The sequence below is a fragment of the Tabrizicola sp. genome (assembly GCF_041911175.1).
GTDB lineage: Bacteria > Pseudomonadota > Alphaproteobacteria > Rhodobacterales > Rhodobacteraceae > Tabrizicola.
Genome location: NZ_JAYRPN010000079.1, coordinates 54,565 through 144,881, shown reverse-complemented (window position 1 = coordinate 144,881; position 90,317 = coordinate 54,565). Strand labels below are relative to the sequence as shown.

The window sequence follows — 90,317 nt, the reverse complement described above, 5'->3', positions numbered from 1 at the left end:
GGGGCCGCGGCGGCGGCGGTGCTGGTGCTGGCGGTCTTCGCCAGTTTCGCAGGCCTTCGGATGGCGGCCTTCGTGTCGATGCTCTTGGCCCTGCTCTGCGGCGGGCAGGTGCTTCTGGCCTATAGCTGGCCCGGACCGCCGGGAACCTATGCCGTCTATCAGAAGAACGTGTTTTTCAGGAATGCCGACCTGCCCGCGCTGGCGGCGGATATCCGGGCGGCAGACCCGGCCATCGTCACGCTGCAGGAGGTGCTGCCGGAAAACCGGGCCTGGATGGAGACGCTGAAGGACACCTGGCCGCACCAGCTGTACTGCCCCGGCAGCGCCGTCGGGGGGCAGGCGATCCTCACGCGGCTCGACCCGGTTCCGGGGACCGAATTCTGCGGCCCCGGCCTGGCCGCGATGCAGGTGGTCGCGGGGCCTGCGGACAACCAGGACCGGTTCTGGCTGGTCTCGGTGCATCTGCACTGGCCCTGGCCCTATGGGCAGGCCCGGCAGGTCGAACTGATCCTGCCAATCCTCGACAGGCTGCAGGGGCCGGCGATCATGGCGGGTGATTTCAACATGGTGCGCTGGGCGAATTCGGTCACGGAGATGGCAGAGATCCTGGGCGTCCGCCCGGCGGGGCCGACCACGGGCAGCTATATCGGACTGTCGTCGCAACTGCGCCTGCCCATCGACCATGTCTTTTCCACGCTGGGCGGTCGCGTCACCACGCGCCCGGCGGCCGGATCGGACCATTTGGGATTGCTGGCCGACGTCGCGATCTGAGCCCCTGGCACCTTGCGCAAAATCGCGGCGGAGAGTCGCGGTCGGGCAGACAATCGCCCGGCAGGCGGGCATGATGCGGCGCGGGTGAACCGCGCAGGCAGGAAGGGGCAGCGATGATCGTCAGGGAAAAGCCGGGGTTCTGGGACCTTCTGACCGCGCTGCGGGGGTCGATCGTGCCGCGGGTCGTCGGGCCGGTGGCGCTGCTCTGCGGGGTTGCGGTGCTGATCGTCGCGCTGGACCGGCTGACCGGGCTTGCGCCGCATCTCGACGGGTCGTCCTTCGCGGTCTTCGGGATCGGGCTGTCGCTGTTCCTGGGCTTTCGCAACAACGCGGCCTATGACCGCTGGTGGGAGGCGCGGCGGCTTTGGGGTGGGCTTCTGGCCGACATGCGCGGCCTTGCGCGCGAGGTCGAGGTCTTCCTGGCCGACCCTGCCCTGCGCAAGGAGGTGCTGCGCGCGGCGCTGGTCTTCCTGCACGCCCACCGGCTGAACCTGCGCCGCCTGTCGCCCCAGTCTCCCGGGCAGGAAGGCGTAGCGGATGCCATCCACCCGCCGGATGCCGCCCTTGACCGCCTGAACGCGGTGGTGGCGTCGGCGCATCGCGCGGGCGCGCTGGACGGGTTCGGGGCGCGGGCGCTGTCGGCGCGTCTTGGCAGCATGGCCTTGCAACAGGCGGGCTGCGAGCGGATCGCCAACAGCCCGCTGCCCTTCGTCTATTCGCTGCTGATCTACCGCACGACCTATCTTTACTGTCTGCTGTTGCCCTTCGCGCTGATCGGAACGACGGGCTGGATGACCCCGGTCTTCGTCGCGGTGGTGGCCTACATGTTCCTCGGCCTCGCCGAAGTGACCGAGGAGCTGAGCCATCCCTTCGCCACCAGCCTGAACGGCATCGCGCTGGACGCGATCTGCCGCGCCGCCGAGATCAGCCTGGCGCCGCATCTGGACGAGGCGCCGCCCCCGCCCTTGCAGCCGGTGCATCACTACCTGAGCTGACAGGGCGACGGGCGGCGAACGGGATCATTCGTCCTTGCCGACCATCACGTCCGAGGCCTTGATTACGGCATAGGCCTTTTCGCCGATAGCGAGGCCCAGTTCCTTGACCGCCTCGTTGGTGATGGCGGCGGTGACGATGCTGCCGCCGACGTCGATGCGCACATGCGAGGTGACGGCCCCCGTCGTGAGCCCGACCACAGTGCCGGGCAGAACGTTCCTTGCACTCAACTTCATCGCGATGACCTCCGGTTTCTCATGTCAGGCCGGGACCTTCGCAGCGCAACCGGCGACTGTCCAGCCAGCGATCCGCTTGCAAGCGATGTGCGCTTCGGGAAATATCGCCCCACGGGTCTGGAGGGACGGGGCCATGACGGCATTGAAGCTGCGCATCCTGTTCGACGGGGCGATGATCGGCCCCGGCAAGGCCGAGCTTCTGGAGCGTATCGGCGCGACCGGTTCCATCGCTGCGGCAGGGCGCGGGATGGCGATGAGCTACAAGCGCGCCTGGATGCTGGTCGAGGAGATGAACGCGGCCTTCGCGCAGCCGCTCGTCGCCAGCGCGCGGGGCGGGCAGGGCGGGGGCGGGGCGCGGTTGACCGACACCGGGGCCGAGGTGTTGCGGCTGTATCGCGAGGTCGTGACGCGGTCGGAAACCGCCGCCGCCGCGCCGCTTGCCGCGCTGGAAGGAATGTTGCGCGGGAAGGCGGAAAGCGATCTTTCTGGCGGAAAATAACGCTTGCGCCGTCAGCGGGCCTCATTGATATGTTCGGCAGGAAATATCGATTGGAGGACTACATGACTCGCCGCCTTGCCCTTGCCTCGGTTCTTGCCGCCACGCTTGCCACGCCGGTGCTGGCCGAAGACGTGGTGGTCTTCGCCGCCGCCTCGCTGAAGGACGCGCTGGACGCCGTTGCCGCCGATTTCCAGGCGGAAACCGGAAACACCGTGACGATCAGCTATGCCGGGTCGAACGCGCTGGCCAAGCAGATCATGGAAGGCGCGCCCGCCGACATCTTCATCTCGGCCGCCGTGAACTGGATGGACGAGGTCGAGAAGGCCGGGCTGGTCGTGCCGGATACGCGCGAGGATCTTCTGGGCAACACGCTGGTTCTGGTCGCGCATGGCAAGGATGCCGCCCCTGTCGAGATCGGCCCGAACTTCGACCTGAAGGCGCTTCTCGGCGACGGCAAGCTGTCGATGGCGATGGTCGATTCGGTTCCCGCCGGGCAATACGGCAAGGAATCGCTGGAGAAACTGGGCGTCTGGTCGGCGGTCGAAGGCTCGGTGGCGCAGGCGGAGAACGTGCGGGCGGCGCTGGCGCTGGTCTCGACGGGCGAGGCGCCCTACGGGATCGTCTATGCGTCTGATGCGGTGGCGGACGAGAACGTGACCGTGGTCGGCACCTTCCCGGACGACAGCCACAAGCCGATCATTTATCCGGCCGCCCTGCTGACCGGCGCCAAGGATGCCGCCGACAAGGCCTTCTTCGAGGCATTGTCGTCGGACGCGGCTGATGCCAAGTTCACCGCACAGGGCTTTGCCATCAAGAACTGAGGCAGCCCGGAAACGGGTTGCAATGTTCGAGGCCCTGTCAGCCGAGGAATGGCGCGCGGTGACACTGTCGCTGCGCGTCTCTGCCGTTGCGACGGTGCTGAGCCTGCCCTTCGGCATCTTCGTCGCCTATGCGCTGGCCCGCTGGCAGTTTCGCGGGCGCCAGCTTCTGAACGGGCTGGTGCATCTGCCCTTGATCCTGCCGCCGGTGGTGACCGGCTACCTTCTGCTCATCACCTTCGGGCGCAAGGGCTATGTCGGGCAATTCCTTGACCAGTGGTTCGGCTTTGTCCTCGCCTTCCGCTGGACCGGGGCGGCGCTGGCGGCGGCAGTCATGGCCTTTCCGCTGATGGTGCGCGCGATCCGGCTGGCGGTCGAGGCGGTGGACCCGAAGCTGGAGGAGGCCGCCAGCACCTTGGGCGCACCACGGCTTTGGGTCTTTGCCACCGTCACCCTGCCGCTGGTGCTGCCGGGGATCATCGCAGGCGCCATCCTCGCCTTCGCCAAGGCGATGGGCGAGTTCGGCGCGACGATCACTTTCGTGTCGAACATCCCCGGCCAGACCCAGACCTTGCCCTCGGCGATCTATGCCTGGATGCAGGTGCCGGGCGGCGATGACCGGGCCTTCCGGCTGGTGCTGGTGGCCATTGCCATCGCGATGACGGCGCTGCTTCTATCGGAATGGGTCAGCCGGGTGGTGGCGCGCAGGATATCGGGGCAATGACGCTGTCGGTCGCTCTGCATCACCGCTTTGCCGGCTTCTCGCTGGACGCGGAATTCGAGGCCCCCGGCGGGGTGACCGCGCTCTTCGGGCGGTCGGGGTCGGGCAAGTCGACGGTGGTCGATGCGGTTGCGGGCCTCTTGCGGCCGGACCGGGGGCGGATCGCGCTGGACGGGACGCTGCTGCTGGACACCGATGCGGGTCGGATGCTGCCGCCGCACCGCCGCCGGATGGGCTATGTCTTTCAGGACGGGCGGCTGTTCCCGCATCTGACGGTGCGGCAGAACCTCCTCTATGGACGCTGGTTCGCGCCGAAGGGGCAGGGGGCGGACACGGGTCGCATCGTCGACCTGCTGGGGATCGCGCCACTGATGGACCGCCGACCCGGCAGCCTGTCGGGGGGCGAGAAGCAGCGCGTCGCCATCGGGCGGGCGATCCTGTCGAACCCCCGGCTTCTGCTGATGGACGAACCGCTCGCCGCGCTGGACGAGGCGCGGAAGGCGGAAATCCTGCCCTATCTGGAACGGCTGCGCGACGAATTGCACCTGCCGATCCTCTATGTCAGCCATTCCGTCGCCGAGGTGGCGCGGCTCGCCACCACCGTGGTCCTGCTGGAGGCGGGCCGGGTCATCGCCTCGGGTCCTGCGGTGGATATGCTGGCCGATCCGGCACTCGCCCCGGCGATGGGTCTGCGCGAGGCCGGGTCGATGATCTTCGCCCGCGTCGCGGCGCAGGAGGACGACGGGCTGACCCGGCTGGAAACCGGTGGCGGCCCGGTCTTCCTGCCCGATGTCGGGGCCGCGCCCGGTGCCACGCTCCGGCTGCGCATCCTGGCGCAGGACGTGATGCTGGCGACCGAACGCCCGCGCGGCATCTCGGCGCTGAACATGCTTGCCGCCACGGTCGAGGAGATCCGGCTGGGCGATGGCCCCGGCGCGATGGTGCGGCTGCGTCTGGGCGAAGAGCACCTGCTGGCGCGCGTCACGCGGCGTTCGGTGCGGGTGCTGGACCTGCGCCCGGGTACGCCGGTGTTCGCCGTGCTGAAGACCGTCTCGGTCGGGCGCGAGAACGTGGGTACGGCGACGTGACGCAGCTGCGGTGTCGGATTCGTCGCGCGATGCTGCGCTGGCGTCCTAGCCCATGATCGCGATTTCCATTAGGTTTCCCTGAACATAACGGACCGGAACGCCAAGGAGTCCCCCCATGATCCCCGCCAACATGCTGAAGTTCTACATCGACGGCCAGTGGGTTGACCCGATCTCGACCGCGCGGATCGGGGTGGAGAATCCCGCGACGGAAGAGATCGTCTGCGAGGTCGCGATGGGCAACGCGGCGGACGCCGACCGCGCGATCCTGGCCGCCCGCGCTGCCTTTGACGGCTGGACCTACACCCCGGTCAAGGACCGGATCGCCTTGGTGAAGCGCGTCCTTGAGGTCTACAACGCGCGCTACGAGGACTTCGCGCAGGTGATGTCGACCGAGATGGGCGCGCCGATCACCTGGGCACGCAATGCGCAGGCCTGGGCGGGGCAGGTCCATATAGAGGCGACGATCAAGGCCGCCGAGGAGATGGTCTGGGAATACAACCGGGGCACCACCCGGATCGTCTATGAAGGGATCGGGGTCTGTGCGCTGATCACGCCCTGGAACTGGCCGATGAACCAGATCGCCTGCAAGGTGGCCCCGGCGCTGATCGCGGGCTGCACGATGGTGTTGAAACCGTCGGAAATCGCGCCGCTGTCGGGGGTGCTTTTCGCGCAGGTGCTGCATGATGCCGGCGTGCCGAAAGGGGTTTTCAATCTTGTGAACGGCGCCGGCCCCGACGTCGGCGCGCGGATGTCCTCGCATCCCGAGGTGGACATGGTCAGCTTCACCGGCTCGACCCGGGCCGGGACGGCGATTGCCGCCGCCGCTGCCCCGACCGTGAAGCGCGTGGCGCAGGAACTGGGCGGCAAGTCGCCCAACATCATCCTGCCCAATGCCAACATCGCCGAGGCGGTGGCCGCGGGCGTCAATGCGGTGATGTCGAACACCGGCCAGTCCTGCGACGCGCCGACCCGGATGCTGGTGCCGCGCGCCAAGCAGGCCGAGGCGCTGAAGGCCGCGAAGGAAACAGCCGACGCGATCAAGGTCGGCGATCCGCGTGATGAGGCGACCGTGCTTGGCCCGCTGGTCTCGAAGCTGCAGTTCGACAAGGTCCAGCGCCTGATCCAGGCCGGGATCGACGAGGGCGCGACGCTGGTGACAGGGGGCGTCGGGCGCCCGGCCGACCTGAACCGGGGCTGGTTCGTGCGGCCCACCGTCTTCGGCGACGTGGTCAACGCGATGACCATTTCCAAGGAGGAAATCTTCGGGCCGGTGCTGGCGATCCAGCCCTATGACAGCATCGAGGATGCCATCGCCCAGGCCAACGACACCGTCTATGGCCTTGCCGCCTATATCGCCGGGCCGGTGGAGGATGCGAAGCCTGTGGCGCGGAAACTCCGCGCCGGGACGGTGAACCTGAACTACCCGGACTGGGATACCTCGGCCCCGTTCGGTGGCTACAAGCAATCCGGCAACGGGCGCGAATATGCCGACTGGGGCATCCACGACTTCTGCGAGGTCAAGGGCATCGTCGGCTACGGCGACTGATCTGCGCGCGCCCGGCAACCGTTGCCGGGCCGCCCTACTTGCGGAAGATCGCTACCAGGTCGCTGGTGGCTTCGCTGCGGCCGCCAAGTTCCAGATGCTCCTGGATATGGCGCAGGTGATCGGCCATCAGCCGGGCGGCCAGGTCGCTGTCGCGGGTCCTGAAGGCCGAGAAGATGTCGTCGTGATCCTCGTCCCGGCAGTTCGACACGCCCGGGCTGCCGAAGATGCCGATGATCAGCGAGGTGCGGGTCACCAGTTCCTTGACCATGCGCAGGGCGACAGCATTGCCCGCGACTTCGGCCAGCAGGACATGGAACTGACCCGACAGCCGGATCGCATCGCGGCGCTTGCTACTGTGATGCGCCTGGTGTTCCAGCTGAAGGTGCTGGACCAGCATGGTCAGGTCGGCCTCGGTGGCGCGCTCGACGGCCAGCCGCGCCACGTTCGGCTCGATCATCAGCCGGGTCTCGAACACCTCGCGCGCCTGTTCGGCGGAGGGCGAGGCGACGAAGGCCCCGCGATTGGGCAGAAGCTCCACCACCTCGCGGCTCGACAGCAGCAGCAGGCTTTGCCGGATGCGCATCCGCCCGACGCCGAAAGCCTCGCACAGGGCCGCTTCCGACAACTTGGTTCCGGGCGACAGGCGCTGGTCGATGATTGCCTCGAAGATTCGCTCGACGATCTCTTCCTCGCCCAGTTCCTCGTCCCGCACCGCTTGTTCGGCGGCGTTTCCGGCGCTGCTCATGACTGCTGCCTGTAAACTGATCACCCGAAATTCAAGATACATGCGAACAACTTCAACCATCAAGAGGGGTAGCGTCGACAAAGCTGTAATTTTTTGTTGACAATCGTGTCATCAAGCTCGTCAATCAGGGTGTCGCGGACCAAGGTTCCGCAGACCGATAACAGGGAGGACAACAATGAAGCGACGCCATTTCCTTGCGACCACCGGGGTTTCCCTTGCGCTTGCCCTTACGGCAGGCACGGCGGCCTGGGCCGACAATGCCAAGCTGAAGATCGGTTTCGTCGGCGTGACGTCCGGTCCGGCTGCGGCCTGGGGGATTTCCAACCAGCGCTCGATGGAAACCCGTGCGGCCTGGCTGAACGAGTTGGGCGGGGTCAAGATCGGTGATGTTACCTATGACATCGAGATCGTCCCCTTCGACGACCAGAAGGACCCCAAGCGCGCCATCGCGGGCATGGAGAAGATGGCGCAGGACGGCATCCACTATGTCGTCGGCCCCAACGTCGATGACGGTGCCGCCGCCGTCCGCCCGGTGGCCGAGCAGAACGGGATCATGTATTTCCCCTATGCCTTCCCGAAAAGCCTGTACGAGCCGCCCGCCTCGAACGCGATCCTGGGCATGGTGGCGAACTACCAGTCGGGCCCGGCGATCTATAAATACCTGATGGAAAACAAGGGCGTGAAGAAGGTTGCCTTCATCGCCGGCAACGAATCCGACCCCCTCAGCCAGCGCGATTCCGGTTCCGCCGCCGCCAAGGCGCTGGGGCTTGAGGTGGTGTCGGATACCGTGACCTACCAGATGGACACCACCGACTTCACCCCGGTCCTGCTGCCGGTGATCCAGACCGCGCCGGATCTGCTGGTCCTGTCGGGCGTCTCGCCCGCCAACGCGCCGCAGCTGATCCGCTCGGCCCGCGAACTGGGCTACACCGGCCTCATCTCGACCGAAACCGCGCAGGATGCCGCCGTGCTGGCCGAAGGCGCGGGCGAGCTGGCGAACGGCTTCATCTCGGTTGGCGGGGCTTCGACGCCCGAGCTGGCAAGCGACACGATGAAGGAATTCGTCAAGCGCTACACGGACATGTTCGGCGAATACAACGACGAGTCGAACACCAAGGTCTACGCGCTGGAATACATCATCGAGACGCTGAAGGCGAACCCGGCGGCGATCGACAACGTGGATGAGTTCAAGAAGACGATGGACACGTTCAGCGCGCCGAACCCGTTCATGGTGGGGGATGCCAAGCTGAGCTACGTCGGCACCACCTCGTTCGGCCAGAAGCGCCAGGTTTCGGTGCCGCTGGTGGTGAACGAGTTCAAGGACGGGAAGTTCGAGACCCTGTTCGTCGCCCAGGTCGACTAAGACCCGACAACGCTTCAAGGTCGCATGCAGGACCCGGGATCGCTCCCGGACCGGGTCCTGCTGTCTTCGTCGCAAAGGACCCCCGCATGGAACAGATCCTTGCCAATGGCCTCTATCTCGGCGCGCAATACGCCCTGGTCGCGCTTGGCCTGACCCTGATCTTCTCGCTGATGAACGTGCTGAACTTTGCCCACGGGCAGATGTACGTCTTCGGCGGCTTCGTGACCTATACCGTGGTCGCCCAGTTGGGACTGCCCTTCATCGTCGGGCTTCTGGCCTCGGCCATCGTGCTGGCGGTGATGGGGGCGCTGATCGAGAAATTCCTGTTCCGCCCGGTGATCCGAAAATCCAAGCGGGATGAATCGACCATGCTTCTGGCCGCCGGGATCGCCTTCTTCCTGGACGCGGTGATCCTGCTTCTCTTCGGGGAAAAGCAGAGGGGCGTGCCGAAGGTGGTGAATGGAGTCTTCAACTGGGACATGCGGCTGATCATGCCCTATGACCGCATCCTGATCGCCGTGCTGGCCGTGGCGCTGATCGTGGGCTTCATCCTTTTCATGCAGTATTCCCGCACCGGCCGGGCCATGCGCGCGCTGGCGCAGGACCGGATGGCCGCGCAGCTGATGGGCGTCGACGTCGACCGCTATTCGATGATCGGCTTCGCCCTGGGAGCCATGCTGGCCGGCCTCGTCGGCGGGCTGCTGGTCACCATCACCGGCATCAACCTTGGCATGGGCGGGCCGACTTCGGTCAAGGCCTTCCTGATGATCATGATCGGCGGGGCCGGGGTGATTTCCGGCGCCATCGCCGGGGGCTTCATCCTGGGGATGATGGAGAGCATCGGCCTCACCCTCCTCGCCGCCTATGGCGATGTCACTTACCTGGTGATCTTCGTCACCCTGATGATCTTCCTCGCCATCCGGCCGCAGGGCCTGATGGGCAAGCCCTGGGGTTGAGACCATGACCGACCAAACGCAATCCGTGCCGCAAACCCGCCCGCTGTCCGCCACCCGTCTTGCCGGAGTGCTGGCCTTCCTTCTGGGCGTCTTCGTCCTGGTCCCCGCCTTCATCGCGCTGACCGGACGCTGGGACTTCTACTACACGCTCACCTCGGTGGCACTGCTGTCGGTGGCCGCCGCCGGGGTCTGGCTGACCTTCTACATCGGCCGGATCAACATCGGCCAGGGCGCCTATGCCCTGACCGGGGGCTATGTCTCGGCCGTGCTGATGACGCAGTACGGGGTCAGCTTCTGGATCACGCTGCCGCTGGCCGGGATCGCCTGCGCGCTGGTGTCGGTGGTGATCGGCCTGCCGATCCTGCGCCTGCGGGGCGTCTACTTCGCGATGGTCACCCTGGTCCTGACCGAGGTCGCCCGGCTGACCGCGCTGGCCCTGCCGGTGACGAACGGGGCAAAGGGCATCACCTCGATCCCGCTGCCGGGCGAGTTGTCGATCCTGGGGCTGACGATCATCCCGGACTTCGCGACGCTTCAGAACCCCAAGCTCGCCTTCTACCTGATGGCCGCCGTGCTGATGGTCGTCACCTACCTGGTCCTGTGGCGGATCGTGAACTCCCGCCTCGGCCACCTCTGCCGGTCGCTGCAGCAGAACGAGGAACTGTCGGCCTCCATCGGCGTCAACACGGCGATGCTGCGGGTGCTGGCCTATGCCATCTCCTCCTTCTTCGGCGGGCTGGCCGGGGCGATCTTCGTCGCCATCTCGCAGTCGATCTACCCGTCCTCCTTCGTGGTGCAGGACAGCGTGAACTTCATGCTCTACTGCTTCCTTGGCGGCCTCGGCTATGTCTTCGGGCCGATGCTCGGGACGCTGCTCCTGTACTTCGGCTGGGACCTGCTGTCCGTCGCCAAGGAATACCAGCTTCTCATCTACTCTGGCGCGTTGATCGCCTTGATGCTGGTGCTGCCGAACGGGGTCCTCAGCCTTCTCGACAAGAAAGGCGGTCGCAAATGAACGCGATCCTGCAAGTGAAGGGCGTCACCAAGCGCTATGGCGGGCTGACGGCGAACAACGACATCACCTTCGACGTCGCCCCGCAGGAAATCCTGTCGGTGATCGGGCCGAACGGGGCGGGGAAATCCACCCTTTTCAAGCAGATCGCCGGGTTCGTCACGCCGACAACGGGCGAGGTGATCTACAAGGGCACCAAGATTTCCGGCCTGCCGCCGCACAAGGTGGCGCGGATGGGGGTGGTCAGGACCTTCCAGGAGACGACGATCTTCAAGTCGATGACCGTGCGGGAAAACGTCATCGTCTCGCATCACCTGCGGTCGAAGGCATCGCTCCTGGGCTTCTTCTTCGGCTCGGGTCAGGCCCGCGCGGATGAGGCGGAGTTCGGGAAATCGGCGGATGACATCATCGACTTCCTGGGGTTGCAGGCGATCAGGAACGAAACGGCCTCGAACCTGCCGCAAGGCCATTTGCGCGCCCTGGGGATGGCCATCGGCCTTGCGACCCAGCCCGAGGTGATCCTGCTGGACGAACCTTTCGCGGGCATGAACCACGACGAAACCATGCGCATGGTCGCTTTGGTGCGCCGCTTGCGCGACGAACGCGGGCTGACGGTGCTGCTGGTGGAACACGACATGCCCGCGGTGATGAAAATCTCCGACCGGATCGTCTGCATCAACTTCGGCGAGAAGATCGCCGAGGGCACGCCTGCCGAAATCCAGGCCAACCCGCGCGTGATCGAGGCCTATCTGGGCAGCGAAGACGCCGCCATCGGGATGTGAGTGATGACCCAGACAGCAACCAGACTGGAACCGGCCCGCAAGATGCTCAGCTTCGACAATGTCGAGCTGTACTATGACCATGTCTACGCGCTGAAAGGCGTTTCCATCGAGCTGATGGAGGGTGAGACGGTCGCCCTGATCGGCGCGAACGGGGCGGGGAAATCCTCGATCCTGCGGGCGATCACCGGGCTGCGGAAGATCAGGTCCGGCTCGATCAGCTATCTCGGTGACCGCATCGACGGGCGCCCGGCGGCGGAAATCGTGAAACGCGGCATCGCGATGGTGCCGGAAGGCCGCCGCGTCTTTCCGCTGATGAGCGTGAAGGACAACCTTCTGATGGGGGCCTTTACCCGGACCGACAAGCAGGGGATCGAGCAGACGCTGGACAGCGTGCTGACCCGCTTCCCCCGCCTCAAGGAACGCTTCAGCCAGCAGGCCAGCACGCTTTCGGGCGGCGAGCAGCAGATGATGGTGATCGGCCGCGCGCTGATGGCCAAGCCGAAGCTTCTGCTATTGGACGAGCCGTCCTTGGGCATCGCGCCGAAGCTGGTGCAGGACATTGCCCGCGCCATCGTGGCGATCAGCCGGGACGAAGGCGTTTCGGTGCTGCTGGTCGAACAGAACAGCCGGATGGCGCTGTCCATTTCCAACCGCGCCTATGCCATGTCCACCGGGCAGGTCGTCCTGTCCGGCAATTCCAGGGATCTTATGCACGACGACCGGATCAAGGCCGCCTACCTGGGCGGGGAGCTTTAGAAATGCGCCTTCTGGTGATCAACCCGAACACCACCGCCTCGATGACCGAGAAGATCGGCCTTGCCGCCCGCAGCGCGGCCAGCCCGGGAACCGAGGTCATCGCGATGAACCCGGCCAGCGGCCCGGTGTCGATCGAGGGATACTACGACGAGGCGCTTTCCGTCCCCGGCCTCCTCCACCTGATCCAGACTACCCCCGGCTATGACGCGGTGATCATCGCCTGCTTCGACGATACCGGCCTCGACGCCGCGCGCTGCCTGACCGACAAGCCGGTGATCGGCATCGGCGAGGCTGCCTATCACTTCGCCTCGATGATCGCGAACAAGTTCTCGGTCGTCACCACGCTGGCGCGGTCGGTCCCCGCATTGGAACACAACCTGCACAAATACGGCCTGTCGGCCCGCTGCGCGCGGGTGCGGTCGTCGGAGGTGGCGGTGCTGGAGCTGGAGCATCCCGGCTCGGACGCCTGCAACCGGATCAGCGCGGAAATCGGCCGGGCGGCGGAAGAGGACCGGGCCGAGGCCATCGTCCTTGGCTGTGCCGGGATGGCCGATCTTGCCGGGCGGCTGGCGGCGGAACACGGGCTGCCGGTGCTGGACGGCGTCACCTGCGCGGTCAAGCTGGCCGAGGCGATGGTCGGGCTTGGCCTCAGGACCTCGCGCCTTGGTGGCTATGCTCCGCCGCCGGTCCAGAAGCTGCGCGCGGCGGGCTGAGCCACGGACTGCCCGATTCCTGTGCATCCGGTCGCTGCGTAGCACGCACCTGCCGTTTTTTCTTCCCGCTGCGCGCGCGCTCTGGTCTAGTCGGCCTCAGGGCAGGGCGGGGGAAGCGGTGGCGCAGTTCAACGAGATGTTCCAGGGGGCCGAAGTCCGCATCCCCTATTCCCGGCTGAAAGACTGGGTCGCGACCATGCCGCAGGAGCTGCGCAGTCTGAAGCAGGCCGAGGCGGAGGCTTTGTTCCGCCGGATCGGCATCACCTTCGCGGTCTACGGCGAAGGGGGCGATCCCGACCGGCTGATCCCCTTCGACATGTTCCCCCGGGTTTTCTCGGGTTCGGAATGGTCAAAGCTGGAACGCGGCATCAAGCAACGCGCCCGTGCCCTGAACGCCTTCCTTGTCGATGTCTATGGCCGGGGCGAGATCATCCGGGCCGGCCGCATCCCCGCCCGGCTGGTCTACCAGAACGAGGCCTATGAAAAGGCCGTCTCGGGCTTCGTGCCGCCGAAGGGGGTTTATTCCCATATCGTCGGGGTCGATATCGTCCGCACCGGGCCGGAGGACTTCTTCGTGCTGGAGGACAACTGCCGCACCCCCTCTGGCGTCAGTTACATGCTGGAAAGCCGCGAGATCATGATGCGGATGTTTCCCGATCTTTTCCGCGAGAACCGGATCGAACCTGTCGACAACTACTCGGAAAAACTGCGCCGGACGCTGGCCAGCGTGGCGCCCGCGAAATGCAAGGGCGAGCCGACGGTGGTGATCCTGACGCCGGGCCATTTCAACTCGGCCTATTACGAACATTCGCTGCTGGCCGATCTGATGGGGGTGGAACTCGTGGAAGGCCAGGACCTGTTCGTCGACGGCGAATATGTCTGGATGCGCACCACCGAAGGCCCGCAGCGGGTGGATGTGATCTACCGCCGGATCGACGACGCCTTCCTTGATCCGCTGTGCTTCCGCCCCGATTCCATGCTGGGCATCCCCGGCCTGATGGATGTCTATCGCTCCGGCGGGGTCAGCATCTGTTCCGCGCCGGGGGCAGGGGTGGCCGACGACAAGGCGGTCTACACCTATGTCCCGGACATGGTCCGCTTCTATCTGGGCGAAGAACCGATCCTGCAGAACGTGCCCACCTGGCAATGCGGACGCGCCGACGACCTGAAGCATGTGCTGGCGAACCTGCCCGATCTGGTGGTGAAGGAAGTCCACGGCTCGGGCGGCTACGGGATGCTGGTCGGCCCCAAGGCCAGCCGGGACGAGATCGAGCGGTTCCGGGCGAAGCTTTCCGAGGATCCGGGCAACTACATCGCCCAGCCGACGCTCGCGCTGTCGACCGTGCCGACCTTCGTCGAGGAGGGCGTCGCGCCGCGCCATGTCGACCTGCGCCCCTATTGCCTGGTCGGCGAGCGGATCGAACTGGTCCCCGGCGGGCTGACCCGGGTTGCGCTGACCGAAGGCTCGCTGGTGGTGAACTCCTCGCAGGGCGGCGGGGTCAAGGATACCTGGGTGCTGGCGGAGTGAATGCTATGAATGATCAAAACAATCCGAGGGACGCTGAATCCGACTACGCAGACCGCATTAAATTAACGGTTGCGTTGCTAGGAAAGAACAACAAAGCTTCCGACGTAATGTTGGCGCGTCAATTAGGTCGAAACGTTCTCCTTGAGGAACTTGGTGCTATCGAGGAGCCTTACAGGGCTTTACAACCCTATGAAATCGATAGTAACCAAAGGGATAATTTTGCCGTCCACACTAGAGAAGACATTGTGATGGTCTATTCGCTTGCCGTCCGTGCAAATGAGCAATTGTATGAGATCAGGTCGCTAGTTAGAATCCTAATTGCACTCTTATTTTTTCTGACTGTTCTTTTCTTTATCTCTGTCATTTGGCGATAGTTGAATGCTAAGCCGCACCGCCGACAACCTCTACTGGATCGCCCGCTACATGGAGCGCGCCGATACCGTCGCGCGCCTCCTCGAAGTCGGCAGCCGGATCAGCCTGCTGCCCTCCGCACAGGGCTACCGCAGCGAATGGGACAGTCTGTTGCAGGCCACCGGCATGGCCCATGCCTTCGCGCGGAAGTATGGCGACCCGGTGCAGCGCAACATCGAGAGCTTCCTGTTCTTCGACCGCGACAACCCCTCCTCCATCGCCAGCTGCATCACCGCCGCGCGGGAGAACGGCCGCATCGTCCGCACCGCGCTGACAACCCAGGTCTGGGATGCGCTCAACACCGCGTTTCAGGAGCTGAAGCAACTGGAACGCGCCGAACGCTCGACGCTCGAACTCTCGCGCCTCACCGACTGGACCATGCGCCACGCCGCGATGCTGCGGGGCGCCATCGACGCGACGCTGCTGCGCGGGCCGGGGTTCAACTTCCTGAACATCGGCTATTATCTGGAACGCGGCGACAACACCGCACGGCTGATGGACGTGAAGTACTACGTCCTTCTTCCGCGGGTGGACTATGTCGGCTCCGGCCTCGACAACTACCAGTGGACCACCCTCCTGCGCGCGATGGGGGCGCAGCGGGCCTTTCACTGGGCTTACGGCGGCGACGTGACGGCGGCCAAGATCGCCGATTTCCTGATCCGCAACCCGCAGTCGCCCCGGTCGCTCGCCACCTGCACCGCCGGGTTGACCAACCACCTGGGCCGGTTGGCGAAAGCCTATGGCCGCGTGACCGAGGCGCAGGAGAAAGCCCAGGGCCTTGCCGCCGGGATCGAAGCCGCCACCGTCGACGCGATCTTTGACGAGGGCCTGCACGAATTCCTGACCCGCTACATCGCCGAGGCGGCGGTGCTGGCCAACGCGATCCACGACACCTACCTCAGCGGAGAGATGCGCTGATGCGCCTGACCGTCGATCATGTGACCCGCTATCGCTATGACGCCCCCGTCCGGTCGGTCGTGCAAAGCCACCGGCTGACCCCTTCGGCCTTCGCCGGGCAAAGGGTGCTGGACTGGGAGGTCACGGTGACGGGTGGCACCAGGGGCGCAAGGCACCGCGACGGGGCAGGGGATGCGGTCCAGGGCTGGACCATCGCGGGGCCGGTGACCGAGATCGCCGTCCGCGTGCAGGGCACGGTCGAGACCGAAGATCTGGCCGGCGTCCTGCGCGGCCACCGCGAGACCGTCGCCCCCGACTGCTACCTGCGCGAGACCGCCCCCACCCGGATCGACGCCGCGCTCGCCCAGCTTGCCGACAGTGCCAGCGGCCCCGACCGGCTTGCGCTGGCCCATGCTCTGTCCGACGCCGTCGCCGCGGCCATCGCCTACCGCCCCGGCGTCACCCATGCCCATACCACGGCGACCGAGGCGCTGGCGCTTGGCGAGGGCGTCTGCCAGGACCATGCCAATGCGCTGATCGCCTGTGCGCGGCAAAGGGCGATCCCGGCGCGCTATGTCTCGGGCTACCTCTTCGCCACCGAGGACGGCACCCCGCACGAGGCGGCGCATGCCTGGGCGGAACTGCATGTTCCCGGCCTGGGCTGGGTAGGCTTCGATCCCGCGAACCGCACCTGCCCCGACGCCCGCTACATCCGCCTGGGGTCGGGCTTCGATGCGCAGGATGCAGCCCCCATCCGCGGCATCGCGCGGGGCGGGGCGGGCGAGGCGATGGATGTGACGGTTGCGGTCCAGCAATCCGCCCAATAGGGTGCGCCGCGCGAAACCGGGGGACGATGAATGACCTATTGCGTGGGCCTGCTTCTCAACGAGGGGATGGTGCTCCTGTCGGACACCCGCACCAATGCCGGGCTCGACAACATCTCGACCTACCGCAAGATGTTCACCTTCGAGGAACCGGGCGAGCGGGTCATCGTGATCATGACCGCCGGAAGCCTGTCGGTGACGCAAACCACCATCGCCCAGCTGCGCGAGGCCATCGACGACCGCGAGGCCACGCCGGAAACCTCGATCATGCTGGCGCCCACGCTGCTGAAGGTGGCCGAGATCGTCGGCGCCCGGCTGGCCCATGTCCGCGCCGAGGTGGACGAGAAGCTCTCTGCCATGCAGGGGGCCTCCGCCAGCATGATCGTCGCCGGGCAAAGGAAGGGCGGGGCGATGCGGCTCTTCCTGATCTATCCCGAGGGCAACTTCATCGAGGCGACCGAGGACACGCCCTTCCTGCAGATCGGCGAGCATAAATACGGCAAGCCGATCCTCGACCGGGTGGTGAAGCCCGCGACCAGCCTTTCGGACGGGCAGAAGGCGGTGCTTCTGTCGATGGACTCGACGCTGCGGTCCAACCTGTCGGTCGGGATGCCGCTCGACCTTGCGGTGATCGAGCGCGACGCCTGCAAGGTGACGCAGAAACGCCGGATCGAGGCGGGCGATCCGGCGTTCCGCGCCATGTCCGAGGCCTGGTCGACGGCCCTGCGCGACGGGTTCGCCCGGATCACCATCTGACCCGCCCGCCGCGCCGCTCAGTCCGCGTCGCCTGCCACCTGGCTCAGCACCGCACCGCGACCGCGCAGCCGCATCAGGATGGGCACGAACAGGAACAGCGCCGACACACCCAGCAGGACCGCCGAGACGGGGGTGGAGACCAGCGTCGTCCAGTCGCCCTGCGCAATCGCCAGCGCGCGGCGCAGCTGCTGTTCCGCCATCGGCCCCAGGATCAGCCCGACCACGACCGGCGCGACCGGATAGCCGTAAAGCCGCATCCCGTAGCCCATCACCCCGAACAGGATCAGCATCCCCAGTTCCACCGGCGAAGGGTTGACCCCTATGGTCCCCAGCGTGGCAAACAGCAGGATGCCGCCGTAAAGCCAGGGCCGGGGGATCGACAGGAGTTTGATCCAGAGCCCGATCAGCGGCAGGTTCAGCACGACCAGCATGACGTTGGCGATCAGAAGCGACGCGATCAGCCCCCAGACCAGATCGGCATTCATCACGAAGAGAAGCGGCCCCGGCTGCAGCCCGAATTGCTGGAACCCGGCCAGCATGATCGCCGCCGTCGCCGTCGTCGGCAGGCCCAGCGTCAGCAAGGGCACCAGCGTCCCCGCTGCGGCAGCGTTGTTCGCGGCTTCCGGCCCGGCGACGCCTTCGATGGCGCCGTGGCCGAATTCCTCGGGATACTTGGCCAACTTGCGCTCGGCCGCATAGGACAGGAAGGACGCCACGTCCGCGCCCCCCGCAGGCATCGACCCGATGGGAAAGCCGATGAAGGTCCCGCGCAGCCAGGCCTTCCACGACCGCCGCCAGTCCTCACCCGTCATGCGGACCGACCCCTTGACCCGATGCATCCCGTCCGGCGGGTTCAGCATCGCCGCCACCGCCAGCGCCTCGCCGATGGCGAAAAGGGCGACGGCCAGCGTCGTCGTCTCGATCCCGTCCATCAGTTGCGGCACGCCATAGGTCAGCCGCGCGGCCCCGGTCAGCCCGTCGATCCCCACACAGGCGAGCGCGAGGCCGATGAACAGCGAGGTCAGCCCGCGCAGCGCAGAATCGCCGAAGGTCGCCGAGACGGTGACGAAGGCCAGCACCATCAGCGCGAAATATTCGCGCGGGCCCAGCATCAGCGCCAGCTTCACCACCTGCGGCGCGAGAAAGGCCAGCAGCAGCGTCGCGATCAGCCCGGCCACGAAACTGCCGATGGCCGCCGTCGCCAGCGCAGGCCCGCCGCGCCCCTGCCGGGCCATCTGGTTGCCCTCGATCGCCGTGACGATCGAGGCGCTTTCGCCCGGCGTGTTCAAGAGGATCGAGGTCGTCGACCCACCGTACATGCCGCCGTAGTAGATGCCCGCGAACATGATCAGCGACCCGGCAGGGTCAAGGCCATAGGTCACCGGCAACAGAAGTGCGACCGTCAGTGCCGGGCCGATCCCCGGCAACACGCCGACGGCAGTGCCCAAGGTCACGCCGATCAGCGCATAGAGCAGGATCATCGGGTCGAGCGCGGTCGACAGGCCCTGCATCAGCAGCGAAAAGCTTTCCATTGCCCTATCCCCGGAAGATCAGCATTTCCAGCGGTCCGCCCGGCAGGTTCAGCTTCAGAATCCGGTCGAAGACGCCATAGATCACGAAGGACAGCAGCAGCCCCACCGCCACAGCCTTCCACAAGGGCCGCTGGCCGAAGCCGCGCGCCGTCATCCCGAACAGCAGCGCGCCCGAGAGGATGAACCCCGCCACATGCAGAAGCGCCAGTTGCCCGACAAGGCCGCCCATGATCCAAAGAAGCGGCGCAGGGGCCTGACGCGGCGGGTGTGGCAGGTCGCCCTTCAGCCCGGCGACCACCGTCATCACCGCCAGCCCGAGAAGGCAGTAGGCGATGATCCGCGGCACGTCCGCCGGACCGACGCCGGCATAGCCGCCGTCCTGCTTCAACCCGGCGGCATCGACCAGGATCATCGCGGCAAGCCCCGCAAGGCCCGCCGCAATGACGAACGCCGCCCACCTGGGGCGGCGTTCCGAGGGGAATCCCTCGCTCATTTCACCAGACCGATGTCGCGCAGCACGCCGTCGGTCGCGGCGATATCCGCGTCAAGCTGCGTGGCGAAGGCGTCGCCCGCCAGATAGGTGTTGGTCCAGCCCTTGTCGGCCAGCATCTTCGTCCAGCCCGCGCTCGCGTTCAGCTTCTCGATGTCGCCCGCGATCTTGGCCTTCTGCTCGTCGCTCAGCCCCGGGGCCGCCGCGACCATCCGCCAGTTCTCGACCACCACGTCGAAGCCCGCTTCCTTGATCGTCGGCGCGTCGATGCCCGGCAGCCGTTCCGCCGAGGACACCGCCAGAAGCCGCATCGTCCCCGCCTTCACCTGCTCCTGGAATTCGCCGACCGAGGAGACGCCCGCCGTCACCTGGTTGCCCAGGATTGCCGCCATCGCCTCGCCGCCGCCCGAGAAGGCGACATAGTTGATCTTGGTCGGGTCAACCCCGGCCGCCTTGGCCAGAAGGCCCACAAGGATATGGTCCGTGCCGCCCGCCGAGCCACCGGCCCAGCTGACCGAGCCCGGATCAGCCTTCAGCTTCGCGACCAGATCGGCAAGCGTCTGGATGTCGGACGCCGCCGGGACCACGATGGCCTCGGTATCGCCGGTCAGCCGCGCGATGGGGGTCACGTCCTTCAGCGTCACCGGCGAGGCGTTGGTCAGGATCGCGCCCACCATCACATAGCCACCGACGATCAGCTTGGTCGGGTCGCCCGCGCTGTCGGCGACGAACTGCGCCAGACCCACCGTACCGCCCGCGCCGGGGACGTTGATCACCTCGACCGAGGGGGCGATGCCTTCGGCCTGCAGCACTTCCTGCATCGCCCGCGCCGTGCCGTCCCAGCCGCCGCCGGGGTTGGCGGGCGCCATGATCGTGTAGTCCTGCGCGAAAGCGGGAACCGCCAGCGCAGCCGCGAAGGCCACGCCAAGAATGGTGTGTTTCATCTGTTTTCCTCCCAAGGGGCAACCGCAGTTGCCGAATCCGCCGGGGCTCCTCTCCCCGGAACGGCATCAGGAAAGCATGGCAACCTGTCACCAACCTGACACGGGCGAAGGGCTACTCGCCGCCCTCCAGCGCCGCCTTCCATTGCGCCAGAACCCGCTCCCGGCTGGCCCCGTCCAGATAGGCGAGCAACCCCGGCGACACCGCGACCGGGCGCAGTTTCGCCCCCAGCGCCTCCTGCATCGCCGCCGCCGAATCCTTGCCCGCAACCTCGAGGCTGACCGCAGGCAGCCGCAGCCGTTCGGCCAGCACCGTCTGCCCCTCGCGCGACATCAGGAACTCAAGGAAGGCCTCGCCCAGATCGGGCGCGCCCGCCGCCCTTGGGACCAGCGCCACCCGGCTGACCACCACCACATAATCGCGCGGCAAGACCAGCCCCAGGTCCGGCAGCCGGCTCGCCTGATCCGCCGCATAGGACCCCAGCACGTTGTAGCCCAGCTTCAGCGTCCCCGCGTTCACCCGCTCGATCACGTCCTGCGAGGTCGGGAAGACCTGCACGCCCGCCCGCCCCATCGCCTCGACCAGTGTCCAGAGATCGGCGAAATGTTCCTGGTCGCGCATCAGGAACAGATAGCCCACCGCCGAGCGCGCGATGTCATAGGTGCCGATCGACCCCTTCGGCGCCGTCGCCAGCCAGTCGATCAGCGCCGCCCGGGTGTCGGGCGGGCCGTCGGGAAAGGACGGCTTGTGATAGACGATCACCGCAGGCTCGAAGGTCAGTGCGAAGACCATGTTGCGCCAGACCGCCCAGCCGGGCCAGGCGGTCGCCCCCGGCACCTCGGCCTCGCGCGCATAGCCGTCATTGGCGAGCTTCACCGTCACGTCCATCGCCGAGGAAAAGATCAGGTCCGCCGTGGCTGCGCCCGCATCCGTCTCCTCGATCACCCGGTCCGCGATTTCTCCGGTCAAAAGGTCTTCGTAGCGCACCGCCACATCGGGACGGATCGCCTGAAACGCCTCGATCAACGGGCGGGCCAGGGGCGAATCCAGCGAGGAATAGACCACCAGTTCCCGGGTCCCCCCGTCGGGGGCCGGATAGACCACCACATCCGCCGCCGCAGGCAGGGCAAGACCGACAAGAAGCGCGCGCAGAAGCCACATGGGAAAAATCCTAGCCCGGCCACCGCCCGCCCGGCAATCGCCCCGCATGCGGTTTCGTCTTCCCGTTGGAAAGCCCATTCATCTTTGCCCAAATATCCCCGCCGGAGGCACCTGCGAGGCGGGACGAAGTCACCGACGAGCGGACCCCGTTCCCAGCCCCCCAGCCATGCCCTAGTCTTCCCCCATGCGAATCCTGCTTGTCGAAGACGACCTGCCCCTGGCCGAGGCGCTGACCACGCTCCTTCATGGCGCGGGCTATGCGCTGGACGTCACCCATGACGGGCTTTCCGCCGAAACCCTGATCGGGGCGGAACGTTTCGACCTTGTCATCCTGGACCTCAACCTGCCGGAAAAGGACGGACTCGCCGTCCTGCGCTCGCTGCGCGGCCGGAAGAACCTGGTCCCGATCCTGATCCTCACCGCCCGGGGCGAGCCGTCCGAGAAGGTTGCGGGCCTTGATCTCGGGGCCGACGACTACATGGTGAAGCCCTTCGACGTCAGCGAATTCGAGGCCCGCGTCCGCTCGATCCTGCGGCGGCAGGCGGGCCTGCACGCCTCGGACGTGCAGATCGGTCCGGTCCGCTTCGACATGGCCAGCCGCCGCTTCCATGTCGGCGACGAACCCCTCGACCTGCCCGCCCGCGAACTGGCGCTTCTGGAGCTGTTCTTCCTCCGCGCCGGTCGGGTGGTCGGGAAAGAGGCCATCGTCCAGTCGCTGACCTCGCTGGACGACAGCCTTTCGGACAATGCCATCGAGCAATATGTCAGCCGCCTGCGCCGCCGGCTGCATCCGCACGGGCTGGTGCTGCGCACCGCGCGCGGCCTTGGCTACATGCTGGAGCGGCCCTGACATGCTGCGCCCCGCCTCGCTGCGCCGCTCGATCCTGCTCTGGCTGGTCCTTGCGACCGCCGCCATCGGCGTCCTCGCCCTGCTCGACACCCGGACCGAGGCCCTGCGCACCGCCCGCGACGTCTCGGACCGCGTGCTTGTCGGCTCGGCGATGGCGATTGCCGAAGGGGTGGATGTCGCGGCGGATGGCGGGTTGTCGATCGCGATTCCCTATTCCGCGCTCGACATGCTGTCCTCGACCGCGCAGGACCGGGTGTTCTACCGCGTCGACGGGCCTGAGGGCATTCTGACCGGATATCAGGACCTTGACCCTGTCGCCGTCTTGCCGGGGCAGGAAACCGGCCTCGCCGATGCCCGCTACCGCACCGTTCCCATCCGTACCGCCACATTGATGCGCGAGCTGACCACGGGCGAGGGGACGCTGCCCTTCACCGTCACCGTCGCGGAAACCACCCGCGCGCGCGATGCACTGGCGCAGTCGATCCTGACCCGCTCGGCGCTGCGCATCGCCGGGCTGATCGCCGGGGCCGCGCTGGTCGCCTGGACCGCCGCCACCTATGCGCTGCGCCCGCTCGACCGGCTGTCGCGCGCCATCGCCTCGCGCGCGCCGCATGACCTGACGCCGATGCCGCCCGACGCCCCCGCCGAACTGCGCCCGGTCGTCGATGCGCTGAACGGCTTCCTCTTGCGCCTGTCCCGCGCGATGACGGCGCTGCAGAACTTCGCCGGCAATGCCAATCACCAGATCCGCACCCCGCTGACCGTGGCACGCACGCAGATCGCAGTGGCCGCACGCCCCGACAGCCCGCGGCCTGCGGCGCTGGACAAGGCCGATGCCGCCCTCGTCCGTATCGAACGCGTGCTGGAGCAGGTCCTCCTTCTCGCCCGGGTCGAGGCCTCGGGCACAAGGCCCGCGCTGCGAGACGTGGATGTCGCCGCCCTGGCGCGCGCGGTGACGGCGGACCTCTTGCCGCAGGCGGTCCGGCTGGGGCAGGACCTCGGCTACGACGGCCCGGACCGCGCCCTGGCCCGGACCGAGGACGTGCTCCTGGGCGAGCTTCTGCGCAACCTGGTCGGCAATGCCCTGGCGCATTGCCCGCCCGAGACGATGGTGACCGTGCACCTGGACGCCGCGGAAGCGGGTGCGCTTCGCCTGTCGGTCACCGACACCGGCCCGCGCCTGCCCGATGCCGACCTCTCCGCCTTGCGCGCCCGCATTTTGCCTCCGCCCGGCCCGACGGAAATGCGCTCCGGCACGCGGGGGCTCGGCTTGCATATCGTGGCCGAGATCGCCCGCGCCCTCGGCGCCGCCCTCGCCATTGACCGAGGCCCCGAGGGCAAGGGTGTGGCGGTCACGGTGACGCTGCCGGTGGCCTGAAGCTGTGCTGTGGGGAAGGTTGGCTGGGGCGCTAGGATTCGAACCTAGGTATGGCGGTACCAAAAACCGCTGCCTTACCACTTGGCGACGCCCCAACCGTGCCGGGGTGTTTAGCGAAGGGTCCGGGGGCGTGCAAGGGGCAAGGGGCGAAAATTTCGTCGCCTCGGTGCGGCTTGCCGGAGGGCGGCGGGGCGGCTAGGACGGGGCATGATCTGGGACGCGATAATCCTTGGCGCCGGGGCCGCCGGCATGATGGCCGCCATCGAGGCGGGGCGCCGGGGCCGCGGGGTGCTGGTCATCGACCATGCGAAAAGCCCTGGCGAAAAGATCCGCATCTCGGGCGGGGGGCGGTGCAATTTCACCAACCTCGGCATCGCGCCCGACCGGTTCCTGTCGCAGAACCCGCGCTTTGCCCTGTCGGCGCTGAAGCGGTTCAGCCAATGGGATTTCATCGCCCGGATGGATGCCGCCGGGATCGCCTGGCACGAGAAGACGCTGGGTCAGCTTTTCTGCGACGGCTCCGCGATGCAGGTCGTCGAGATGCTGGTCCGCGACATGGACCGGGCCGGGGTCACGCTCTGGCTGGGCTGTGCGCCGGGCGAGCTGCGGCGGGTGGACGATAGGTTCGAGGTCGAGACCTCGCGAGGGGTGCAGCAGTCCCGTGCGGTGGTTGTGGCAACCGGCGGCAAGTCGATCCCGAAGATGGGGGCGACGGCGTACGGCTACCGGCTGGCCGAGGCTTTCGGCCTGCCCGTGGTGGAAACCCGCCCGGCGCTGGTGCCGCTGACCTTCGCCGAGCAGGAGCTTGCCTGGATGCGTCCGCTGGCGGGCGTCTCGCTGCCGGGGCGGGTGTCCTGCGGGAAGACCGGCTTCGACGAGGCGCTGCTCTTCACCCACCGGGGGCTCTCCGGCCCGGCGGTGCTGCAGGTGTCGTCCTACTGGCGCGAGGGGGGTGCGATTTCGCTGGACCTTCTGCCCGGTCGCGACGTGGCCGCCGACCTGCGGGCGGCGCGGGGGAAAGTTGCGCTGCGGACCGTGCTGGGGCGCTGGCTGCCCGAACGGCTGGCGCGTCATCTGGAAGAGGCGGCGGGGGTGACCGGGTCGATGGCGGAACTGCCGGGCGCGGTGCTGGACCGGGTCGCGGCGGGGCTGCGGGACTGGCGGCTGGTGCCGGTCGGGTCCGAGGGCTACCGGACGGCGGAAGTCACGCTGGGCGGCATCGATACAAGGGCGCTGGACGGGCGGACGATGGCGGCGAAGGGGGTGCCCGGTCTCCACTTCGTCGGCGAGGTGGTGGATGTGACCGGCTGGCTTGGCGGCTACAACTTTCAGTGGGCCTGGTCGAGCGGCTGGGCAGCGGGGCAGGCAGTATAGCTGTCCACGCTGGACGGGTCTTGGAAATGGAACGCGATCAACAGCTTGCCTGTGGGCGTTAGCCCCTGGTTCATCCTCTTTCCGTAGCCTCGGATTGGCTACCTGCGCCCGGTGCAAGGCGGCTGAAGCGCCGGGTCAGCAAGGCCACGAGGTCGGGATCGTGCACCCCGTAACGGTCCGGCACATCCAGGCAGACGAGGCGCTTGCCGCGCAAGCCGGGGCCGAAGCGGCGCTTCAGGCGGGACAGATGCGACCGCTCCATCACCGCGATGACGTCTGCCCAGGCAATCCGGTCAGGGTCGATCGGCACATCGGCATCGGCGCCAAGGCCCGCGCAATCCGCCTCGACGCCCAGAAGGCGCGGGGCGATGTCTGCCGTAGTCGGGCTGCGCATCCGTGCCTTGCCACAGAGGAAGAGGACCTTGATCAGGGGTCACACCCGCAGCGGATCGGCCTTGGCCAGCCGGTCGAACTGCATCAGGCTGTCGACCAGCGCGGGCATGGCGCCGAGCGGCACCATGTTCGGCCCGTCCGAGGGCGCGCGGTCGGGGTCCTCGTGGGTTTCGATGAAGACGCCCGCGATGCCCAGCGACACCGCGGCGCGGGCCATCACCGGGGCGAATTCGCGCTGGCCGCCGGAGGATCCGCCCTGGCCGCCAGGCTGCTGCACCGAATGGGTCGCATCCATGATCACCGGCCAGCCGGTCTTCGCCAGGATCGGCAGACTGCGCATGTCCGCGACCAGCGTGTTGTAGCCGAAGCTGACCCCGCGTTCGGTCAGAAGGATGCGGTCGTTTCCGGTCGAGGCCCCCGTGTCGGCCACGTTCGCCATGTCCCAGGGCGCAAGGAACTGGCCCTTCTTCACGTTCACCACCGCGCCCGTCTCACCGGCGGCGAGCAGAAGATCGGTCTGGCGGCAGAGGAAGGCGGGGATCTGGATCACGTCCACCACCGTCGCCGCCTCGCGTGCCTGGCCTGCATCGTGCACGTCGGTCAGGACCGGCAGGCCCATTGCGCGCACTGCGCCCAGCACCTTCAGCCCGGCTTCCATTCCCATGCCGCGCCGGCCCGACAGCGAGGTGCGGTTGGCCTTGTCGTAGCTGGCCTTGAACACATATTGCGCGCCCGCGGCCCGGCAGGCCTCGGCCATCGCGCCCGCGATCCTCTGCGCATGATCCAGGCTTTCCAGCTGGCACGGCCCCGCGATGACCAGAAGCGGCCGGTCATTGCCGACGGTCAGCCCGCCGATCGTCACATCCTTCATGCGCATGTCCTTATGACGAGACCTGTTCCCGCAGGATCGAGGCGGTCATCGAGACCATGAGGTAAATCCCCAGCATGATCAACATGGTCACCATCGTGTTCTCGAAGGCGCGCGGGTATGTGGGCTCGTCCGGCGGGATCGGGCTGACCGACAGCGACAGGTAGCGCACCTGGCGGTTGGCCTCGATCCGTGCGGTTTCCTTCGATTGCAGCGCCTGCGCCAGCAGCATCTGCCGGGTCTGCAGGTCGGCCTGGGCCACCAGAAGCTCGCCCTGCACCTCGGCAAGACTGGTGGCGTCGGGGCTGTCCTCGGTCATCTTGGCGCGTAGTTCGGCGACCTGGCCCTCCAGCGTGGTGATGCGGCGCTTGATCGGCTCCATCCGGGCCTGGTTCGGCTCGGGGTTGGCCTCCATCTGCGCCAGCGACAGCCGTTCCTGGGTGATCTGGCTTTCCAGCTGGCTGATCTGGGCGACGATCATTCCGACCTCGGCCTCGGTGGAGATCGTCTTGAATTTTTCCTGCAATTCTATGAGCTTGCGCTGCGAGGCGTTCAATGCATCCTGCGCGGAATCGTAGCCTGCCTGCGCCTCGCGCATCTGGTCGCCGCGCAGCCGCTGCGTCAGGTGGTCGACCTGTTCCTCGGCATAGGTGATCAGCTGCTTCGACCAGTCCGCCGCGACCTTCGGGTCCGCCGCGATCACATCCATGCGGATCACGCCTTCGGTCGTGTCGAAGGAGATCTTCAGGAACTTCCTGTAGACCTTGTAGGCGGCTTCCAGGCTCGCGTCCTTGGCCAGCCGCTGCAGCGGGTCGATCGCGTCGCTCTGAAATTGGGCGCGGAAGCCCAGGTCCTTGTCCAGCCGAACCATCGCCTCGCGCGATTGCAGGTAGCCCTGCACGGCGATGGAATCCTGCGAGGTGGCAAAGGCGGTGCCCGAGAAGAGCCCGGTAAGCGCGCCGCCCGACGAGGCGGGCCCGGCCTGCTGGATCACGAATTCCGAGCGGACCGCATACATCGGCGTCGCGATGACGTAGAAATACCAGCCCGCCAGGAAGGTCGGCAGCAGCACGAAGGCGAAAAGCCGCGCACCCAGCAGGGCCAGCCGCCGGCGTCTGCGCCGGGCGATGTCCTGTTGCATGCGCAGGATCTCGGCCGCCTGGTTCACCTCGGCCCGCTGTTCGGTGGAGGGGAGTTGCGCGGGCTTGATCTTCTTCGGCAGCTGCACGGTATCGCCGGGCAGACGCGCAAGCTCGCGCCCGGTGGTTGCGGGCGATGCGACGGGCGAGGTTTCCGCAACCTCGGCGGGAAGCGTGGAGGTCGCCGGGTCGGTCGCCGGGCCGACGATGCGCAGGATCGAGGCACGCGAGAAGGGATCGACGCCCGCCTCGCGCAGAAGCCGTACCGCGTCGGGTTCCGAGGTCGGGTTCATCCGGTGTCGGCCTGCGATCAGCATGGCGCGGCGCAGCTGGCGCGAGGTCAGCCCCTCGGCGGCGATGGCGGCGTTGGCGGCGGCGATCTCATCCGGCGTCTCGGCACGGGTCACCGGGTCGCCCGACGACGGCCCGGCCGTGTCACCGGAGGCAGCGGCGCCCGGCGAGGGTGCCCGATCCTCGGGGCGGCGGAAGTCGAGATTGCCGAAGCCGTCCTCCTCGTTGTCGAAGGGCAGGCTGCTGCCCGCCCCGGTCTCCCGCAGGTCGGGGCGTTCAACCCGGCGGGTGTGGTAGCGCGCGGCCTTAGGATTGGTAGTCATAGAGGCTTTTCGCTTCTTCGAGGGTCTCGAACTGGTAGAGCCTGCCGTTCTTCAGCACGGCGGCGGAGCGGCAGAATTTCTCCAGCGTCTTGGGCGAGTGCGAGACGATGACGACGGTCGAATTGCGCAGACGTTCCTGCAGGATGTTTCCAGCCTTGCGGTTGAACTCGACGTCGGCGGTGGCGGGCATCCCCTCGTCGATCAGGTAGATGTCGAACTCGATCGAGAGGAGGAGGGAGAAGGAGAACCGCGAGCGCATCCCCGAGGAATAGGTGGCCAGCGGCATGTCGAAATATTCGCCCAGGCCGCAGACCCAGCGGCAGAAGCTTTCGACATAGTCGGGGTCAAGGCCGTAGAGCCGGGCGATGTAGCGGCAGTTTTCCTTGGCGGAATGCTTGCCGTTCACGCCCCCCATGAAGCCCAGCGGAAAGGACACCCGCGAGGTCTTGCGGATCGTGCCCTCGTCCGGTTTTTCGAGACCGGCCATCATGTTGATGATCGTGGTCTTGCCGGTGCCGTTCGCCGCCAGGATGCCCAGCGAGTTGCCGGGTTCGACCCGGAACGAGGCGCGGTCGAGAATCACCTTGCGCTGCGTTCCGGTCCAGAACGATTTCGATACGTTTCGGAATTCGATCATCCAAAGCCTCGGCGCCCGGGGCTCGGGCGTCTGCGTCCTGCCTACGACCATACCGTTAACATCCGGTTTGTGGCCTTAAAAGGGCTGCTGCCGGGCATGGGCGGGGGAAGGACACCGGTCACGCGTTTGTGCGCGGCGCCGGAGCGCGGGCCAGGAGCAGCGCAAGCGGCCCGGCCAGGAGGCTGAGCGCGAGGCCGAGGCGGGCGGCCTCCTGCATCGCGCCGCCGGGCAGGGCTGTTTCCAGGCTGAGGACGGGGATGGTGAAGCCCATGCCCATGATCACCGCGATGCGCAGCACGTCGCGGAGCGTGATGCCCTGCGGCAGGCGCAGGCCAAGTGCGGCGGCAAGGCCAAGGCCGATGACCAGCATCCCGAGCGGCCGCCCCAGCCAGAGCGCCGCCAGCGTGGTGACGGTGGTGGGTGCGAAGGCCTGAAGGTCGATCCCGCCGCGCGTCAGGCCGAAGAGGAAGAGCACGACGGTCAGGGGCCAGGCAAGCGCATGGGCCAGCCGGTTCAGCGGGTCGTGCAGCAGTTCCTCGGCTTCCGCGAAGAGGCCGAAGCTGCGGTCGGCATGGGCGATGGCGGGGATCACCGGCAGAAGGCCGAGCGCGGGCGGCAGGCCTGAGGCGGCAACCCCGAGCCAGGACAGCAGGCCCGCGAGGAGATAGGGCCAGAGCCGTCGGCCCGCGCGGCGCTGGGTCTCGGCTGCGTCCGGGGCCGGATTGCGTCCGAAAAGCGCCCAGGCGGCAAGGGCCGCGCCAAGCGGAAGCAGAAGCCAGGCCAGCCGCAGCGAGACATCGGGAGCGGCCAGCCCGGCGATCAGGAGCGCGAGACTGTCGCTGGCGATGGTGAGAAGCAGGAGGAGGTGCAGCGCCGGATGGCCCGGCCCGAAGGCCGCGCGCCCGACGAGGAAGCAGAGCACCACGTCGGAACCGAGCGGCACCGGCCAGCCGGTCGCAAAGCCCGCTTCCTCGGCTGTCTCGACCAGTTGGCTGACGATCACCCAGACCGCCGACGCGCCGAGGAGACCGCCCAGCACGAGCCCTGCGGGCAGCATCGCCTGTCGCCCCTTCAGCGGCCCGTGCTCCTGGGTCAGCGCCTCCCACAGCTCCTTGCCGATGAAGAAGAGGAAGAACGCCATCAGCCCGTCGGCCGTGATGTTCAGGGGCGTGAGGCTGACGGGCAGGGGGGCGAGCCAGCGGGGCAGGTCGAGGTCGAGGAGCCGGTGCTCGATGGCGTCGTAGTAGCTTGCGGGGGCAAGGTTCACCCAGAGCGTCGCCAGCCCGACGCCGCCGAGCAGGGCCTTGGCGAAGCGGGGGAGAGAGCTGGAGACGCGATACATGGGGAACCCGGGCGAATGCGGCATGGTTCCGCCATTTGACCGCGATTTGCCGGTCCCGCAATGGGCAAGCGGTCTCCTGAGCGGGGAGCCGGTGCGGGGGGCATCGAACCCCCCGCACCGGCGCTGCCGCGGAAGGGCGGGTGGCGGTGGTCCCGGTGGATGCGGCGGGGCCTCCGGCGGGGATACTTGTCGACAGAAAATGCGGCGGGGGAAGCAGGCACGGGTTGCGGGGACGCGGCGGAGGGACCAGCTTGGGCGCATGGGACTGCAAGACGAGATCGCGGCCTGTCGGCTTTGTGCCGAAAGGTTTTCCGCCACGGCAACTGGCCACGCGCCCCGGCCCGTCCTCTGGTTCCGGCCCGGCGCGCGGGTACTGGTCGCAGGCCAGGCGCCGGGCCTGCGGGTGCATGAGAGCGGGCGGCCCTTCTCCGACCGTTCCGGCGAGCGCCTGCGCGACTGGATGGGGGTGAGCGAGGCGGAGTTCTACGACCTTGACCGCGTGGCCGTGGTGCCGATGGCCTTCTGCTTTCCTGGCTATGATGCCAAGGGGAGCGACCTGCCGCCGCCGCCGGTCTGCGCGACGGCCTGGCGGGCGCGGCTGCTGGCGGAACTGGGCACGGTGCCGCTGACCCTGCTGGTCGGGGGCGCGGCGATCCGCTGGCACCTGGGCCTCCGCGATGTGACCGCCGCCGTGGCCGATTGGCGCGGACCGGCCGCGCGGGGCGTCTTCCCCTTGCCGCATCCCTCCTGGCGGAATACGGCGTGGCTGAAACGCCATCCCTGGTTCGAGGCCGAGCTTCTCCCGGCCCTGCGCCGGCGGGTGCGGGAGGTGATGGAATGACCGAGATCGTGACCCTGCTCGACGCGGCCCATGCCGCCGTCTCGGCCGACCCCGGGAACGAGGCCCTGCGGCTGCGCTTCTTCGAGCGGCTGGCCGATGGCGAGATGGTGATCCTGCTGGAACGCGAGGCGGCGGGAGAGAGCATCGAGCCGAAGGTCTTCGACCTGGAGGACGGCCCGGTGGTGCTGGTCTTTGACCGCGAGGAGCGGCTGGCGGACTTCTCCGGCGGGATCGCGCCCTATGCCGCCCTGCCGGGGCGGGTGATCGCGGGGCTCCTGAAGGGGCAGGGGATCGGGATGGGGGTGAACCTTGGCGTCGCGCCCTCGTCGATGCTGCTGCCGCCGGACGCGATGGACTGGCTGGCCGAGACGCTGGAGGGCGGGCCGCTTGAAGTGGAAGCGCTGCCCGAGCAATTCCTGCCGCCTTCGGTGCCCGAGGCGGTGATCGCGGCGCTGGACGCAAAGCTTGCGCGCGCAGGCGGGCTGGCGGTGGCGGCGCTCTTGGCGGGTGTGGTCTATCAAGGGGGCCGCAGGGGGCATCTGCTGGCGCTGCTCGATGCGGCGGAAGGGGCCGAGGGGCCGCTCGCGCGGGCGATGAACGAAGCGCTGGTGTTCTCGGGGATCGAGGCCGGGGAATTGGACGTGGTGTTCCTGGCGTCGGCCTCGCCCGTGGCCGGGGCGATGGCGCGGGCGGCGCTGCGCTTCGACCTGCCAGCGCCCGAGGTTCAGGACCTGGCCCCCGCGGCGCCGGGGATGGACCCGTCGCGTCCGCCAAAGCTGCGCTGACCCGGCGGGGTGCCTGGCGGGAAGGGCGGGGCCTCCGGCGGGGATATTTGGGCCAGCATGAAATTGCAAGGATTGAGGTAACATAATACCTTTGTTGTAAGGCATTGATTCAAGCCAGATAAATATTGGTTCTGGTGCTTGACGCTGCATGAGGCTTCGGCGATAAGCCCGCATCCGAGTTTCCGGGGGCATCCACGCCCCCTTCTTCTTTGGGAATGCCATGAAAACCTTCACCGCTACTCCGGCGGACATCGAGAAGAAGTGGATCCTGATCGACGCCGAGGGCGTCGTTCTGGGCCGCCTCGCCACGATCGTCGCCAACATCCTGCGCGGCAAGAACAAGCCGACCTTCACCCCCCACATGGACATGGGTGACAATGTCATCATCATCAACGCCGACAAGGTGCAGATGACCGGCAAGAAGCGCGACGACAAGGTCTACTACTGGCACACCGGGCACCCCGGCGGCATCAAGCAGCGCACCGCGCGGCAGGTGCTGGAAGGCGCCCACCCCGAGCGCGTCGTGGTCAAGGCCGTCGAGCGCATGATCACCCGCAACCGCCTGGGCCGCCAGCAGATGACCAATCTCCGCGTCTACGCGGGCGCGGCGCATCCGCATGAGGCGCAGCAGCCGACCGTTCTGGACGTCAAGGTCCTGAACCCGAAGAACACCCGGAGCGCGTGATCATGGCCGATATCAAATCTCTCGATGACCTGAAATCGGCTGTCGGCTCGGCACCCGCCGCGGTCGAAGCTGCGCCCCGCCTGCCGGTGCGCGACAAGCTGGGCCGCTCCTACGCGACCGGCAAGCGCAAGGACGCGGTCGCCCGCGTCTGGGTCAAGCCGGGTTCGGGCAAGGTCGTGGTCAACGGCAAGGAAATGGCGGTCTACTTCGCCCGTCCGGTGCTGCAGATGATCCTGAAGCAGCCCTTCACCGTGGCGAACGTCGAAGGCCAGTTCGACGTCTATGCCACCGTCGCCGGGGGCGGGCTCTCGGGCCAGGCCGGTGCGGTGAAGCACGGCATCTCCAAGGCGCTGCAACTGTACGAACCCGCCCTGCGCGGTGCCCTGAAGGCCGCGGGCTTCCTGACCCGCGACAGCCGCGTCGTCGAACGGAAGAAATACGGTAAGCCGAAGGCCCGCCGCTCGTTCCAGTTCTCGAAGCGCTAATCGTCTTCGTAGGGTGTGCTACAGCGCACCTTGCCTTGAAGGCCCGCCTCACCGGCGGGCCTTTTGCTTTGGCGCGACGCAAAAAAGAAGGGCCGGGAAGACCCGGCCCAGTTCAGGGGTAAGAGCGAAGATCGCTCGGGGAATGGCTCAGGCCTGCCAGAACGGCTTCCCGCTTTCGCGGCGCGCGTCCTGCACGTCCACGCCGATGTCGCGCAAGAGATGCGCGTCAAGCTGGCCAAGGCGCTGGCGGTCGCGGCGGCGGGTGGCGACGGTGGTGACGATCTGGAGCAGGCGCGCGACGACACCCGGACGGGCGCGCAGGGGAAGGGTTTCGATCTGGGTCTGGGGCATCGCTGCCTCCCTCGATTTGTGTTGATACAATTTACCTTCCAAGGTAGAGATATTGTATCAATACCCCGCAATGAGTCGCCAGAGGTTTATTGTGACTGATACAAGTTGGGCGCCCGACCTGAGTCAATTCCCCGGTCCGAAGTACCTTTCCCTGTCGCGCGCCTTGCGGGATGCGATCCGAAGCGGCGATCTGCCCGCGAATTCGCAGCTGCCGACCGTGCGCGACCTGGCCTGGCGGCTGCAATTGACGCCGGGAACCGTGGCGCGGGCCTATCAGATGGCGACGCAGGAGGGGCTTCTGGCCGCGACCGTGGGGCGGGGGACTTTTGTCGCGGCACAATCGCCGCGACTGGGGCCGACACAGCCTTTGTATGCGGAACGGATCACCGGCGGCTCCACCGGGCTGGTCGATCTCCGTGCGCCGCAGGTGCCGGACATGGGGCAGGGCGCGGCCTTCCGGCAGGCGCTGCTGGAGATGGCCGACAGCACCGGTCACGGCTGGCTCGACTATACCAGCCAGTCGGGCGAGGCCCCGCTGCGGGCCGAGGTGGTGGGCTGGATGGGTGACCGCATCCTTGGCCCCATTGGCCCGGAGGACGTGGCGCTGACGCATGGCGGGCAGAACGCGATCAGCCTGATCTTCGACTGCTGCCTGCGGGGCGAACGCCCGGTGGCGCTGATCGAGGAACTGGCCTATCCCGGCTTCCGCTACGCGGCCCGCGCCGCCCGGGCCGAGGTGGTGGCGGTCGAGATCGACGAAGAGGGCATCGTCCCCGCAGCACTTGAGGCCGCCTGTCGCCGCCACGGTGCGCAGGTCCTGTGCCTGACGACCGAGGCGCAGAACCCCACCACCGGCCGGATGCCGATCAAGCGCCGCCAGGAGATCGCCGAGATCGCCCGCGCCTACGACCTGCAGATCCTGGAGGACGACTGCTATTCCGTCGCAGTCTCCGACATCCCCTCGCTTCGGGCGCTGGCACCCGAACGGGTCTGGCTGGTGGGCTCCGTCTCGAAGACCCTCTCCGCCGCCCTGCGCTTCGGCTATGTCATCTGCCCGGCGGGTATGGGCGAGGCCGGCCGGTTGACCGCGCAGCACGGCTTCTTCGCGCTGGCCCGCCCCGTCTCGGACCTGATGCTACGGCTCTTCCAGTCCGGCGAGGCCGCCCGCATCCGCGAGCGTGTCCAGGCCGAATTCGCCCTCCGCCAGCAGATCCTCGTCAACCATATCGGTGGCTTCGACCTGGGCTGGCAGCCGGGTGTGCCCTTCGTCTGGCTGCGGCTGCCAATGGGCTGGCGCGCCTCGACCTTCCTGCGCACCGCCGAGGCGCGGGGCGTCCTGGTCCGCTCGGCCGACGAATATGCGCTGATCCACGGCCGCGCGCCGAACGCCGTCCGCATCGCCATCGCTGCCGGGGTCCCGCGCGAGGCGTTCGAGACCGCGATGCGCACGCTGGCCGATCTTCTCGCCCGCCCGCCTTCGGACCTGCTGGTGTAGGGAAATCCCCACCTGTTGCAGATGGGACTCGATCCCGAGGATTTGATTTATCAAGCAGTTGACCGCAGGGCGGGCGCTGACCGAAGCTCTGCGCACGAGCAGACAAGAAGAGAGCCCGAAAAATGGGACTGCAGCATGCCTTTCACGCGCCGCACGGCGGCGCGGATTTTCTGGGTTGGCGCAAGACACGCCAGGGGTCGACCGAGATCGTCTATGATGACGGCGTTGCCCGTCGCATGATCTGGCGCGTCGCCACCGACGACCCGTCCGAAGCCCGTATCAGCGAGGCGCTGCGCGTCGCGGTGGGTGCGATCCGCGTCGTCCCCACGCTTTATGACGAGCTGAAGAAACGCGCGATTTCCATCGAGCGCGTCGCCGGGTGAACCCAAGGCGCGGCAGGGCAGGGCCGTCGGTCCCGCCCTGCCGCCGAACTTGATTTCATCGGGAAATGATGTCCCTCTTGCCTCAACGGGATCATTCGGTCTAGATTTGATCAAATGACAAGGCCGCCGGAGTGTGGTCGGAACGACAGGAAGATTGGGGGAAAGATGGCTGCAACGCCAAGTTCCGAGGCCAGGTCGGGCCTCAAGCTGATCTCGCCACCGGTAGTCTACGCGATTCTGATGCTCGCCGCGCCACTCGCGACCGTGCTGGTCTATTCGGTGATGACCGGCGAAAAGGGCGCTGTCTCGCTGCCCCTCACCCTGGACAATTACTACGAGCTGTTCACCAAGCCGATCTACCGCGCGCTGATGGGGCGCTCGCTCATGGTGTCGTTCTTCGTGACCGCCGCCACCGTGCTTCTGGCCTATCCCGTCGCCTATTTCGTGTCGTTCCACGTCGCGCCCTCGCGCAAGTCGCTGTGGCTCTTCCTGATCACCATCCCGTTCTGGACCAGCTACATCATCCGCGTCTCGCTGTGGCGGACGATCCTCGGCTATGACGGCATCCTCGATTCCATCGTCATGGGCCTCGGCCTTTCCGACACCCAGCCGAACGTCCTGTCGCACGGCGTCTTGTCGATCATCATCACGCTCGCCCACGCCTATGCCCCCTTCGCGGTACTGCCGATCTTCGTCAGCCTGGAAAAGGTCGACCGCAGCCTGCTCGAAGCCGGGCAGGACCTGGGCGAAAGCCGCTGGATGACCTTCCTGCGCGTGACGCTGCCCCTGTCGCTGCCGGGCGTCATCGCCGCGGTGCTGATCGTCTTCATCCCGACCGTGGGCGACTACGTCACGCCGGAACTGATCGGCGGTGGCAAGACCCCGATGATCGCCAACCTGATGGAAACCCAGATGCTGAAGCAGCGCGATCAGGCGATGGGCTCGGCCATCGCGGTGGCGGCGATGACTATCGTCGCGCTGATTTCCATCGCCTTCGTGTTGTGGAACCGCCGCTTCCTGGGAGGCCGCAAATGAAGAAGGGCTCCGGTCTGACCGTCTATGCGGTCCTTTACCTGATCTTCCTCTACGCCCCCATCGCCATCCTGCCGGTCTTCGCCTTCAACGATTCGCAGGTGGTGGCCTTCCCGCTCAAGGGCTTCACCACCCAATGGTTCGGCGAGATGTGGGAGGATGCCAACCTGAGGAGCGCGCTATTCCGCAGCCTGGTGATCGCGCTCAGCAGTTCCTCGCTCGCCACGATCCTCGGGCTCTTCGCCGCCCGCGCCTCGGTGCGCTACAATTTCCCCGGCAAGACCCCGGCGATGGGGCTGATCATGCTGCCGATGGTGCTGCCCGACATCGTCATCGCGATGGCGCTGCTGATCGTGCTCTTGTCCCTCTCGGTGCCGCTTTCCATGCTGACCATCATCATGGGCCATGTGCTTCTGTGTATGCCCTTCGCGGTGGCGATCCTGACCTCGGCCTTCCAGTCGCTTGACAAGTCGCTGGAGGAAGCCGCGCTTGACCTGGGCGAATCCCGCGCCGCGACCTTCCGGCTGATCATCCTGCCCCTGGTCATGCCGGGGATCATCGCCAGCTTCCTGATCTGCTTCACCATCTCGATCGACGAATTCGTGCTGGCGAACTTCCTCGGCTCGGGCAAGCCGGTGCTGTCGGTCTATATCTTCGGCCAGTTCCGTTTCCCGGCGAAAGTGCCCTCGATGCTGGCGCTGGGGACGCTTCTGGTTCTCTTCTCGATCATCCTGCTCGCATTCGCCGAGTACATGCGCCGCCGCGGCATCGCCAAGGCGGGTGGCAAAGATTCCGGAGGCTTCCTGTGACGTCTGCTGACCAACCCACCATGATCGAGTTCAAGGACGTCCATAAGTATTATGGCGACTACCATGCGCTGCGCGGGATCAACGGCACGATCAAGGCGGGGGAGTTCTTCTCGCTGCTCGGCCCCTCGGGCTGCGGCAAGACCACGCTTCTGCGCACCATCGCCGGGTTCGAGGACATCTCCTCGGGCGTGATCATGATCGACGGCAAGGACATGGTCTCGGTCGCGGCCAACACACGCCCGACGAACATGGTGTTCCAGAGCTATGCGATCTTCCCGCACATGAGCGTGGCCGAGAACGTGGGCTTCGGGTTGCGGAAGGATCCGCGGAGCAAGGAAGAGAAGGCCAAGGCGGTGGCCGAGGCGCTGGAGATGGTCGGCCTGAAAGGCTATGGCGGACGGGCGGCCCATGCGCTGTCGGGCGGCCAGCGGCAGCGGGTGGCGCTGGCGCGGGCGCTGATCCTGAAGCCGAAGGTGCTGCTCTTGGATGAACCTTTGTCGGCGCTCGACAAGAAGATGCGCGAGCATATGCAGGTGGAACTGATCAAGTTGCAACGCCAGGTCGGCATCACCTTCATCCTGGTGACGCATGACCAGGAAGAGGCGCTGGTCATGTCCGACCGCATCGCCGTGATGTTCGAGGGCGAGATCGCCCAGCTCGCCGACCCCGAGACTTTGTATCGCCGCCCGAACAGCAAGAAGGTGGCGGATTTCATCGGCACGATGAACTTCATCCCGGCGACGGTGCTGTCGGAATCGGGCGACAAGGTCGAGGTCGATGCCAAGGGTCTGGGCCATGTCACCATCGACGCGGCGATGGCGCCTCCCGCCAAGGGCGAAAGCCCGGTGGTGGGGCTGCGGCCCGAGACGTTGACGCTGCTTTACGACGACCAGAAGGCCGCCGAGCGCGAGACGGAGGGCGTGATCGACGAGGTGATCTATTTCGGCGACATGACCTATTACGACGTCTATCTCGGCGGGACGGATGTCGAGGTGCGTCTGTCGATGCGCAACGTTCCGGGCCGCCCGGTGCTGGAGGTGGGCACGAAGGTCAGGGTGGCCTGGAGCCCCTCGGCGCTGGTGCTGTTCCGGTAGACCGGGCGCCGCCCCGGGCTTGACCCGGGGCCTCTGAAAGTCGCAGGGACGGCGCTCCGGTCTTGAACGAGGCACCGGGTCAAGCCCGGGGCGGGTGTTAAAAATTCCCTAACGTCCACGATCAAGCCCTTGATTTCATTGGATCGAAAAATCTGTCCACCGTGGACACATCTCCTCACCGATCCGGCGACAACAGCCCCAGCCCCCGCAGATAGATCCCGATTGCGGTTTCCAGCAGGTCCTCGGGTTGCCAGGGCTGCGGCCCGCCGTTCCCCCGCAGATACAGCTCCACCACCCCGTGGCTGACCGCCCAGACATGGGCCGAGATCATCCGCGCCGGCGGCCGCCGCCCCTCGGGCAGGCCGCGCACCAGATGGTCCGCCGCCCGGTCCATCGTATCCCGCGCCTTGGCCGAGACCTGGGCCAGATCGGGGTGCTTGCCGGGCTGGAGGCCGCTCTCGAACATCGCCTGGTAGTGGCCGGGATATTTCCGTGCGAAGGCGAGGTAGGCCCGCCCCGTCGCCTCGAAGGCCGCCAGCGGCGAGGGCCGCCCCTGATCGTAGGCGTATTCGAGGAGGGCCGCGAAGATGTCGAACCCCTGCCGCGCCACCTCGGCCAGCAGATCGTCGCGCCCCGCGAAGTGCCGGTAGACCGCCGCCGGGGTCACATCCGCCGCCTTCGCCGCCTCGGAGAGGGTGAAGCCCTGCGGCCCCTTCTCGGCGATCAGCTCCAGCGCCGCCTCGACCAGCGCCTGCCGGAGGTTGCCGTGGTGGTAGCCCCGCTTCAAGGTCAGTCCTTCGACCGAAGCTTCGGCCCGCCGCAGATCTTGTCGTCCGCCTTGCCGATCGCCGCCTTGTCCTTGCCCGGATAATCGACCGCCGTCAGGATGGTCTGGATCGCCGCCAGCCGCGCGCGCTTCTTGTCGTCGGACAGGATCACCGTCCAGGGCGCGTGCTTGAAATGGGTCTTCTGCATCGTCTCGTCGATGGCCTTGCAGTAGTCATCCCATTTCGCCAGCCCGTCGACGTCGATCTGGGACAGCTTCCATTGCTTCAACAGGTCCCCCTCGCGGTCGAGGAAGCGTTTCAGCTGCTCGGCCCGCCCGACCTCCAGCCAGATCTTCAAGAGGATGATCCCCTCATCGACGATCATCTGCTCGAACTCGGGCAACTGGCGGAAGAACTTCGCCCGCTCCTCGGGGGTGCAGAAACCGAAGACATGCTCGATCATCGCGCGGTTGTACCAGCTGCGGTCGAGAAGGGCGATTTCCCCCAGGGCGGGCAGCCAATCGACGTAGCGCTGGAAATACCACTGGTGGCTCTCGCGCTCGGAGGGTTTCGACAGGGCCACGACATAGGCCTGGCGGGGGTTCAGGTTCTCGGTCACCGCCTTGATCGTGCCGCCCTTGCCGGCGGCATCGCGGCCCTCGAACACCACCAGCAGCCGCTTGCCCGAGGCTTTCAGCCCGGCCTGCATCTTGGCAAGCTCGATCTGCAGGACCTCCATCTGCTTGTCGTAGTCCTTGCCCCTGATCTCTTCGCGGTAGGGGTAGGAGGCGGTCATGATCTCGTCCTTGTCCGCCTTCTCGATGGCCTTGCGCACCTCTTTCGGCGCGCCTTCGCGGAAGTAGCGGCTGATCGCGCCGTCGAATGGTAGGGTCATGGCATCCTCCCGGTTTGCCGCCAGTATGGCGATTGGGCAGACCAGCGCAATGCGGTGCGGATCAGCCGCCGATCTCGGCCAGGTCGAAGGGAGTGGACTGGTAGATCTCGTTGATCCAGTTGCCATAGAGCAGATGCGCGTGGCTGCGCCAGCGGTTCAGCGGCGGGCGCGAAGGGTTGTCGTCGGGGTAGTAGTTCAGCGGCACGTTGATCGGGGTGCCGTTGGCCACGTCGCGGTCATACTCCTGCTTCAGCGTGTCACTGTCGTATTCGAAGTGGTTGAAGATGTAGAGCGCGCGGTGGGTGGGGTCCTCGACCAGACAGGGGCCGACTTCGTCAGAGCCAAGGAGGGTGCGCAGCCCCGGGGCCGCCGCGATCTCGCCCTCGCGCATTTCGGTCCAGCGGCTGACGGGGATCACGAAATCATCGGAAAATCCACGCAGGTAGGGCGAGGTCGGGGCGAGGTTCTGGTGGCGGAAGCAGCCGAAGGCCTTGTGGTCCAGCATGTGTTTCTTCACGCCGTGGAAATGGTTGATCATCGCCATCCCGCCCCAGCAGACGCCGAAGGTGGACTGAACGTTGCTCTGGGTCCAGTCCATCACCTCGCAGAGTTCGTCCCAGTAGGTGACCTCCTCGAAGGGAAGATGCTCGATGGGGGCGCCGGTGATGATCAGCCCGTCGAACTTCTCGTCCTTCACCTCCTGGAAGGGGCGGTAGAAGGTCGCCATGTGTTCGGCGGCGGTGTTCTTCGTCGTGTGTTCGGACATGCGGATCAGGTGCAGGTCGATCTGCAGGGGCGTGGCGCCGATCAGCCGGGCGAACTGGTTCTCGGTCTGGATCTTCTTCGGCATCAGGTTGAGAAGGCCGATCCTGAGGGGCCGGATGTCCTGGTGCGCGGCGCGGTCGGGGGACATGACCATGACGCCCTCGGACCGCAGCACGTCATAGGCGGGCAGGGTTTCGGGCAGGGTGATGGGCATGGTCTGGGTTCCTGGAATGAAGGCCAAGAGCTAGGGGGTTATCGTTCCGGTTGCAAGGTCAGGCGCGGTCGATGGCGCGGGCCATGAGCGCGTCGAAATCCTGCGTGCTGGCGACCTCGCCGACTTCCTCGGCCGTCACGGTCACGCCCCAGCGCGCCATCGCGGCATAGCGCGGCTGGCGGTGAGCCAGGGCGCGGGCATAGGTCCAGCGGACGAAGTGATCCGGATCGCAGGTTTCCTCGGCCACGGAATGGGTTGCGCGGTATTCCTCCCACATCGCGTGAAGGAAGGACGGCTGGTAATACATCGGCTTTGGCGCGCGGTCGAAACGCTTGACCAGCTCGGCCGTATGCGCATCCGACCCCTTGATCCAGACGAGAAGCAGCGTGTCGGCCAGTTGCCGCATCACCGGATCATCAGGGTTCTCGGGCTCGACCACCTCGCAGATCGAGCCGGAGGTGTCGCAGACGAAATTCGGGTAGCCGTAGATTTCCTCGGCACGCTCCATGAACCGGGCAGTGTCGAGCGTGGCGGCCACTTCGGCGGCGCGGTGCTGCTCCTGCCGCTTCATGTATTCGGCGAAGGGCACGCCGCCCTTTGCGGGATCGCCGGGCTTGCCAAGATAGGTCGACAGCGGCGCGAGATTGTCGAAGGTGATGTTCGAGGCGATATAGACACTGTCGGTCATCAGGAGTTCCCGCAGCAGGGGAACCTTCATCGCCTCGCGCTTGAAGTTGTCGGCGATGAATTCGCCCATGTAGCGGGTGCCGATCCGGTAATCGACCGAGTAGTGGAACCAGTCGCCGTGATCGCGCAGGAGGTTCGAGAGGTAGGTCTTGCCAAGGCCCGACATGCCGAACAGCATGATCCGCTTGCGGGGGGCCTTCAGGTAGTCTGCGCCAGAACGGTAGATCATCGTGTCACCTCTGGGGGCTTCTGTTAGCCGGGCAAGGGACGTTCCACAACGGAAAACCCCGCCCGGGCGAGGGGCGGGGTTCGGTTGCGTGCCAGTGGGGTGGCCTAGAACGTATAGCCGATCTTGATGCCGACGCCGACACCAGAGTTGCCGGTGAAGTTCGCGCCGATGGAGGTCGTCGCGTCGCCGATGTCGACATAGCGGATGCCGCCAGTGATCTTCATGTTGTCCATCGTGTAGGTCGCGGCGAGGCCGATGCTCTTCATCCCGTCGGACGGGCCAAGGTTGCCGGTGATCTCGCCATCGGCCTTTTCGTAACCGATGGTCACGGCACCCGCCCAGTTTTCGTTGAACCGACGGCCGATGCCGAGGTTGTAGGTCACGCGGTCGCTGGCATAGTCGACCAGCGGGTCAGGCGCCGGATAGACGGGCGGGTCGATGATGAAGGCGGTCCAGTCCACCCAGCGTATCGACCCGAACAGGAGCGTGTCCTTGGCGATCCCGGTCTGGAATTCCAGGTTGACCGACTGCGGGATTTCGGTTTCGAAGCTGCCCCGAAGTGCACCGAACTCGACCGAGTCCATCGTGTGGGTGATGGCTGAGTTGTAAGTCAGCGCAATGCGGGCTGCGATCTCGGGTTTTTCCCAAGCAACACCGACGACATAGCCCAGTTCGGAGTCCTGATTGGTGTTCAGCGTGTAGCCGCCGACGAAAGGCAGCGACGCCTCGCCATGCACCGTCTCGTAGCGCAGGCCGCCGTAGACCGAGACATTGTTCTCGAACTTGTAGCGCAGGAGCGCGGTGATCGCGCTGGAAGTCAGTTCGGCGGTCGATCCGCCGAGCGGATAGCCGGTGCCGGTCGGGTAGTTCACGTTCGCGCCGATGGGCTGGTCGAGGACCAGGGCGAAGGCCATCCGGTCGCCGATGTCCATCTTGTAGCCGAGGCTCCAGGAATTGTAGCTGCCCGCCATGTCGCCCGACTGAAGAGCCCCGCCGCCGAGCGAACCTTCGACCGTGGGCGAGAAATGCCCGAAGCTCAGTTCCGCGTAGCGGCCTTGTTCAAAGAGAATGGCAACCGACTGGGAAGACCGCTCGACACCCCCCGCATGTGCGCCTGTCGTTACTGCAACCAGGGCCGTGGTGGCCCACATCAACCTTTTCATGTTTCCTCATCCCCGATCAGGAATTTCCCCTGTCGGAAAGGCTAGGCCCGGCGCTTGAATCGGTCAATCAATGACGCCACGTCACGGGTTCGTGACCCTGCGGCCCTGTGGCGCAGATGTGCCACTGCGCAGCGTGATCCAGATGCCGAGGAAGATCAGCGCGGCGCCCCCGAAGAGCGAGGGCTGGATCGGCTCGGCGTAGAACAGGGCGCCGACGACCGCGATGATCGGCAGGCGGGCGAAGTCGACGGGGACGACGGTGCTGGCGGGGGCCAGAGACAGGGCCGTGGTCAGCGAGAAATGCGCGGTGATGCCGGAAATGCCGATCAGCACCAGCCAGGGCAGGGTGGCAAGCGTGGGCAGGGTGACGGGGCCGAAGAGCGTCATCGCAAGCGTGCCGAAGACCGCCTGCATCAGCGTCAGCCAGAAGAGGATCGACAGGATCGGCTCGCCCCGCGTCAGGGCCTTGGTCATCAGGTTGGTGGACGCGAAGAAGAACGCGGCTGCGGCGGCGGCAAGGACACCATAGTCGACATGGCCGAAGTCGGGGCGTGCGACGATCAGCACCCCGGCAAAACCCAGCGCGGCGGCGGCAAGCTTGCGGCGGGTGAGCGTCTCACCCAGGAAGATCGGCGACAAGAGGATCACCCAGATCGGCGAGGTGAACTCCAGCGCGAAGACCTGCGCCAGCGGGATCATCGTGATCGCCCAGAACCAGAGCGACTGGCCGGTGAAGTGGAAGACGTTGCGGACCACATGGCTGGGCAGCCGGTCGGTGCGGATATCGCCGCGCCTGCCGAAGGCGAGTGCCATGACCACGACGATGACCCAGCCGATCATCGAGCGATAGGCAAGGATCTCGAACGTGTCGTGCACGCCCTTGATCTGCCGCGTGGCGATGGCCATTGCGGTGAAGGCGGCGATGGCTCCGGTCATCCAGAGCGCGGCGGCGAGGGGGCGGTGCGTCATGAGCGCGAGCCTTGCCGGGCGGGCGGGGAATGTCCAGAGCTTGACTTCGGGCAAGGTGGGCGGGGCGGGGTGCGGGTAGGGCTGGGGCAGGAGGGTTCAGGGATGGATGTCTACGTTCTGGCGCGGGTCCTGCATGTGCTGGCGGTGGTGCACTGGATCGGCGGGGTGGCGATGGTGACGCTGGTGATCCTGCCGCAGATGCGAGGACTTCCGGCGGCGGACCGGATCGCGACCTTCGAGCGGCTGGAGGGCCGGTTCGGCGGGCAGGCCAAGCTGTCGACACTGGTCGCGGGGCTGTCGGGTCTGTGGATGCTGGGACTGACCGATGGCTGGGGGCTGTTCCTGCTGCCTGGCTACTGGTGGCTGCACCTGATGGTCGCGGTCTGGGCGATCTTCACGCTGGTCCTGTTCGTGCTGGAGCCGCTGGTGCTGCACCGCTGGTTCCACGCCCGCGCCAGTCGCGACCCGGAGGGCACCTTCGCCTTGGTCCTGAGGCTGCACCGGGGGCTGCTGGCGCTGTCGGCGCTGGCGGTGGCGGGGGCGGTGCAGGGCGCGCATGGCGGGCTCTGGTAGGCTGCGATCACGTTTGTGAAGGGGCAACAGGCCGTCGTCCTCGGCTGAGGTTGCCGGAGGGCGGGATGCGGGCTATCTCCCTGCGGAGAAGCAAGGAAAGGACCTGCCATGAGCCTCGACCAGCCTGCCGGGCGCAAGCCTGACCATCCGGTCGCCCCGCAGTTCCCGAACCGTTGGTCGCCCAGGGCCTTCACCGAACGCGCGTTGACCGAAGCCGAGGTGATGTCGCTTCTGGAAGCGGCCCGCTGGGCGCCCTCGGCCTCGAACCACCAGCCCTGGCGGCTGGTCTGGGCCCGGCGGGGCGAGGCGGGGTTCGCCGCGATCCGCGATGCGCTGATCGGCAACAACCCGCTCTGGGCCGGGAAGGCGGCGGTGCTCTTCGCGGTGGCGTCGAAGGATACGGTGCTGAACCGCGAGGGGGTTGAGGTCGCGAACCGCACGTCCGCGTTCGATACCGGCGCTGCCTGGATGAGCCTGGCGCTGCAGGCGCAGGTTATGGGGCTTTTCGCGCATGCGATGGGCGGCTTCGACAAGGACAAGCTGGCCGCGGCGGTCGCCTTGCCGCCGGGCCATACGCTGCACTGCGTGGTGGCGGCGGGCGAACAGGGAGCGTCCGGGACCTTGCCCGAACCGCTGCGCGAACGGGAAACACCGTCCAACCGCAAGCCGGTCAGCGACTTCGCGGTGCACGGGCGGTTCTAGCTGCCCGAAGGCTCCGGGGCGGTCAGGTAGTCCGCGTCGGTCACCGGACCGTCCCAGTCCACCGTGCTGCCGTTCAGCGCGGCATGGACGGCGATATGGGTCATGGCGGCGTCCGGGGCGGCGCCGTGCCAGTGCCGCTCGCCCGCCGCGAACCAGACCACGTCGCCGGGCAGAAGCTCGATGACCGACCCCCCTGCCGACTGCGCGCGGCCCCGGCCTTCGGTGACGATCAGAAGCTGGCCAAGCGGATGGGTGTGCCAGTTGGTCCGCGCGCCGGGCTGGAAGGTCACGATGGCCGATCCCGGCCTGCCCGGCGGCTCGGCGCCGATCACGGGCTCCATGCAGATGGACCCGGTGAACCACTGCGCGTTGCCCGGAACGGCGGGGCGGCTGCCCTTGCGGTGAAGCTCCATGACCTACTCCAGTTCGATGGTGCCCGGCGGCTTCGAGGTGCAGTCGTAGAAGACGCGGTTGACGCCCTTGACCTCGTTGATGATCCGCGTGGCGGTCTCGCCCAGGAAGTCGTGGGTGAAGGGGTAGTAGTCGGCGGTCATCCCGTCCACCGACGTGACAGCCCGCAGCGCCAAGGCGTAGTCGTAGGTCCGCCCGTCTCCCATCACCCCCACGGTCCGCATCGGCAGGATCGCGGCGAAGGCCTGCCAGATCTCATCGTAAAGCCCGTGCTTGCGGATCTGGTCGATGTAGACCGCATCGGCCCGGCGCAGGATGTCCAGCTTCTCGCGGGTGATCTCGCCCGGGCAGCGGATGGCGAGGCCGGGACCGGGGAAGGGGTGGCGACCGATGAAGCTTTGCGGCAGGCCAAGCTCGCGGCCCAAGGCGCGGACCTCGTCCTTGAAGAGTTCCCGCAGCGGTTCGACGAGCTTCAGGCCCATCTTCTCCGGCAGGCCGCCGACGTTGTGGTGGCTCTTGATCGTGACGGACGGCCCGCCGGAGAAGGAGACGCTTTCGATCACGTCGGGGTAGAGCGTGCCTTGTGCGAGGAACTTCGCCCCGCCGACCTCGTTTGCGTGCTTCTGGAACACGTCGATGAAGAGCTTGCCGATGGTCTTGCGCTTGACCTCGGGGTCCGAAACCCCCTCCAGCGCGCCAAGGAAGAGCGCGCTTTCATCGGCGTGGATCAGCGGCATGTTGTAATGGTCGCGGAACATGGTGACGACCTGCTCCGCCTCGCCCAGCCTTAGAAGGCCGTGGTCGACGAAGACGCAGGTCAGCTGGTCGCCGATGGCTTCGTGGATCAGGACCGCCGCCACCGATGAGTCCACACCGCCGGAGAGGCCGCAGATCACCTTGGCATCGCCGACCTGCTCGCGGATTTTCCGAATGGCTTCCTCGCGATACGCACCCATGGTCCAGTCGCCCTTGAATCCGGCCAGCTTGACAAAGTTCTCGTAAAGCTGTGCGCCCTTCGGGGTGTGGTGGACCTCGGGGTGGAACTGGACGGCGTAGAAATGCCGCGCCGGGTCCGCCGTGATGGCGAAGGGGGCGTTGGGCGAGGTGCCGTAGACCTGGAAGCCCGGCGCGATCTTCGACACATGGTCGCCGTGGCTCATCCAGACCTGTTCCTGCGCCTGCGGGCCCGCTTCGGGCGGGAACCAGCCGGCGAGGATCGGGTGGGTCAGGTCGGTCGGTGTGACGAAGGCCTTGCCGAATTCCGCCGTGCCATGCCCGCCTTCGACATGGCCGCCGAGGCAATGCATCATCACCTGCTGACCGTAGCAGATGCCGAGGATCGGGACGCCCAGGTCGAAGACGCCTTTCGGCGGCATCGGCGCGTTCTCCCAGTAGACGCTGGCCGGGCCGCCGGAAAAGATCACCGCCTTCGGGGCAAAGGCTTTCAGGAAAGCCTCGTCGATCCGGTTGTAGGGGTGGATTTCGCAGTAGACGTTCAGCTCGCGCAGGCGGCGCGCGATCAGCTGCGTCACCTGGGACCCGAAGTCGATGATCAGGAGGCGGTCGTGTGTCTGGCTCATGCGCCCGATTAGGCCGGGACGGGCGGAAGCGCAAGATATCGCGCGCGGGGAACATGTCGTTTGCGACCGGGGCGCATGTCGGTTTTGGAAAGGATTGGACGGTTTCGATGGGCGGTGCCGTGTGGATTGGCGGCATAAGGACGGCAAACAGACCCGGAGGCTGACATGAACGAAGTTGCAGGACGCAGGTCGCGCAGTGGTGGGGGCGCAAGCCGCCGGGCGGAACGCACCGCGATCAGCTTCGAGACCGCGCGCTACATCGAGCGCAACATCCCGAACTTCGAGATCCTGAACGAGGAAGCGCTACAGATCATCGAGGCGAATGCCGAGACGGTGCTGGAAGAGATCGGCGTCAACTTCGTCGAGAACCCCGACGCCCTGCGGCGCTGGCGCGAGGCCGGGGCCGACGTGAAGGGCGAGCGGGTGCATATCCCGCGCGGGCTGGCCCGCAAGCTGGTCTCGACCGCGCCGAAGACCTTCACCCAGCACGCGAGGAACCCCGAGCGCAACGTCGAGATCGGCGGGCGCAACCTGGTGCTGGCCCCGGTCTATGGCCCGCCCTTCGTGCGCGACATGGAAGGCGGCCGCCGCTATGCCACGCTGGAGGATTTCCGGAACTTCGTGAAGCTTGGATATATGTCGAAATGGCTGCACCATTCCGGCGGCACGGTCTGCGAGCCGACCGACATTCCGGTGAACAAGCGCCACCTCGACATGCTGATGGCGCACATGACGCTGTCGGACAAGCCGTTCATGGGGTCGGTGACCGAACCCTCGCGCGCGGCGGATTCGGTGGCGATGGCGAAGATCCTGTTCGGCAACGACTTCGTCGACCGGAACACGGTGATGACCTCGCTGATCAACATCAACTCGCCGATGACCTTCGACGGGATCATGATGGGCGCGCTGGAGGTCTATGCGGCGTCGAACCAGGCTTCCATCGTCTCGCCGTTCATCGTCGGCGGCGCGATGGCGCCGGTGACGGTGGCGGGGACGCTGACGCAGGTGCTGGCGGAAATCCTGGCGGGGGTCAGCTATTCGCAGCTGGTCCGCCCCGGCTCGCCGGTGATCGCCGGGGCCTTCGTGACCTCGATCGACATGAACTCGGGCGCGCCGACCTTCGGAACGCCGGAAGCGGCCCATATCACCTATGGCGCGGGCCAGCTGGTGCGGCGGCTGGGGCTGCCCTACCGCTCGGGCGGGTCGTTCTGCGGCTCGAAGCTGCCCGACGCGCAGGCGGCCTACGAGACGGCGAACAGCCTGAACATGGCGCTGCTCGCGGGCGTGAACTTCATGCTGCACGCCTGCGGCTGGCTGGAAGGGGGCCTCGTGTCGTCCTACGAGAAATTCGTGATGGACGCCGACCAGCTGGGCACCTTGCACCATCTGGCGCAGGGCGTGTCGATGGACGTGAACGGTCAGGCGATGGACGCGATCCGCGAAGTCGGCCCCGGTGGCCACTACCTTGGCTGCGCCCATACCCAGGCGAACTTCAAATCGGCGTTCTGGCGCTCGGACCTCTTGGACTACAAGCCCTTCGAGACCTGGGCCGAGGAAGGGTCGCGCGATACGCAGACGCTGGCGAACGAACGGGTGCGCAAGCAGCTTGGCGACTACCAGGCCCCGGACCTGGACCCCGGCACCCGCGAGGCGCTCGAGGCTTTCGTGGCGAACCGCAAGGCCGAGATGCCGGACGCCTTCATCTGAAGCGTCTGTGCCGGAAACCAGAAAAGGGGGCGGTTCTCACCGCCCCCTTTTTCATTTTGGTGCCACCGGATCAGGCCACCGTGCCGCCGCGCAGGAACCGCGCCTCGGCCAGAAGGGCGATCAGCACCTCGATATGCCGCGCCACCGAATAGGCCGCATCGCCCGCCAGCCGCGTCGCCTCCAGCCGCGCCTCAACCGACATCAGCGAGGTGACCGTGTCCTCGGGCGAGGCGTTGAGGCCGACATGGCGGCGCAGGTCGCGGTCGCGCCGATACTCCGCCAGCCCGAAACGCGCTGCGCGCATCAAAAGCCGGGGACGGCGCAGAGTAGCAAGCATGGTGCGGCAGTCGGTCATCGGGATTCTCCGTTCGTGAACCGCTGCATCCTCGCGCAATACAACCTGGCGTTGCGTACCGATTGGTTTGACCGCGCGCTGGTTACCAAAGAGTTTAAGAATTTCGTCGAATTGTCGGGGGTAGCCGAAAGTTTAACGAACAGGTAACCAATTCAACCCAAGGTTGTGATGGTCCAAGGCTGGACCTTTCGCAGCCCCGGGTGTGGACAAGGACGGGACGACCATATTGCCAGAACTGACTGCCGCCAGCCTGCCAGACTGGCTTCCTCAAGCCGTGCGTCACTATCTTGATCATACCGAGGAAGGCACATCGCTTCGAGCGCTGGCAAGGCGCGAGGGCCTGCATGCCTCGACCATCCTGCGACAGGTGCGCCGGTTCGAGAACCGCCGCGAGGATCCGCTGATGGACGAGGCGCTGTCGGCCATCTCCCGTTTCGCCCTCCGCCACTCAGAAGATCCAGCCCGAAAGGATGATCAGCCCATGTCTGTCCACCCGCGCCTCGGCAGCCCTGCCCAGCCCGAAATCTGCGACGAACAGGCGCTTCAGCGCGAGGGGATGCGCGTGCTGCGCCGTCTGGCCGAACCCGGCGCGGTGATGGCCATCGCGCCGGACCTGGAAAAGGCGGTGGTGATCCGCGACCTGCCGGACGGGAAAAGCCTGCGCACGGCGGTGCTGGAACGCGCGGTCGCGCATGCCTTCCTGCTGAAGGACTGGGTGACCTGCCGCAAGCCGGGGCGGGTGTCGACCTACGAGATCACTTCGGCGGGCCGGGCGGCGCTGAAGCGGATGGTGGACGAGGAGGACCGCCGGCGGCAGGGCATGGCGGAAGCCGCGACGCCTTTCGGCGACCAGCACCGGGTCTGGGGCGAACGCGAGGTGATGGACGATTCCGGTCCCCGCCGGGTGCGCTACAACCTGGCGGAAAGCCCAGTGGCGCTGCTGGGCCGCAGGCGGGACCGCGACGGCAAGCCGTTCCTGGAACCGGAGCTGGTCGCTGCCGCCGAACGCCTGCGCGAGGATTTCGAACTGGCGCAGATGGGCCCGCGCGTGGCGCAGAACTGGGACCGCTTCCTGACCGGCGGCGACCGGGGGGCGTACCAGCCCGACAGCGGGTTGGGCGAGGGGCCGTCCACGGCGCGATCCCGGGTGGCTGCGGCGCTGCGCGACCTGGGGCCGGGCTTGGGCGACGTGGCGCTGCGCTGCTGCTGCTTTCTGGAAGGGCTGGAGGTCGCGGAAAAGCGCATGGGCTGGGCGGCGCGGTCGGGCAAGATCGTGCTGCGCATCGCGCTCATGCGGCTACGGCGGCACTACGAGGAAACCTACGGCAAGTCCGGCCCGCTGATCGGCTAGGGTCCGACGAATGTGACCAAACCCAAAAATTTTGTAGAAAATTTTTGGGTTTAGGTGATGCCGTGACTAAGCCCCGACCCCGCGCGCGATCAGCACGACCGAGATCGCCGCCAGCCAGACCGAAGCCAGCCGCCGCAGGACGAAGATCGCACGCGGCTGGCCCGCCCCCTTGCGCAGGACCGCACCGATCCCGCCCCAGACCAGCGCGACCAGGGCGACCAGGGCGGCGAAGAGCGCAAGGTTCGCCGCCAGCCGGTCGGGCGAGGGCAGAAGCACCAGCCCGAAGATCAGCGCCTTGGGGTTCAGGGCGGTGGTGACGAACAGCGCGCGGGCGCCGACCGAGGCTGCCGCGCCGCCGGTTCCGGGCATTCGCCACAGCCTGACCGCCAGCGCGGCGACCCAGGCCCCCGCCGCCAGCGTCAGGCCCGTGCGAAGCCCGTGATGGTCGGCCAGCACCGTCGTCCCGGCCAGCGCCAGCGGCAGTACGGTGAGGAAATAGCCCGCAAGCTCGACCGGGATCAGCCGCGCGGCTCCGGCCACGCCGCGCTCGGCCCCCGCCAGCAGCACCAGCGAGTTGGTCGGCCCCGGCGTCAGCAACAGCACCAGCACGGCGAAGGTCAGTTCCGGCGTCGTCATCATGGTTCCCCGTTCTGGGGTCCTGATGCCCGACTGGCAAGAGGCAGGCCTTGATCCGCATCAATGCCGAAGGGGGATGCCGCAACCGGCATCCCCCTTCCTCCGGGGCTTCCCCGTCCCCGGATCGCGCGCCGGCCTCCTTGATCAGGCGGCGCGCGTAACCCCCATGCGATGCACGAGACCCGCGAGAGCTCCGCCCGCCAGCGGGGCCAGGATGAAGACCCAGAGGTCGGCCATCGCCTTGCCGCCGACGAAGAGCGCCGGGCCGAAGGATCGCGCCGGGTTGACCGAGACGCCGGTCACGTTGATCCCGACCAGGTGAATCCCGGTCAGCGTCAGGCCGATCGCCAGCCCCGCCATCGCGCCGGGCGATCCTTCCTGCGTGACGCCAAGGATCACCGTGACGAAGACGAAGGTCATCACCGCCTCGAAGATCAAGGCCGAAGTCAACGAATATTCCCCCAGATAGCCCGCACCATAGCCATTTTGCGCCAGCCCGTTCACCGCGATGTCATAGCCCGCTTGGCCCGAGGCGATGGCGTAGACGACCGCCGCGCCCATCACCGCGCCCACAACCTGCGCCAGCACATAGACTGCAAGCCCGGCCCCCGACATCCGGCCCGCGACGAAGACCCCGAGGCTGACCGCCGGGTTCAGATGCGCCCCCGAGATCGGGCCGATCCCGTAGGCCGCCGCCACGATGGACAGGCCGAACGCCAACGCGATGCCCAGCATCCCGACATGCGCCCCCATCAGTACGGCCGCGCCGCAGCCGAACAGCACAAGGATCGCCGTCCCGATCACTTCGGCAATGAATAGCCTCGACATGAAATCTCTCCTTCCGCGTTGCACTCAGCGCATAAGCCACGGGCGCGCCTGCGGGGGCTTGCCGCGTTGCCTTGCGGGTAAATCCGGCATATCTGGGGAAAAGCCACGCGGTCAGGGGGAAATTTCCGTGCGCGACCTCAAGCTTCCCGAAGAGCGGCACCCCGAAAAGGCGCATCGCCCGGACAATGCCCAGCCGAAGAAACCCTCCTGGATCCGGGTCAAGGCCCCGACCTCGGAAGGCTACAAGAAGACCCGCGACATCCTGCGCGAGAAGAAACTGGTCACGGTCTGCGAAGAGGCCGGCTGCCCGAACGTCGGCGAATGCTGGGGGCAGGGCCACGCCACCATGATGATCATGGGCGAGATCTGCACCCGCGGCTGCACCTTCTGCAACGTGGCAACCGGCAAGCCGCAGACGCTGGATGCCTTCGAGCCCGGTCGGGTGGCCCATGCCGTCGCCGAACTGGGGCTGGCGCATGTCGTCGTCACCTCGGTCGACCGCGACGACCTCGATGATGGCGGGGCCGAGCATTTCGCCCAGACCATCCGCGCAATTCGCCACCGCAGTCCCGATACCACCATCGAGGTGCTGACCCCGGACTTCCTGCGCTGCGACCCGAGCGCGCTGGAAAAGGTGGTCGAGGCGCGGCCGGATGTCTTCAACCACAATCTTGAGACGGTGCCCGGCCTTTACCACGAGGTCCGCCCCGGCGCGCGCTATTTCCACAGCCTGCGCCTGTTGCAGCGGGTCAAGGAGCTGGACCCGACCATGTTCACCAAGTCCGGCATCATGGTCGGCCTTGGAGAAGAGCGCCCTGCCGTCCTGCAGGTGATGGACGACATGCGCAGCGCGGACGTGGATTTCCTGACCGTCGGGCAGTACCTGCAACCGACGCCCAAGCACCATGCCGTGGCCCGCTTCGTGACGCCCGAGGAGTTCAAGGCCTACGAGACGGCGGCCTGGGGCAAGCGCTTCCTCATGGTTTCCGCCACGCCGCTGACCCGGTCAAGCTATCACGCGGGCGACGATTTCGCCCGGATGCGCGCCGCGCGGCAGGCGGGCAGGGGATAGGAACGAGAAAAGGGCCGCACGAGGGGCGGCCCTTCCTTCAGCGTCGCAGCGGGGCTCAGAACTTGAAGCCGACGCCGATGTCGTAGATCTCGTCCGAGTCGTTCACCACAGTCCCGCCGCCTTCGACGAACAGTCCGCTCGGCATCGCATAGGTCGCCGACAGCGAATAGATGTCGCTGGCGTCCTGGATCAGCAGCGCGTCGCCCCGCAGCGTGAGCGCCGACATGATGTCATAGCTGCCGTAGAGCCGCAGCGAATGCACCGTGGAAGAGGCGTCAAGCTGCGCGAAGGCGGCGCCAAGGTCAAAGCGGTCGGCATCGTGGAACGCGCCGATCTGCATCAGCGAAAAATCGGTTCCGGGGACGGTGGCGAATTCGCCCGAGATGAAGAAGGTCGTCGCGCCGCTGACATAGTTCATTGCGCCTTCCACCACGTCGACATTGCTGTCGTCCAGGTGGTGATAGCCGGCCCCGAACGTCAGGTTGCCCGAGGCCTGGCGATAGGTGATGCCGGGCGTCACGCCATTGTCCTGCGCACTGGCAAGCGAGGTCATCGGCCCCCGGAGGAAGCCCGTTTCCAGGTCGACCAGCCGCGAGGACGAAAAGCGCGGCATCACGCTCATGGTCTCGACCAGGGGGCGCGGAGCACCCAGGGCGAATTCGCCAGCTCCGGTGGACAGGACCAGCGCGGCCCAGACATTGGTCAGGTCGGTGCCGTCGTCGAGATAGGTCGTGTCAAGCGCGGCATCGAAGCCCAGCATTCCGCCCGACCGCCAGGTCAGGCCAAGATCGCCGTCAAGCACCAGGTCGCTGGAGTTCGAGTCCACATATTCCAGTTTGACCTCGCCCCCGAAGGACAGGCCGTTGCCCGCATCCTGCGCGGCGGCGGGAAGGCTGGACAGGGCAAGAAGGGCAGGAACAAGAAGTCTGGTCATCGTGAAATTCCATTTCTGATCGCGTCGCATGCAGTATGACGCAAGACCGGGGGGAACGAAAGCGACCAGTATCAATATCTTGTGTGAAAGCGGCGCGTGTTGCCGCGCTACCACGCCCTCGCCCCGCCCTATGGGACCGCTTGCGGAACGGGCGGGGATTGTCCCCGCCCGCCAACGCCGTCACTCGTTACGCAACTCTATTCCTCGGGTTGGCGATAGGCCTTGTGGCAAGCCCCGCAGGCACCGCCAAGCGCGGCCATGCCCGTCTTCAGGCTGTCGAGATCGGTGGCCGCCGCCGTCTGGAACGCCGCTGCGGCCGTGTTCAGGTCGGCGACCTTCTGCAGGAAATCGTCCTGCTTCTCCCAGATCGCGGGCAGGGCGAAGCTGTCGGTGGCCTTCTGGTATTCCGACCCGGCCGGGAACTGGTCCATTCTCAGGACCGAGGCGATGGCCGCGATATTCGCCGCCGCCTTGCCCGCCACTGCGGCGTCATAGGGCGTCTCGTCCTTGGCCATCGCGCCGACCTTGCCCAGGTCCGTCGCCATCTGCAGCATCAGGCCATGCCGCATCTCGACCGCATCGGCAAACGGGTCCTCCGCCGCGTCTTGCGCCAGCACGCCCGAGGCCATGAAAGCGCCCGCTGCCACCATCAGAACCATGAGTCTCATCTGTGTCTCCCTGTTGTGAGGTGGACCGAAGAGAGCGTGCCGCGCGCGGGGGCGGCAATACGACAGATGAACTATGTCCGGGGTTTATCCCTTTGGTTTATGGCAGGTTCCTGCCGATCAACAGCCAGTTGCGCGATGAACCGCGCGATCACTGCACGCTCGGCACGGCCAGGATGTATTCCGCCACCGCCAGCCGGTCGCTTTCCGGAAGCCGTCCCATGTTCTCGACCACATGGGCCATGTGGCCGCCGACCACATCGAACTCGGGCGTGAAGCCGGTCGTCAGGTACTGCACGATATCCGCCGCTGCCCATTTCAGCTTGTCGGGCGTGATGTTCGGCACCTTGCCGTCGCCCGACGGGTTCGGCGCCCCGCCCAGCCAGCGCGAGGTATCAAGCCCACCCAGCATGTTGCGCGGAGTATGGCATTCGCCGCAATGGGCCAGAGCCTCGGCGATATAGCGACCGCGCGCGGCGGTGGGCGTCAGGTTGCCCGGCAGCACCCAGTCCTTCGACAGGAACAGCAGCTTCCACAGCCCCAGCGTCTCGCGCATCGAGAAGGGGAAGGCCAGCTCGTGCGGCTGGCTGGGGGTCGGATCGGCGGGCAGGGTCTTCATGAAGGCATAGAGATCCGCCACATCCTGCATCTCCATCTTGGCGTAAGAGGCATAGGGCAGGGCGGGGTAGTAATGTTCCCCCTTGGGGCTGACGCCGCGGGTGATCGCATTCGCCAGGTCCAGAAGCGACCACTTGCCGATGCCGTGTTCGGGGTCCTGGCTGATGTTCGGCGCGATGAAGGTGCCGAAGGCGGACGGAAAGCGCTGCCCGCCCGAAAGCACCAGCTCGGCCTCTCCCTTGGCCTCCGGCGCCATGTGGCAGGAGGCGCAACCGGCGGCCCAGAACACCAGCTCGCCCTTGGCCGGGTCGCCCGTCAGGCCGGCGACGGCGGATTCGGGCAGTGGCTTCGGTCGGGCCAGCACATAAAGCCCCCCCGCCGCGACCAGGCCCAGGACGATCAGCCAGCGCATGACCCGCATTGCAACACTCCGCTTCCACAACCTTTCGGCGAACCTACCCGACGGTCGCCCTGCGTCCAATCACGGTTTCTGGCGCAGGCGGTTGACCGTCATCCAGTCCGGCCAGCCGATGAAATGCTCGATCCCGACGATCACCAGGCAGATCGCGATGACGGCGAACACCAGCTTCACCCGCCCCGGCGAGGGCGGGTTCTGCACCCAGCGCTTCGCGCGCAGCAGCCAGTGAAGCTGGTTCAATTCCCCACCTGCATCAGCTTAGCTATCAGTACATACATGCCTGCGCATCCTCGATGCTGTCAGCGGATCGGATACAATCCTTGATTTCTCTAAGATCGCTTTCCATCGACTGGGATGCTTCCTGAAGCGTGTTGAAGTCTCTGATCAAGGTGTTGTGCTTGTCGACTAGATCATTGTATTCGCTTTGAATTCTATCGTACTCTGCAGAACATTCCGAAAGGTGTGACTTGCAGGTGAAGCCTTCGTAGTTGCATTGATAGGTATCAAAGCAAGCTGCGGACTGGTCCACAACTCTATCCCCGTAGTCCAGGCAGGCAGGCTCGCGGCCTATGGGGCAAGAGAAGGATTGACCCGTCGCCCCTTCGGCTTGCAGGAAGGCGAGAAAAACAAGCGCCAGTACCTGCCGGACTTTCATTCTTCATCCCCCGTGAACCGCACCTTGCCGATGAAGGGCAGGTTGCGGTTCCTTTGCGCGAAGTCGATGCCGTAGCCCACCACGAATTCGTCGGGGATCTCGAACCCGGTCCAATCGGCCTTGACGGGCACTTCCCGGCGCGAGGGTTTGTCCAGAAGCGCGCAGGTCTTCAGCCGCGCAGGTTCCCGCGCCTTCAGCAGGTGCAGCACATGCGACAGGGTGAAGCCGGTGTCGATGATGTCCTCCACCACCAGCACGTCGCGCCCCGCGATCTCGCCCCGCAGGTCCTTCAGGATACGGACCTCGCGGCTGGAATGCATGGAATCGCCGTAGCTGGACGCCTCCAGGAAATCCACCTCGACCGGCAGGTCGATCTCGCGCACGAGGTCGGCGATGAAGACGAAGGACCCGCGCAACAGGCCCACCACCACCAGCTTGTCACAGCCCTGGAAATGCAGGGTGATCTCGCGCGCCAGCGCCTCGACCCGGGCCGCGATGGACTTGGCGCTGATCATCTGGTCGATCACATAGGGGCGGTCGGGCATGGTGTCATCCGGTTGCTGCACCCCTTTCCTAGCGCCCAAAGCCACAGTTGCCTAGGCCGTGACACGCCGCCCGCTTGATCTTGGCGGCAGGCCGGGCCACATCTCGGGTCAAAGGACCACGATGCCCACCCATTCCGAGACCAAGCGCCTGCCCTATACCGCCCGCCAGATGTATGATCTGGTGGCCGATGTTGGCTCCTATCCGCAATTCCTGCCCTGGAACGCCGCTGCCCGCATCCGGTCGCGCCAGCCCGTCGCGGGCGGGGGCGAGGTGATGGAGGCCGACCTGGTGATCAGCTTCAAGGTCTTCCGCGAACGCTTCGGCAGCCGGGTCACGCTCTGGCCCGAACAGATGAGGATCGACACCGAATACCTCGACGGCCCGTTCCGGCACATGAAGTCGAACTGGGCGTTCCGCGACAGTCCGGGGGGCTGCGAGGTCGACTTCCATGTCGATTTCGAATTCCGCAACACCATCCTGCAAGGCATCATCGGCGTGGTGTTCAACGACGCCATGCACCGCATCGTCCGCGCCTTCGAGCGTCGCGCGGCGGAACTCTATGGGCCGGGGCCTTTGTGACGCGACGGAAACCTCTCACTGCGGCGTGAAGCCTTCACGTCCAACCGGAGGAACCCCATGCGCAAGCTTGCCCTGCTGATCGCCCTGCTGCTGCCTGTCCCCGCCGCCGCCGAGACCGTCCGCCTTGGCGACCGCTTCTACGAAATAGCGTTGCCCGCCAACCCCAAGGGCGCCCCCCTGATCCTCGCGCTGCACGGTGGGGGCGGCGATCCCGATCAGTTCGCCCGATCCTCGGGCCTCGCCGTCGCCGCGACCCGCGCGGGCTTCGCCGTGGCCTTCCCGGCGGGCAGCGGCAGGGGGCGCGACAAGCTGCTCACCTGGAACGGCGGCTATTGCTGCGGCTACGCGGCGCGGAAGGATGTGGACGACATCGGGTTCCTGAAGCAGGTGATCCGCGATGCCGCCGCCCGCTTCGGCACGAACGGCACCGGCATCTACATCACCGGCATGTCAAACGGCTCGATCCTGGCGGAGACCTTCGCCGCCAAGAACCCCGGCCTGGTCCGTGCCGTGGCCGGCATCTCGGGCACGATGGACACCGGACATATCCGCGTGCGGGGCAAGGTTCCGGCGCTGATCATCCACGGCACTGCCGACGAGAACGTTCCCTACGACGGTGGACCCGGCGAGAACAGCCATACCCGCACCGACTTCGCCTCGGTCGCGTCGGTGGTGCAGGACTTCCTGGCCCCCTGGGGGAGCGTCCGCGAATCCTCGCAGGTGATCGACCGCAAGGACGACGGCACTTCGGTCATCGTCACCGACTACCAGAAGGGCGGTCGGGTGGTGTTGCGGCTGATGACGGTTGAGGGCGGCGCGCATCATTGGCCCGGCGGGCGCAAGGCGCGGATGGGCGAGGGCAAGACGCAGGAGATCGACGCGAACACCGAGCTTTTGCGCTTCTTCAAGGCGATCCCGTAATACTCCGGCGTCAAATTTCTTGAGTAAGAAATTTGTCAAATCCTTTACTTAAAGGATTTGCGCTACCCCATCGCCTCGGCCAGCAACTCCAGCGCGTGCCGCATCGAGGCCTCGCGCACCTTGGCCCGGCCGCGCGCGCCGAACTCCACCGTCTCGACCCGCGTCGCCCGGCCCTTGCGCGCCAGGCCGAAACAGACCCGGCCCTCGGGCTTGTGCTCCGATCCGCCCGGCCCGGCGATCCCGGTGATCGACACCGCAAGGTCGGCGCGGGAATGGGCCAGCGCGCCCTCCGCCATCTCGCGCGCGACCGCCTCGGACACCGCGCCATGCGCTTCCAGCGTTTCCGCCTTCACGCCCAGCAACTCCATCTTCGCCTCGTTGGAATAGGTGACGAAACCGCGCTCGAACACGTCCGAAGACCCCGCCACCTCGGTCAGCGCCGCCGCCACCATGCCCCCGGTGCAGCTTTCCGCCGTGGCGACCTTGAGGCCCCAATAGCGCGCCCGCGCCAGAAGGTCGGCGACCGCTACCCCAGCCACGGTTGCACCAGGCCATGCCAGGCCCCCGCCAGAGCGACCGAACAAAGCCCGGCGAAAAGCCCGGCCCAGAGGTCATCCAGCATCACCCCCGCCGCATCGCCCCGCCGGTCGGCGCGACCCACAAGCCAGGGCTTCCAGATGTCGAACAGCCGGAACAGCAGGAACGGCACCACCCAGCCCGGCCAGGCCCCGGTCAGCAGGTCGGGCACCTGATGGCGCCAGAGCGGGATCACGGTGAAAGAGAGCGCCAATAACTGCCCCGCCACCTCGTCGATCACCACTTCGGAAGGATCCTCGCCCCCCGTCGCCCGCAGGTAGCCCGGCACCGCCCAGAACCCCGCCAGCGTCGCGACGACGAAGCCCGCAGGCACCGCCAGCGCCCAGCCCGCCTGATAGGCCGCGACCGCCAGTGCCACGGTGATCGCGCTTGCCCAGGTGCCGGAAGCCGGTTTCAGGAACCCCGCGCCGAAGAAGGTGGCTATCAGGCGGCTCATGCCGCCACCAGCGTCGCGGTGGCAATCGCCGCGATGCCTTCCTCGCGCCCGGTGAAGCCCAGCCGTTCCGAAGTCGTCGCCTTGACCGATACCCGCCCCACATCCACCCCCATGATCCGCGCCAGTTCCGCTTGCATATCAGCGGCATGCGGGCCGATCTTCGGACGTTCGCAGACCAGCGTCACGTCGCAATTCGCCAGCTTGTAGCCCCGTCGCGTCGCCAGCCCGATGGCATGGCTCAGGAAGATGTGGCTCGCCGCCCCCTTCCACTGCGGGTCAGAGGGCGGGAAGTGCCGCCCGATGTCGCCTTCCGCCAGCGCGCCGTAGATCGCATCGGTCAGCGCATGCATCCCCACGTCGGCATCCGAATGGCCCAGCAGCGCCTTGGTATGCGGCACCTTCACCCCGCAGAGCCAGACATGATCCCCCTCGCAAAAGGCATGCACGTCATAGCCGTTGCCCAACCGCACATCCATCGCTTGCCCTTTCAGGATCGCCTCGGCCCTTGCGAAATCGCCCGGATAGGTCAGCTTCAGGTTGGCTTCCTCGCCCTCGACGATCGCCACGTCAAGGCCAGCCGCCCGCGCCACCTCCACATCGTCCAGCGCCCCGCCTGGATGCGCCCGATGCGCGGCAAGGATCGGGGCGAAGCGAAAAGCCTGCGGCGTCTGTGCCCGGTATAGACCCGCCCGGTCCACCGTGCCCGCAACCCGCCCGTCCTGACCCCGCCACAGCGCATCCGTCACCGGCAGGGCAGGGGCCGCGCCCTCGTGCCGCTCCAGCGCCGCGACCAGCCGCTTGAGCAGCGCGGGCGAAACCAGCGGTCGCGCCCCGTCATGGATCAGCACCGCCTCGATCCCCATCCCCTCCAGCGCCTGCAACCCGGCCAGGACCGAGGCCCCCCGCGTCGCGCCGCCTTCGACCAGCGGCACCCCCAGGGCTTCCGCTCGCGCCCGGTCCTCGGGGTGGATCACCAGCAGCACCCGCATCCCGGCGAAGGCCGCGAGCACATGCGCCAGCACCGGCTTGCCCTGAAGCATCTGCCATTGCTTCGGCACCTCGCCGCCCATGCGGCTGCCGCGACCGGCGGCGACGATGATCACGGCTGTCTGCATGGCACCTTCCTTCGCCCCTGCCTAATCCAGCCCGACCTGCATGACAATCTGGCGCTTTCCCTCACGGACTGCCCAAAATTTGTGCATCGCATGTTTTTCAGTCATAATCCCGCATCGCTGCCTTGGTCCGCACCCGACCGCAGGCTAGCCCTTAGTCAAACGCACAAGGACAAGGCTTTGCCCGTTCCCCTCGGCCCGCTGACGCTGACCCCGCCGGTCTTCCTGGCCCCCTTGGCCGGAATCACCGACCTGCCGTTCCGTCGCCTCGTCGCCCGCTTCGGCGCCGGGCTGGTGGTCAGCGAGATGGTCGCCAGCGCCGAAGTCGTCCGCGCCCAGCCCGAAGCCCGCGCCCGGGCGGAGCTTGGCTTCGGCGAACAGGCGACCTCGATCCAGCTTGCCGGTCGCGACCCCTACTGGATGGCCGAAGGCGCGCGCTTCGTCGAAGGGCAGGGCGCGCGGGTCATCGACATCAACATGGGCTGCCCGTCGAAACGGGTGACGACCGGCCTCTGCGGCTCGGCGCTTTTGCGCGACCTCGACCTTGCGCTGGCCCTGATAGAGGCGGTGGTGAAGGCGGTGCAGGTTCCCGTCACGTTGAAGACCCGCCTCGGCTGGGACGATACTCTTCACAATGCACCGGAGCTGGCCCGCCGGGCAGAAGCGGCGGGCGTCCAGCTGATCACCATCCACGGTCGCACCCGCTGCCAGTTCTACAAGGGCCACGCCAACTGGGCCGCCATCCGCGCGGTGAAAGAGGCCGTCACCATACCCGTCATCGCCAATGGCGACATCACCGACACCGCCACCGCGCGCGAAGCCCTGCGCCAGAGCGGTGCCGACGGCGTGATGATCGGCCGCGGGGCACAAGGCGCGCCCTGGAAACTCGCGCAGGTGGCGCATGAGATCTACGGCACCCCGGCGCCGCAGATCCCCGAAGGCGGCGCGCTTGGCCGGATGATCCTCGACCACTATGACGACATGCTCACCTTCTATGGTCGTGACCTCGGCCTGCGCATGGCCCGCAAGCACCTCGGCTGGTATCTCGACGAAGCGGGCCTGCCGCATGCGCGCGACCCCATCCTCACCTCCACCGACCCGGCCGAGGTGATCCAGCTCATCGAACAGGCCTTTGCGGAACTGGAGCTTGCCGCATGACCCCCTACCGCGCGCCCTATCCGGTGCCGGGCGTCATCTGGGCCTCGCTGCCCTTCCCGACGCTGCTGATCGACCAGGCCGCCACGATCCTCGAAGCCAACCCCGCCGCCGAGACCTTCCTCAACACCTCGCAGAAGGCGCTGCGCGGCCAGCCCGTCTTCGACCGCCTCGCCATCGAGGCCCCGATGGAAGAGGCGCTCTCCCGTGTCCGCGCCAACCAGTCGCCCCTGAACATCAACGACGTGGACGTGACGACCGGCGACCGCCCGCCCTTGCAATGCACCGTCCACCTCGCGCCGATGCACGACAACCCCGACATCGTCATGCTGATCCTGTCCCCCCGCGAACTGGCGGACCGGCTGGGCCGTTCGATGGGCGCGAAGACCGCCGCGCGGTCCGCCATCGGCATGGCCGAGATGCTGGCGCATGAGATCAAGAACCCGCTCGCCGGGATTTCCGGCGCGGCACAACTCCTCAGCATGAACCTCACCCCCGAGGATCAGGAACTGACCGATCTCATCGTCGAGGAAACCCGCCGCATCGTGAAGCTCCTGGAACAGGTGGAGCAATTCGGCAACCTCAGGCCCCCTGATCGGAAGCCGGTGAACATCCACGACGCGCTGGACCGCGCCCGCAAGTCGGCCCTTGTCGGCTTCGCCGCCCACATGACCATCACCGAGGACTACGACCCTTCGTTGCCCCCCACCTTCGCCGACAGCGACCAGCTGATGCAGGTGTTCCTGAACCTGATCAAGAACGCCGCCGAGGCCTGCAAGCAGGGCGGCACGATCCGGCTTCACACCTTCTACGACCTCAGCCTGCGCCTACGCCGCAAGGATGGCGCCTCCGCCGCACTGCCCCTGAATGTCGAGATCATCGACGACGGCCCCGGCATCAAGCCCGAGATCGCCGCCAACATCTTCGAGCCCTTCGTCTCGGGCCGCGAGAACGGTACCGGCCTCGGCCTCGCGCTCGTCTCCAAGATCGTCAGCGACCATGAGGGCTGGATCACCGTCGATTCCGCCCCGGGCCGCACCGTGTTCCGCGTGTCCCTGCCGATGGCCCCGCGCGAAAGGAAGGAAGCGAAGTAATGGATGGCACCGTCCTTGTCGCCGACGACGACCGCACGATCCGCACCGTGCTGACCCAGGCCCTGACCCGGGCGGGGTGCAAGGTCCACGCGACCTCCAGCCTGATGACCCTGATGCGCTGGGTCGAGGAGGGGAAGGGCGATCTGGTGATCAGCGACGTCATCATGCCCGACGGCAACGGCCTCGACGCGCTGCCCCGCATATCGAAGATGCGGCCCGGCCTGCCGGTGATCGTGATCAGCGCCCAGAACACGATCATGACCGCGATCCAGGCGGCAGAGGCGGAAGCCTTCGACTATCTGCCGAAACCCTTCGACCTGCCCGATCTGATGAAACGCTCCGCCAAGGCGCTGGATCAGAAGCGCCACGCGGCCAAAGTGGTGGTGCCCGCGCGCGAGGCCGGGGATGACCTGCCGCTGGTGGGGCGCACCCCGGCGATGCAGGCGCTGTACCGGCTCGTGGCCCGTGTGATGAACACCGAACTCGCCGTCCTGATCACCGGCGAATCCGGCACCGGCAAGTCGCTGATCGCCCGCGCGATCCACGATTTCTCCGACCGCCGGACACTGCCCTTCGTGGTTGCCCAATCCGCTGACCTGCAAGGCATCGACGGCCCGGCGACCCTCCTCGCCAAGGCCCGCGGCGGGTCCATCGTCTTCGACGAGATCGCCGACTACGACGCCGACATTCAAGGACGCGTGGTGCGGATGCTCGACATGCTGGGCGACAAGGCCCCCCGGGTGATGGCCACCAGCCAGACCGACCTCGCCGCCCGGATGGAGGCGGGCCAGTTCCGCCAGGACCTCTACTACCGGCTCGGCGGCGTCACCCTGCACGTCCCCTCGCTTCGCGAACGGGTCGAGGATATTCCCCTCCTCGCCGAACATTTCCTCGCCAAGGGCGAACGCGACCTCGGCACCATCCGCCGCCTGTCGCAGGGCGCCACCGACCTCATCCGCGCCTGTTCCTGGCCCGGCAACGTTCGCCAACTGGAAAACACCATCCGCCGCCTCCTCGTCACCGCCACCGAGACCGACATCGCCAAGGCCGAAGTGGAGCAGGTCCTTGGCCAGCAGCCCAGCCCCGAACCCCTGACCGGCGCGGGCGAGGGCGACCGGCTCTCCGCCTCGGTCGCGCGCCACCTGAAGCGCTACTTCGACCTGCACGGCGGCCAGTTGCCGCCCCCCGGCGTCTACCAGCGCATCCTGCGCGAAGTGGAACTGCCGCTGATCGAGATCGCGCTCGATGCCACGGCCGGAAACCAGGCGAAATGCGCCGATCTCCTCGGCATCAACCGCAACACGCTGCGCAAGAAGATCACCGACCTCGACATCCGCGTCAGCCGTCGCCGAAAGTTGATGTAGCGGCGCAACGCCTACCTGTGTCTTTTCGGTTTCACCCCGCCGCACAACTAGATATGGTGTGGCAAGGTGGGCAAACCACCGGCTGACGGATGGGGCAGGGTGGAGCGGGCGGTTCACAGGGATGTCTGGCTGCGCTTTTCGCGCCTGCGCCGTCAGCGCCGGGTGCAAACGGCGCTGACGCTCGGGCTGGTTTTCCTGGGCCCTGTCCTTGCGGTCGCCACTTTCCTCGCGCTTGGCCCCTTCAACCAGGATGCCGGATCGCCCACGCTGCGGCTGATCCTGCTGGCCGACCTGATCTACGTCCTGGTCATCGCGGCCCTCGTCCTCGCCCGCGTCATCCGGCTTGTCGCCGACCGCCGGTCCCGTTCCGCCGGGTCGCGGCTGCACCTCCGGCTCTCCGGCGTCTTCATGCTGATCGCGCTGATCCCGACCGTTCTGGTCGCAGTCTTCGCCGTCCTTTCGATCAACATCGGCCTCGAAGGCTGGTTCTCCGACCGGGTGCGCTCGGTCGTCGGGTCATCCCTCTCCGCCGCCCAGGCCTACGAGGCGGTGCAGCGCGACGACCTCGCCGCCGATGTCGTCACCCTTGCGGGGTATCTGAACGATGCCAAGCGCAAGAGCCCCTTCCTGCGGGACGACCAGTTGCGCCCGCTCTTGTCGCAGGCGCAGGCGGTCATCCAGCGCGGGCTGAAAGAGGCCTATCTGGTCGACGGCACCGGCGCGATGAAGACCCGCGGCGAACGCTCCTACCTCTTCGACTTCGAGGACCTGACCGACGAACAGTTGCGGCTTGCCAGGGAAGGCAACACCGTCCTGATCCCCGACTGGTCGAACAACGAATTCCGCGCGCTGGTCCTGCTGGACGCCTATACCGACCGCTACCTCTACGTCACCCGGACGGTGGACGGCTCGATCTTGTCGCTCCTGGATGAAACGCAGGAAACCGTCCAGCTTTACAACCAGCTTGAATCCGAACGCGGCCGGCTCCTGTTCAACTTCGGCCTGATCTACCTTGGCTTTGCGCTGATCCTGATCCTCGCCGCCATCTGGCTTGGCCTCTGGTTCGCGGAACGCCTGTCGCGGCCCGTGGGGCGGTTGGCAGGGGCGGCGGAAAGGGTAGGGGGGGGCGATCTCGACGTGCAGGTCACCGAAGAAGAGGGCGACGACGAGATCGCCTCGCTTGGCCGCCTTTTCAACCAGATGACCCGCCAGCTGAAGGGCCAGCGCGAGGCGCTGGTGGAAAGCCACGCCCAGACCGAAACCCGGCGGCGTCTCTTCGATTCCGTGCTGTCGAACGTCACGGCGGGAGTCATCGGTCTGGATAGCGACGGCGACATCGACTTCGTCAACCGCGCTGCAGAAGGGTTGCTCGACTTCGCCGATGGCCAGTCCGACATGCCGATTGCCGCCGCCGTCCCCGAATTCGCCGCCCTGTTCGACCGGCTGCGCGACAGTGGCGGCAACGCCGTGCAGGACGAGGTCCGCCTGACCCGCAAGGGCAAGCTGGAAAGCCTCCTCGTGCGCATGTCCACCCGCCGGTCCGAGGCGGGGGATCTGGAAGGCTATGTCGTGGCCTTCGACGACGTGACCGACCTGGTCAGCGCTCAGCGCATGGCCGCCTGGGGCGATGTTGCCCGCCGCATCGCGCATGAGATCAAGAACCCGCTGACCCCGATCCAGTTGTCCGCCGAACGCATCAAGCGCAAGTTCGCGACCCAGGTCCGCGACCATGAGGACCTTGAACAATATACCGACGTGATCGTGCGCCAGACCAACGACCTGCGCCGCATCGTCGACGAGTTCTCCAAATTCGCCCGGATGCCCGAACCCGACCGCCGCGACTGCGACCTCGCCGCGCTGCTGAAGGGCGCGGTCCTCCTGCAGGAAAACGGCCAGCCCGGCGTCCGCTTCGTCAAGGACATCCCTGCGGGCGAGTTGCACCTCGATCTCGACCCCACCATGATTGGCCAGGCCTTCACCAACCTGATCAAGAATGCCGGTGAAGCAATTGAATCCTATCAGGAAAAGGCGAAGCCAGAAGGCTTCCTCCCTGAAATCCGCATCACGCTGTCCGCCGACGACAGCGAGGCCGTGATCCGCATCGCGGACAACGGCACCGGCCTGCCGCCCGACCGCGCGCGGCTCTTCGAGCCTTACGTCACCACCCGCGACAAGGGCACTGGCCTGGGGCTCCCCATCGTCAAGAAGATCATCGAGGAGCACGGCGGCACACTTGCGCTTCTCGACGCGCCGGTGTTCGCGGGCAACGACCATCCCGGCGCCCTGGCCGAGATCCGCCTGCCCCGCGCTGCCCGCAAACGCGCGCGCTCCCACATCCCCATGAAAGCCGCTCCGCCCACGAAGGAGGCCCAGACATGAGCATTCTCATCGTCGACGACGAACAGGACATCCGCGAACTGATCGGTGACATCCTGCAGGATGAAGGCTACACCACCCGTCTCGCCGCCAATTCCGACGACTGCATGGCCGAGATCAACGCCGATCCGCCGTCGCTGATGATCCTCGACATCTGGCTGAAAGACAGTCGACTTGACGGGATCGACATCCTGAAGACGGTGAAACGCGACAACCCCGACATCCCCGTGGTCATCATCTCCGGCCACGGCAACATCGAGATCGCCGTCGCCGCCATCAAGCAGGGCGCCTACGATTTCATCGAGAAGCCCTTCAACATCGACCAGCTGATGGTCGTCGTCGCCCGCGCGATGGAAACCAGCCGCCTGCGCCGCGAGAACCAGGAACTGCGCCGCCGCGACGTGACCTCCTCCGACATGGTCGGCTCCTCGCTTGCCTTCAAGACGTTGAAAGCGAACCTCGACAAAGTCACGAAGTCGAACGCCCGGGTCATGCTGACCGGCGAGCCCGGCACCGGCAAGGAAATGGCCGCGCGCTACATCCACATGCATTCCAGCCGCGCCAGCGCCCCCTTCGTCACCGTCTCCTCGGCCTCGATCGAGCCCGAGCGGATGGAAGAGGTGCTCTTCGGCCGCGAAACCCCCGAACGCGGGGTGGAACAGGGGCTTCTGGAACAGGCCCACGGCGGGATCGTCTACCTTGACGAGGTCGCCGACATGCCGCTCGGCACGCAAGGCAAGATCCTGCGCGTGCTGACCGAACAGCAGTTCACCCGCGCGGGTGGCACCGACAAGGTCCGCGTCGACCTGCGCGTCATTTCCTCCACCTGCCGCGACCTGCGGTCCGAGATCGGCCTCGGCCGCTTCCGGCAAGAGCTTTACGACCGGCTGAACGTCGTTCCCATCGCCGTGCCCTCGCTCGCCTCCCGCCGCGAGGACGTGCCGGAACTGACCCGCCACTTCATCGACTGGTTCCACAAGACGCAAGGCCTGCCGAACCGGACGCTCTCCGAGGAAGCCGACACCGTGCTGCAGACGCTGCCCTGGCCCGGCAACATCCGCCAGCTGCGCAATGTGATCGAACGCATCCTGATCCTCGGCGACGGCACCGGGCCGATCGACACCTCGGAAATCCCCGGCAACGAGCCGAAGCCCGAGGCGGATACCACGCTCTCGCTCACCGGCACCATCGCCACGCTCCCCCTGCGCGAGGCGCGCGAGCTGTTCGAGCGCGAGTATCTCCTGACCCAGATCAACCGCTTCGGCGGCAACATCAGTCGCACGGCCAGTTTCGTCGGCATGGAACGCTCGGCACTCCACCGCAAGCTGAAATCGCTGGGCGTGGTCGGGTCGACGCGCGGGGGCAGGGGGTTCTCGGAGTTCGAGGAATAGCAGGGCAAGGCCCGTCGCGGGCAGCGTCAGCCCGCCACGAGCGTCCTTGCCTCATGCGCCTTGAGCGACATCCGCGCGGCAGGGAAGGCTGCGGCCTCGCCGCCAAGCTCGGGGAAAAGCTCCAGCACCTCGGCCCGGACCGCTGCGTCCAGTGCATTCAGCGTGCGCTCTGCCGGCTGGAAGCTTTCCGTCCACAAGCCGTTCGACAGGACGATCTCATGCCGGTCGAACAGGATGTGGACATAGGTCACGCCCTCGACAGGGCATTCCCGGCTTACCCCGGGCAGGCCGACAAGGTGCTTGGCGGGAGCAAGAACCTCGGTCTCGCCAAAATACAACTCGGCCCTTGCGCCTTCGACCAGAACCCGGTGCTGCGGTGACACCAGAAGCGGGCTTGCCGGACCCGCCCCGAAAAGCGCCCCGGGCCCGATGCGGACCGGGCGCATCTGGGGTTGGGCCAGCAGCTCGGCATGGGAAAGCTGGCGCGAGCCGACCCAGCGCAGCGGTTGCAACCCGTTGTCGCGCGTGACAACCAGGTCACCCGGCACCAGCGTTTCGACCGCGACGGGGCCGCGTTCGGCAAGGATCCGCGTCCCCGCCGTGAAGCAGACGATGGCGACATGCTCGATATCGGTGAAGGTCAGCGTCCCGACCACGGGGAAACCCGGGCCCGGACCGTAGAAGATCATCGTCCCGTTTTCGTGGTTCGTCGGGTCGTAGTTGATGTCGTACCGGGACCAGCCGAAGCCGGTGATGTCGACCGACAGGGTGTCGTTGTCGACCCCGCCACTGCCGCCATCGACCGTCTCGTTGCCGGTCGAGTCGGTGAAGGTCGCGCTGATGAAATCCCGGTTGTCGCCGCCGAAGACCAGGTCCGATCCGGCGCCGCCAACGAGGGTATCGTTGTCGGCCCCGCCGTAGAGCCGGTCGTTGTCGGCGCCACCGTAAAGCGCGTCGTCTCCGGCATCGCCATACAGCGTGTCGTTGCCCGCATCGCCGTCGACGGTATCGTTGTTATCGCCGCCATAGGCGAGATCGTTGCCCGCATCACCGAAGACCCGGTCATTTCCGGCATCGCCATACAGCGTGTCATTGCCTGCCCCGCCGTAGAGCAGGTCGTTCCCGGCGTCACCCCGCACAAGATCGTCGCCGTCATTGCCCGAAACGGTGTCGTTGTCCGCGCCGCCGTAGAGCACATCGCCGCCGCCCAGACCCGAGATGCTGTCGTCGCCCGCGCCGCCATAGAAGATGTTGGTGTAGTTGTCCGCACCGGCGACGGTGCTGTTGCTGGAGCCGTCAAAGCCCACCAGCGTATCATTGAAGGCCGAGCCGATGATGCCGTCCACCCCGGCACCGCTATCCCCCGCCGCATAGCCACCCGAGAAGCTGTTCGTCGACAAGTTGACCGAGACCCCAGCGTTCGAGTCGCTGTAGTCGACAAAGTCCATCCCCGATCCGCCGTTCAGGGAATCGCCGCCCGCCCCGCCGCGCAAGGTGTCGTCGCCGGCCCCGCCGTCAAGCACATCCGCGCCGTCTTCGCCCAGCAGGAGATCGTTGCCATCGCCGCCAGCGAGCGCATCCACACCCGCCCCGCCGTAGAGCGTGTCGTTCCCGGCCTCGCCCGCCAGGTCGTCATTCTCGCTTCCGCCGTAAAGCAGGTCGTCGCCGTCGCCACCGCGCAGCGTATCGACCCCGGCCTGGCCATACAGGGTGTCGCTGCCCGTACCGCCATACAGCGCGTCGGCTTCCGTCCCGCCGTCAAGGACATCGTTCCCGGCATCGCCGTAGAGCGTGTCGTTCCCGCCGTCGCCGAACAGGGTGTCGAGCCCGTCGTTGCCATAGATCAGGTCGCCGTCCGCGCCGCCATAGGCCAGATCACCATCCGCCCCGCCGTATAGCCGGTCGATACCTGCGCCGCCGTAAAGCGTGTCGTTCGCGCCGCCGCCGTAGAGCGTGTCGTCCCCCGAGCCGCCATCGATGAGGTCGTTGCCGTCGCCGCCTTCGAGACGGTTGGCAAGGGTATCGCCCGTGATGGTGTCGGCGCCCGAGCCGCCGATGACGTTCTCGATCCCGGAAAGACTGTCAGTGCCCAGCCCGGTCGCAATCCCGGTGGCAAGGTTCACGTTGACGGCGGTCGAGTTGGGCGCAAACGTGCTGCTCCCTCCGCTCACTGAGCTAAGCGCTGTCAGGTAGCGGCTGTAGTCGGCAGTGTCCGTGCCGGTGCCGCCGAAAAGCGTATCGTTTGAACCGTCCGAACCACCGATGAGCGTATCGTCGTCGTTGCCGCCATACAACACGTCGGCCCCGTCACCGCCATCGAGCAGGTCGTTTCCGCCGCCGTTGCCTGCTGTAGTACCGCCGCGCAAAGTGTCGTTGCCACCTGCGCCCCAGATTGAGTCGTTCTGGCTATTGCTCCCGGGAAGGCTGTTCGCGCCGCCGTCGCCTACAACTGTCGCCATGACTTTCCGTTCCAGCTACCCGGTGACCATTCGCACGCGATCCTAATCGTCGCAATCTTTACGGAAAATGAAAGTCCAAAACGTCTGCTTTGCAGGATTGCGCATAGCTGTAGCAGGTTTGCAGCGCATATTCACCAGATTTGCTCCGCCCACGCATGAGATTTCCCGCTCTGCTGGCTGCATCCGGCCTTTGTGCGTGTCCTGGTTGCACGGGTATCAGTCACCCCGGACGGGACAGGCCGGAAGATTGACCCCTTCGCCCCGATCTGACATGCAGGCGCGGACGGCAGGGCGCGGGGGCACCGATGAAGGTCATCATCTGCGGGGCGGGTCAGGTCGGCTGGCAGATCGCCCGCCATCTGTCCGGCGAAAAGAACGACGTCACCCTTGTCGACGTGAACGCCGAACTCGTTCGCCGCGCGACGGATACGCTCGATGTACAGGGCGTCGTCGGCTTCGCCAGCCACCCGGATGTGCTGGCCAAGGCGGGTGCGCGCGATGCCGACATGCTGATCGCCGCCACCCATTCCGACGAGGTGAACATGGTCACCTGCCAGGTGGCCCATACGGTCTTCAACATCACCCGCAAGATCGCCCGCATCCGGGCGCAGAACTACCTCGACCCGCTTTATGGCAACCTGACCAATACCGACGGCCTCGCCATCGACGTGGTGATCTCGCCGGAACGCGAGGTCGCCGAGGCCGCGCTGCAACGCCTGGCGGCGCCTGCCAGCTTCGACACCGAAAGCTTCATGAATGGGCGCGCCCAGCTCCTCGGCATCCAGCTCGATGAGGATTGTCCGGTCCTGAACACGCCGCTCCGCCAGCTGAACGAACTCTTCTCCACCCTCCGCGCCATCGTGGTGGGTATCCGCCGCGAGGACCGGCTCTTCGCCCCCGATCCGGGCGACCAGCTTTATGCCGACGACCAGGTCTACGTCTTCACCCATTTCGAGGACATCAACCGCGCGCTGGAAATCTTCGGCAAGAAGACCAGGAAGCAGGAACGGGTGGTAATCGTCGGCGGCGGCAATGTCGGCCTTGCGGTCGCCCGCGCGCTTGAGGCCCGCACCGACCGCATCCGCGCCAAGATCATCGAGAAAAGCCGCGCCACCGCCGAACAGGCCGCCGACGCGCTGGAACGCACCATCGTGTTGAACGGCGACGGGATGGACAGCGACCTCCTGATGGAAGCCTCGGTCGACCGCGCCGATGCGATCCTCGCCGTGACCGACGACGACAAGACCAACCTCCTCGTCGCCGTCCGCGCCAAGCAAGCCGGCTGCCCGATGACCATCGCGCTGGTCAACGACCCCACGCTCGCACCGCTGATGGCCCCCCTCGACATCGACGCCTACATCAACCCCCGCGCCACCACGGTGTCGTCGATCCTGCGCCACATCCGCCACGGCCGGGTGCGCGCCGTCTATTCCATCGGCGACGCCGAGGCCGAGATGATCGAGGCGCAGGTCCTCACCACCTCGCCGCTGGCCGGTCGCCTGGTGCGCGACATCGCGTTTCCTGAAGGCGTCCTCGTCGGCGCGGTGATGAAGGGCGACAAGGTCCTGAAACCCACCGGCGACCTCCGGGTCGAGGCGGGCGACGTCATCGCGCTCTTCGCGATGGCCAAGGACGTACCGGAAGTCGAACGCCTCCTGCAAGTCTCGATCGACTTCTTCTGATGCTGGCGCGCCTCGCCGAACTGCCGCTTCTCGTGGTCCTTTTGGGCCTTTGCGGCGCGATCTCGCTGGTGCCCGCCCTTTACGCGCTTGGCGCGAACGACCACCAGCACGCCCGCGACTTCCTCTACTCCGCGCTGATCCTTCTGGTCCTGACCGTGATGCTTGGCATCGCCACCGCCGCCTACACGCCCCGCGACCCGGCCCGCAGCCACCTTGCCGCCCTCGTCCTCGCCTATGCCGTCCTGCCCTTCGCCCTGGCCCTGCCGCTGACCGAGGCGCTGCCCGACACCACGCTCACGAACGCCTGGTTCGAGATGATCTCCGCCTTCACCACCACCGGCGCCAGCGCCTACGACCCCGAGCGCCTTGCCGATTCCGTCCATCTCTGGCGCGCGACCGTGGGCTGGTTCGGCGGCTTCCTGATCCTTCTGGCCGCCTATGCCATCCTTGCGCCGCTGAACCTCGGCGGGACCGAGGTCTCCTCCGGCCGCCCCCCCGGCCGCAGCGGGATCGGCAGCGCCCAGGTCGGCCGCAGCGTCGATCCCGGCCAGCGCCTGACCCGCTTCGCCCTGATGCTCTTTCCCGCCTATGCCGCGCTGACTGTCCTCCTTTGGTGCGGCCTCCTGATCCTTGGCGAGCGCGGCATCTCCGCGCTTCTGCATGCAATGGGCACGCTTTCCACCTCCGGCATCACCGGGCGCACCGCCTTCCAGGCCTCCGGCGCCGGCGTCGCGGGCGAGTTGCTGGTCTTCCTCTGTTTCGCCTTCGCACTCACCCGCCGCGCGCTGCCCGGCATCCGCCTGACCGAGAACCGCCGCCCGCTGCTGCAGGACCCCGAGCTTCGCCTTGCCGCGCTGATCATCCTTGCCGTGACGCTGATCCTCTTCCTGCGTCACTGGTTCGTCGCAGGCCAGGCCGATCTGACGCCGACCGGCCAGGCCTTCTCTTCGCTCTGGGGCATCCTCTTCACGGTGGCCTCCTTCCTGACCACCACCGGCTATGTCTCGGCCGACTGGCAAAGCGCATCGCTCTGGTCGGGGATCGGCACGCACGGGCTGATCCTCCTCGGCCTCGCGATCATCGGCGGCGGCACGGCGACCACCGCCGGGGGGGTCAAGCTGCTGCGGGTCTACGCGCTCCTGCGCCACGGCGAGCGCGAGCTGGAAAAGATCATCCACCCCAGTTCCATCGGCCGGGGCGGGTCCGAGGCTCGTCGGCTCCGCCGCGAAGGCGCGCAGTTCGCCTGGGTCTTCTTCATGCTCTTCGCCACCTCGATCGCCGCGGTGCTGGCGCTCCTCCTCCTCGTCGGCGTCGATTTCGAACCCGCCCTCGTCCTCGCCATCGCGTCGCTCACCACCACCGGGCAACTGGCCGATGTCGGCGGGGCCCAGCCCATCCTCTACGGCGACCTTGCCAGTCCGGTGAAGGTGATCCTCGGCATTGCGATGGTGGTGGGGCGGCTCGAAACCCTGGCGCTCCTCGTCCTTGTCCTGCCGGGCCGGGGTCGCCGCTAGACCCGGTTCGCGCCGCCTCAAGGCACTCGCCTAACAGCCTGATTTTTGCGCTGGAAACTCCCGCGCGGTCCCTTCATACTCGGGCCAGCCGTCACGGGCGGTAAGACAGGGCTAAACAACAACGACCACGACGCGACAGTGAAGCGCTAGAAAAACAAGGCACGACAACGATGGCCGCTGACAAGCAAAACCTGCAGGACGCCTTTCTCAACCACGTTCGCAAAGCCAAGGTTCCGGTGACGATCTTCCTGATCAACGGCGTCAAGCTGCAGGGTGTGATCACCTGGTTCGACAACTTCTGCGTGCTCTTGCGCCGCGATGGCCAATCGCAACTCGTCTACAAGCATGCGATCTCCACCATCATGCCGGGCGCGCCGATCAGCCTCTACGAAGGGGAAGACTGATCACCCGCGACTACCACGACGACGACGACGTTCTCGCCCCCCGCGATGGCCAGCGCCTGCGCGACACGGCGGCAGCGGCGACGCGCGCCTATGTCCTGCACCCGGCGCTGAAATCCGCGAAATCCCGCCGCCTGCCCGAACACGGGCTGGCCGAGGCGGTGGCGCTGGCCGCCGCCCTGCCGGAGCTTGACGTGCAGGGCTCCGAAGTCGTCCGCCTGTCGCGCGTCCATCCCGGCACGCTCCTCGGCTCCGGCAAGGTGGCGGAACTGAAGGACCGCTTTCACGCGCTGAAGATCGACCTCGTCCTCGTCGACGGCTCCGTCTCCCCGGTCCAGCAGCGCAACCTGGAAAAGGAATGGGGGGTCAAGCTCCTCGACCGCACCTCGCTGATCCTGGAAATCTTCGCCGACCGCGCCCGCACCAACGAGGGCGTGCTGCAAGTCGAACTCGCGGCGCTTTCCTACCAGCGCACCCGCCTCGTCCGCGCCTGGACCCACCTCGAACGCCAGCGCGGCGGCTTCGGCTTCGTCGGCGGCCCCGGCGAGACCCAGATCGAATCCGACCGCCGCGCGATCGACGACCAGGTCGTCCGCCTGAAACGCCAGCTCGACCGCGTGGTCCGCACCCGCGAGCTGCACCGCGCCGCGCGGCGCAAGGTCCCGTTCCCCCTCGTGGCGCTGGTTGGCTACACCAACGCCGGCAAGTCCACCCTCTTCAACCGGATGACCGGGGCCGAGGTGCTGGCCAAGGACATGCTTTTCGCCACGCTCGATCCCACCATGCGCGGGATCGTCCTGCCGTCCGGCCGCAAGATCATCGCCTCCGACACCGTGGGCTTCATCTCCGACCTCCCCACCCAGCTTGTCGCCGCCTTCCGCGCCACGCTGGAGGAAGTGCTGGAGGCCGACCTGATCCTTCATGTCCGCGACATCAGCCATCCCGAGTCTGCCGAACAGGCGCAGGACGTGGCCGAAATCCTCGCCTCGCTCGGCGTCAAGCCTTCGGTCCCGCAGTTCGAGGTCTGGAACAAGCTCGACCTCGTCGACCCTGCAGCGCGCGCCGCCCTCTCCGTGAATGCCGAAGCCCGGACCAATGTCTTCCCGATCTCCGCCCTGACCGGCGAGGGGATCGACGACCTCCTCGCCGCCATCTCCCAGGCCTTCGACGAAGAGAAATCCGAGCGTGTGCTCACCTTGGGCTTTACCGAGGGCCGCAAGCGCGCCTGGCTGCACCAGGAGGGCGTGGTCCAGTCCGAGACGGAAACCGAGGATGGCCACCGCATCGCCGTCCGCTGGACCGCGCGGCAGGAAAGACGCTATCGCGAACTGTAACCGCGCCACGCAGGCAAGCCGCCAGCCCTTTCAGACTGGCCCAAATATCCCCGCCGGAGGCATCCGCCGGTCGGCACCCGCGTAACCTCCGCCTTTCATCTTTGCCCAAATATCCCCGCGCGGAGCGCAATCCCGAGCGCTTTTGCGTCCTTCACCCAAAAGCGCGAGACAAGGAGTCTTCGCGCCTCCGGCGCTCAATTCGAAAACCGCCCCAACCCGCTCAGACCGCGGGCCCGCCACGCACCCGCGCCAGATACACGCTGTCGCACCACTCGTCCTTCCACAGAAGCGTCCGCTCCGCCCGGTGCGTCTCGTGGAACCCCAGCCGGTCCAGCAGCCGCAGAGAGGCCACATTGCGCGGGTCGACCTCGGCGGTCAGTTCCGGCAGGGCAGGGTGCTCCGCCTCGACATGGGCGATCACCGCCGTCATCGCCTCGAAGGCCAGCCCCTGTCCCCAGAAATCGGGATGCAGCAGGAACCCGACCTCCGGCAGTTGCCAGGCGCCCGCCTTGCCGATCACTTCGCCGTCCTTCTCGACCAGCAGGTCCAGACTGTCCGCCGCAGGCTCGACCAGAAACCGCAGCCAGTGCCGCGTTTCTTCCAGCGTCTCATGTTCCGGCCGCGACCAGTAGCGCATCACCCGCGGGTCGGAAAGCAACCGATGCACGGCGTCCAGGTCATCCCAGACCGCCCGGCGCAGCAGCAGCCGTTCGGTGCGGATCATTGCCCCTCCGGCGTCAACACCATCACCCCCGCCGCCGCCGCATGCGCCAGCTCCGGGTCCAGCGACATCGGGATATACTCCCCCCGCCGCCACAACTCGCCCAGGTCGTCATAGTGCCGCGACAGCGGATGCCCCGACTGCCCGGTGGCGATGATGAACACCGACGAATCCGGGTCGGCGAAGTCATAGACCCCGCGATACCCTGCCGAATGCACGTTCTGATAGGGCTCCGGCCCCTCGCCCCGGGTGACCCCCCGCATCAGCGTGTCGTCGCCACCGCTGGTCGATTGCCGGATGTTGACGAAATACTTCAGGAACGGCACCTCGCCCAGCACCGGATGGTCATGCGTGGCCTGGTGCGCATCGCCCCAGCGCCAGCTTTCCAGGTTGTCGCCATACTTCTCGGTCAGCTCCAGCAGCGCCTCGTCCAGCGCGATCCGGGCGATGTCGGTGCAGCTTTCCACCGCCGCCGACTGGATCACGTCGCACCAGACGCTCGCCCCGCCGACATTGCGATACACCCGCTCGATGAAGACCGGCGAGATATGGGTGAAGTTCTCCGACATCGCCCCGAGTTCATCCTGGATCAGCCGCTTCTGCAGCGCGCGCAGCCAGGCCTCCGCGATCAAGGGCTCCGGCAGATGCTCGTTCATCTCGCCGTTCCATTCGGCCAGCAGCACCAGCGCGCGCTGCCGCAGCCGTTCCGGCGTGCCCTCCGGCGCCGCCTCGCCGGTGAACCACAGGTCCGCCCCGATCAAGGGCAGCAGCGACCGTGCCGTCGGGTTCACCGTATCCAGCTGCGCCTCGATGAAGCTTTCCCGCGTATGCACCTCGCGCGCCTTCATCAGCGTCAGCCAGCGCTGGATGCGCTGCGTGTCGCCCCAGTCGAAGCTGACATGGTGCGGGAAGGGCCGGTCCACCGTCTTGTTGTTGGTGTTCCCCAACAGCCCCGAGGCCGGGTCTCGGAAAACCGGGTTCTCCTCGTAAGGCAGCACCCCCTTGAACCCGACCCGCGCATCCGACCCGAGCGCGGGCAGCCGCCCCTGCGACGGGTGCTCCGCATCCCGCGCCGGGATCGCCCCCATCACCTGCATCGCAATGCCCTTGCCGTCCGCCAGCATCACGTTCTGCGCCGGGGCGATCACCTTTCGCCCCGCCTCGATCGCCTCGTCCACGCCTCCCGCCCGCATCATCGCCATCGCCCCCGACAGCGAGGTGTCCGCCCCCGACAAGGCCGTCCAGCTGATCGCCGCCACATGCCCCGGAGGCGTGATCGAGCCGAGGTCATAATGCGTCCCCGGCAGGATCGGCCCGTTCCGCGACCAGCGCAGCGTCACCGTCACCGGCTCGCCGTCCTTGACCTTGATGATCGACTGGCGGCTCTCGAACTTCGCCCAGCCCTCCGGCGTCTTGTATTCTTCCTTGTTCTCCGGGTTCAGCTCTTCGATCACCACATCCTGATCGTCGACATAGGCCGTGGTCAGCCCCCAGCCCAGCTTCTCCGACCGCCCGACCAGCACCAGCGGCACGCCGGGGATCGTCCCCCCGATCACCCCGCCCGAGGTCAGCTCCAGCCGCGCCAGGTACCAGATCGTCGGCGCCGTCAGGTCCAGGTGCGGGTCGTTGGCCAGAAGGCTGCCCCCCGCTGCCGACCGTGCCGGGCTGGCCGCCCAGGCATTCGACGCCCCCGCCATCCCCGGCTCGGCCACCGGCGAGAACGGCCCCTCGGCAAACTCGACCGGCTTCGAGGACGGCACCACCCCCGGCACCAGGCTGGCATAGTCCGGCAGCGCCGCAATCGCCTGCCCCGGATCGTCGGGCAGGATGTCCGCCAACCGCTCGGGCGACAGCAGCAGCGACACCCGCGCCCGCAACACCTCGGTCTGCAGGGCGCTCGACAGCTGCAAGGCCATCAGCTTCAGGATCGCGATCGAATCCGCCGGGGCCCAGGCGGAAATCTCCGGCTCGAACAGGAAGAACTCCGGCGCGCCACGGCCCCGCGCCCCCTTGTTCACCTCCTCGATCCAGGCGTTCACCCCGGCCGAATAGGCCTCCAGCGCCGCCAGAGTCTCGGGGTCCTGCGCCTTCACCGACTCCAGCGCCAGCCCGTAAAGGTCATAGCGCCGCATCAGCTCGTCCACCTTCACCGTCGACTGGCCGAAGATTTCGGACAGCCGCCCCTGCGCCGTCCGCCGCAGCATCGTCATCTGCCAGAGGCGATCCTGCGCGTGCGCAAACCCCAGCGCGAAGAACACGTCCTTGTCGGTCTTGCCGAAGATATGCGGCACGTTGTCGTTGTTGCGCACGATCTCCACCGGCGCGGTGATGCCCGCCACGGTGAAATCCTCGTCATAGTCGACCAGCGACCGCGACAGGATGTAATAGGCCAGCGCGGTCACGATCACCCCCAGGGCGATCAGGCCGGTGACGATACGGATCAGCCAGCGAAAGGCGGTCAACATCTGTGCTGTCCTTGACGGCGGGAACGGGATCGGTTCCTAGTCCATGCGCCGGTGAAGGGCAATGATCAGGGGGCGCAGATGGCGAAAGTGGCATTTCTTGGCTTGGGAGTCATGGGGTTCCCGATGGCCGGGCATCTCGCCGCCAGGGGGCATGAGGTCACGGTCTACAACCGCTCGCCCGCGAAGGCCGAGGCCTGGACCGCGCAGCACAAGGGCAGGGCGGCGGCCACCCCGGCTTTGGCCGCCGAAGGGGCCGAGTTCGTCATGGCCTGCGTCGGCAACGACCACGACCTCGACGAGGTCTGCACCGGCCCGGACGGCGCGTTTTCCGGCATGTCGAAGGGCGCGGTCTTCGTCGACCACACCACGGTTTCCGCGCAGATCACCCGCACGCTGGGGGAAAAGGCTGCATCCGTCGGCCTGCATTTCGTCGACGCGCCGGTTTCCGGCGGGCAGGCGGGGGCGGAGAACGGCCAGCTTTCCATCATGTGCGGCGGCACGCCCGAAGACTACGCGCGCGCCGAGCCGGTGATGGCGGCCTACGCCCGCATCTGCCGCCTGATCGGGCCGCAGGGCGCGGGTCAGCTTGCCAAGATGATGAACCAGATCTGCATCGCGGGCCTGATGCAGGGCCTGTCCGAAGCGCTCGCCTTCGGCCAGAAGGCGGGACTTGACGGCGAGAAGGTGGTCGAGGTCATTTCCCAGGGCGCGGCGGGGTCATGGCAGATGGTCAACCGCCACAAGACCATGCTGGCCGACACGTTCGACTTCGGCTTCGCGGTGGACTGGATGCGCAAGGACCTTCACATCTGCCTGCAGACCGCCGACGAGATCGGCGCCCGCCTGCCGGTGACCGCCCTGGTGGACCAGTTCTACAAGGACGTGCAACTGATGGGCGGCGGCAGGAACGATACCTCCAGCCTGATCCGGCGGTTAAGGTAGGGTGGGGCGCGCCACGACGCACCACCCGTAGGTCGGGGCTTGCCCCGACTCTTTTCACCCGACCGCCACCGCCCCTCAACTCAACGCCGGAAAACTCGCCTGCGCCACGGCATAGAGGTTGTCCAGATCGACCCAGCCCTTCACCCGCGCCTTGTTTCCAAACTCACCCGTAATCACGCCATCCGACTGGAACTGTCGCTTGACAGCGCCCGATTGCCAGCCGTTCCCCTGGCCGCCGTCGCAGGTGCTCCATTCGCTGCCCGAGGCGTCGAGGATCACTCCGACATGCTGGAACTGCGCCGGCTTGTCATATTGCGCCAGCAGGTAGATGTCGCCCGGCAGTGGACGGTTGCCGCCGCCGAAAGGCACCCAGCATTTCTTCGCGGGCGCGTACTGCTTGTCCACCGCCTGAGCCAGTTGCTCCCACCAGGTCGTCGGCGAGGTCAGGTACATGGTCCCCGCCCCCGACACATGCACCTTGAACGCCCCCGGCTGGCCCGGCGGGATCACCGGCAGCTTGGTGAAGACGCGGCCGGGAAACTCGCCGCAGCCGGTGGCGCCGGACGGACCGCTGCCGCCGGTGGTCAGCCCGGTCGGTGGCACCAGCATTCGCGCGGTCTGCACATATTTCCGCCGCACCGGTGAATTCGGTCCCGGCGTTGTCGGCCCCGTCGGGGCAGGGGCTGACGTGGCGGCTCCGCCCAGAAGCGCCAGCAGCTTGCCCAACTGGTCCAGGAGGTCGAGCAGCGTCCTCTCGGTCTTGCCGCCCGCGTCGATCCGGCTGTCGGCATAGCACTGGTTGGCGGCCTGGAACCGCTTGATCGCGCCATTGGTCATCGAGCCGCAGATGCCGTCGGTCGCAAGGCCCGGGGCCGCCCCGCCCCGACTGGCGGGAACCGCGTTCAGCAACGCCTGCACAAGCTGCACATCGGACCGCTGGTTCCGACCGCCAAAACCGACCGAGCCCTTCAATACGGAAGCCGGAACTGCCATCGCAAAGCCCCTTCCTGAAAATGACTTGAAAGCCGCAGGATACTCCAGTTGCGCCCATCGGTCCACGCACGGAAAACCGGACCCGAAGGGCAGGGGGCAGAGGTTAAGAAATCCTGAACGTCCGCGAGCAATCCATTGAAATCATTGGAGGCTCACGGTTTGTCCACTGTGGACAGGGTCAGGGGATGATCCGGGTGTACTTGATCCCCGACAACGTCGCCCCGGCGATCAGCCCCTGCTGTCCGAAGACCAGCGCGATCACCTCGTCCAGCTCGGTCGTCTCCTTGCCGATCGAGGCTCCTTCCTCCGGGCTGGCATAGCGGATGTCCCCGCCGACCGCCCAACCCGAGGACCGCCGGAACTTCTCCAGCCCTTCCTGGGTCATGAAGAACAGGGCGTGGGCATACTGCTGCGCCCCGATCTGCAACCCGAACGAGCCCTTGGTGGCCGAGTAGTAGTCGACCGTGACCCCCTGGATCCGCAGCGCGCCCCGTCCGAAAGCCCCGCCGAAGCCCAGCCCCGCCTCGGTCATCAACGGCATGTAGAGGACGCCCGCCGCCCGGGAGGCCAGGTCCCGCGTGCCGGGATATTGGGTGAACAGGAACTCCTGCGTCGCGCTGACCCGCGCCTCGATCTGCCCGGCCCCGTTCGAGCCGATCCCGTTGTCGCACCCCGCCAGGACACCGCTCGCCGCAACCGCCCCCGCGCCGACCATCAGCCCGCGCCGCGTGAACATCATCTCGCTCATCTTGTCCGCCCTTTCATGCCTCATGGGGTCTCGCGCCCCCCTTGCCCTGCACGGTAGCCGCTTTCCGCCCGCCTGTCATGCCCGGAAAGCCCGACCGGCAAGCCCGTGCCTAGGGGGTCAGCGTCGCATAGAGGGCGAAGTCCTCCGCCGCCACCTCGCGCAGCAGGGCCTCCGTCTCCTCCGACAACTCGGTCGCACCGGGGGGCGAGACATTCAGCCGGGGCAGGATGATCTCGCAGCCCAACCGCTCCTCCAGGAAATGAACGAAGCTGTCGATCTCCTCATAGCGGAACAGCCGGTCCACCCCCTGACCCTGCCGCGGCCGCAGGAACCTGGCCTGGCTGCCCACGTCCGCGAAATCCGGCCGCGGGTCCTGGCACCAGGCCCGGACGAAGGCGTCGAAACTCATGCCCTTCGTCGACTTCCCCGCCTCGGTCTCCTCGCGTTGCCGGAACCGATACCAGGACCCCAGCCAGTCCTTCGGCTCTCGCATCAGGGCAACCAGGGTGAAGCTGTCCTTCGACGCCGCTTCCAGATAGGGCCCGATGAACCGCCGATAGCGGTGGACCGTGGTGTGCTTCAAGAGCGGCGGGCGCTGGATCGACACCGCCGCCAGCGATTCGAGCGCAGCGGCAATCGCCGTCGATCCCGTCTTCGGCGTGGCCAGAAACGCGAGCCTCTGCTCAAAGAACACCAGCATCTTGGCCCTTCTTTCCTGCACCGCCGCGTTCTTGACCGGCTTTCGTCAACACTCCCTTAACCAAAGCGCGTCCAAACTGCCACCACGAGAAACAGGTTGAATTGTTCCCGCTTTGTTTGCATAAGTGCAAGAACACTTGGGGAACACGGGCAAGGATTGCCGCCCCCCGGCGGCTATGAAATAAGGAGAACGACATGGCGGTGGCAAACCTCCTCGATCTTGGTGGGAAGCGGGATATGGACAAGTCGAAGGCGCTGGAAAGCGCACTCGCGCAGATTGAACGGCAGTTCGGCAAGGGCTCGATCATGCGCCTTGGCGCCGACAGCCCGGCGATGGAGATCGAGGCGACCTCCACCGGCTCGCTCGGCCTCGACATCGCGTTGGGGATCGGTGGTTTGCCCAAGGGCCGCATCATCGAGATCTATGGGCCGGAAAGCTCGGGCAAGACCACACTGACCCTGCATGTGGTTGCCGAGGAACAAAAAAAGGGCGGCGTCTGCGCCTTCGTGGACGCCGAACACGCGCTCGACCCGCAATATGCCAAGAAGCTGGGCGTCAACCTCGACGAGCTGCTGATCTCGCAGCCCGACACCGGCGAACAGGCGCTGGAGATCGTCGATACCCTGGTCCGCTCCGGCGCGGTCAATCTGGTGGTGGTCGACTCGGTCGCCGCCCTGGTGCCCAAGGCCGAGATCGAGGGCGACATGGGCGACATGCAGATGGGATCGCAGGCCCGGTTGATGAGCCAGGCGATGCGCAAGCTGACCGCCTCCATCGGGCGGTCGAACTGCATGGTGATCTTCATCAACCAGATCCGGATGAAGATCGGCGTGATGTTCGGCTCCCCGGAGACGACGACCGGCGGCAACGCCTTGAAATTCTACGCCTCCGTCCGTCTGGATATCCGCCGCATCGGCGCGATCAAGGACCGGGACGAGGTGGTGGGCAACACCACCCGCGTCAAGGTGGTGAAGAACAAGGTCGCGCCGCCCTTCAAGCAGGTGGAATTCGACATCATGTATGGCGAGGGCATCTCCAAGACCGGGGAGTTGATCGACATCGGCGTCAAGGCCGGCGTGGTGGAGAAATCGGGCGCCTGGTATTCCTTCAAGGACGAACGCATCGGCCAGGGCCGCGAGAATGCCAAGGCCTTCCTGAAGCAGAACCCCTCCGTCGCGCTGGAGATCGAGGACAAGATTCGCGCCGCCAATGGGCTCGACTTCACGATGGCCGGTGAGGACAGCGGGGACGTGCTGGACGAGTGATAAGCCACGCCACCACCGACGAGTTGATGGCCGCGCTGCCGGGGGTGCTTTCTGCGCCCAAGACAGACAGCGCGGTCGAATATTTGTGCTTCCGGCCCGGCTTCGGTGAGCGGCGCTTCGTCGAGGAGATGTCCGTGACGAAGGCTGATGGCATCCCGGGCGAACGCTGGGGCGTGGCGCCGTGGTTGAAACTGCCGGATGGCTCCGGCCATCCCGGCATCCAGGTCTCGATCCTGCCGCGCCGCGTGCTCGACCTTGTCTGGCGCGACCGCGAGACCACCGTTTCCCCCGGGGATACCTTCGTCTGCGACCTCGACATGACCGAAGCGAACCTGCCCGAAGGCCAACTCCTCTCTGTCGGCACAGCGGTTCTCCGCGTCTCCGAGGTGTTCAACGGCAGCTGCGCCAAATGGAAGGTCCGCTACGGGGCCGACGCCTACGACTGGGCGCGTGCGCCCGGGCACAAGCACCTGCGCCTGCGCGGCATCCTGTGCAGCATCGAGCAGGACGGCGTGATCCGGCTTGGCGACGGGGTTCGGGTCCTGCGCTGACCCCTTCGACGGGCGTCGCAAGGGGTTTTTTGCATCTGCGAAAGCCCGACTGTGGACAGGCCCCCGGCAGGGGGCTACACGGGGCGGGCCGAATTTCCGCTTTCGCCCCCGATCTCGCCAAGGACCGCCCCACGATGGCTTCGCTGAACGACATCCGCTCCACCTACCTCGACTTTTTCCGCCGCAACGATCACCGGGTGGTGGACAGCTCTCCGCTGGTGCCGCGCAACGACCCGACGCTGATGTTCACCAACTCGGGCATGGTGCAGTTCAAGAACCTCTTCACCGGGGTCGAGACGCGTGACTACAAGCGCGCCACCACCGCGCAGAAATGCGTTCGCGCCGGGGGCAAGCACAACGATCTCGACAACGTGGGCTACACCGCGCGGCACCATACCTTCTTCGAAATGCTGGGGAATTTCAGCTTCGGCGACTATTTCAAGGACCAGGCCATCGCTTTCGCCTGGGAGTTGCTGACCAAGGACTTCGGCCTGGCCAAGGACAAGCTTCTGGTCACCGTCTACCACACCGATGACGAGGCCGCTTCGATCTGGAAGAAGGTTTCCGGTCTGACCGACGACCGCATCATCCGCATCGCCAGCGACGACAACTTCTGGCGCATGGGCCCGACTGGCCCCTGCGGCCCCTGCACGGAAATCTTCTACGACCACGGGCCCTCGATCTGGGGCGGCCCGCCCGGCAGCGCCGAGGAAGACGGCGACCGCTTCATCGAAATCTGGAACAACGTCTTCATGCAGAACGAACAGTTCGCCGACGGGCGGCTGGTTCCGCTGGCGATGCAGTCGATCGACACCGGCATGGGGCTGGAGCGGATCGGCGCGTTGCTGCAGGGCAAGCACGACAACTATGACACCGACCTGATGCGCAGCCTGATCGAGGCCAGCGCGAATGTCACCTCGCAAGACCCTGACGGGCCGGGGAAAATTCACCATCGGGTCATCGCCGACCACCTGCGCTCAACCTCCTTCCTGATCGCCGACGGGGTGATGCCGTCGAACGAAGGCCGGGGCTATGTCCTGCGCCGGATCATGCGCCGGGCGATGCGTCATGCCCACATGCTCGGCGCGCAGGACCCGGTGATGTTCCGCCTGGTCCCGGCGCTGGTGCGGCAGATGGGCGGCGCCTACCCCGAGCTGTCCCGCGCACAAGCCTTGATCGAGGAAACGCTGCGGACGGAAGAGACGAAGTTCAAGCAGACCCTTGACCGCGGGTTGCGGCTGCTGGACGACGAGCTTTCCGGCCTGGCCGAAGGCGCGGCGCTGCCGGGGGCTGCGGCCTTCAAGCTCTATGACACCTACGGCTTCCCGCTCGACCTGACGCAGGATGCCTTGCGCGAGAAGGGCCGCGAGGTCGACGTGCAGGGCTTCGACGCCGCGATGGACGAGCAGAAGGCCAAGGCGCGCGCGGCCTGGTCCGGCACCGGGGCGGCGGGCGACGCGAAGATCTGGTTCGACCTGGCGGAAGAGCACGGGGTGACCGAATTCCTCGGCTATGACACCGAAACGGCCGAGGGCGTGATCACCGCGCTGGTCCGCGACGGGGCGGCCATCGGCCAGGCCTCCGAGGGCGAGGCGGTGCAGATCGTGGTCAACCAGACCCCGTTCTATGCCGAATCCGGCGGCCAGGTCGGCGATGCCGGGTTCATCCGCACCGATACCGGCATGGTGCAGGTCAGCGATGTGAAAAAGGCCGCCGGGGTCTTCATCCACATCGGCCATGTCATGGAAGGCACTGTCATCAAGGGCCAGCCCGCGAAGCTGGAGGTGGCGCACAGCCGCCGCCTGGCGATCCGCGCCAACCATTCGGCGACGCACTTGTTGCATGAGGCGCTGCGGCGGACGCTGGGGGATCACGTCGCCCAGCGGGGCAGCCTGAATGCCGCCGACCGGTTGCGCTTCGACTTCAGTCATTCGGCGGCAATCTCGGCACCGGACCTGCAAACCATCGAAGCCGAGGTCAACGCCTTCATCCGCCAGAACGCGCCCGTCGAGACCCGGATCATGACCCCCGACGACGCCCGGGCCATCGGCGCGCAGGCCTTGTTCGGCGAGAAATACGGCGACGAGGTGCGGGTGGTGTCGATGGGCACGCTCGACGGCTCGGGCAAGGGCGCGGACGGCAAGACCTATTCGCTGGAGCTGTGCGGTGGCACCCATGTCGGCCGCACCGGCGATATCGGGGCGATGGTGCTCCTGTCCGAAAGCGCGTCGTCCGCCGGCGTCCGCCGGATCGAGGCACTGACCGGGCAGCAGGCGCTCGACCACCTGCGCCAGCAGGACGCCCGGCTGAACGACATCGCGGCGATCGTCAAGGCCCCGGCGGGCGAGCTTGCCGACCGCATCCGGGCGCTCTTCGACGAGAGGAAGGCGCTGGCGAACGAGGTCGCGCAACTGCGCCGCGAGGTGGCGATGGGCGGCAAGGCCTCTGGCCCGGAAGCCAAGGAAATCAACGGGGTGAAGTTCGTCGCTCAAGTGCTTTCCGGCGTCTCTGGCAAGGATCTTCCCGCGCTGATCGACGAGATGAAGGCCCGCCTCGGCTCTGGCGCGGTGCTGCTCATCGCCGACACCGGCGCGAAACCGGCGGTGGCGGCGGGCGTGACGCAGGACCTGACCGCGAAGCTTTCCGCCGTGACGCTGGTCAAGGCCGCAGCCGAAGCGCTTGGCGGCAAGGGCGGCGGCGGTCGTCCCGACATGGCCCAGGCCGGGGGCGCCGACATCACCCAGGCCGATGCAGCGATCAAGGCGGCCGAAGCCGCGATAGGAGCCTGAGATGCCGACCGCCCTCTGGATCGCCCATGTCCACGTCACCGATGCCGAAGCCTATGGCCGCTATGCGAAGGGCGCGACCGAGGCCATCGCGGCCCACGGCGGGGTATTCCTCGCCCGCGGCGGCCGCTATGTGCAGCTGGAAGGCAACGACCGGCCCCGCAACGTGGTCGCCCGTTTCCCCAGTCTGGAGAAGGCGGTGGAATGCTACAACTCGCCCGCCTATCAGGCAGCGCTGGCCCATGCGAAAGGGGCAAGCGTCCGCGACCTGATGGTGGTGGAGGAGGTCGAGTAGTGCTACCCGCAGTCTAAAATTTTTCGCGAAAAATTTTAGACTGCCTTGCTGTCCCAATAGAAGAATTGTCCGGAAATCCCGCCTCGCATCGCCGGACGGTATCGGCTATGCTGAAAGAAAACGAGGCAGAGCATGATCTTGCAGACGAGGGCACGCTGATGTGCCGCTGGGCCGCCTATACCGGCGCGCCGATCTTCCTGGAGGAGATCGTCAGCCGCCCCGGTCACAGCCTCATCCACCAAAGCCATTGCGCCACCCAGTGCCACAGTGCGATCAACGCCGACGGCTTCGGGATCGCCTGGTATGGTGCAAGGCCCGAACCGGGCCTTTTCCGCGACGTGCTGCCCGCCTGGTCGGACCCGAACCTGAAAAGCCTGACGGCACAGGTGCAGTCACACCTCTTCCTCGCCCATGTCCGCGCGTCCACCGGCACCGCAACCAGCCGCAACAACTGCCACCCCTTCACGCATGGTCGGTGGAGCTTCATGCACAATGGCCAGGTCGGCGGCTATGACGCCTTCCGCCGCGACGCCGACATGATGATCCCGGAAGGCCTTTATCCCCACCGCAATGGCGCCACCGACAGCGAGGCGCTGTTCCTGGTGGCCTTGGCCGAAGGGCTGGACGACGACCCGCGCGGGGCGCTGGAACGCGCGGCGGCGCGGTTCATCCGGCTCGCGCGGGACAAGGGGCAGGGGCCGCATCTGCGGATGACGGCGGCCTTGTCGGACGGGCAGCGGCTCTATGCGGTGCGCTATTCCACCGATGACGCCGCACCGTCGCTCTATCATCGCTGGTCGGACACGAGGCAGGGCCGCGCCGTGGTGTCGGAACCGCTGGAGGCGGAAGAGGGCGGCTGGGAAGAGGTCCCGCCCTACAGCTTCTGCACCTTTGACGGCGAAACGGCGATGGTGGAGGATTTCCTGCCCTGCCGCCTCGCCGCTGCCGCCTGAGCGGGCCCAAATTCCTTAAGCAAGGAATTTGCCAAGAATTTTACTTAAAATTCTTGCGCTTGGCCTGACAACTCACTCCTTCCGCGACGCCCGCTTGCGCTCGTTCGGGTCGAGTTCCCGCTTCCGAAGCCGGATGACCTTCGGTGTCACTTCCACCAGTTCATCGTCGTCGATATAGGCAATCGCCTCTTCCAGGCTCATCTTGATATGCGGGGTCAGCCGCACCGCCTCGTCCGTGCCCGAGGCGCGCACGTTGGTCAGCTTCTTGCCCTTGAGCGGGTTCACTTCCAGGTCGTTGTCGCGCGAATGCTCGCCGATGACCATGCCGGTATAGACCGCTTCCTGCGGGCCGATGAACATCCGGCCGCGGTCCTCCAGGTTCCACAAAGCATAGGCGACCGAAACCCCGGCCTCGGTCGAGATCAGCACGCCCTGCCGACGGCCCTGGATCGGGCCCTTGTGCGGCGCCCAGCCGTGGAAGATGCGGTTCAAGACGCCGGTACCGCGCGTGTCGGTCAGGAACTGGCCCTGATAGCCGATCAGCCCGCGCGAGGGGACATGGGCGATGATCCGGGTCTTGCCGACGCCTGCGGGCTTCATCTCGACCAGGTCGCCCTTGCGCTCGCCGGTCAGCTTGTCGATGACGGCGCCCGAGTATTCGTCATCGACGTCGACGATGACTTCCTCGATCGGCTCGTTCCGCGCGCCGTCGATCTCCTGCATGATCACGCGCGGACGCGAGATCGACAGCTCGAACCCTTCGCGGCGCATGTTCTCGATCAGCACGCCCATCTGGAGTTCGCCGCGACCGGAGACTTCGAAAGCCTCGCCGCCGGGGGTGTCGGCGACCTTGATCGCGACGTTGACCTCGGATTCCTTCATCAGCCGGTCGCGGATGACGCGGGACTGCACCTTGTTGCCGTCGCGGCCCGCCAAGGGCGAGTCGTTGATGCCGAAGGTCACGGTGATCGTCGGCGGGTCGATCGGCTGGGCCGGAAGCGCGGTATCCAGCTCCAGCGCGCAGAGGGTATCGGCGACAGTCGCCTTGGTCATGCCCGCCAGCGTGACGATGTCACCCGCGACGGCCTCGTCGATCTGGGTCTGGCTCAGGCCCCGGAAGGCAAGGATCTTGGTGACCCGGAACTGCTCCAGCCGCTCGCCGTCGCGCGACAGGGCCTTCAGCGAGGTGCCGGTGGTGATCTTTCCGGTCTCGACCCGGCCGGTCAGGATGCGGCCGAGGTAGGGGTCGGCGGACAGCGTGGTCGCCAGCATCGAGAAGGGCTCGTCCTGCCGGGCAAGCTGCTTCGGCGCGGGAACGTGGCGGACGATGAGGTCGAAAAGGGCGCTCAGGTCCTTGCGCGGACCGTCCAGCTCGGCATCCGCCCAGCCGGCGCGGCCCGAGGCGTAGACATGGGGGAAGTCGAGCTGGTCGTCGCTGGCCCCGAGGTTGGCGAAAAGGTCGAAGACCTCGTTCAGCGCGCGGTCAGGTTCGGCGTCGGGCTTGTCGACCTTGTTCAGCACCACGATGGGACGCAGGCCAAGGGCCAGCGCCTTGGTCAGCACGAACTTGGTCTGCGGCATCGGGCCTTCGGCGGCGTCGACCAGCAGGCAGACGCCGTCGACCATCGAGAGGATCCGCTCCACCTCGCCGCCGAAATCGGCGTGGCCGGGGGTGTCGACGATGTTGATCCGGGTGCCGTGCCATTCGACCGACGTCGCCTTGGCCAGGATGGTGATCCCGCGCTCGCGTTCGATGTCGTTGGAATCCATCGCCCGTTCGGTCAGGGCCTGGTTCTCGCGGAAGGCGCCGGACTGTTTCAGAAGCTCGTCCACCAGCGTGGTCTTGCCGTGGTCGACGTGGGCGATGATCGCGATGTTGCGCAGTTCCATTGGGGTCCGGGTCCTATGAGGTTGGCGGGGCCTTACAGGGTTTTCCGGGTGCTGGCCAGAGGGGCAGGGCTGTCCACGGTGGACAGATTTTCCGACACAAGAAAATCAATGGGTTGCTTGCGGGCGTTCAGGAAATCTTCACACCTGCCCGCGCCGGTCAGTGACGCGCGACGAATTGCGCCGGAAGACGGCCGAGTGGATTGCCGAACGATGGCGGACCCGCGAAAGCGTTTGATTTCAGGTGGTTAGCGTTTCCTCTTCCGGCGCAATTGGTAACACAGGGCTGGAAGGTTAAGCTATTGATTTTATTGATATTACATAGAGATAGCGAAACGATTGGCGAAACTCACTTCGGGTTGGAAAGTTCGCGGTAGGCCAATAGATCGGCAGTGTGGTGTGCGTTGTCTGCATCGCGCGTTTCCATCTCCTGGTAAACGTCCAGGCAAGCCTGCGCCCAATAACTCTGCCACGAGGAAGCTGCCCTCATGGAGTCCTCCAGGAAGCTGCGATAGTCCGATCCCACCCCGGCAAAGTCACGGACCAGGCGCATGATCGCAATACGCATCGCGGCTCGCTCGATATCCGACATTTCGGGGTAAGGCGTCGACCACGCTGCCCAATTGACCTCCCCCTCCGCTATCCGCCGATAGCGTTCAGGGACGCTGTCGCGGTTGCGCCAGTTCGCAACCGAGCTTCGGCTGATCAGAAGGCGCATAGCCAAATCTGAGTCCGTCTCGACACGAAAACGTGCCTTGAGC

General features: G+C 66.6%; 92 protein-coding genes and 1 tRNA gene (1 of these 93 running past the window's edge). 52 read left to right on the top strand and 41 right to left on the bottom strand.

Annotation, left to right across the window (positions count from 1 at the left end; all coding sequences use genetic code 11):
* On the top strand, positions 1 to 771 hold a 771-nt coding region (locus ACE3P6_RS10995), incomplete at its 5' end, for an endonuclease/exonuclease/phosphatase family protein (protein ID WP_374394806.1).
* 113 nt (positions 772 to 884) lie between these two features.
* Positions 885 to 1,766 carry a bestrophin family protein gene (locus tag ACE3P6_RS10990; RefSeq protein WP_374394803.1) on the top strand — a complete coding sequence of 294 codons (882 nt, stop codon included), beginning with the start codon at positions 885 to 887 and terminating at the stop codon, positions 1,764 to 1,766.
* Positions 1,767 to 1,790: 24 nt separating this feature from the next.
* On the opposite strand, the gene ACE3P6_RS10985 is transcribed toward ACE3P6_RS10990, so the two are convergent.
* The gene (locus tag ACE3P6_RS10985; RefSeq protein ID WP_374394801.1) at positions 1,791 to 2,000 is read right to left on the bottom strand and encodes a molybdopterin-binding protein; all 210 of its coding nucleotides are present in this window, start codon (positions 1,998 to 2,000) and stop codon (positions 1,791 to 1,793) included.
* A gap of 133 nt (positions 2,001 to 2,133) precedes the next feature.
* Between ACE3P6_RS10985 and ACE3P6_RS10980 the strand changes: the two genes are divergently transcribed.
* From ACE3P6_RS10980 to ACE3P6_RS10960, 5 genes are all read left to right on the top strand, one after another.
* The gene (locus tag ACE3P6_RS10980; protein WP_374394798.1) at positions 2,134 to 2,499 is read left to right on the top strand and encodes a winged helix-turn-helix domain-containing protein; all 366 of its coding nucleotides are present in this window, start codon (positions 2,134 to 2,136) and stop codon (positions 2,497 to 2,499) included.
* 62 nt (positions 2,500 to 2,561) lie between these two features.
* Complete coding sequence (modA, locus tag ACE3P6_RS10975) at positions 2,562 to 3,320, top strand: molybdate ABC transporter substrate-binding protein (RefSeq protein ID WP_374394796.1); 759 nt, start codon at positions 2,562 to 2,564, stop codon at positions 3,318 to 3,320.
* Positions 3,321 to 3,342: 22 nt separating this feature from the next.
* Positions 3,343 to 4,041, top strand: coding sequence for a molybdate ABC transporter permease subunit (modB, locus tag ACE3P6_RS10970; protein ID WP_374394793.1), 699 nt, complete (start codon positions 3,343 to 3,345; stop codon positions 4,039 to 4,041).
* Positions 4,038 to 5,126, top strand: a complete 1,089-nt coding sequence (gene modC / locus ACE3P6_RS10965; RefSeq protein ID WP_374394791.1) for a molybdenum ABC transporter ATP-binding protein — start codon at positions 4,038 to 4,040, stop codon at positions 5,124 to 5,126. Before modB ends, modC begins: the two co-directional genes overlap by 4 nt.
* A gap of 115 nt (positions 5,127 to 5,241) precedes the next feature.
* Positions 5,242 to 6,672 (top strand): aldehyde dehydrogenase family protein, encoded by a 1,431-nt coding sequence (locus ACE3P6_RS10960; RefSeq protein WP_374394788.1) that lies wholly within the window; start codon positions 5,242 to 5,244, stop codon positions 6,670 to 6,672.
* A 34-nt stretch (positions 6,673 to 6,706) separates the two neighbouring features.
* Here the strand turns inward: ACE3P6_RS10960 and ACE3P6_RS10955 are convergent, their stop codons facing one another.
* Positions 6,707 to 7,417 carry a GntR family transcriptional regulator gene (locus ACE3P6_RS10955; protein WP_374394785.1) on the bottom strand — a complete coding sequence of 237 codons (711 nt, stop codon included), beginning with the start codon at positions 7,415 to 7,417 and terminating at the stop codon, positions 6,707 to 6,709.
* 175 nt (positions 7,418 to 7,592) lie between these two features.
* Here ACE3P6_RS10955 and ACE3P6_RS10950 point away from each other — a divergent pair, with 175 nt between their 5' ends.
* The 11 genes from ACE3P6_RS10950 to ACE3P6_RS10900 all read left to right on the top strand — a co-directional run bounded on the left by ACE3P6_RS10950 (position 7,593) and on the right by ACE3P6_RS10900 (position 17,415).
* Positions 7,593 to 8,780, top strand: coding sequence for an ABC transporter substrate-binding protein (locus ACE3P6_RS10950; RefSeq protein WP_374394783.1), 1,188 nt, complete (start codon positions 7,593 to 7,595; stop codon positions 8,778 to 8,780).
* Positions 8,781 to 8,866: 86 nt separating this feature from the next.
* Entirely contained in the window at positions 8,867 to 9,736 is an 870-nt protein-coding gene (locus tag ACE3P6_RS10945; protein WP_374394781.1) for a branched-chain amino acid ABC transporter permease, read from the top strand.
* Positions 9,737 to 9,740: 4 nt separating this feature from the next.
* Positions 9,741 to 10,751 (top strand): branched-chain amino acid ABC transporter permease, encoded by a 1,011-nt coding sequence (locus ACE3P6_RS10940; RefSeq protein WP_374394779.1) that lies wholly within the window; start codon positions 9,741 to 9,743, stop codon positions 10,749 to 10,751.
* Complete coding sequence (locus ACE3P6_RS10935) at positions 10,748 to 11,530, top strand: ABC transporter ATP-binding protein (protein ID WP_374394776.1); 783 nt, start codon at positions 10,748 to 10,750, stop codon at positions 11,528 to 11,530. The genes ACE3P6_RS10940 and ACE3P6_RS10935 overlap by 4 nt, the downstream gene beginning before the upstream one ends.
* Positions 11,531 to 11,572: 42 nt before the next feature.
* Positions 11,573 to 12,286 (top strand): ABC transporter ATP-binding protein, encoded by a 714-nt coding sequence (locus ACE3P6_RS10930; RefSeq protein WP_374394832.1) that lies wholly within the window; start codon positions 11,573 to 11,575, stop codon positions 12,284 to 12,286.
* A 2-nt stretch (positions 12,287 to 12,288) separates the two neighbouring features.
* Positions 12,289 to 12,999: an aspartate/glutamate racemase family protein gene (locus tag ACE3P6_RS10925; protein WP_374394774.1), complete on the top strand. Its 711-nt coding sequence runs from the start codon at positions 12,289 to 12,291 to the stop codon at positions 12,997 to 12,999.
* A gap of 136 nt (positions 13,000 to 13,135) precedes the next feature.
* Entirely contained in the window at positions 13,136 to 14,527 is a 1,392-nt protein-coding gene (locus tag ACE3P6_RS10920; RefSeq protein ID WP_374394830.1) for a circularly permuted type 2 ATP-grasp protein, read from the top strand.
* A 5-nt stretch (positions 14,528 to 14,532) separates the two neighbouring features.
* Entirely contained in the window at positions 14,533 to 14,901 is a 369-nt protein-coding gene (locus ACE3P6_RS10915; RefSeq protein ID WP_374394772.1) for a hypothetical protein, read from the top strand.
* Positions 14,902 to 14,905: 4 nt separating this feature from the next.
* Positions 14,906 to 15,856, top strand: coding sequence for an alpha-E domain-containing protein (locus ACE3P6_RS10910; protein ID WP_374394769.1), 951 nt, complete (start codon positions 14,906 to 14,908; stop codon positions 15,854 to 15,856).
* The gene (locus ACE3P6_RS10905) at positions 15,856 to 16,662 is read left to right on the top strand and encodes a transglutaminase domain-containing protein (RefSeq protein WP_374394766.1); all 807 of its coding nucleotides are present in this window, start codon (positions 15,856 to 15,858) and stop codon (positions 16,660 to 16,662) included. The genes ACE3P6_RS10910 and ACE3P6_RS10905 overlap by 1 nt, the downstream gene beginning before the upstream one ends.
* A 30-nt stretch (positions 16,663 to 16,692) precedes the next feature.
* A complete protein-coding gene (locus ACE3P6_RS10900) occupies positions 16,693 to 17,415 on the top strand; it encodes a peptidase (RefSeq protein ID WP_374371043.1) in 723 nt (240 codons plus the stop codon).
* 17 nt (positions 17,416 to 17,432) lie between these two features.
* On the opposite strand, the gene ACE3P6_RS10895 is transcribed toward ACE3P6_RS10900, so the two are convergent.
* The 4 genes from ACE3P6_RS10895 to ACE3P6_RS10880 all read right to left on the bottom strand — a co-directional run bounded on the left by ACE3P6_RS10895 (position 17,433) and on the right by ACE3P6_RS10880 (position 21,540).
* Positions 17,433 to 18,947, bottom strand: coding sequence for a tripartite tricarboxylate transporter permease (locus ACE3P6_RS10895; RefSeq protein WP_374394764.1), 1,515 nt, complete (start codon positions 18,945 to 18,947; stop codon positions 17,433 to 17,435).
* Between the two features lie 4 nt (positions 18,948 to 18,951).
* Positions 18,952 to 19,440, bottom strand: a complete 489-nt coding sequence (locus tag ACE3P6_RS10890; protein WP_374394761.1) for a tripartite tricarboxylate transporter TctB family protein — start codon at positions 19,438 to 19,440, stop codon at positions 18,952 to 18,954.
* Positions 19,437 to 20,381 (bottom strand): tripartite tricarboxylate transporter substrate binding protein, encoded by a 945-nt coding sequence (locus ACE3P6_RS10885; protein WP_374394758.1) that lies wholly within the window; start codon positions 20,379 to 20,381, stop codon positions 19,437 to 19,439. Before ACE3P6_RS10885 ends, ACE3P6_RS10890 begins: the two co-directional genes overlap by 4 nt.
* 112 nt (positions 20,382 to 20,493) lie before the next feature.
* Positions 20,494 to 21,540, bottom strand: a complete 1,047-nt coding sequence (locus tag ACE3P6_RS10880) for an ABC transporter substrate-binding protein (protein ID WP_374394756.1) — start codon at positions 21,538 to 21,540, stop codon at positions 20,494 to 20,496.
* 184 nt (positions 21,541 to 21,724) lie between these two features.
* On the opposite strand from ACE3P6_RS10880, the gene ACE3P6_RS10875 reads away from it, so the two are divergent.
* Both ACE3P6_RS10875 and ACE3P6_RS10870 read left to right on the top strand, forming a co-directional pair.
* Positions 21,725 to 22,390 carry a response regulator transcription factor gene (locus ACE3P6_RS10875; RefSeq protein WP_374375523.1) on the top strand — a complete coding sequence of 222 codons (666 nt, stop codon included), beginning with the start codon at positions 21,725 to 21,727 and terminating at the stop codon, positions 22,388 to 22,390.
* A 1-nt stretch (position 22,391) separates the two neighbouring features.
* Positions 22,392 to 23,768 (top strand): sensor histidine kinase, encoded by a 1,377-nt coding sequence (locus tag ACE3P6_RS10870; RefSeq protein WP_374394753.1) that lies wholly within the window; start codon positions 22,392 to 22,394, stop codon positions 23,766 to 23,768.
* A 20-nt stretch (positions 23,769 to 23,788) separates the two neighbouring features.
* On the opposite strand, the gene ACE3P6_RS10865 is transcribed toward ACE3P6_RS10870, so the two are convergent.
* Positions 23,789 to 23,863: transfer RNA gene (locus ACE3P6_RS10865), tRNA-Gln, on the bottom strand.
* Positions 23,864 to 23,975: 112 nt separating this feature from the next.
* On the opposite strand from ACE3P6_RS10865, the gene ACE3P6_RS10860 reads away from it, so the two are divergent.
* Positions 23,976 to 25,142, top strand: coding sequence for an NAD(P)/FAD-dependent oxidoreductase (locus ACE3P6_RS10860; RefSeq protein WP_374394751.1), 1,167 nt, complete (start codon positions 23,976 to 23,978; stop codon positions 25,140 to 25,142).
* A 70-nt stretch (positions 25,143 to 25,212) separates the two neighbouring features.
* On the opposite strand, the gene ACE3P6_RS10855 is transcribed toward ACE3P6_RS10860, so the two are convergent.
* From ACE3P6_RS10855 to ACE3P6_RS10835, 5 genes are all read right to left on the bottom strand, one after another.
* Positions 25,213 to 25,536, bottom strand: coding sequence for a phosphotyrosine protein phosphatase (locus tag ACE3P6_RS10855; RefSeq protein ID WP_374394749.1), 324 nt, complete (start codon positions 25,534 to 25,536; stop codon positions 25,213 to 25,215).
* A gap of 39 nt (positions 25,537 to 25,575) precedes the next feature.
* A complete protein-coding gene (gene kdsA, locus ACE3P6_RS10850; protein WP_374394746.1) occupies positions 25,576 to 26,406 on the bottom strand; it encodes a 3-deoxy-8-phosphooctulonate synthase in 831 nt (276 codons plus the stop codon).
* Between the two features lie 10 nt (positions 26,407 to 26,416).
* Positions 26,417 to 28,156: a capsule biosynthesis protein gene (locus tag ACE3P6_RS10845; RefSeq protein ID WP_374394744.1), complete on the bottom strand. Its 1,740-nt coding sequence runs from the start codon at positions 28,154 to 28,156 to the stop codon at positions 26,417 to 26,419.
* Positions 28,140 to 28,793 carry an ABC transporter ATP-binding protein gene (locus ACE3P6_RS10840; RefSeq protein WP_374394742.1) on the bottom strand — a complete coding sequence of 218 codons (654 nt, stop codon included), beginning with the start codon at positions 28,791 to 28,793 and terminating at the stop codon, positions 28,140 to 28,142. Before ACE3P6_RS10840 ends, ACE3P6_RS10845 begins: the two co-directional genes overlap by 17 nt.
* Positions 28,794 to 28,911: 118 nt before the next feature.
* Entirely contained in the window at positions 28,912 to 30,159 is a 1,248-nt protein-coding gene (locus tag ACE3P6_RS10835) for a Na+/H+ antiporter NhaA (protein WP_374394739.1), read from the bottom strand.
* Between the two features lie 235 nt (positions 30,160 to 30,394).
* Between ACE3P6_RS10835 and ACE3P6_RS10830 the strand changes: the two genes are divergently transcribed.
* The 4 genes from ACE3P6_RS10830 to rpsI all read left to right on the top strand — a co-directional run bounded on the left by ACE3P6_RS10830 (position 30,395) and on the right by rpsI (position 32,931).
* Positions 30,395 to 30,976, top strand: coding sequence for a uracil-DNA glycosylase family protein (locus ACE3P6_RS10830; RefSeq protein ID WP_374394736.1), 582 nt, complete (start codon positions 30,395 to 30,397; stop codon positions 30,974 to 30,976).
* Between the two features lie 8 nt (positions 30,977 to 30,984).
* On the top strand, positions 30,985 to 31,761 hold the full coding sequence (locus ACE3P6_RS10825) for an SseB family protein (protein WP_374394828.1): 777 nt from the start codon (positions 30,985 to 30,987) through the stop codon (positions 31,759 to 31,761).
* Between the two features lie 220 nt (positions 31,762 to 31,981).
* Positions 31,982 to 32,446 (top strand): 50S ribosomal protein L13, encoded by a 465-nt coding sequence (gene rplM / locus ACE3P6_RS10820; RefSeq protein ID WP_374394735.1) that lies wholly within the window; start codon positions 31,982 to 31,984, stop codon positions 32,444 to 32,446.
* 2 nt (positions 32,447 to 32,448) lie between these two features.
* Positions 32,449 to 32,931 carry a 30S ribosomal protein S9 gene (rpsI, locus tag ACE3P6_RS10815; RefSeq protein ID WP_294978559.1) on the top strand — a complete coding sequence of 161 codons (483 nt, stop codon included), beginning with the start codon at positions 32,449 to 32,451 and terminating at the stop codon, positions 32,929 to 32,931.
* 147 nt (positions 32,932 to 33,078) lie between these two features.
* Here the strand turns inward: rpsI and ACE3P6_RS10810 are convergent, their stop codons facing one another.
* Positions 33,079 to 33,282 carry a DUF1127 domain-containing protein gene (locus ACE3P6_RS10810; protein WP_374394731.1) on the bottom strand — a complete coding sequence of 68 codons (204 nt, stop codon included), beginning with the start codon at positions 33,280 to 33,282 and terminating at the stop codon, positions 33,079 to 33,081.
* A gap of 70 nt (positions 33,283 to 33,352) precedes the next feature.
* Between ACE3P6_RS10810 and ACE3P6_RS10805 the strand changes: the two genes are divergently transcribed.
* The 5 genes from ACE3P6_RS10805 (at position 33,353) to ACE3P6_RS10785 (ending at position 38,095) form a co-directional block, all read left to right on the top strand.
* Positions 33,353 to 34,777 (top strand): PLP-dependent aminotransferase family protein, encoded by a 1,425-nt coding sequence (locus tag ACE3P6_RS10805; RefSeq protein ID WP_374394729.1) that lies wholly within the window; start codon positions 33,353 to 33,355, stop codon positions 34,775 to 34,777.
* A gap of 122 nt (positions 34,778 to 34,899) precedes the next feature.
* Positions 34,900 to 35,160, top strand: a complete 261-nt coding sequence (locus tag ACE3P6_RS10800) for a hypothetical protein (RefSeq protein ID WP_374394726.1) — start codon at positions 34,900 to 34,902, stop codon at positions 35,158 to 35,160.
* A 165-nt stretch (positions 35,161 to 35,325) separates the two neighbouring features.
* Entirely contained in the window at positions 35,326 to 36,195 is an 870-nt protein-coding gene (locus tag ACE3P6_RS10795) for an ABC transporter permease (RefSeq protein ID WP_374394723.1), read from the top strand.
* On the top strand, positions 36,192 to 37,001 hold the full coding sequence (locus ACE3P6_RS10790) for an ABC transporter permease (protein ID WP_374394720.1): 810 nt from the start codon (positions 36,192 to 36,194) through the stop codon (positions 36,999 to 37,001). The genes ACE3P6_RS10795 and ACE3P6_RS10790 overlap by 4 nt, the downstream gene beginning before the upstream one ends.
* On the top strand, positions 36,998 to 38,095 hold the full coding sequence (locus tag ACE3P6_RS10785; protein WP_374394718.1) for an ABC transporter ATP-binding protein: 1,098 nt from the start codon (positions 36,998 to 37,000) through the stop codon (positions 38,093 to 38,095). The genes ACE3P6_RS10790 and ACE3P6_RS10785 overlap by 4 nt, the downstream gene beginning before the upstream one ends.
* Before the next feature lie 175 nt (positions 38,096 to 38,270).
* On the opposite strand, the gene ACE3P6_RS10780 is transcribed toward ACE3P6_RS10785, so the two are convergent.
* From ACE3P6_RS10780 to ACE3P6_RS10755, 6 genes are all read right to left on the bottom strand, one after another.
* Positions 38,271 to 38,888: a TetR/AcrR family transcriptional regulator gene (locus ACE3P6_RS10780; protein ID WP_374394825.1), complete on the bottom strand. Its 618-nt coding sequence runs from the start codon at positions 38,886 to 38,888 to the stop codon at positions 38,271 to 38,273.
* Entirely contained in the window at positions 38,885 to 39,757 is an 873-nt protein-coding gene (gene ppk2, locus ACE3P6_RS10775) for a polyphosphate kinase 2 (RefSeq protein WP_374394716.1), read from the bottom strand. Before ppk2 ends, ACE3P6_RS10780 begins: the two co-directional genes overlap by 4 nt.
* 61 nt (positions 39,758 to 39,818) lie before the next feature.
* Entirely contained in the window at positions 39,819 to 40,736 is a 918-nt protein-coding gene (metA, locus tag ACE3P6_RS10770; RefSeq protein WP_374394714.1) for a homoserine O-succinyltransferase, read from the bottom strand.
* A 58-nt stretch (positions 40,737 to 40,794) separates the two neighbouring features.
* Positions 40,795 to 41,652 carry an ATPase gene (locus ACE3P6_RS10765; protein ID WP_374394713.1) on the bottom strand — a complete coding sequence of 286 codons (858 nt, stop codon included), beginning with the start codon at positions 41,650 to 41,652 and terminating at the stop codon, positions 40,795 to 40,797.
* Between the two features lie 104 nt (positions 41,653 to 41,756).
* Positions 41,757 to 42,815, bottom strand: a complete 1,059-nt coding sequence (locus ACE3P6_RS10760) for a hypothetical protein (protein ID WP_374394710.1) — start codon at positions 42,813 to 42,815, stop codon at positions 41,757 to 41,759.
* A gap of 81 nt (positions 42,816 to 42,896) precedes the next feature.
* A complete protein-coding gene (locus ACE3P6_RS10755; RefSeq protein ID WP_374394708.1) occupies positions 42,897 to 43,784 on the bottom strand; it encodes a DMT family transporter in 888 nt (295 codons plus the stop codon).
* Between the two features lie 102 nt (positions 43,785 to 43,886).
* Between ACE3P6_RS10755 and ACE3P6_RS10750 the strand changes: the two genes are divergently transcribed.
* Entirely contained in the window at positions 43,887 to 44,357 is a 471-nt protein-coding gene (locus tag ACE3P6_RS10750; RefSeq protein ID WP_374394706.1) for a hypothetical protein, read from the top strand.
* Between the two features lie 108 nt (positions 44,358 to 44,465).
* Positions 44,466 to 45,059: a nitroreductase family protein gene (locus tag ACE3P6_RS10745; protein ID WP_374394703.1), complete on the top strand. Its 594-nt coding sequence runs from the start codon at positions 44,466 to 44,468 to the stop codon at positions 45,057 to 45,059.
* On the opposite strand, the gene ACE3P6_RS10740 is transcribed toward ACE3P6_RS10745, so the two are convergent.
* Both ACE3P6_RS10740 and guaA read right to left on the bottom strand, forming a co-directional pair.
* Entirely contained in the window at positions 45,056 to 45,472 is a 417-nt protein-coding gene (locus tag ACE3P6_RS10740) for a cupin domain-containing protein (RefSeq protein ID WP_374394700.1), read from the bottom strand. The two genes, ACE3P6_RS10745 and ACE3P6_RS10740, sit on opposite strands and share 4 nt — an antisense overlap.
* 3 nt (positions 45,473 to 45,475) lie before the next feature.
* Positions 45,476 to 47,050 carry a glutamine-hydrolyzing GMP synthase gene (guaA, locus tag ACE3P6_RS10735; RefSeq protein ID WP_374394697.1) on the bottom strand — a complete coding sequence of 525 codons (1,575 nt, stop codon included), beginning with the start codon at positions 47,048 to 47,050 and terminating at the stop codon, positions 45,476 to 45,478.
* A gap of 165 nt (positions 47,051 to 47,215) precedes the next feature.
* On the opposite strand from guaA, the gene ACE3P6_RS10730 reads away from it, so the two are divergent.
* A complete protein-coding gene (locus ACE3P6_RS10730) occupies positions 47,216 to 48,757 on the top strand; it encodes a trimethylamine methyltransferase family protein (protein WP_374394696.1) in 1,542 nt (513 codons plus the stop codon).
* Between the two features lie 70 nt (positions 48,758 to 48,827).
* Here the strand turns inward: ACE3P6_RS10730 and ACE3P6_RS10725 are convergent, their stop codons facing one another.
* Positions 48,828 to 49,112, bottom strand: coding sequence for a DUF6477 family protein (locus ACE3P6_RS10725; protein ID WP_374394694.1), 285 nt, complete (start codon positions 49,110 to 49,112; stop codon positions 48,828 to 48,830).
* 274 nt (positions 49,113 to 49,386) lie between these two features.
* On the opposite strand from ACE3P6_RS10725, the gene ACE3P6_RS10720 reads away from it, so the two are divergent.
* Positions 49,387 to 50,463: a DUF6456 domain-containing protein gene (locus tag ACE3P6_RS10720; RefSeq protein WP_374394692.1), complete on the top strand. Its 1,077-nt coding sequence runs from the start codon at positions 49,387 to 49,389 to the stop codon at positions 50,461 to 50,463.
* A gap of 66 nt (positions 50,464 to 50,529) precedes the next feature.
* Here the strand turns inward: ACE3P6_RS10720 and ACE3P6_RS10715 are convergent, their stop codons facing one another.
* Together ACE3P6_RS10715 and ACE3P6_RS10710 are read right to left on the bottom strand one after the other, a co-directional pair.
* Positions 50,530 to 51,099 carry a hypothetical protein gene (locus ACE3P6_RS10715; RefSeq protein ID WP_374394690.1) on the bottom strand — a complete coding sequence of 190 codons (570 nt, stop codon included), beginning with the start codon at positions 51,097 to 51,099 and terminating at the stop codon, positions 50,530 to 50,532.
* A gap of 144 nt (positions 51,100 to 51,243) precedes the next feature.
* Complete coding sequence (locus tag ACE3P6_RS10710) at positions 51,244 to 51,927, bottom strand: aquaporin (RefSeq protein ID WP_374394686.1); 684 nt, start codon at positions 51,925 to 51,927, stop codon at positions 51,244 to 51,246.
* A 127-nt stretch (positions 51,928 to 52,054) separates the two neighbouring features.
* Between ACE3P6_RS10710 and lipA the strand changes: the two genes are divergently transcribed.
* On the top strand, positions 52,055 to 52,999 hold the full coding sequence (gene lipA, locus ACE3P6_RS10705) for a lipoyl synthase (RefSeq protein ID WP_374394683.1): 945 nt from the start codon (positions 52,055 to 52,057) through the stop codon (positions 52,997 to 52,999).
* 55 nt (positions 53,000 to 53,054) lie between these two features.
* Here the strand turns inward: lipA and ACE3P6_RS10700 are convergent, their stop codons facing one another.
* The 6 genes from ACE3P6_RS10700 to hpt form a co-directional block, all read right to left on the bottom strand.
* A complete protein-coding gene (locus tag ACE3P6_RS10700) occupies positions 53,055 to 53,933 on the bottom strand; it encodes a hypothetical protein (protein ID WP_374394680.1) in 879 nt (292 codons plus the stop codon).
* Between the two features lie 197 nt (positions 53,934 to 54,130).
* The gene (locus tag ACE3P6_RS10695) at positions 54,131 to 54,601 is read right to left on the bottom strand and encodes a cytochrome c (RefSeq protein ID WP_374394678.1); all 471 of its coding nucleotides are present in this window, start codon (positions 54,599 to 54,601) and stop codon (positions 54,131 to 54,133) included.
* 148 nt (positions 54,602 to 54,749) lie between these two features.
* Positions 54,750 to 55,637: a c-type cytochrome gene (locus ACE3P6_RS10690; protein ID WP_374394675.1), complete on the bottom strand. Its 888-nt coding sequence runs from the start codon at positions 55,635 to 55,637 to the stop codon at positions 54,750 to 54,752.
* Positions 55,638 to 55,697: 60 nt separating this feature from the next.
* Positions 55,698 to 55,874 (bottom strand): hypothetical protein, encoded by a 177-nt coding sequence (locus tag ACE3P6_RS10685; protein ID WP_374394672.1) that lies wholly within the window; start codon positions 55,872 to 55,874, stop codon positions 55,698 to 55,700.
* Positions 55,875 to 55,899: 25 nt separating this feature from the next.
* Positions 55,900 to 56,289, bottom strand: a complete 390-nt coding sequence (locus ACE3P6_RS10680) for a hypothetical protein (RefSeq protein WP_374394669.1) — start codon at positions 56,287 to 56,289, stop codon at positions 55,900 to 55,902.
* The gene (gene hpt / locus ACE3P6_RS10675) at positions 56,286 to 56,834 is read right to left on the bottom strand and encodes a hypoxanthine phosphoribosyltransferase (RefSeq protein ID WP_374394667.1); all 549 of its coding nucleotides are present in this window, start codon (positions 56,832 to 56,834) and stop codon (positions 56,286 to 56,288) included. The genes ACE3P6_RS10680 and hpt overlap by 4 nt, the downstream gene beginning before the upstream one ends.
* Before the next feature lie 121 nt (positions 56,835 to 56,955).
* Between hpt and ACE3P6_RS10670 the strand changes: the two genes are divergently transcribed.
* Positions 56,956 to 57,414 carry a type II toxin-antitoxin system RatA family toxin gene (locus ACE3P6_RS10670; protein WP_374394823.1) on the top strand — a complete coding sequence of 153 codons (459 nt, stop codon included), beginning with the start codon at positions 56,956 to 56,958 and terminating at the stop codon, positions 57,412 to 57,414.
* 57 nt (positions 57,415 to 57,471) lie between these two features.
* Positions 57,472 to 58,335, top strand: a complete 864-nt coding sequence (locus ACE3P6_RS10665) for a PHB depolymerase family esterase (RefSeq protein WP_374394665.1) — start codon at positions 57,472 to 57,474, stop codon at positions 58,333 to 58,335.
* Between the two features lie 62 nt (positions 58,336 to 58,397).
* Here the strand turns inward: ACE3P6_RS10665 and ACE3P6_RS10660 are convergent, their stop codons facing one another.
* From ACE3P6_RS10660 to ACE3P6_RS10650, 3 genes are read right to left on the bottom strand one after another with little or no spacing between them, the layout of a single operon-like run.
* Entirely contained in the window at positions 58,398 to 58,874 is a 477-nt protein-coding gene (locus ACE3P6_RS10660; RefSeq protein ID WP_374394662.1) for a CinA family protein, read from the bottom strand.
* Positions 58,862 to 59,368 carry a phosphatidylglycerophosphatase A gene (locus ACE3P6_RS10655; protein ID WP_374394659.1) on the bottom strand — a complete coding sequence of 169 codons (507 nt, stop codon included), beginning with the start codon at positions 59,366 to 59,368 and terminating at the stop codon, positions 58,862 to 58,864. Before ACE3P6_RS10655 ends, ACE3P6_RS10660 begins: the two co-directional genes overlap by 13 nt.
* Positions 59,365 to 60,483, bottom strand: coding sequence for a bifunctional 2-C-methyl-D-erythritol 4-phosphate cytidylyltransferase/2-C-methyl-D-erythritol 2,4-cyclodiphosphate synthase (locus ACE3P6_RS10650; RefSeq protein ID WP_374394656.1), 1,119 nt, complete (start codon positions 60,481 to 60,483; stop codon positions 59,365 to 59,367). Before ACE3P6_RS10650 ends, ACE3P6_RS10655 begins: the two co-directional genes overlap by 4 nt.
* 177 nt (positions 60,484 to 60,660) lie before the next feature.
* Here ACE3P6_RS10650 and dusB point away from each other — a divergent pair, with 177 nt between their 5' ends.
* From dusB to ACE3P6_RS10625, 5 genes are all read left to right on the top strand, one after another.
* Complete coding sequence (gene dusB, locus ACE3P6_RS10645) at positions 60,661 to 61,638, top strand: tRNA dihydrouridine synthase DusB (protein WP_374394653.1); 978 nt, start codon at positions 60,661 to 60,663, stop codon at positions 61,636 to 61,638.
* Positions 61,635 to 62,729, top strand: coding sequence for a nitrogen regulation protein NR(II) (locus ACE3P6_RS10640; protein ID WP_374394652.1), 1,095 nt, complete (start codon positions 61,635 to 61,637; stop codon positions 62,727 to 62,729). The genes dusB and ACE3P6_RS10640 overlap by 4 nt, the downstream gene beginning before the upstream one ends.
* The gene (locus ACE3P6_RS10635) at positions 62,729 to 64,093 is read left to right on the top strand and encodes a response regulator (protein WP_374394649.1); all 1,365 of its coding nucleotides are present in this window, start codon (positions 62,729 to 62,731) and stop codon (positions 64,091 to 64,093) included. Before ACE3P6_RS10640 ends, ACE3P6_RS10635 begins: the two co-directional genes overlap by 1 nt.
* 99 nt (positions 64,094 to 64,192) lie before the next feature.
* Positions 64,193 to 66,472 (top strand): ATP-binding protein, encoded by a 2,280-nt coding sequence (locus ACE3P6_RS10630; protein WP_374394646.1) that lies wholly within the window; start codon positions 64,193 to 64,195, stop codon positions 66,470 to 66,472.
* The gene (locus tag ACE3P6_RS10625) at positions 66,469 to 67,860 is read left to right on the top strand and encodes a sigma-54-dependent transcriptional regulator (protein WP_374394644.1); all 1,392 of its coding nucleotides are present in this window, start codon (positions 66,469 to 66,471) and stop codon (positions 67,858 to 67,860) included. The genes ACE3P6_RS10630 and ACE3P6_RS10625 overlap by 4 nt, the downstream gene beginning before the upstream one ends.
* A 26-nt stretch (positions 67,861 to 67,886) precedes the next feature.
* On the opposite strand, the gene ACE3P6_RS10620 is transcribed toward ACE3P6_RS10625, so the two are convergent.
* Positions 67,887 to 70,319, bottom strand: a complete 2,433-nt coding sequence (locus tag ACE3P6_RS10620) for a Hint domain-containing protein (protein ID WP_374394641.1) — start codon at positions 70,317 to 70,319, stop codon at positions 67,887 to 67,889.
* A gap of 305 nt (positions 70,320 to 70,624) precedes the next feature.
* On the opposite strand from ACE3P6_RS10620, the gene trkA reads away from it, so the two are divergent.
* The 4 genes from trkA (at position 70,625) to hflX (ending at position 75,250) form a co-directional block, all read left to right on the top strand.
* Positions 70,625 to 72,001 (top strand): Trk system potassium transporter TrkA, encoded by a 1,377-nt coding sequence (gene trkA, locus ACE3P6_RS10615; RefSeq protein ID WP_374394638.1) that lies wholly within the window; start codon positions 70,625 to 70,627, stop codon positions 71,999 to 72,001.
* On the top strand, positions 72,001 to 73,515 hold the full coding sequence (locus ACE3P6_RS10610; RefSeq protein WP_374394635.1) for a potassium transporter TrkG: 1,515 nt from the start codon (positions 72,001 to 72,003) through the stop codon (positions 73,513 to 73,515). Before trkA ends, ACE3P6_RS10610 begins: the two co-directional genes overlap by 1 nt.
* A gap of 170 nt (positions 73,516 to 73,685) precedes the next feature.
* On the top strand, positions 73,686 to 73,919 hold the full coding sequence (gene hfq / locus ACE3P6_RS10605; protein ID WP_008028786.1) for an RNA chaperone Hfq: 234 nt from the start codon (positions 73,686 to 73,688) through the stop codon (positions 73,917 to 73,919).
* A gap of 56 nt (positions 73,920 to 73,975) precedes the next feature.
* Positions 73,976 to 75,250 carry a GTPase HflX gene (gene hflX, locus ACE3P6_RS10600; RefSeq protein WP_374394819.1) on the top strand — a complete coding sequence of 425 codons (1,275 nt, stop codon included), beginning with the start codon at positions 73,976 to 73,978 and terminating at the stop codon, positions 75,248 to 75,250.
* Between the two features lie 220 nt (positions 75,251 to 75,470).
* Here hflX and ACE3P6_RS10595 read toward each other — a convergent pair whose 3' ends face one another.
* Both ACE3P6_RS10595 and ACE3P6_RS10590 read right to left on the bottom strand, forming a co-directional pair.
* Positions 75,471 to 75,974, bottom strand: a complete 504-nt coding sequence (locus ACE3P6_RS10595; protein ID WP_374394632.1) for a GNAT family N-acetyltransferase — start codon at positions 75,972 to 75,974, stop codon at positions 75,471 to 75,473.
* Positions 75,971 to 78,436, bottom strand: a complete 2,466-nt coding sequence (locus ACE3P6_RS10590; protein ID WP_374394630.1) for a penicillin acylase family protein — start codon at positions 78,434 to 78,436, stop codon at positions 75,971 to 75,973. The genes ACE3P6_RS10595 and ACE3P6_RS10590 overlap by 4 nt, the downstream gene beginning before the upstream one ends.
* Positions 78,437 to 78,514: 78 nt before the next feature.
* Here ACE3P6_RS10590 and ACE3P6_RS10585 point away from each other — a divergent pair, with 78 nt between their 5' ends.
* A complete protein-coding gene (locus ACE3P6_RS10585; protein WP_374394627.1) occupies positions 78,515 to 79,378 on the top strand; it encodes an NAD(P)-dependent oxidoreductase in 864 nt (287 codons plus the stop codon).
* A gap of 75 nt (positions 79,379 to 79,453) precedes the next feature.
* On the opposite strand, the gene ACE3P6_RS10580 is transcribed toward ACE3P6_RS10585, so the two are convergent.
* From ACE3P6_RS10580 to ACE3P6_RS10570, 3 genes are all read right to left on the bottom strand, one after another.
* Positions 79,454 to 80,371: a peptidoglycan-binding protein gene (locus tag ACE3P6_RS10580; protein WP_374394624.1), complete on the bottom strand. Its 918-nt coding sequence runs from the start codon at positions 80,369 to 80,371 to the stop codon at positions 79,454 to 79,456.
* A 178-nt stretch (positions 80,372 to 80,549) separates the two neighbouring features.
* Positions 80,550 to 81,107, bottom strand: a complete 558-nt coding sequence (locus ACE3P6_RS10575; protein ID WP_374394817.1) for a YSC84-related protein — start codon at positions 81,105 to 81,107, stop codon at positions 80,550 to 80,552.
* A gap of 121 nt (positions 81,108 to 81,228) precedes the next feature.
* Positions 81,229 to 81,819 (bottom strand): hypothetical protein, encoded by a 591-nt coding sequence (locus tag ACE3P6_RS10570; RefSeq protein ID WP_374394621.1) that lies wholly within the window; start codon positions 81,817 to 81,819, stop codon positions 81,229 to 81,231.
* Positions 81,820 to 82,013: 194 nt separating this feature from the next.
* On the opposite strand from ACE3P6_RS10570, the gene recA reads away from it, so the two are divergent.
* The 5 genes from recA (at position 82,014) to ACE3P6_RS10545 (ending at position 87,669) form a co-directional block, all read left to right on the top strand.
* The gene (gene recA, locus ACE3P6_RS10565) at positions 82,014 to 83,084 is read left to right on the top strand and encodes a recombinase RecA (RefSeq protein WP_374394620.1); all 1,071 of its coding nucleotides are present in this window, start codon (positions 82,014 to 82,016) and stop codon (positions 83,082 to 83,084) included.
* 26 nt (positions 83,085 to 83,110) lie between these two features.
* On the top strand, positions 83,111 to 83,635 hold the full coding sequence (locus ACE3P6_RS10560) for an MOSC domain-containing protein (RefSeq protein WP_374394816.1): 525 nt from the start codon (positions 83,111 to 83,113) through the stop codon (positions 83,633 to 83,635).
* A 134-nt stretch (positions 83,636 to 83,769) separates the two neighbouring features.
* Complete coding sequence (alaS, locus tag ACE3P6_RS10555; RefSeq protein WP_374394618.1) at positions 83,770 to 86,424, top strand: alanine--tRNA ligase; 2,655 nt, start codon at positions 83,770 to 83,772, stop codon at positions 86,422 to 86,424.
* A 1-nt stretch (position 86,425) separates the two neighbouring features.
* The gene (locus ACE3P6_RS10550) at positions 86,426 to 86,716 is read left to right on the top strand and encodes a DUF1330 domain-containing protein (protein WP_374375128.1); all 291 of its coding nucleotides are present in this window, start codon (positions 86,426 to 86,428) and stop codon (positions 86,714 to 86,716) included.
* A 158-nt stretch (positions 86,717 to 86,874) separates the two neighbouring features.
* Positions 86,875 to 87,669: a class II glutamine amidotransferase gene (locus tag ACE3P6_RS10545; RefSeq protein WP_374394814.1), complete on the top strand. Its 795-nt coding sequence runs from the start codon at positions 86,875 to 86,877 to the stop codon at positions 87,667 to 87,669.
* A 72-nt stretch (positions 87,670 to 87,741) separates the two neighbouring features.
* Here the strand turns inward: ACE3P6_RS10545 and typA are convergent, their stop codons facing one another.
* Together typA and ACE3P6_RS10535 are read right to left on the bottom strand one after the other, a co-directional pair.
* On the bottom strand, positions 87,742 to 89,559 hold the full coding sequence (gene typA, locus ACE3P6_RS10540; RefSeq protein ID WP_374394615.1) for a translational GTPase TypA: 1,818 nt from the start codon (positions 89,557 to 89,559) through the stop codon (positions 87,742 to 87,744).
* A gap of 346 nt (positions 89,560 to 89,905) precedes the next feature.
* Positions 89,906 to 90,317: the 3' portion of a helix-turn-helix domain-containing protein gene (locus ACE3P6_RS10535; RefSeq protein ID WP_374394612.1), read on the bottom strand. 29 nt of this gene lie beyond the right edge of the window; the window shows 412 of its 441 coding nt (coding positions 30-441); the start codon falls outside the window, past its right edge; the stop codon is at positions 89,906 to 89,908.

What these genes read in the sequence shown, in the direction of transcription:
- ACE3P6_RS10990 (WP_374394803.1), top strand. Translation starts at nt 885, where the DNA reads ATGATCGTCAGGGAAAAGCCGGGGTTCTGGGACCTTCTGACCGCGCTG.
- ACE3P6_RS10985 (WP_374394801.1), bottom strand. Translation starts at nt 2,000, where the DNA reads ATGAAGTTGAGTGCAAGGAACGTTCTGCCCGGCACTGTGGTCGGGCTC.
- ACE3P6_RS10980 (WP_374394798.1), top strand. Translation starts at nt 2,134, where the DNA reads ATGACGGCATTGAAGCTGCGCATCCTGTTCGACGGGGCGATGATCGGC.
- modA (WP_374394796.1), top strand. Translation starts at nt 2,562, where the DNA reads ATGACTCGCCGCCTTGCCCTTGCCTCGGTTCTTGCCGCCACGCTTGCC.
- modB (WP_374394793.1), top strand. Translation starts at nt 3,343, where the DNA reads ATGTTCGAGGCCCTGTCAGCCGAGGAATGGCGCGCGGTGACACTGTCG.
- modC (WP_374394791.1), top strand. Translation starts at nt 4,038, where the DNA reads ATGACGCTGTCGGTCGCTCTGCATCACCGCTTTGCCGGCTTCTCGCTG.
- ACE3P6_RS10960 (WP_374394788.1), top strand. Translation starts at nt 5,242, where the DNA reads ATGATCCCCGCCAACATGCTGAAGTTCTACATCGACGGCCAGTGGGTT.
- ACE3P6_RS10955 (WP_374394785.1), bottom strand. Translation starts at nt 7,417, where the DNA reads ATGAGCAGCGCCGGAAACGCCGCCGAACAAGCGGTGCGGGACGAGGAA.
- ACE3P6_RS10950 (WP_374394783.1), top strand. Translation starts at nt 7,593, where the DNA reads ATGAAGCGACGCCATTTCCTTGCGACCACCGGGGTTTCCCTTGCGCTT.
- ACE3P6_RS10945 (WP_374394781.1), top strand. Translation starts at nt 8,867, where the DNA reads ATGGAACAGATCCTTGCCAATGGCCTCTATCTCGGCGCGCAATACGCC.
- ACE3P6_RS10940 (WP_374394779.1), top strand. Translation starts at nt 9,741, where the DNA reads ATGACCGACCAAACGCAATCCGTGCCGCAAACCCGCCCGCTGTCCGCC.
- ACE3P6_RS10935 (WP_374394776.1), top strand. Translation starts at nt 10,748, where the DNA reads ATGAACGCGATCCTGCAAGTGAAGGGCGTCACCAAGCGCTATGGCGGG.
- ACE3P6_RS10930 (WP_374394832.1), top strand. Translation starts at nt 11,573, where the DNA reads ATGCTCAGCTTCGACAATGTCGAGCTGTACTATGACCATGTCTACGCG.
- ACE3P6_RS10925 (WP_374394774.1), top strand. Translation starts at nt 12,289, where the DNA reads ATGCGCCTTCTGGTGATCAACCCGAACACCACCGCCTCGATGACCGAG.
- ACE3P6_RS10920 (WP_374394830.1), top strand. Translation starts at nt 13,136, where the DNA reads ATGTTCCAGGGGGCCGAAGTCCGCATCCCCTATTCCCGGCTGAAAGAC.
- ACE3P6_RS10915 (WP_374394772.1), top strand. Translation starts at nt 14,533, where the DNA reads ATGAATGATCAAAACAATCCGAGGGACGCTGAATCCGACTACGCAGAC.
- ACE3P6_RS10910 (WP_374394769.1), top strand. Translation starts at nt 14,906, where the DNA reads ATGCTAAGCCGCACCGCCGACAACCTCTACTGGATCGCCCGCTACATG.
- ACE3P6_RS10905 (WP_374394766.1), top strand. Translation starts at nt 15,856, where the DNA reads ATGCGCCTGACCGTCGATCATGTGACCCGCTATCGCTATGACGCCCCC.
- ACE3P6_RS10900 (WP_374371043.1), top strand. Translation starts at nt 16,693, where the DNA reads ATGACCTATTGCGTGGGCCTGCTTCTCAACGAGGGGATGGTGCTCCTG.
- ACE3P6_RS10895 (WP_374394764.1), bottom strand. Translation starts at nt 18,947, where the DNA reads ATGGAAAGCTTTTCGCTGCTGATGCAGGGCCTGTCGACCGCGCTCGAC.
- ACE3P6_RS10890 (WP_374394761.1), bottom strand. Translation starts at nt 19,440, where the DNA reads ATGAGCGAGGGATTCCCCTCGGAACGCCGCCCCAGGTGGGCGGCGTTC.
- ACE3P6_RS10885 (WP_374394758.1), bottom strand. Translation starts at nt 20,381, where the DNA reads ATGAAACACACCATTCTTGGCGTGGCCTTCGCGGCTGCGCTGGCGGTT.
- ACE3P6_RS10880 (WP_374394756.1), bottom strand. Translation starts at nt 21,540, where the DNA reads ATGTGGCTTCTGCGCGCGCTTCTTGTCGGTCTTGCCCTGCCTGCGGCG.
- ACE3P6_RS10875 (WP_374375523.1), top strand. Translation starts at nt 21,725, where the DNA reads ATGCGAATCCTGCTTGTCGAAGACGACCTGCCCCTGGCCGAGGCGCTG.
- ACE3P6_RS10870 (WP_374394753.1), top strand. Translation starts at nt 22,392, where the DNA reads ATGCTGCGCCCCGCCTCGCTGCGCCGCTCGATCCTGCTCTGGCTGGTC.
- ACE3P6_RS10860 (WP_374394751.1), top strand. Translation starts at nt 23,976, where the DNA reads ATGATCTGGGACGCGATAATCCTTGGCGCCGGGGCCGCCGGCATGATG.
- ACE3P6_RS10855 (WP_374394749.1), bottom strand. Translation starts at nt 25,536, where the DNA reads ATGCGCAGCCCGACTACGGCAGACATCGCCCCGCGCCTTCTGGGCGTC.
- kdsA (WP_374394746.1), bottom strand. Translation starts at nt 26,406, where the DNA reads ATGAAGGATGTGACGATCGGCGGGCTGACCGTCGGCAATGACCGGCCG.
- ACE3P6_RS10845 (WP_374394744.1), bottom strand. Translation starts at nt 28,156, where the DNA reads ATGACTACCAATCCTAAGGCCGCGCGCTACCACACCCGCCGGGTTGAA.
- ACE3P6_RS10840 (WP_374394742.1), bottom strand. Translation starts at nt 28,793, where the DNA reads ATGATCGAATTCCGAAACGTATCGAAATCGTTCTGGACCGGAACGCAG.
- ACE3P6_RS10835 (WP_374394739.1), bottom strand. Translation starts at nt 30,159, where the DNA reads ATGCCGCATTCGCCCGGGTTCCCCATGTATCGCGTCTCCAGCTCTCTC.
- ACE3P6_RS10830 (WP_374394736.1), top strand. Translation starts at nt 30,395, where the DNA reads ATGGGACTGCAAGACGAGATCGCGGCCTGTCGGCTTTGTGCCGAAAGG.
- rplM (WP_374394735.1), top strand. Translation starts at nt 31,982, where the DNA reads ATGAAAACCTTCACCGCTACTCCGGCGGACATCGAGAAGAAGTGGATC.
- rpsI (WP_294978559.1), top strand. Translation starts at nt 32,449, where the DNA reads ATGGCCGATATCAAATCTCTCGATGACCTGAAATCGGCTGTCGGCTCG.
- ACE3P6_RS10810 (WP_374394731.1), bottom strand. Translation starts at nt 33,282, where the DNA reads ATGCCCCAGACCCAGATCGAAACCCTTCCCCTGCGCGCCCGTCCGGGT.
- ACE3P6_RS10805 (WP_374394729.1), top strand. Translation starts at nt 33,353, where the DNA reads ATGAGTCGCCAGAGGTTTATTGTGACTGATACAAGTTGGGCGCCCGAC.
- ACE3P6_RS10800 (WP_374394726.1), top strand. Translation starts at nt 34,900, where the DNA reads ATGGGACTGCAGCATGCCTTTCACGCGCCGCACGGCGGCGCGGATTTT.
- ACE3P6_RS10795 (WP_374394723.1), top strand. Translation starts at nt 35,326, where the DNA reads ATGGCTGCAACGCCAAGTTCCGAGGCCAGGTCGGGCCTCAAGCTGATC.
- ACE3P6_RS10790 (WP_374394720.1), top strand. Translation starts at nt 36,192, where the DNA reads ATGAAGAAGGGCTCCGGTCTGACCGTCTATGCGGTCCTTTACCTGATC.
- ppk2 (WP_374394716.1), bottom strand. Translation starts at nt 39,757, where the DNA reads ATGACCCTACCATTCGACGGCGCGATCAGCCGCTACTTCCGCGAAGGC.
- metA (WP_374394714.1), bottom strand. Translation starts at nt 40,736, where the DNA reads ATGCCCATCACCCTGCCCGAAACCCTGCCCGCCTATGACGTGCTGCGG.
- ACE3P6_RS10765 (WP_374394713.1), bottom strand. Translation starts at nt 41,652, where the DNA reads ATGATCTACCGTTCTGGCGCAGACTACCTGAAGGCCCCCCGCAAGCGG.
- ACE3P6_RS10760 (WP_374394710.1), bottom strand. Translation starts at nt 42,815, where the DNA reads ATGAAAAGGTTGATGTGGGCCACCACGGCCCTGGTTGCAGTAACGACA.
- ACE3P6_RS10755 (WP_374394708.1), bottom strand. Translation starts at nt 43,784, where the DNA reads ATGACGCACCGCCCCCTCGCCGCCGCGCTCTGGATGACCGGAGCCATC.
- ACE3P6_RS10750 (WP_374394706.1), top strand. Translation starts at nt 43,887, where the DNA reads ATGGATGTCTACGTTCTGGCGCGGGTCCTGCATGTGCTGGCGGTGGTG.
- ACE3P6_RS10745 (WP_374394703.1), top strand. Translation starts at nt 44,466, where the DNA reads ATGAGCCTCGACCAGCCTGCCGGGCGCAAGCCTGACCATCCGGTCGCC.
- ACE3P6_RS10740 (WP_374394700.1), bottom strand. Translation starts at nt 45,472, where the DNA reads ATGGAGCTTCACCGCAAGGGCAGCCGCCCCGCCGTTCCGGGCAACGCG.
- guaA (WP_374394697.1), bottom strand. Translation starts at nt 47,050, where the DNA reads ATGAGCCAGACACACGACCGCCTCCTGATCATCGACTTCGGGTCCCAG.
- ACE3P6_RS10730 (WP_374394696.1), top strand. Translation starts at nt 47,216, where the DNA reads ATGAACGAAGTTGCAGGACGCAGGTCGCGCAGTGGTGGGGGCGCAAGC.
- ACE3P6_RS10725 (WP_374394694.1), bottom strand. Translation starts at nt 49,112, where the DNA reads ATGACCGACTGCCGCACCATGCTTGCTACTCTGCGCCGTCCCCGGCTT.
- ACE3P6_RS10715 (WP_374394690.1), bottom strand. Translation starts at nt 51,099, where the DNA reads ATGACGACGCCGGAACTGACCTTCGCCGTGCTGGTGCTGTTGCTGACG.
- ACE3P6_RS10710 (WP_374394686.1), bottom strand. Translation starts at nt 51,927, where the DNA reads ATGTCGAGGCTATTCATTGCCGAAGTGATCGGGACGGCGATCCTTGTG.
- ACE3P6_RS10700 (WP_374394680.1), bottom strand. Translation starts at nt 53,933, where the DNA reads ATGACCAGACTTCTTGTTCCTGCCCTTCTTGCCCTGTCCAGCCTTCCC.
- ACE3P6_RS10695 (WP_374394678.1), bottom strand. Translation starts at nt 54,601, where the DNA reads ATGAGACTCATGGTTCTGATGGTGGCAGCGGGCGCTTTCATGGCCTCG.
- ACE3P6_RS10690 (WP_374394675.1), bottom strand. Translation starts at nt 55,637, where the DNA reads ATGCGGGTCATGCGCTGGCTGATCGTCCTGGGCCTGGTCGCGGCGGGG.
- ACE3P6_RS10680 (WP_374394669.1), bottom strand. Translation starts at nt 56,289, where the DNA reads ATGAAAGTCCGGCAGGTACTGGCGCTTGTTTTTCTCGCCTTCCTGCAA.
- hpt (WP_374394667.1), bottom strand. Translation starts at nt 56,834, where the DNA reads ATGCCCGACCGCCCCTATGTGATCGACCAGATGATCAGCGCCAAGTCC.
- ACE3P6_RS10670 (WP_374394823.1), top strand. Translation starts at nt 56,956, where the DNA reads ATGCCCACCCATTCCGAGACCAAGCGCCTGCCCTATACCGCCCGCCAG.
- ACE3P6_RS10665 (WP_374394665.1), top strand. Translation starts at nt 57,472, where the DNA reads ATGCGCAAGCTTGCCCTGCTGATCGCCCTGCTGCTGCCTGTCCCCGCC.
- ACE3P6_RS10655 (WP_374394659.1), bottom strand. Translation starts at nt 59,368, where the DNA reads ATGAGCCGCCTGATAGCCACCTTCTTCGGCGCGGGGTTCCTGAAACCG.
- ACE3P6_RS10650 (WP_374394656.1), bottom strand. Translation starts at nt 60,483, where the DNA reads ATGCAGACAGCCGTGATCATCGTCGCCGCCGGTCGCGGCAGCCGCATG.
- ACE3P6_RS10640 (WP_374394652.1), top strand. Translation starts at nt 61,635, where the DNA reads ATGACCCCCTACCGCGCGCCCTATCCGGTGCCGGGCGTCATCTGGGCC.
- ACE3P6_RS10635 (WP_374394649.1), top strand. Translation starts at nt 62,729, where the DNA reads ATGGATGGCACCGTCCTTGTCGCCGACGACGACCGCACGATCCGCACC.
- ACE3P6_RS10625 (WP_374394644.1), top strand. Translation starts at nt 66,469, where the DNA reads ATGAGCATTCTCATCGTCGACGACGAACAGGACATCCGCGAACTGATC.
- ACE3P6_RS10620 (WP_374394641.1), bottom strand. Translation starts at nt 70,319, where the DNA reads ATGGCGACAGTTGTAGGCGACGGCGGCGCGAACAGCCTTCCCGGGAGC.
- trkA (WP_374394638.1), top strand. Translation starts at nt 70,625, where the DNA reads ATGAAGGTCATCATCTGCGGGGCGGGTCAGGTCGGCTGGCAGATCGCC.
- ACE3P6_RS10610 (WP_374394635.1), top strand. Translation starts at nt 72,001, where the DNA reads ATGCTGGCGCGCCTCGCCGAACTGCCGCTTCTCGTGGTCCTTTTGGGC.
- hfq (WP_008028786.1), top strand. Translation starts at nt 73,686, where the DNA reads ATGGCCGCTGACAAGCAAAACCTGCAGGACGCCTTTCTCAACCACGTT.
- ACE3P6_RS10595 (WP_374394632.1), bottom strand. Translation starts at nt 75,974, where the DNA reads ATGATCCGCACCGAACGGCTGCTGCTGCGCCGGGCGGTCTGGGATGAC.
- ACE3P6_RS10590 (WP_374394630.1), bottom strand. Translation starts at nt 78,436, where the DNA reads ATGTTGACCGCCTTTCGCTGGCTGATCCGTATCGTCACCGGCCTGATC.
- ACE3P6_RS10585 (WP_374394627.1), top strand. Translation starts at nt 78,515, where the DNA reads ATGGCGAAAGTGGCATTTCTTGGCTTGGGAGTCATGGGGTTCCCGATG.
- ACE3P6_RS10580 (WP_374394624.1), bottom strand. Translation starts at nt 80,371, where the DNA reads ATGGCAGTTCCGGCTTCCGTATTGAAGGGCTCGGTCGGTTTTGGCGGT.
- ACE3P6_RS10575 (WP_374394817.1), bottom strand. Translation starts at nt 81,107, where the DNA reads ATGTTCACGCGGCGCGGGCTGATGGTCGGCGCGGGGGCGGTTGCGGCG.
- ACE3P6_RS10570 (WP_374394621.1), bottom strand. Translation starts at nt 81,819, where the DNA reads ATGCTGGTGTTCTTTGAGCAGAGGCTCGCGTTTCTGGCCACGCCGAAG.
- recA (WP_374394620.1), top strand. Translation starts at nt 82,014, where the DNA reads ATGGCGGTGGCAAACCTCCTCGATCTTGGTGGGAAGCGGGATATGGAC.
- ACE3P6_RS10560 (WP_374394816.1), top strand. Translation starts at nt 83,111, where the DNA reads ATGGCCGCGCTGCCGGGGGTGCTTTCTGCGCCCAAGACAGACAGCGCG.
- alaS (WP_374394618.1), top strand. Translation starts at nt 83,770, where the DNA reads ATGGCTTCGCTGAACGACATCCGCTCCACCTACCTCGACTTTTTCCGC.
- ACE3P6_RS10550 (WP_374375128.1), top strand. Translation starts at nt 86,426, where the DNA reads ATGCCGACCGCCCTCTGGATCGCCCATGTCCACGTCACCGATGCCGAA.
- ACE3P6_RS10545 (WP_374394814.1), top strand. Translation starts at nt 86,875, where the DNA reads ATGTGCCGCTGGGCCGCCTATACCGGCGCGCCGATCTTCCTGGAGGAG.
- typA (WP_374394615.1), bottom strand. Translation starts at nt 89,559, where the DNA reads ATGGAACTGCGCAACATCGCGATCATCGCCCACGTCGACCACGGCAAG.